This is a genomic window from Priestia sp. 3CA3 (assembly GCF_056836725.1).
The window spans coordinates 115,344-230,686 of record NZ_JBXENJ010000001.1 but is presented as its reverse complement, the minus strand read 5'-3'; the positions used below and the strand labels follow the sequence as shown (position 1 = coordinate 230,686).

Here is a 115,343-nt window from a genome sequence, read left to right as displayed (position 1 = left end):
TGAACGATACACTGATACAAGGGTTCTGGAAACGCTAAATAACTGTGCAAAAGCAGTCTTTCCTCTTCTCTGAGAGCAAAATGTTTTTCATACGTACTAAACCACTCATAGCTGTCATAGGTAGTTACTGGGTACGTGCGAAGAGTACGAAAATAAAATGAGACCAAATCATAAATCGGTGAAGCATCTTTTGCATGTTCAAAGTTAATAAAAAAACCATTTCCCCGTTCGTCATAGATAAAATGTTTAGCCGATAGCTTTCCATGAGACGTAACCAGCCGGATCTTTTCCTTTTCTTCCATTTCATCGTTCCACTGATCGAGCTTTCCAAAACCAAACTCAAGCGCTCTTGTCATTTCATAATAAAATGTACAGTAATGCAATTCAAACGGGGACATATACACTTTCTTCTCGCATTCTACTACGTACTGCTTCAGCTCTTCCTGACGTTTTTCCCACGTTTCTTTCATCGATGTATAATGATTTTCTATATCTTCTTTTTTTACTTCTACTTCCTGCGCCGAAGCACCGTGAAGCTTAGCAAGCTCTTGAAATAATTTATGATATCGAATATCACGCTCTTCGGTTGGGTTATTTGGGAGCCACGGCATTAAGTAATACGAGCCGCTTTCATCTGAAACAATGGGCTGAGAACGCTTCGTTTGATAAATAGGGACAAAGCCCATCCACCCTTTTTGATACACGTTCTGCAACTTTTGAATGAAGTTCTGATTTCGCTCTTGATGATTCGCCATTTCTTTAAGCGCAAATACGCCAGTTTTTGTATAGACTTTTTTTACTTTTCCGTGGTCTTCGATAAAGTCAACATCTAAGTCATATTCTTTTAACAATACTTTGTAGTCTGCTACTGTCCGCTGCATCTATATTCTCCTTCCTCGTAAAAAATAAAGAAAACAGTTAAGACATTATATGCGTCAAAACTGTTTTCTTTCCGACTTTAACGAACGGGAATATTTAAGATGCTTCCTTCTTCCAGCTCATATTCATCTCCTAAATTATTCACTCGTAAAATGTTTTGTACATTCGTATTATAGCGGTTTGCTATCGTATCAAGCGAATCTCCGTCTTGAACAATACAAAGCTTCCACGTTGAAAAAGCTTCTTCTTCCCGCGAAAAGAGCTTTGTTAAATAAAGGGCGTTTTCATTTCGGCCGCTTTCATTTTCTTCTTTCCGAAATTCAACAATAATCTTTTCCTTTTCTTGCTCAGCCTCTTGTTGAACGTCAGCATACGTATTTAATTCACTAGCTTGCGATTCTTCGAAGCTTTCTTGCTCTTGACGAAGCTGAAAGAGCTCAATCACGTTGTCTTCTCTTTCTTCCTCGATTGGTGCCTCTTTTTTCACTTCGACTTCAAATGGTTCATATGCTTCCTCTTCATATTCCACGACCGGCTCAGCACGAGATTCTTTTTTAAATACAGATGAAAAATAACTAGGAGGCTTTTCTGAATGATCTTCTTCAATAGCCTCTGCCTCTAAAAGTGCGGGAGCTTCACGATAGCTTACGTCAAACTCTTGCTCCTCTTGTTTCTCTTCTTCTTGAGCAAAGTTTTCAGTATATACCTCTTCAGCATCGTCTGCTTCTTCATAGGAGACGATGTGCTGTTCTTCCGCAAACTCTTCCTCTTCTTCTCGTTCTTGTTCTTCATGCTGTTCCCCGTACAATCCTGTGATGGACAAGTCAGCCATTAGCTGCAGCTGATTTGTGCCTGGTAATTCATAATCAAATAAATCAATAGATACATATACATCTTCAATACTTTGAATACGATTTTTAGGAATGGTAATATCAACAGGAAATTGATGTGATAATTCAGCCGTTCCGTCTTCACGGACAGAGATAGATTGCACTTGATTCTCATTTGTATATTCGCGTAACGAGTGCTCTCCCTCGTACGTTTCGTATTCACCTGTTAATTGTAATGCTCCTCGAATAGACACATATTGGTCATATTCTTGAATAGATACTTGAGGCTCTAAGGAGATAGACAAAAGTTGTGAGACTTCCTGTCCTTTTTGAAACCATACTGATTCTTCTACGGAAAAACGCAGACATGATAAATTATCCTGCGACAAATTGTTCTCCCCCTTCCAACACCCGCCAGGTAATAGCGCGGTCATTAAAGATGTATGAACAAATAAATTAAAATATGTCTTGAAAACTAAAAAAGCTTACGGAATCCTCCGTAAGCTTCTTTATAAAAGTTATTTCTATTTAGCTGTTTATCCACGCAACTTTGAAAAAGCTTTTTCAGCTGCTGCAATTGTATGTTCAATGTCTGCATCTGTATGAGAAGTTGATAAAAACATTCCTTCGAATTGAGAAGGAGGTAAAAACACGCCTTCATTAGCCATTTCACGATAGTAAGCTGCAAAATAATCTAAATTCGATGTTTTCGCTGTTTCGTAATTTATGACCTGTTCGTTTGTGAAGAAGAAACCGATCATTGAACCAGCTCGGTTTACGGTAAACGGCACATCATATTTTTCAGCTGCTGCCATCAATCCTTCTTCTAAGCGATCTGCTTTACGAATGAACTCATCGTAGGATTGAGGTGTCAGCTGTGTTAATGTCTCGTATCCAGCTGTCATCGCAAGCGGATTACCTGATAATGTACCTGCTTGATAAATCGGGCCGCTTGGTGCAACTCGCTCCATAATTTCAGCTTTACCACCGTAAGCACCTACTGGTAAACCACCACCGATTACTTTTCCTAAGCAAGTTAAGTCAGGCGTAATGTTGTAGTAGCCCTGTGCACAGTTGTACGCTACGCGGAACCCTGTCATTACTTCATCAAAAATGAGCAGTGAGCCATATTCTGATGTGATATCACGAAGCCCTTGTAAGAAACCGGGCTGAGGTGGTACCACACCCATATTTCCTGCTACCGGTTCAACGATTACTCCGGCAATGTCATCTCCGAATTCTTTAAAAGCATATTGTACGCTTTCTAAATCATTGTACGGCACTGTAATCGTGTTTTTAGCGATTCCTTCAGGCACTCCCGGGCTATCTGGTAGGCCTAACGTTGCAACGCCTGAGCCAGCTTTAATGAGAAGAGAGTCACCGTGTCCATGGTAACAGCCTTCAAATTTTAAAATTTTGTTGCGGCCCGTATAGCCACGCGCTAAACGCAGTGCGCTCATCGTTGCTTCCGTACCTGAACTCACCATACGGACGATTTCGATTGAAGGAACGCGCTCAATCACAACTTTAGCGAGCTCATTTTCAATTAATGTTGGTGCACCAAAGCTTGTACCAGATTCCGTTACTTTTTTTACTGCTTCAACTACTTGATCGTTGGAATGTCCGTGAATTAAAGGTCCCCATGATAAGACGTAGTCAATATATTTGTTGCCGTCAATATCGTAAATCGTAGCGCCTTTTCCTCGTTCCATAAAAATAGGATCCATATCTACTGATTTAAATGCACGAACAGGACTGTTTACTCCACCCGGCATTAGTTGCTGCGCTTCTAAAAAAGCTGCTTTTGACTTTTCATAACTTCTCATGTGTAAGCCTCCTTAATTACTTGTCAGATAACCAGCGTGCTGCGTCTTTAGCATGATACGTTACAATTAAATCCGCTCCTGCACGCTTCATGCTAATTAATTTTTCAAGAACAATCTCTTTTTCATTTACCCAGCCGTTTTGAGCTGCCGCTTTAATCATTGAATATTCACCGCTCACATTATAAGCCACTACAGGTAAATTAAACGTATTTTTCACATCGCGCATAATATCTAAATATGATAGAGCTGGTTTTACAATTAAGAAATCTGCTCCTTCTTCGACATCAGATTCCGCTTCTCGAAGTGCCTCTAAGCGATTAGCTGGGTCCATTTGATATGTTTTACGGTCTCCAAATTGAGGAGAAGAATGCGCTGCATCACGGAATGGTCCGTAAAAAGCAGATGCATATTTAACAGCATAAGACATCACCGGCACATCTTCAAATCCAGCTTCGTCTAGACCGTGGCGAATAGCTGCCACGAAACCGTCCATCATGTTTGAAGGCGCAATAATATCCGCTCCTGCTTTAGCTTGACTAACCGCTGTACGCGCTAATAAGTCAAGGCTAGGATCGTTTAAGATTTTTCCGTCTTCAATTACACCACAGTGGCCATGATCTGTGTATTGACACAAGCATGTATCTGCGATAACAACAAAATCTGGAAAATTTTCTTTAATTTGACGAATACCTTTTTGGACAATTCCGTGGTCATGGTATGCCTGTGAGCCGACCGCATCTTTTTCAGCGGGAACACCAAATACCATAGCTGACTTGATTCCTAAATCGACTAACTCTTGGATTTCATCATTCAAGTAGTCTAAAGAAATTTGATCCACACCTGGCATTGATTTTACAGCATTTCTTTTTTGTTCACCTTCTACAATAAAAATAGGATATATAAAGTCTTCCGGATGTAAATGTGTTTCACGTACAAGCGCACGCATATTTACAGAATTACGAAGACGACGATGACGTGTAAATTGTAAATCTTTCATGTTAAAATCCTCCTTTATTATTCAAAACAACTAACCAACATATCTATCATACCATTTATTGTGTATGTGTTAGGAACAAGATGCTTAATTCCATATTCGCTCGCTGTCTGACTCGTAATAGGACCAATGCAAACAACTTTGGTTTCATTTATAAGCTCAAGCCAATTCGGAATATCTTTAACTGACTCGACAAAAAATCTCACTGTAGAAGAACTTGTAAAAGTAATGGCATCAATTCCTGTTTCTAAATGTTGCTTAACCAAGCGTTCAGAGCCTTGATTTCGAATGGTCTGATATACAACTAAATCCGTTACCTCACACTCTTTTAACCCATCTTTTAAAACAGAGCGGGCTAATTGTCCTCGTACAAGGAGAACTCGCTCGTGATGTAACACATTTGCTTTTAACGACTCAAGAAGTGATTCGGCAACGTATTCTTTTGGAACAAGTTGCACGTTAACATCGTATTTTTCCAGCAATTTTGCGGTTTTTTCTCCAACCGCAGCCACTTTTAATCTTTTTAAAGCACTCCGACTGATATTTAACTCTTTTAGCCATTCAAAGAAAAAAGAAATGCCGTTTTGACTTGTAAAAACAATCCAATCAAAACAGTCAATCGACAGCAGGACATCTTCCACTTCTTTTTCATTGTTAGAACGTGCAAACGTGAGGACTGGTAAGCTTAAAGGTATGCCTCCAAGCTTTTTAATCTGTGCTGCAAATGAATGAGCCTGCTTCGCTTCTCTTGTAATCAAAACTTTTTTCAAAAAAAGAGGAGCCTCATGACTCATTATTTGTCCAGCTCCTCTTTTACGCGGTCAATTAAAAGCTTTGCTCCTTGAGATGTTAAGCGCCTAGCAGCTTCTGAACCGATAGCAACGGGGTCTTTTCCCGTAATGTGCTCTTTATAAATCGTTTTGCCATCAGGAGATGCGACTAGCGACGTTAGCTCAATATTTCCACCGTCTACTATACGCCCATATCCCGCAATCGGCACTTGGCATCCGCCTTCCATCTCTTTTAAAAATACGCGTTCAGCTCTAACAGCACGAGCCGTTTCATCATGATTTAGAGTTTGAAGAAGCGATAATAATTCATCGTCATTTTCTCGGCATTCGATAGCTAAAGCTCCTTGTCCTACAGCAGGAACACTTATTTCCGGCTCTAGGTACTGAGTGACCGTATCTCTCGACCAGCCCATACGAGATAGTCCTGCAGCGGCCAAGATAATCGCATCGTAATCTTCATTTTTTAATTTCTCTAGGCGTGTATCGATATTTCCTCGAATCCATTTAATTTCGATATCTGAACGCATAGATAGAAGCTGTGCCCCTCGACGCAAGCTGCTTGTCCCAATCACAGCACCGCTTGGCAGCTCCTCAAATCGCTCACCATTTTTTGAAATAAGCGCATCACGGTGATCTTCTCGTAAAGGAATACATCCAATCGTTAATCCTTCTGGCAAAACAGCCGGCATATCTTTCATACTATGAACGGCCATATCAATTTCTTTATCTAACATGGCTTGTTCAATTTCTTTTACAAAAAGACCTTTACCGCCTACTTTGGACAGCGTTACATTTAAAATTTTGTCCCCTTTTGTCACCATTTCTTTAATTTCAAACTCAAAAGGAAGACCTTGTTTTTTTAACTGTTCAATGACCCACTTGGTCTGTGTTAACGCAAGTTTGCTTCGACGAGAGCCGACAATAATTTTTCGCATGTTGTCCTCCTAATTACGAACCCCAAAAGTGAAAATTCGATAAACTGCCAAATAAAAAGAAATTAATAAGTAAGACTAAGAACAATCCAATATTCCACATCGCGATTGCCTTTCCTTGAATACCTCTACGCAGTCTAGCATACAAGTAAGCGCTGTATGCAACAAACATTAAAAATGAACCTAACACTTTTGTATCGTACCAATGAAAATCTACGTATTTAATATAAGCCCATATGATTCCTAAGATTAACGAAAGCAATAACAGCGGTACACCAATTAAAATTAATACATAGGACATGTAATCTAGCTTTGTTAAATCTTCAATTCTTAGCAAGCGCTTGCCCCATTTCTTCTTTTTCAATAAATTATACTGAACAAGATACAGAGCAGAAAAAACAAAAGAAACTGAAAAAGCGCCGTAAGATAAAATAGCCATGGTAATATGGATGATTAATAATTCTGACACAAGGCGCTCCGACTGGACAGCCGTGTATGTTTCAAGTGGAGCAAACGTATGAATAGCCATAATTAAGAAACCAATCACATTTGTAAAAAATACCATAAAATCAACGCGGAACAGGCGATTAATCACAAGCGAAAGAGTAATTAACACCCACGCGTAAAAATACAGCCCTTCAGAAACAGTAAGAATAGGAAACCTTCCCGTCTCAAACATTCGTAAAATTAAAAAGGCTGTTTGCAAAACCCACACAATAGAAAGTAACCAGAAGGCTATCGAGTTTGCCTTCCGGTTATTTTGTACAAAATCAATAAAATATAATAAAACGCTCACCGCGTATAAAATCACAATCAATTCATAGATTCTGGTTAATTCCATATCAACCATTATTCAATCCTCACTTAAGACTGATAAGCTACTGAATGAGACGTAATCGATGTATGAAGCTGCTCTTCTTTTTCTTTTTGCAAAGCAACTTCCTGTTCAATATTAAAAATCTTCATGAACAGCTCTAAAGACTCTTCAGCATGTTTCTCTCCAGCCAATTCTTTCGCGTGTAAAATTGGATCGCGAAGAAGTTGATTAATTATACTTTTTGTATGTTTATTTAACACTTTGCGCTCACGCTCAGATAAATCTGGGAGCTTACGATCAATGCTTTTCATCGTTTCAGCTTGAATGGTAAGTGCTTTTTGACGAAGTGCAGAAATAACAGGTACAACGCCTAATGTACCAAGCCAAGACTTGAAAGCAACAATTTCAGCTTCAAGCATAATTTCAATTTCATCCGCAGCTTTTTGACGCTCTTGCAAATTAGATTCTACAATCCCGTTTAAATCGTCGATATCGTATAAAAAGACCGTCTCTAGCTCATCTAGTTCTGGATCTAAGTCACGCGGAACGGCGATGTCTACCATAAACAATGGACGACCTTTACGCGTACGCTCTGCTTCACTCATCATTCGTTTCGTTACTACATAGTCATTAGCTCCTGTTGAACTAATTAAAATATCTGCTTCGCTTAAAGCATGTTGAAGATCAGCAAATGGTTTGGCTTCTCCAGAAAAACGGTTTGCTAGCTCCTGTGCCTTTTCAAATGTTCGATTCACTACCGTTACTTTTTTAGCTCCGCTGCCATATAAATTCTGCACGGCCAGCTGACCCATTTTTCCCGCACCAAGAATCAATACGTGTTTAGATGATAAGTCTCCAAAAATCTTTTTAGCAAGCTCTACGGCTGCGTAGCTGACAGAAACTGCATTCGCACCAATTTCTGTTTCATGATGAGCTTTTTTGGCTAATGTCACAGCTTGTTTAAACAGCTGGTTAAAAACCGTTCCAATTGTTTCTTCTTCTTGAGCAAGCAAAAAGCTTGAACGCACTTGTCCAAGAATTTGTGTTTCACCAATCACCATTGAATCTAATCCACATGCTACTCGGTATAAGTGTTCGATGGCTCCATCATTTTCATAGATGGTTAAATAAGGCGAAAACTCTTCTTTATCTATTCCGAACCATTCAGCTAAAAATGCTTTTACATAATAACGGCCCGTGTGTAATTGATCAACAACAGCATAAATTTCCGTACGATTGCATGTTGAAACAATGATGTTCTCCAAAATGCTTTTTTGGCCGCTTAACGTTTTCATGGCAGATGCTAGTTCTTGCTCATTAAAACTAAGCTTTTCTCTTATTTCAACAGGGGCTGTTCGAAAGTTTAAGCCGACTGCTATAATATGCATTTGTACATACCCCCTATAATTGAAATGTGCTTATTTATCCGAATTTGACGGGCAGTAACCCCTAAATTTCCAAAGAGCTACAGTGAGATAACTGCCCGTAAAATCCGGCGTTCTTCATTCTACTATTCGTAAAAACCGGCGGACATTACACAGATGTAATCTTCGCCTTATCTCTAACTATTATAACATGTTCTATAAGTCATTCGAAAAAAAAATGTGAACAGTCTTTGAAAACATGTGTTAAGATATTAACTGTTATTCCGTAATAAATTGTATCAAAAAAGCAGCGTTTTATCACGTTTTCTGTTTTGAAACACCTGGAGGTTACTATGAAAAAGCAATCAATGTTTTTTGGTGTCTTACTAGTTGGATTTGGAATCTTTTTCTTACTGAATGAACTACATATGAGCATTGCAGCAAAGGTATACACGTGGCCTGTACTGTTAATTTTAATAGGAGCGGCACTGTTAACTGAGTCTGCTTTATCTCAAGATCATTCAAACTTGCTTGCAAGTTACATATTAATCACTTTAGGTATTCATTTCTATGTAAGTGAACAAATTCCCTTTTGGCCTACGAATATTAGCATGGTCGTTTTTATGGTGGCCATTAGCTTTTTACTCAGTGCTAGAAAAGCCAAATCGGGCTTTTTCCAAGGCGGCACCCTTTTAATTATTGCCATTTTAATGATGTTTTCAGACCGTCTTAAACTATTTTTGCCAAAAGTTGAAGACGGCGTAAATTATTTAACAACCTTCTGGCCTATTTTATTGTTACTAGTTGGGCTATATTTATTATTTTTCAAACGAAAGTAATCTATGTAAACAAGTTAAAAAAATGGAACGTTTGACTCACTTCCTGGTAGAGTGATGATAAACGTTCCATTTTTTTAGCTTCTATTCCTTTGTTTAGTGAGTCATGCGATACTGCAAAGATTTCCACGCTTTATCTTTTCCTTCACCTGTTTCAGATGAGAAATGAATTAATTCATCATTTGGATCTAAATCCAGCGTTTCTCTCACTACTTTTAAGTGCTTCTGCCATTTTCCTTTAGGAATTTTATCGGCTTTCGTCGCAATAACCATAACGGGAAGGTCATGGTGCTTCAAAAACTCATACATCATAACGTCATCCTTTGAAGGAGCATGGCGTAGATCAACAATCATTAACACAGCTTTAAGCTGCTCACGATTTGTTAAATACGTTTCAATCATTTTCCCCCATGCTTCACGCTCTTTTTTAGACACTTTTGCAAATCCGTAGCCAGGTACGTCTACAAAGTGAAGGATTTCATTAATTAAAAAGAAGTTAAGCGTTTGAGTTTTTCCAGGCTTAGACGACGTACGCGCTAAGCTTTTGCGATTGAGCATCTTATTAATAAAAGATGATTTTCCTACATTTGAACGGCCTGCTAACGCAAATTCTGGCAGGTTTTCTTTAGGATATTGTTCAGGGCGTACGGCACTGATAACAATATCGGCTTGAGTTACTTTCATTTTACCTCTCCTACTAGCGCATGTTCCAATACTTGGTCCACATGTGACACAAGAACGATGTCTAATTCCTCTTGTACACTGTCAGGGATATCTTCAATATCACGTTCATTATCGTGAGGGATTAATATTTTAGTTAATCCGGCACGGTGTGCACTAAGTGACTTTTCTTTTAAACCACCGATTGGTAATACGCGACCTCTTAGTGTAATTTCTCCTGTCATTCCTACTTCTCTACGCACTGGTTTACCCGTTAGTGCTGATACTAGAGCAGTGGCAATGGTAATTCCTGCAGAAGGTCCATCCTTTGGTACAGCTCCTTCTGGAACATGGATATGAATATCATGTTTTTCATAAAACTTCTCATCAATTCCTAGTTTCTCTGCATTTGAACGCACATAGCTAAATGCCGCCTGAGCTGATTCTTTCATCACGTCTCCAAGCTTTCCGGTTAGCACTAGTCTTCCTTTACCAGGGGATAAGCTTACTTCAATGGCCAGCGTGTCTCCTCCTACAGTTGTGTAAGCAAGACCTGTAGCAACGCCAACTTGATCTTCCGTCTCAGCCTGTCCGTAGCGGAACCTAGGCTTACCAAGGAATTCTTCAAGCGTTTTGGCCGTCACCACCACGCGCTTTTTCTCACCAGAGACTACGATACGAGCTGCTTTTCGACAAATGGAAGCAATTTCGCGTTCAAGGTTACGAACACCAGCTTCTCTCGTATATAAACGTATGATTGCTGTTAAGGCGTCATCGCGAATCTGCAAATTGCCCTTTTGCAATCCGTGATTTTCTAGCTGGCGCAGCAATAGGTGACGCTTCGCGATTTCAAGCTTTTCCAGCTCCGTGTAACCAGCAATTTGAATAATTTCCATTCGATCGCGCAGCGGCCCCGGAATCGTAGCTAAGTTATTAGCTGTAGCCACGAACATCACTTTTGATAAATCATACGTTTCTTCTATATAGTGATCGCTGAAATTATGATTTTGTTCAGGATCCAATACTTCTAACAAAGCAGAAGACGGGTCTCCTCGGAAATCATTTGACATTTTATCGATTTCATCAAGCAGAAATACAGGGTTAATCGTTCCTGCTTTTTTCATTCCTTGAATAATGCGTCCAGGCATAGCTCCCACGTACGTGCGACGATGACCGCGGATTTCTGACTCATCTCTCACACCGCCTAGAGATACTCGTACAAAATGACGATCTAGAGACGTAGCAATTGAGCGGGCTAGGGATGTTTTCCCTACGCCAGGAGGTCCTGCTAAACATAAAATAGGGCCTTTAAGAGATTTTGTCAACTGCTGCACGGCTAGATATTCTAATACGCGTTCCTTCACTTTTTCAAGGCCATAGTGCTCATCGTTCAGCACTTGTTCAGCATTATGAATATTGAGCGTATCTTCCGTTTCGTTTGTCCAAGGTAGCGCAATCAACCACTCGATATAATTTCGAATGACTGAGCTTTCAGCGGAGGTAGCAGGAATTTTTTCATAGCGATCCAATTCTTTAAACGCCACTTGTTTGACATGGTCCGTCATCCCACTTGCTTCAATTTTTTCGCGAAGCGTTGCTACTTCTCCTGTCTTTCCTTCTTTGTCTCCAAGCTCTTTTTGAATCGCCTTCATTTGCTCACGAAGATAATACTCTTTCTGAGTGCGTTCCATTGATTTCTTTACACGCTGTCCAATTTTTTTCTCCAGCTGCAAAACTTCTTGCTCGTCTTGAATATGAGAAATGATCGTATTTAATCTTTCTTTCACATCAGTTGTTTCTAAAATTTCTTGTTTAAGCTGAATTTTTATTGGTAAATGAGAGGCTACAATATCTGCTAATCTTCCTGGTTCTTCAATGTCACTTACGGTTGAAAGAGTTTCAACGGACACCTTTTTGGAAAGTTTTATGTATTGTTCGAAATAGTCTAAAAGCGTGCGCATCAGCGCTTTATCTTCTACATCAACCTGATGTTCTTCATTTTGCTTTTCCACGTGTACAACAAAATATTCTTCGCTGTCTTCAAATTCTGTAACGGTTACGCGATTTAGTCCTTCTACTAAGACGCGCATCGTTCCATTCGGCAGCTTTAGCATTTGTTTAATTTTTGCCAACGTACCGGTTCTATATAAATCCTCTTTTGTTGGTTCATCGATACCCATATCTTTTTGTGATACTAAACAAACTAAGTGATCATCCATCATTGCTTTTTCTAATGCTTGCACAGATTTGTCTCGCCCAACATCTAAATGAAGCACCATTGTCGGATAGACGATCAAACCTCGTAAAGGCAGTAGCGGCATTGTCAATTTTTCTTTTTCTGCCATGCAATGAACACCTCCAATGCTCGTCAATTAAAGTATGTAAAGTGTGAATTCTTTTAACAATTTTATCTCATTTGTATACACATTGTCTAACAATAGTAATTACTAATTGTATCATGAGAAAGAATTAAAAGGCAAAATATATCTTTTTAAGCTCTTTTCATAAAAAAACGCCTTTTTCGTTGGCTGTGTATAAAGGTTTTATACGCGAAAAAGGCGATGAATATTCATCTGACCATTAATTTTTAATTATCATGATAGAATTAGCTAGATTCTCTATTTGGAATAGCTGGATCTACCGACAAATGTGCAACATGCTCATGTACAGACAATAGTGCTTGTTCAAACACCTCTGTTAAATGATGGACAGGAATAATATCGATACCTTTTACCTTTTCTACCATTGCATTCATATTTTCTTTTGGCACAATCACCGTCTGAACGCCTGCTTGTTTTGCTGCCTTGATTTTTGGAATTACGCCGCCAATTGGCTTTACGTTGCCGTGCAGACCAATTTCTCCTGTCATTGCTACCGTGTGTTTGATTGGGACTTCATAAATTGCTGAGTAGATCCCTGTTGCCATAGCAATACCAGCAGAAGGTCCATCGATTGGCACACCTCCCGGAAAATTCACGTGGATATCATACTCATCGGCTGGCACATCCATTGAGCGAAGAACCGTTATGACATTTTCAATTGAGCTTTTAGCCATACTTTTACGACGAATAGACTTCCCTTGAGTCCCTATACTTTCCTCTTCAACGATACCCGTAATAATAATGTTCCCTTTCTCTTTTGCAGGAATCGCTTTGACCTCAATTTCTAAAAGTGCTCCAGAGTTGGGCCCGTACACGGCTAATCCATTAATAAGCCCCACTTTTTCCTCATCTGCAATTTTCGGATCGTGTCTTGGAGATAGTTGACTAGAATGAACAATCCATTCAATATCTTCATTTTTAATGTCCGTTCGTTCCTCTGATATCGCTAGTCCAGCCGCAATTTGCATCATATTAACCGTTTCACGTCCATTGCGTGCATATGTAGAAAACAGAGATAAACCTTCTTCTGATATATCCATTCTGACTTTATTTGCTGCTTTTTTTGCAACTGTAATAATTTCGTCGCGATCAAGCTCACGGAAAAATACCTCTACGCATCTGGAACGAATGGCAGGCGGAATTTCATTAGGCGTTCTAGTCGTCGCACCAATCAAGCGAAAGTCGGCTGGTAAACCATTTTGAAAAATATCGTGAATATGTGTTGGAATTTGTGTATTTTCTTCGCTGTAATAGGCGCTTTCCATAAACACTTTTCGATCTTCTAGAACCTTTAACAGCTTATTCATCTGAATAGGATGGAGTTCTCCAATTTCATCAATAAATAAAATTCCCCCGTGTGCATCTGTAACTGCTCCTTGTTTTGGCTGCGGAATTCCAGCTTGGCCCATAGCGCCTGCGCCTTGGTAAATGGGGTCATGCACTGATCCAATTAAAGGATCTGCAATGCCTCGCTCATCAAAACGCGCCGTAGTTGCATCTAACTCTACAAATACAGCTGCTTGTTTAAAAGGTGATTTTTTATTTTTCTTTGCTTCTTCTAACACTAAACGTGCTGCTGCTGTTTTTCCTACTCCAGGCGGCCCGTATACAATAACGTGCTGTGGATTAGGACCGCAAAGGGCAGCCTTTAGTGACCGAATTCCATCTTCTTGTCCGACAATATCGGAGAAGCTAGACGGCCTCACACGTTCCGCAAGCGGCTCAGTTAAAGAGATAGCTCTCATCTTCTGCAGTTGCTCCATTTCTTTCTTTGAATCCCGGTCAATTGAGACTTTTTGCGTACGCTGATTGCGTAATAAATTCCAAAAATATAAGCCAATGATGATACCAAAAAAGAGTTGGACCATTAAGGCAATATTCGTCCAGTTCATAGATAAACCTCCTGCGCAGTTTAGTAAGATAATTATCAGTTATTATCTCCCTGCAGCAGTAGGAATAAACAAGATTCTAGTAAAAAGTAAAATTTAGTTGTCCTTCATCAACAGAAAAAAGCCGGGTACTCAAATTGAGTACCCGGCTTTTTTTATGCTGATGTTTTGCTGCCTTCTTGAATAGTAGATCCGTCTTCTAATACGAACTTAGGAGCCGCTTGATCACGAACTGTTTCACCTGTGATAATACATTTTGTAATATCATCACGTGAAGGAAGATCAAACATTACATCTAACATAATACCTTCAATGATTGAACGTAGACCACGAGCACCTGTTTTACGCTCGATTGCTTTTTTAGAAATTTCTACTAAAGCCTCGTCTTCGAACTCAAGTTCAACGTCATCAAGTTCAAGCATTTTTTGATATTGTTTCACTAGTGCATTTTTCGGTTTTGTTAAAATCTCAACTAGCGCTTCTTCATCAAGAGGCACTAAGCTAGCAGTAACCGGTAAACGACCAATAAACTCTGGAATTAAACCAAATTTTAATAAATCTTCCGGTAATACTTTTGCTAGTAACTCTTTTTCTGTAAAGTCTTGTTGTTTTGTTTCTGAACCGAAACCAATTACTTTTTTACCTAGACGGCGCTTAATAATAGGTTCGATTCCGTCAAACGCACCACCGCAAATAAATAAGATATTTGTTGTATCAATTTGAATAAATTCTTGATGAGGGTGTTTGCGTCCACCTTGAGGAGGAACACTTGCTACAGTACCTTCTAAGATTTTAAGAAGAGCCTGCTGCACACCTTCACCTGATACATCACGTGTAATAGATGGGTTTTCAGACTTACGCGCTACTTTATCAATTTCATCGATGTAGATGATACCTTTTTCAGCTTTCTCCACATCGTAATCAGCTGATTGAATTAATTTTAATAAGATGTTTTCAACATCTTCTCCTACATAACCCGCTTCTGTTAGAGATGTTGCATCTGCAATCGCAAACGGTACGTTTAAAATACGAGCCAATGTTTGAGCTAGTAAAGTTTTACCGCTTCCTGTAGGTCCAATTAATGCAATATTACTTTTTGATAACTCAACGTCATCAATTTTACTGTTTGAATTGATTCGTTTGTAATGGTTGTATACTGCAACAGATAACGATTTTTTCGCATCCTCTTGACCAATTACATACTCATCTAAAATGTCACGAATTTCTTTTGGTTTTGGTACATCTTTAAATTCTACTTCTTCTTCTGTACCTAACTCTTCTTCTACGATTTCCGTGCAAAGTTCAATACATTCATCGCATATGTAAACACCTGGACCCGCAACTAACTTGCGTACTTGTTCTTGTGTTTTACCACAAAATGAGCATTTTAACTGCCCTTTTTCATCGTTAAATTTAAACATAATTTTCACCCCTTGTAGTATTTACTAAAGTGCTCGAAGCTGATTTCTATCCGCGCTATAGCCCAACAACATGAACAACTCATCTATTTGTAGGTAAATGCCCCTCTTTATCACATAGTAAAAGCGCTATGAAAAGATTTGTATTGCATTTTACCATACATTTTCTTGAATAGATACTAAAACGTTTTATGTATATGTTGTTGATGAGCATAACAGAATGAAGATCTGCTATTATATAGTGTCCTCTTATTGGGCCTATTTCATAACCACGGATTTCAAACAATGGGTTAAAGCTGCTTCTACGGTGTTGGTTATGATATAAAAAAACTATTGAAGTTTATAAAACAAGGCACGATCAAGTCGCGCCTTGTTTCTTACTTACTATTATGCAACAGCTTTACTGTTTTCTACAAGAAATTCAACTGCTTTACGTACTTTCATGTCTTCTTTAATGCTATCAAGACTGCCAAGCACTTTCTTAATTTCTTCGACAGGCATGTTGTACATTCCTGCCATGTTTTCTAATTCTTTTTCTACTTCTTCTTCGCTTACTTCAAGATTTTCAGCTTTTGAAATAGCTTCTAGCGTTAAGTTGATTTTCACACGCTTTTCAGCATCCGGACGCATTTGGTCGCGAAGAGCTTTTTCATCTTGACCTGAGAATTGGAAGTAAAGTTCAAGGTTAAGACCTTGCATTTGTAAACGTTGTTCAAACTCTTGCATCATACGATCCATTTCAGTGTTGAACATTGCTTCTGGAATTTCTACTTCAGCATTTTCAGCAGCTTTTTCTACTAAAGTGTCGCGAAGAGCTGATTCTGCTTGGTTTTCTTTATCGCTTTGTAATTTTTCTTTTGTTTTTGCTTTTAACGCTTCTAGAGTTTCTACTTCTTCATCTACGTCTTTTGCAAACTCATCGTCTAAAGCTGGAAGCTCTTTAGATTTGATTTCGTGTAATTTCACTTTGAATTTAGCAGCTTTACCAGCTAGCTCTTCAGCGTGATACTCTTCAGGGAATGTTACTTCCACTTCTTTTTCAGCGCCTACTTCAAGACCAACTAGTTGCTCTTCAAAGCCAGGGATGAATGTGTTAGAACCGATTTCTAAAGAATAGTTTTCGCCTTTTCCGCCTTCAAATGCTTCGCCATCAACGAAACCTTCAAAGTCGATTACAGCTGTATCGCCTTCAGCTACTGTTCCTTCTTCTTTAACAACTAGTTCAGCGTGACGCTCTTGAAGTGTTTTTAATTCAGCTTCAACGTCTTCATCTGTTACAGTTGTATCTACTTTTTCTACTTCTAAGTTTTTGTATTCGCCTAATTTAACTTCAGGCTTAACAGTTACTTTAGCAGTGAAAACTAGAGGTTGTCCTTTTTCGATTGTTTCAACATCGATTTCTGGACGATCAACCGGCTCGATACCAGCTTCAACAATTGCATTGCTGTAAGCTTCAGGTAATAAGATGTCTAGTGCATCTTGGTATAAAGATTCTACGCCAAAACGTTTTTCGAAAAGTGGACGAGGCATTTTACCTTTACGGAACCCTGGTACGTTTACTTGTTTTACAACTTTTGTGAATGCTTTATCTAAGGCTTTATCAAACTCAGCAGCTTCAACTTCTACTGTTAAAACGCCTTGATTTCCTTCTTGTTTTTCCCATTTTGCAGACATGAATGTTTCCCTCCAAAATCATTTTAAGTAGTGATTTCTAAATTAGATAATGCAGATAGCCTATCAGTTCAAACCTCAATCATTATCTATTTAACTCCCTACTACTTTAAAGTAAGTAGGAATGTAATGTAAAGATGAAATTCTACTATACGTATTTAAGTGCATTTTACAACCATTATATTATAACATACAACAATGACGTTTCAACTAAACACCACATTTTATATAAAAGAAATTTCTTCAATTTCTTTTAGCTCTTTAATTGCCTTTCGTAATTCAGCTGCGGAGAAACTTCCGTCTTCCTCTGCTACAGCTGCATCTGACTCTTCTCCTTGCATCATCAGACTAACAGCATACACCGCTTCTGTCCAAAGTTTTACATTATCACCCGGTAAAAACGGAAATGTTATAAATAAATGACGCTGCCATATTTCAACGGCAACCTGCAGCAATGTAGGATTTTCATGCTCCAGCTTTTCCGTCAGCTGCGCTTCTACCTGCTCGGCAAATAAATACGGTGTTGTTCGTTGAAGCTGAAGCGCATTTACTTTTTTCGTCTCTCCAAACTTACTAATCATAAAATCAATGTCTACTTCTTCTTCCATGACTGTTTTTAAAGCGACTGTTTTTACGATAGGGTGAATAGCTTCAGATGAAAATAGCTGTTCCAGAAAGAAGCGCTGCTTTTCAATTCTCTTTGTTTTTAATGAATGAACCCATTCAAGCTGATCTTGAATATTGTCTAGAGCTGTGAATGATTTAAACTGCTCTATCTGTTCTTCTTCTGTTTGTTCTTCTATGACTTGTTCTTGATTCATTCTATTTTTGCAGAACTCCAATAGCTGATAAAGCTGTTCAGCATGTTCAGAAGGGAGTTTGTGTTCTTGAATAACTGCTTGTAGAGTGACATATCCTTCATGATAATGACCAAGCTGAATTAACACCATGAGGTACATTTGCAAATTATGATAATAATCGCCAATATCTTCTTTCAGCATTTGCTCACATAATTCCTTAGCTATGCCTGCATCACCGAGCTCCACGTGACAAATAACAAGGCCAAGCAAAATTTCATGATGCTTATTATCAAGTTCGTAGGCCTGCTCAAATAAAGGAAGTGCTTCTTGAAATTGCTTGTGCTGCATATGTTCTGTAGCTTTTTCAACCAACCGTTCTTTTAATAGAGGAAAAGCTACAATTTTGTTTTGTTGTTCATTCGACATGTTTTCTCCCCACTTCGCGGTCCATTTGCTTTACAGTTTAGCAATTGAATTAACGGAACGCAAAAAAATCGAGCAAAATCATCATTTTGCTCGATTTTTGGTTAATATCTTACCGTTTTTGCTTCATAAGCAGAAATGTCGTCTTCAAAAGAAAGCGTATAGCCAATTTCATCATATCCGTTAACAAGCATATATTTCCAATGGCCATTGATCTCAAACGTACGTTCAAAACCTGCTTCATCGGTAATTTTTTGCTGATGAAGATCGATTGTACAGGCGTAAGAAGCACTTTGAGACTCTTTCATTAAATAGGAAACATCTTCTTTTGGTAAAACAATAGGTAAAATACCATTTTTCAGACAGTTTTGTTTAAAAATATCCGCAAATGACGGTGCGATAATGGCACGGAACCCATAGTCTAAAAGCGCCCATGGAGCGTGTTCACGTGACGAACCACACCCGAAGTTCTCGTCAGCTACAAGAATTGTTGCTCCTTGATTTTGAGGCTGATTTAGTTCAAACGTTTCATTTAACGTTTCATCTTCATTATATCGCCAATCAAAAAAGAGAAATTGGCCAAAGCCAGTACGCTCAATTCTTTTCAAAAATTGCTTTGGGATAATTTGATCAGTATCTACGTTTGCTCGGTCGAGACCTGCTACTTTTCCTGTATGGATTGTAAAAGCATTCATCTGTGTTCTCCTCCTTATCGCACCGCTTGTTCTTGTAGTTTGCGTACATCAACAAAATGTCCATATACCGCTGCCGCTGCTGCCATTACCGGGCTTACTAAATGCGTTCTGGCACCTTTTCCTTGACGTCCTTCAAAGTTTCGATTAGAAGTGGACGCACAGTGTTCGCCTTGTGGAACTAAGTCAGAGTTCATGCCTAGACACATGCTGCAGCCCGAGTCTCTCCATTCAAAACCTGCTTCAATAAAAATAGCAGATAACCCTTCTTCTTCAGCCACTCGCTTTACTTTTTGAGAACCTGGTACAATCATCGCTCGCACATCTGGTGACACTTTCTTTCCTTTAATAAAGGCTGCCACGTCACGAAGATCAGACAAACGAGCATTTGTACATGAACCGATAAATACATGCTGAACTGGGATCTCTTCTATTGCCATGCCGGGCTGTAAGCCCATATACTCAAGTGCTCGTGACAAAGACTTTTTCTCAGCTTCTGTTGTACACTCTTCTAATGTAGGAACTTGCTTGCTAACATAAGAACTCATCGCCGGGTTTGTTCCCCATGTTACAACAGGCTCAATTGTATCTGCATCAATTTCTAGCGTTTCATCGTATGTTGCACCTTCATCTGTTGCTAAAGCTGCCCAAGCTTCCACTGCTTTTTCAAACTGTTCTCCTTTAGGAGCATACTGACGCCCTTTAATATAAGAGAAAGTAACATCATCTGGACTGATTAAACCAGCTTTTGCACCGGCTTCAATAGACATATTACAAATAGTCATGCGCTCTTCCATTGAAAGGTCGCGAATACATTCGCCCGTAAATTCTACGATTGAACCCGTTCCAAAATTCACGCCGAATTTTTGAATAATTGCTAACACAATGTCCTTAGCATAAACACCAGGCTGTTTTTTGCCATTTACTTTCACTTGTAGCGTTTTTGGTTTCGCTTGCCATAGCGTTTGCGTTGCTAAAACATGTTCTACCTCACTCGTTCCTATACCAAAAGCAAGCGCTCCAAATGCACCGTGAGTAGATGTATGGCTATCTCCGCACACAATGGTTTTTCCAGGCTGCGTCAATCCTAATTCCGGTCCAATGATATGCACAATTCCTTGCTCTTCGCTTGTTAAATCTAAAAGCTTCACACCAAACTCATGACAGTTTTCAGATAGTTTGTCTACTTGTTTCTTTGCAATCGGATCTTTAATATTAAAACGGTCAACCGTTGGAATATTGTGATCCATTGTAGCAAACGTTAAGTCCGGACGCTTCACTTGACGATTTGCCACGCGAAGACCTTCGAATGCTTGAGGAGACGTTACTTCATGAATAAGATGAAGATCGATATATAATAAGTCCGGCTTCCCCTCTTCTCGACGTACAACATGTTGTTCCCAAAGCTTATCAATAATTGTTTTTGGTTTCATACTGCTCCTCCTTTCTGATTATGAAAAACGTTTCTCACAAAACGTGAGAAACGCATGATTAACTGTAAGCTGTCATAATGCTTGAAATGGCAGAATCGTTGGCAATAACCGCAGTTATTGCATCCACCATTTTATCGGTACCTAAATAATGATTACCGTCTGCTAAGTCAGCTGTTCGATGACCTGCATGTAATACACTTTCAACCGCTTGTTCAATCACCGCTGCTTCTGTTTCTAATCCAAATGAATGTCTAAGCAACATTGCTGCAGATAAAATAGCAGCAATCGGATTAGCTTTGTTTTGTCCAGCAATGTCTGGTGCAGAACCGTGAACCGGTTCGTATAAAGATGGACCATCAACCGTTAAACTCGCAGATGGAAGCATCCCTAACGATCCTGTCAGCATAGAAGCCTCATCACTCAAAATATCACCAAACATATTTTCAGTTACCACTACATCAAAATATTTCGGATTACGAATTAACTGCATAGCAGCTGAATCTACAAGCATATGCTCAAGCTCTACATCCGGGTAGTCTTTTGCTACTTCTTCAGCTACTTCACGCCACACTCGACTAGACTCAAGCACATTCGCTTTATCAACCGACGTTACCTTTTTACGTCGATTTACAGCCGTTTCAAACGCTTGGCGAATAATCCTTTCTATTTCTGTACGCTTATAAAATAACGTGTCGACAACTGTCTCTTCATTTCCTTCTGTTCGACGCTCGCTAGGCTGACCAAAATATAAGCCCCCTGTTAGCTCACGAACGATAATGAAGTCAACACCTTCAATGTATTCTTTTTTCAAAGGAGAGGCATCTGCTAAGCTATCATAAAACGTCACTGGACGAAGGTTAGCATATAAATCCAATTCTTTTCGAATAGCTAGCAAACCTTTTTCTGGTCGCAAATGTGAAGGGTTACGATCCCATTTTGGCCCTCCAACGGATCCAAGTAAGACGGCATCCGCCTGCTTACAAATCTCAATTGTACTTTCTGGAAGAGGTGTGCCAGCCTCATCAATTGCAGCTCCGCCAATTAATCCATACGTAAACTCGAATTGATGATCAAAGCGCTCTCCAATTGCTTTTAAAACGGCAACAGCGCCTTTGGTTACTTCTGTTCCTACGCCGTCACCTGGTAATACAGCGACTTTTTTTGTCATGGTGGTCTCTCCCTTCAGTTCACATTACTTCTTGCTTTGTACGATGCTGCTGAATAGCGATTAATCGATTAATGGCATTTAAATAGGCTTTCGCTGACGATTCTAATACGTCAAATGCTACTCCGCGTCCGCTTGCTTCAGTTCCTTCGCTTTCAACCTTCACAAATACTTCAGCCAGTGCATCCGGACCGCCGTTAATAGACTGAATACGATAGTCTAATAGTTTGACATCTTGCTCAACACAGCGCTGCAGCGTATTATAGATAGCTTCCACGCTTCCAGATCCCGTAGCTGCTTCTTGAATCTCTTCGCCGTTTTCTTTGCGAAGCGTAATCGTAGCCGTAGGAATATTGTTCGTACCATACTGAACTTGCAGACTTTCAAGCTTATATTCACTGTCTTTGCTAACTTGCTTTTGAATGACTAATGCCAATAAATCATCGTCGGTAATGTCTTTTTTCTTATCTGCTAAGTCTTTAAACTTCTCAAAAAGCACGTTTGCTTCTGTATCTTCCAATGTGAACCCAAGCTCTACTAAGCGTGTACGGAACGCATGACGGCCTGAGTGTTTACCCAGCACAATCGGATTTTGTTTAACACCCACAAGTTCTGGGGAAATAATCTCATATGTTAACGGATTTTTTAAGACGCCATCTTGGTGAATACCTGATTCATGAGCAAAAGCATTTTTTCCGACAATTGCTTTATTTGGCGCAATATTCATTCCGGTAAGCTTACTGATAATGTCACTCGTACGCTTGATTTCGGGCAAGATCAAACCTGTGCTCGCTTGATAGAAGTCTTGACGGACATGAAGCGCAAGTGCTACTTCTTCAAGAGCAGCGTTACCGGCACGTTCTCCGATTCCGTTAATCGTTCCTTCAATTTGAGTAGCTCCTGCTTCAATAGCAGCCATTGAATTAGCAACAGCTAGCCCTAAGTCATCGTGGCAGTGAGCTGACAAATCGACCTTATGAATATTTGATACATGTTCTTTTAAGTAATTAAATACGGATTGATAGTCACCAGGCGTGATAAATCCTACCGTATCTGGAATATTAACGACTTTTGCACCAGCATCGATAACAGCTTCTACAATTCTAGCTAAAAACGGTAAATCTGTGCGACATGCATCTTCAGCAGACCATTGAACAACCGGGAATTTTTCACTTGCGTATTTCACCATTTTCACTGCTGTTTCAAGTACTTCATCAGGTGTTTTTTTCAATTTATGCTGCATATGAATTTCGGAAGTAGCGATAAAAACATGCAGTCTTGGTTCTGCACTTTCTTTTAACGCTTCCCATGCAATGTCAATATCTTTTGTAACAGACCTTGCAAGGCCTGTTACAGAAGAATTTTTGACAATAGACGCAATTTCTTTTACGGATTGAAAATCACCTTTTGAAGAAGCTGGAAATCCGGCTTCAATAATGTCGATACCTAATCGCTCTAACTGCTTAGCAATTTCAAGCTTTTCTTGTAGGTTCAAATTGACTCCAGGTGACTGTTCACCATCGCGTAGCGTCGTGTCAAATAGTTTAATTTTTTGCACTAGCGATCACCGCTTCTTTCTTTTGTTTTTTAACAAATGGCATCATTTCACGTAATTGAGCGCCAACTTTTTCAATTAAATGTTCGTTTTCACGGTTATTGATAGCTGTAAATTCTGGACGATTTGCTTGGTTTTCTAGGATCCAGCCTTTTGCAAATTTACCTGTTTGGATATCTTCAAGCACTTTTTTCATTTGTTCTTTTGAACGCTCATCTACAACGCGTGGTCCTGAAACGAAGTCACCCCATTGAGCTGTATCAGAGATTGAATAACGCATGCCTTCCATTCCGCCTTCATACATAAGGTCAACAATTAATTTTAATTCGTGTAAACACTCAAAATATGCAACTTCCGGTTGGTAGCCAGCTTCTACAAGCGTTTCAAAACCAGCTTTAACTAATGAAGTTAAACCGCCGCAAAGTACTGCTTGCTCACCGAAAAGATCTGTTTCTGTTTCTTCTTTAAACGTTGTTTCTAATACACCCGCACGAGCTGAGCCAATTGCTTTAGCATAAGCTAATGCTACGTCTTTTGCTTCGCCAGTTACGTCTTGGAATACTGCGAATAACGCCGGTACGCCAGCTCCTTCTTCATACGTTCTTCTTACAAGGTGACCAGGACCTTTTGGAGCTACTAAGAATACGTCAACGAATTCAGGTGCTACGATTTGATTAAAGTGAATGTTAAAACCGTGAGCAAATACTAAAGATTTTCCTGGTTTTAATCCTGGAAGAATTTCTTCGTTATAAACTTTTGGCTGATGCTCATCTGGAAGTAATACCATTACTACTTCTGCTTGTTGAACTGCTTCTTTTACAGATAATACAGTGAAGCCGTCTTGTTCTGCTTGATCCCATGATTTACCTTTACGTAATCCTACTACCACGTTTACTCCGCTGTCGCGTAAGTTTTGTGCGTGAGCGTGACCTTGTGAACCATAACCTACGATTGCTACTGTTTTACCTTGTAATAATTGATCCTTTGCATCTCCGTTGTAATATACCTTTGTCATAATAAATCTCTCCTCTTAGTTTATATAGTTTTATATAGTTTACTTTTTTAGTAACTAGCTAGAATTAAATGATTGATGAAAGTTTGGCTGCTGCTTTTTGCGTACCGCGCGGAACAGCTACTGTCCCTGTGCGCGTTACTTCTTTTAATCCATAAGGCTGAAGTAAATCAATCATCGCTTCAATCTTGCTGGATTCACCTGTTACTTGAATAATTAAGCTGTCGCGGCTTACATCAATGATGGTTGCACGGAAAGGCTCAATTACTGCATAAAGTTCGTTACGGCTCGCAGGTGTAGATGCTACTTTCATTAAAGCAAGCTCTCTTGACACCACGGCTTGATCCGTAATATCTTGAACTTTCAACACGTCAATCTGCTTGTTTAACTGCTTAATCACTTGTTCAGCAGCATTGTCATGCTCTACGTTTACGACAAACGTCATGCGTGATACATCTTCAGATTCAGTGTGTCCTACCGAAATACTCTCAATATTGAAATTTCTTTTTGTAAATAACCCCGTTACGCGATTTAAAACGCCCGCACGGTTTAATACAGTTGCTGTAATGATTCGCTTCATGGTTTCACCCCTACCATTTCATGTAATCCTTTTCCAGGTGCAACCATTGGATATACGTTTTCTTTAGGTGCGACAAAGAAGTTTAGTAAAACAGGTCCATCTGTTTCCATTGCTTCTTTCAGAGCCGCATGCGCTTCTTCTTCAGTAGAAGCTTGTAAACCTTTGATATCATAGGCTTCTGCAAGCTTCATTAAATTAGGCTGATTCGGAATTAAAGAGTGCGAGTAGCGTTCTTCATAGAAGATTTCCTGCCACTGACGAACCATTCCAAGCGACTGATTGTTAAGCACAACCACTTTAACAGGTAAGTTTAATTCTCTAATAACCCCTAATTCTTGAAGCGTCATTTGAAATCCACCGTCACCAACGACTGCTACAACTGTTTTATCTTTATTTGCCAGCTGAGCGCCGATTGCAGAAGGTAATCCAAAGCCCATGGTGCCAAGGCCACCTGAAGTTACCCATCGATCTGGATTATTAAATGTGTAGTATTGAGCTACCCACATCTGATGTTGCCCAACGTCCGTTGTAACAACGGCATCTCCATTTGTATATTTGTGAAGCAACTCAACTACTTTTTGTGGTTTCAACACGTCCGCTGAGTTCTGATACCATAATGGATATTCTTGTTTCCACGCCGCTAATTTCTCATGCCATTTCGTATAATCTCCAACTTCTCCTTCTTGCAGAAGCAATTGCTTTAATACTTCTTTTGCATCTCCAACAATTGGAATCTTGGTTGGAACATTCTTTCCAATTTCCGCTGGGTCGATGTCAATGTGAGCAATTTTTGCATTTGGTGCAAAATGCTTTAAGTTACCTGTTACTCGGTCATCAAAGCGCGCCCCGATACTAATGAGAAGATCACTCTCATAAATTGCCATGTTTGCTGTGTACATTCCGTGCATGCCAGCCATTCCTAAATGAAGCGGATGATCTGCAGGAAAACAACCTAACCCTAAAAGCGTATTAATAACCGGAATATTTTGACGCTCAGCATAATTTTTTAATTCTTCTGAACCTTTACTCAATAATACTCCCGCACCTGCTAGAATAACAGGTTTCTTTGCAGCTGCTACTGCGTCTGTTAACTTTTTAACCTGCAGCTGATTTGGAAAATAAGTTGGCTGATAGCCAGGTAAATCAATTTCTCCTTCGTAATTAAATGTTCCATCACCCTGTGCCATATCTTTTGGAATGTCGATTAAGACTGGACCAGGTCTTCCTGTTGTCGCAATATGAAATGCCTCTTTGATGATTCTCGGCATGTCGCTGATATTGCGTACTTGATAGCTATGTTTTGTAATTGGCATTGTGATTCCTAATACATCTGCTTCTTGGAACGCGTCAGAACCAATTACACTTGAAGCTACTTGACCAGTAAAAACAACTAAAGGAAGTGAGTCAATCATCGCATCTGCCAAACCTGTTACGATATTTGTTGCACCAGGACCACTTGTTGCGATAACTACACCGGGTTTACCTGAAATTCTTGCGTACCCTTCTGCTGCGTGAATTCCACCTTGTTCGTGACGAGCAAGTACGTGAAACATTCCTGAACCGTATAGCTTATCGTAAATCGGTAAAACGGCTCCCCCTGGGTAACCGAAGATGACGTCAACATTTTCTCTTCTTAGAGATTCAATCAACATGTCAGCTCCATTCATTTGTGCCCCAGCGCTTACAGGTTCTTTCGTTTGCATATTGGCTCCCACTTTTCTCATCCTTTCGTTTTCTAGATAAAAGAAAAAAGACTTCTCACCCCTAAATAGACCCTATCAAATGATATAGGTCAAGGGGCGAAAAGTCTTTTGTACTTTACGCGGTACCACCCTCGTTTGTAATCGTAATGATTACCTTATGAATGTATACTGTACATTCTTTTTGATAACGAGTGCTTTGGAAGTACACTCGGTCGCCCTTACTGAATTTCAGGGTGACACTCTGAGGTGAGTTCATTTTGACTTGGTAACGCCGGCTTCCAGCAACCCGACTCTCTGTTGATACCTAAACATCAAAACTACTTATCCTCTTCAACGTTTTAAAACGCTATATGCTTTTTGAACAATGCTTTACACATCATATTTTAAATTAATTACAATTAATTAAAATTTTTAGAAAACTTATATTTGAGGACTATCTTACGCCCATTTCTATGCATAGTCAACCACTTTTCAAGATTTTTTTAGACAATTTAGACTAAACAGAATATTTGAATGCGTTTTCATTATTGATGCAATAAGGGTTTATAGCCACTCAAAAAGTTTTTCTGAAACGTTCATTTGTACACACTGAATGAACAAACATTCACTTTTAAGATAAATAAAAAAATCCCGGCTTTTACTAAAAAGTAAAAGCCGGGATTTTTTTCTAGACGTCCCAGGAGAGATTCGAACTCCCGACCGACGGCTTAGAAGGCCGTTGCTCTATCCTGCTGAGCTACTGGGACATAATGTTAAACTGTATCAAAGACAATACTTATTATATTCAAATATAATTTAAAAGTCAACGTTTTTTTGAAATTTTATGAGAAGAGAGGTAAAAAACCTTCTCTTCTCCCTATATTTGGCTATATTATGCTGAAAGTGTACAGGTTAACTGCATGCTAGGAATATGTTTACCGCTTATATCGTAAAACTGCACGGTAGCTTCTGTACCATCCATTACTAGTATAGCATACGTACGTTCTTTTCTCATACGAGGAAGTAACATACTTCCTGGATTGATAAATAAAACTCCGTCCATGAGCTCAGCTCCCGCTATGTGAGAATGCCCAAAACAAACAACGTTTGCCCCCACTTCTCTCGCTTTGTAATGCAGATTCATCATAGACATTTTAACATTATATAAGTGACCGTGTGTAACCAGACACGTGGCTTCTCCAAGTGATTCTACTCGATCATTGACGTAAGATGCATCATAATCACAATTTCCTCGAACGCCTAAAAACGAAGACATTTCTTTGCTGTCTTGTGGCAGCTCAGAGTCACCACAATGAATCATCTTATCTACATCAGCATGTCTTTCTCTGATAGTGAGCAGTTCTTCTTGTAACCCGTGGCTATCGCTTACAATTAATAGTTTCACACGTCATCACTCCTTCTAAAATTGCGCATCAATTAGCGGTGCTAGTTTTTCTAACGCATTTGCTCGGTGACTAATTTGATTTTTTTGTTCTTTAGACAATTCTGCCATGGAGCAGTTCCATTTTTCTACAAAGAAAATAGGATCGTATCCAAAGCCGTTCTCGCCTCTTTTTTCTTCCAAGATGCGCCCTTCACACGTGCCTTCTACAAGCTCTGTTCTCTTTCCAGGCACTGCAATAGCAAGCGTACAATGAAAACGTGCCGTGCGCTTTTCAAACGGCACGTCATGTAATTTTTGAAGTACCTTCTCTATATTAGCATTATCATCTTTATTTTCACCAGCATAACGCGCGGAATAAACGCCTGGCTCTCCGTTTAAGGCATCAATAGCAAGCCCAGAATCATCGGCAATAACCGGCTTATTTAATGCTGATGAAATGGTTTCTGCCTTTAGCGTGGCGTTCTCTGCAAATGTAACGCCCGTTTCTTCCACGTCCTCAATTTCAGGAAAATCAAGAAGCGATGTTACTTTAAATCCCTTCGGTGAGAATAGTGTTTCAAAATCCTTTACTTTGCCTGCATTTTTAGTTGCAATAATGATTTCACGCACGTTAATCCCTTACCTTTCTTTAACCGGAATGTAAGCAGCCAGATGATCAAGAACTTCCTTTTGCTGTTCAATCAATTGATAAACACCCTTTTCCCCTAAATCCAGAAGATGGTTTAACTGTTCTCTCGAAAACGTCGATTCCTCTCCCGTTCCCTGTAATTCTACAAACTGTCCGCTTCCTGTCATCACAATATTCATGTCAACTTCCGCTGTCGAATCTTCTTCATAATTTAAATCTAAAATCGAATTTTCTCCATGGATACCTACTGAAGTCGCAGCTAAATAGTCACGAATAGGAATTTCTGTCAGCTTGTTCTCTTCAACCAGCTTTCCAAACGCTAAAACCATAGCCACAAATGCACCTGTAATCGATGCTGTTCTTGTTCCGCCATCTGCTTGAATAACATCACAATCAATCCAAATGGTTTTTTCTCCGACCTTTTCCAGGTCGACTACAGAACGAAGAGCTCGTCCGATCAGACGCTGAATTTCCATTGTTCGTCCTGTGACTTTACCTTTTGTTGATTCGCGTATATTTCTTTGTGCCGTAGCTCGAGGCAGCATAGAATATTCAGCTGTAATCCATCCTTTTCCTTGTCCACGCATAAAAGGAGGCACTCTGTCGTCTATGCTTGCTGTACAAATAACCTTTGTGTCTCCCACCGAGATTAATACAGATCCTTCTGGATGCTTTAAGTATGAAGTATGAAGAGATACAGGTCTCAATTCATTAAATTCCCTACCGTCCAAACGCATTAAGCATGTCCTCCTATTAATTCATTTATATGTAATAGCTTCTTCCATTTTAACTATAAAACAGCGGAAAGAGGTCGCTATTTCAGCAGACCTCTTTCTACTTAGTCCTTTACTAGTATAACAAAAATTTGTTTTTAAAAACTACCTGTGTTCACATTTTTAGGTCTTGAAACTGGCTCCGTTAGCTTTTTCCCTTTTTCATCTTTTAGCGTTTTTTTGCCATTCACCTTAATGGCAACGCTGTCTACGGCTTTTTGTTCCGTCAGCGATAACACCAAGGAGTCGAGAACATACTGAGAAATTTCCGTTCCTTTTAAATTTCCAAAGATGTTTTTATTAAAGTTCAGCGTTAACTGACCGTCCGCATACTTTGGAGCTGCTACGAGCTTTGCATCAGGATTAAAATCTGTCACTAAACCTGATGCAGGCGCAGGTCCTTCTACAAGCTCGTTCACAATTGCAGTGTACATATCTTTGTCATCAGAAGCAATTCGTTTTGTAACAGGAACATAGTAAGTTTGTTTGCCCTCTTGAGCTAAGTAATAGATCGTAACTGGCTTCGTTTGGGTTACGTCAACTACTCCAGTATTATCAAAGTTAATACCATCTGCTCTGCTCAACCCTTTACTGATTGGTGTATGATTTACAGGCATCTCATCTTTATCATAGCCGTTAATGCGAATTTTAACTTTATTTACGCCTTCAAACTGCGTCAGCGTCCACGTTACGGCCTGCAGGATACGGAGTTCATCTTCTTTTTTATATTCAGCAAATTCAGGTGAAAAATCTGCTACCATCGTGCCGTCACTTTCCAGCTTTGTCCCTAAAACTCTTGTATCAGCAGGAAGAACCGCTCGGAAATTATTTGGCAATAAGTTTGTGACTGGTCCACCCTCTACTAAATATTCAAGAGACTGTTTAGCGACACCTTTTGATTTAGGAATTTCAAGCGTCTGGGGAACAACGTACCCGTTTTTATCAATTAAGTAAATTTCTCTTTTGGTAGGCGCAGATGTTTCTGCCGCTTTACTTTGTTTTTTATTAGCTTCCGTTACTTTCGCTTCAGTCGCTAATGATTTTTCATCTTTCACATAGGTGACATCCTTTGGCGGATCAATTTCCTTTGCTGCGTTATCCCCTCCGAAAAGTCCACAGCCGGATAACAACACAGATGTGGTCACCACGGCGGATATGAGAACAAATTTGGTCTTTTTGGACATTCCTTTCCCTCCTCAGACTGTTTGTACTACTATGTATACGAGCTTATTTGCATTTTAGACCAGCTCAAACAAGTTTTTGGCCACAAAAAAAACCGAGCTTAATATGCTCGGTTTTAAAGTTTGATATGCTCAACATTATATACAGGGTGTTCAAACCATTTAGATGCAATAGATTGAAACAGTTCTGTTGAGCCTGTTGTATAGAAGTAGTGTTCGGGCTCCATGCTTCTAGGAGCTAGTAAATTGCTATAAGAAAGAATGGCACTTACCTCTATTGCCGTTTCTTCACCAGAACTGATTAACTGAACTCGAGGTCCAATTGCTTCTTGAATAACTGGCTTTAACAACGGATAATGCGTACATCCTAAAATAAGGGTATCCATATCTGTATGATAAAAAGGTTTTAATGTTTCTTTTACAATTCGCTGCGCTTCCGGTCCTTCATAATTACCGCTCTCTACAAGAGGTACAAACAAAGGGCATGCTAAATTTTCCACTTCCACTCTCGTATGAAGAGCGCGGAGTGCATGTGTATAGGCTTGGCTTTTAACGGTTCCGTTTGTGCCGATTACGCCTATTTTATGATTTTTAGTTACTTTAAGCGCAGCTCGTGATCCTGGTTCAATGACGCCTATAACCGGAATATCGAGCTGTTCTTGAATTTCATCTAGTACAACTGCCGTAGCCGTGTTGCACGCAATAACAAGCATTTTAATATCTTTATCTACTAAATAATTAGTCATCTCCCATGTGAAAGCTCGTACTTCTTCACTGGGACGAGGACCGTATGGGCAGCGGGCTGTATCTCCAATGTACATAATTTGTTCTTTCGGAAGCTGTCTCATAATTTCCTTTGCTACCGTTAATCCGCCCACACCTGAATCTATAACACCAATTGGTCTACTCAAAACAATCGCCTCATTTTTCTTTCATTTCATCATGTAATTTTCGTAACGTTACTCGTAAAACTTCTGTTTCACTAGGAGAGAAGTTTGCCAGTACGCCATTTAAATACGTTTGTCGCTTTTCAATTACTTCTTCGATAACACGTGCTCCTTCAGGAAGCAAATGAATACGCACTACGCGGCGGTCTTTCGGATCTTTGACCCGAACCACCAACTTATTTTTTTCCATACGATCTACTAAATCTGTCGTTGTACTACAAGCGAGAAAAATCCGATTTGATAAATCGCCAATCGTCATATCTCCACGTTCAAACAGCCACTGCAAAGCAATAAACTGAGGTGGCGTAATCGTATAGTCTTCTAAAATTTCTCTTCCTTTTTGCTTCACAATAGCTGCAATATGTCGAAGTGACTTTTCTAATTCTGCCACTGTATCCTCATTATTTTTTGCTGTCATACCGTAATCCTTTCCACCTATAAGTCTTATTTTCTATTATTTCTTTCAGTTAAACCCGTCTCTATTGTTTCTCTTTTCTATTTTATATTGTGCTCTTTTTTCGGTGATTTTTCAAGGTTAACATGAGGATTCTACAACGTTCAGCATTAAAAAACAGCTGCTCCATAAAAGGAGCAGCTGTTTCTATTAATTATTGATATACAGCTCGAAAACTGAGCTGAAATCTTTTGTTGTGTAGGCTGTTTTTTTATCTAATAACCAAGAAAACACGGCTTCGTTAATTTCTTTAAATTCACCAGCAACACTTCCACTTGTATTTCTTGTACTGCTTAGCGTAGAAGAAGCTAGCTGAATGCTTTGTTTAGCAAAATCGAGCGCAATTTCATTTTCACGCGTTATTTCAGACACTTTAAACAGCGCTTTATATAAATCTTTTACCTCTTCTATATGCTTTTTGTGTACATCGATAGAAAAAGTTTCCGAGCCAATTTTAAATTTAATTTCCACATCTAAATCGACAGTTCCAGCCGTTTCTAGCATTACGTTTGAAATGTGATTTGTGCTGTAGTTATAGCGGCGAAGCATTCGCTTTTTACTTGTAGCACTTGTTCCATCAAGGTGAATGAGCGCTTTATTGGTAAAGCAATATTCATCTGACTTTGATTTGATTAGAAAATAAATTTTTTCTTGTTCTTCATGCATAACGTAATCGTCTGCATCTACCTTGTCATAATCAACTGGCTTAATAACAGAACCAATATCACTTAGCCCCAATACATCAGCAGCTACTTTTCCAAACATTTCCCCATCTCCCTTTTAAAAACGATTGTGTTATTTTCATGTTTTAAGTGTACTGTGCAAATGAGGGGATGTAAATAAAAAAAGGAGCTTCTTTAAAAGAAGCTCCCCATTTATTAAAAGAACAAATTTAAAATCATATAGATAAGTGCAGCTAATGAAGCTGAAATTGGCAATGTGATAACCCATGTAATCACCATGCGCTGTGCAGTTCCCCATTTTACACCTTTCACTCGGTGAGCAGAACCTACACCTAAGATAGAAGATGAAATAACATGAGTAGTACTGACAGGTAGATGAATAAACGTTGCTCCAAAGATAATGGCAGCACCCGTTAAGTCCGCAGCTACTCCATTAACAGGACGAATTTTCATAATTTTACCGCCAACGGTTTTAATGATTTTCCATCCACCAATTGACGTTCCAAGCCCCATTGCAACCGCACAAGCCAGCTGTACCCACCACTGAATCTCAGTACCGCTTTGCATATTGTTAGCAATAAGCGCTAGCGTAATGATACCCATTGCTTTTTGCGCATCATTCGTACCGTGTGTGTAAGATTGTAGAGCTGCAGTCAGGATTTGAACGCGGCGAAAACGCTTATTCGTTTTCGTCAAGTTATGGTTTTTAAACGTTAGCTTGATAATCGTATAGACAATATAACCTACTACAAAGGCTAGAACTGGTGAAATTAGAAGGGCTTCAATGATTTTGATGAAACCTTTGTAATTTAAAGCACCAAATCCAGCAGCTGCAATAGCTGCTCCTGCAATCGATCCAATAATTGCATGAGAAGAACTACTCGGGATACCGAAATACCATGTGATTAGGTTCCACGCGATAGCAGAAATTAATGCTGCTAAAATAACGACAGAACCATTTTGAAGCGTATAAGGATCAACGATATCCTTTGTAATCGTTTTGGCTACGCCCGTAAACGTCATAGCCCCGACAAAGTTCATGGTTGCGGCTAAAAGAATTGCATGTCGCGGTTTTAAAGCTTTGGTTGAAACAGAAGTCGCAATGGCATTAGCTGTATCGTGAAATCCGTTGATAAAGTCAAAACCAAGTGCACCAACTACAATTAGAATGGTTAATATTAGCATTGAATCCATTATACTATAGCCCCGTTACGCATTCTTCATAATAACTGATTCTAAGTTGTTCGCAACCGTTTGACAATAATCCGCGATTTCTTCTAGCGTTTCATAAATTTCTTTATATTGAATAACTTTAATTGGATCTTTACATGTTGCAAATAATTGTTTTAGTGCACGACGATATAATGTATCACAATGTGACTCATACTCTTTAATTTTAATTGCATGCTCACTAATTTGAAGAAGCTTTTTCTCAGACAACAAATTAATAGTAATTAAAATTTCTTCAGCACAGCCTTGAATATTTTTAACAAATTCAGCTACATATTCATCAAATGTCGTAATTGAATGAATTTCCATTAAAGCAGCAAAGCTGTCGATGCCATCAAGTACATCATCCATGCTCATCGCTAGCTGTAAAATATCTTCACGCTCAATTGGAGTAATAAATGCTTTGTTCAACTCAGTAATCACTGTATGCACGTATTTATCACCTTTTGATTCATACGCTTTTAAAACGTTGGCAAATTCCTTTAGGTCAGATACATTTTGAAGTTCAAAGCTGCCTAAAAACTCCGCTGAGTCCTTAATATTTTGGGCAATGTCCATTAACATTTCAGAAAACTTGTCTTTTTTTCTTTTGATCACGTTGCAATCCTCCATCCAATTTATCGAAACTTTACCACTCGTTTTTTCTCTCTATCTTTTTATATGTGTTCTAGTTTCTTTTTTCATTTAAAGTAATGGATAAAACCTAGCTGTTCATTACTATAACGAGAGAAACCACCTCTCTTGTGTATCAAAAAATTCTAAAAAAACAAACGTTTACCAGAGCAAAAGTCCCAAAATGTGGTTCTTTCACCTATAGGTTATGCGATTCATTTTTTTACGCCAAGTCAAAAATTACTCCTATTATTGTTAATTGTCAATAACTTTTCAAACACATTTTTTTAGGCTTCTTTACAATACATTAACAATAATACGTTGATTCCTTTTAAAATAAGGGTTTTCAGAGTTTGTATAAAATTGGGATTTACAAAAACTTAACATTACTCCCCTTGTGTAAATAATAAAAGCCAGCTCTTTTAGAACTGGCTTTTATTATTTACTTATTATATTGCTGAAATACATTTTTTACTTTCGGCACGACGTAATGACTTCCGCCTTTATCCTCTACCCCTTCAACCATCATTGAAACGAGTAAGTTTTTCTGTTTTGTGTCCACAGCTACAAACCATCCGTTTTCCTGCCCTTTTTCACCTTGAGTTTTCTTTAGCTCTGCTGTTCCCGTTTTTCCAGCCAGGGTTAACCCATCTATCTTTGCTGCATGACCCGTACCGTTTTTATCTTCAATGACATCAACTAAATCATTTTGAATTAATTGCGCCGTTTCTTTAGATATTACTTGTTTTTTCCATATCCCACTCTCATCATCGTTCATAAGAATAGGCTTTACTATGTTTCCATCGTTTACAATCGATGTATACATCAATGCCAAGTGGAGAGGATTCACTTGCAGTTTCCCCTGGCCATAGCCAGAGTTTGCTAATACTCCCTCATCTTTAATATCTTGATCACCTGCAATTTTAGACGTTTCAAAAGGATAATTAACAGGCAATTTTTGATTAAACCCAAACTGTTTTAAACCACTGTTAAATTTGTCTAAACCTAGCTTCAAAGCAGTCTGCGCAAAATAAATATTATCAGATGTAACATAAGCATCACGTAAATTAACATTCGGTTTGCTGCCCACTCGTGTTACGTAGAAATTTCCCCAGCTTTTATCTTTCTGCCATTTCTTCCCGCTGATTGATATACTTTCATTTGGATTTAGCACGTCTTCATCAACCGCTAAAGCTCCGGTGACTAACTTAAATGTAGATCCCGGAGAATACGTTTTGGTAAAACGATTCATTAACGGCTTATTAGGATTCGTTGAAAGGGATTGATACGTATTAGCATCGATTCCAAAAGAAAAAGAATTCGGATCAAAAGCTGGCGTGCTTACAAGACCTAATATTTCTCCCGTTTTAGGTTGAAGAGCAGTAGCTACTCCTTTTTCATCTTTTAACTGTTCATAAAGGGATTTTTGAACATTCGTGTCTACCGTAACCTGAATGCTTTCCCCGTCTTTTGGATTCACTTTTGCAATTTCATTCTTTTTATTACCATCTTTATCTACAGTATAAATCGTGACGCCGTCTCGAGCACGAAGCTTATCTTCATACAAAGACTCTAAGCCAATCATTCCAGCTTTAGACTGAGCATTATAACCTTCATCTTTATGCTCTTTTAAATATTCCGCTGTGACAGGCGCAACGTATCCAACTAAATGAGCACACGCTTCTTCACAAGGATATACGCGCGCATTTACCTTTTTTTGTTGAATGCCTTCTACTTTTTTCAAAGAATTCTCTAAATTAGAGGCGTCTTTTTGACTAAATGTTTTAATAGGAACAAATTGATTCTCTTTCACCCAAGAAGCGCTCAGTGCTTGATTAATACTTTTTTCCGAAAGAGCAAGAGTCTTGCTTAATTGTCGTATCGCTTGCTCGCCGCCTTTAGAAAACTGCTGGGGAACAACTCCAACTTGAATCGCTTCTCCGTTTTGAGCTAAATATTTCCCTGAACGATCCATAATTTCTCCACGCACAGCTGACTGAGTAGCTACTCTTACTTGCTCTCCTTGCTCAAGTCCTTTAAAAATCATATTAGGCTTCCAATTAATATACCAATTCTCTGTATCCCCTTGTTTTTCTTGAACCACAGCAGCATTTTCTTTAAATGAGATTTCACCGGCTACAGAGTTCATGTTTACTTCAAAAGGTAAAACAGCTTTATGGTCTTTTATTTCTAAGTCTTCTATTTTACTTGCCTTCACTTTAAGCTTGTCCGCTTCAATTGCATCATAGATATTTTTATATCGATTTACAAAGTCTTTTTCTGAAATCGTCTTTTTAGCATCTTTAGACAAGTATCCATACATACCTTCAAAATCTTCTTTATTCCACATGGCTACATATTTATCAAATCGATCCTGTGCTTTCTGTTGATCATTTGAGCAACCGGCAGTTATGAGTAAGAGAATTGCCATAGTAAAAAATAGCCACCCAATTCGTCTCATGATGATTTTCCCCCTTTTTTCAATACCATTTCTATCATATAAAATTTTACATAAACTTTCCATCAGAAAGTTACACCCAGGAATTAATTGGTATTACAACCCACTTAATTTACATATCGACAAAAAAATCAATAGGTAAATAAGAAAAAAATTGAACATTTTGTGAATATTTTGTGTCTTTTTTGGAAAGTATTTGATATAATAAGTGTAAGAAGAAAAAGAATAGGAGGCGACTAAAATGAGAAGATTCTTACAGTTTTACTTTATGTTTAGTTCTCTGTTCTGTTTTGGAAGCGTTTTCGTCCTACTTATGTCTCAAGAATATTATTTTGCACCGTTATTCCTCACACTGGGCTGTTTAAATATTTTTCTCTTTAAAGTATATATTCAAGAAAGTCGAAAAGATAAACAAGCTGCACCTGAAAAACCAAAACCAACAATTTAACGGACTCGTCTCTCGGCTGAGATGAATGTAAAAGAAGAACCGGTGAAAAATTCACCGGTTCTTCTTTTACGAGGTTGAAGCTTTTGGAAACCTATCGTTTGCAATAATCTCACCGATGCTTTCACTCTTTCCTTCACCCTCATCAATATTTAAAAGCGGGAACAATAACTCTCCTACGTGATAAGCTTCTTCTAAATGCGGATAGCCTGATAAAATAAAAGATTCAATTCCTAAAGCTTCATATTCTTTTATTCGTTTCGCTATATTTTCAGCACTGCCTACCAGGGCAGTTCCTGCACCTCCCCGGACGAGCCCCACACCTGCCCATAAGTTAGGGCTAATCGTAAGTTCCTCTCGGGTTCCTCTATGAAGGCTCGCCATTCGCTGCTGCCCAACTGAGTCATACCTTGCAAAAGTACGCTGTGCAGCTTGAATTGTGTCGTCGTCCAAATGCTGAATTAATCGATCGGCTGCTTCCCAAGCTTCTTCTTCCGTTTCCCGTACAATAATATGCAAACGAATCCCAAACTTAACGGTTCTGCCTTCTGCTTCTGCTTGCTTTCTCACAGCCGTTATTTTTTCTCTTACTTGTTCAGGAGGCTCTCCCCACGTTAAATACACGTCAGAATGTTTTGCTGCAACTTTTTGTCCTGCAGGTGAAGATCCGCCAAAATAAATAGGTGGAGAAGGTTTTTGAACAGGTGGATACAACAGCTCACTGTTCTCTACATGAATATGTTTTCCTTCATAATTAACCGTATCTCCAGCCAATAACCCTTTCCACACATCTAAAAATTCATCCGCAGCTTCATAACGTTCATCATGTGATAAGAAAAGGCCGTCTCCGGCTAATTCTGCTGGATCTCCTCCTGCTACTACGTTAACTAGTAAACGACCGTTTGAAATTCGATCAAGAGTCGAAGTCATGCGCGCTGCCACGGAAGGAGCCATAATGCCCGGACGTACAGCTACTAAAAATTTCAAACGCTCTGTTTCAGGTATAAGTGAAGCAGCCAATAGCCACGGGTCTTCGCATGATTTCCCCGTTGGAATCAGAACTCCTTCAAATCCTAACCGGTCAGCTGCTTGAGCAACTTGCCGAAAATATGAATAGTCTGCTGAACGACCTCCTCGATTTGTCCCTAGATATCTTCCATCTCCATGGGAAGGAATAAACCATAACATTTTCATGATTCAACACTCCTTTTCGTTTGTTCTAGATGATATTCAAGCTCTTTTAATGAACGTTTAATTCTCGCTTCTGCTTCTTCCACAATAAACTCAATTTCATTTTCTTTCGTATAGGCCACCTCAGAATCAACAATATAAACTCCATGAATAAGAGCAGTAGCTCCTAAAACGGATAATGTCGGCTTAAATACATAATCAAGAGCCAGTAGATGAGCAATGGTTCCCCCTGTAGCTATCGGCAGCACGGTTTTATTGTGCAAACCTTTTTCAGGTATTAAATCTAAAAATGTTTTTAAGATTCCTGTGTAGCTAGCTTTATAGATTGGGCTGACAATAATAACGGCATCAGCATCTGCCACTTTCTTTTGAGCTTCTTGAATCGCAGGGCTAGAAAAGTTAGCATATAGTAAGTCTTCAGCTGGTAGATCGCGGACATGCACGGTTTTTACTTCATGTTTTTCATTTTGCAGATATGCTGCAATATACTCACTTAAAGCAGCTGACCTTGATTGTTTTGAAGGGCTTCCCGTAATAATTGTAAACTGACTCATTATCATCTCTCCTTTTAACTTATAAAACTGATAGATTTACAAGGATTAATAAGTATATAAATCCTTCTTTTATTTTTCACCTGCGTAGCTGTCTCTCCATTTAAGAAGACGCTTTTCTAATACTCGGACAAATGAATCAGTTAATTTGCCTACAACAGCAAAAATGATAATTCCGACAAAAACTACATCTGTTTGAGAAAACTGCCTAGCATCCATAATCATATATCCTACACCTTCACTTGCTCCCATTAATTCAGCTACTACCAGTCCGAGCCATGCAATACCTAAAGACAATCGGACACCAAGTAAAATATTAGGAAGAGCGGCTGGTAAAATGAGTTTCGTGATTTGTTTCCATTTACTAAATTGCAGAACACGCGCAACATCAAATAATTTCGAATCAACGCCGCGAATGCCTAAATACGTATTAACATAGATTGGGAAAAACGCACCGTTTGCAATTAGCAATATCTTTGAAATTTCCCCAAAGCCAAACCATAAGATAAATAAAGGAGCCAAGGCAAGGTGAGGAACAGTTCTAAGCATTTGAATGGATGGATCCATATAGTGCTCCGTTTTCTTTGAGAAACCGACAATAACACCAAATAGTAAACCTAGACCAGCTCCAACGGCAAAACCTATGGCAGCACGTAAAATACTGATTTGAAGATTAGCTCCGAGTTCTCCCGATACGATGAGCTGTTTGAAAGAAAGTACAATATCAACAGGTGTAGGAAGAACGGTTTTAGATACATAGCCCGCAGAACCAATGATTTGCCACACGACGATAAGCAAAATTGGCACGACGAGAGAACGAAAGAAAATTCCCTGCTTATTTTTCGCTTCTTCCTTTCTTTTTTTCACTTGTTGCAAGTGAGCTGCTGAAGACTGGACATGTCCTGAAACCACGGATGTTTTACTCATTTTCATCACCTCATTTTTCTTTTAATGCTTTTTCAATAAATGAATTATCAACGACATCTCCCGTATCAATTTTCTTTTTAATAACGCCTAAAGATTGTTGAAAATCAGCTGTTCGCTGTTGTTCTGCAATAATTTCTTTAGAGGTTGGGCGATTATAGGCAGGATTATTTTTTAACACTTGTCTTACTACATCTTTATCTAGATTTTTTTGTTTTGCTAGAATATCCACAGATTCTTCAAAATGTTCGTTTTGCCATTCAAGTGCTTTTTGATAAACTTGTAAAAACTTAACGACTAACTCTGGATGATCTTTTGCAAAGCCTTCTCTTACAATAGTAAAGCCTGGTGAAGCAACCTTTAACGAATCGCCGTCTGCTAAAATACGAGCTTCATTTTTTAAGTTTTGCAGGGAGATAAACGGTTCCCAAATTGACCATGCATCCACTGATCCATTTTCAAATGCTGGCTGAGCTTCGTCTGGCTGAAGCTGAATAATCTTTACGTCACTTGGCTTTAACCCATTTTGATCAAGAGCTCTGTACAATAAGTTAAAACCGCTGCTGCCTTTGGCAACCGCAATCTTTTTACCTTTTAAATCTTTTACGCTTTTAATCTTGCTGTTTTTTCCTACTAAAATAGCATTTCCTTTTAATCCGTCGCTCGAATTAGCAATTTCTAAAAATGGAATATCTGCCCCTTGACCAGAAATAACCGGTGAGTTTCCAACTTGGCCGAAATCCAAGTGTCCAGATGCTAACCCTTCAAATTGCGGAGGACCGCTTTGAAACTCTGTCCATTTAACGTTTACACCTATTTTTTTAAATTCTTTTTCAAACCATTTTTGGTTTTGTGCCAGCATTAAAGGTCCTAGGCTTTGTTGAATGCCAATATTGATCGTAACGTTTTTCGAATCTTCGCCGCTCGCTTTTTCTTTCGTCCCGCACCCAGCCAATGCGAGAACAAGTACAATAGCTGCAGTTAAAAGTAGCTTTTTCATCTGTTCTGTCTCCTTCTCTGTCTGATTGAATCTTTAATGTTCTCCTGCTTCTTCAAATTCTTTCAGCACTTGCTGCCTTAGCTGCTGAAAAGGTAGTTCTGTCTTTTTTCGCGGATGACTAATTTCTACTGGAACAACCCGACTAATTTCTCCTGGTCTGGCACTCATAATCACAATTTTAGTTCCTAAGTAAATGGATTCATCTAAATCGTGGGTAACAAAAATCATGGTTGTTTTTTCTTTTTTCCATATGTCTAACAGCACATCTTGCAGATGAGTGCGAGTAAAAGCATCCAACGCACCAAACGGTTCATCTAACAATAAAACCTCGGGATTTCTTAAAAGAGCACGCGCAATCGCAACTCGTTGAGACATCCCCCCAGATAGTTCTCGAGGATAAGCTTTTTCAAATCCTTTCAGCCTGACAATATCAATTAGCTCATCTACGCGGCGCCGAACGTTCGAATCTTTCAGCGATAAGTCAGCCGCTATATTTTGCTCCACATTAAGCCACGGGAACAAGCGGTGTTCTTGAAAGATCATTCCTTGTTTAATGCTAGGTCCGGCTATGTGCTTCCCGTTGATTTCAATGCGCCCTTCATAATCTATATCAAGTCCAGCGATTATTTTAAGCAGCGTACTTTTTCCGCATCCGCTCGGACCAATAATGGTAATAAATTCACCTTTATTAATCGTAAGATTTACATTTCGCAATGCTTGAGTTACTTGTTCTCCTTTTTGAAATGAGCGGTTAACCGATTGAATCACGACACTCACAGCAATTCCTCCTCCTTGAATTTTTAAATCAAAAGCTATTTCACCTAAAAACATAAAAGCTCCTACCTAAAAAAGGTAGGAGCTTTCGGTTGACCGATCAGCCCGTTGCTATAGTTAACTGATTTATTATTGGATTATTTTGAATTTTATCATATTAATCCGATTTGTCAACTGTGTTTTATATATTTTATCCATTAGATTCTTGAGGATTTGGTTTTTTCCATTTAAATATTGAGTTTAAAAATCCGTATATATGCTTAGACTCCTTCGTTAACAAAGGACCAATAATAGCTAAAATCAATACATAAAGCGCAGCGAATGGCTGAAGGATGGCCGATAATCCTCCTTCAATTCCGATGTTAGCCATAATGATTGAAAACTCACCTCGTGACATGATTGTTAATCCAATATTGGTAGAAGCCTTGTGTGACAGCCCGCTTTTTCTTCCTGAAATCATACCGGCTGTAAAGTTACCAATAATCGTAAGCGCAACTGCTCCAAGGGCAAGCCAGCCTGCATCCCAGAGCGTGAGAGGATCAATACTTAATCCGAAGCTGAAGAAAAAGATGGCTCCAAAGAAATCACGAAACGGTACGACAAGATGTTCAATCCGATCGCGATGTTCTGTTTCAGAAAATACAAGCCCAAGCAATAATGCTCCAATTGCTTCTGCCACGTGAATTGTTTCTGAGAAGCCTGCCACAAAAAACAATACCGCAAAAACGACGATTATAAAGATTTCATTCGATGAAATATTTAAAAGTTTATTTAGTAGAGGCGTAGCTTTTCGAGCAATGATAAAGAACAGCATCATATAGCCAAACGCAATTAAAATAGATGTTAAAGATGCAGCAAGCGATCCGTGGTCTCCAAGCACCAACCCTGAAACGACAGAAAGATAAACCGCTAAGAAAATATCTTCAAACATGATGATCCCTAATATCAATTCCGTTTCTGGATTTGCCGTTCGTTTTAAATCAACCAATACTTTTGCGACAATTGCGCTGGACGAAATCGTAATAATTCCAGCGATAATCAGCACTTCAAGAAGAGGATTTCCTGTCAGGTATCCATACAATAATCCTAAGGTAAAGTTAATTAAAATATAAATAGATCCTCCCACCGCGATGGACTTACCTGATTTAATTAACTTTCCAACTGAAAATTCTAACCCTAAATAAAAGAGTAAAAAGAGAACTCCAATTCTCCCCATAAATTCAATAATCTCTTGGCTTTCAATAAACTTTAAACTGAATGAGCCAAACTCAGGAGCATGGGGACCAACCGCCATGCCCAGCAGAATGAGGAATGGAATAATCGTAAATTTAAATTTATGTGCTAGTATAGCCGCTAAAGCGACTAGTAACAAAGCTGTCCCAACTTCAAATACTAAATGATCCAATTATGAACTACCTCCTTGTGAAAGCAATTCTTTAATGAGCGTTTTTAAATTTCCTCTTTCACCAGAGATGACAAGCGTATCTCCTTCTTCAATTAACGTATCTGGTCCTGGGGTGGATAATTTTTTTTGCGTGTTTTTAATGACAGCGATGATTGTGACATCATAGTTGCTGCGAACGTCAATTTCGCCAATTGTTTTACTGTGAGCTTTCGCCTGTTTTTCAACTTTGTACCATTCAATCACTAAGTCATTGAATGCCACTTCGATGGTTTCCATTGCTTTTGGCTTGTAAATCATGCCGCCTAAAATTGCAGCTAGCTGTCTTGATTCCGTATCTGTTAACGTAATGTCAAAAATGCTTTCTTCTAAATCTTTTTGATCGAAGTGGTAGATTTCACGTCGTCCATCATCATGAATAATAACGACCACACGGTTTCCTCCGCTTGTCTCAATTTCAAATTTACGGCCGATTCCTGGTAATTCCGTTTCTTTAATCATCATTGAATGATCACTCCTATAAAGTTTTTAAGAAGAATATTAAATTTTCATTGCATTATTTGTATAGAAAATCCCCATGACAAATAAGCCTAAGAATAGTAGGTAATTTTAGGTTTGAAGAAAAGGCTGCTGAAATTTCAACCTTTTTTATTTAATTGAGGTAACTTGATTGAAAGATTTTTGGATAAAAAAGTGTTTTCTTGAGGAAAAAATACGCAATTTGATGCGTCGGAATGATGAGCTTGGTACTCACCCATACTAAAGCAAAAGTTACTATCACACTTTGTATTAGAGATCCTATTTGTTTGACGCTGTGCTTAGCTCCTGGAGACATGTGCACGATATCCGTGTAATGCTGTACCGAACTTTTTGTGACCTTTACTTTTTCAAAGTCATTATCAATAAATTTATCTGGCAAACTCGCAAAAGGCAAGCAGAATATCATGCATAATAATACCCCTAACCATACATTTTTCATCATCTCACCTCTCTTTCTTTTGAAGTAGTATCTCCTTACTTAAAAGTATACGTACTCTGAAATTCAATTTCAAGCAATAAGTTTCTTTTATAAAGATTTACCTTTTTTATAATATTTTCTTAATGATACTCTTTTTAGATACATATGCGATACTTAAAAAAATATACAAAAAGCTGGCTTTCTAAAAAGAAAGCCAGCTCATGTTATAGTTCAAGTTCTCCCATTCGAAGGAGTTCTACGACTGCTTGAGAACGCCCCTTGACTCCAAGCTTTTGCATCGCATTAGAAATATGATTTCGAACTGTTTTTTCGCTAATGAATAGTTCACTCGCGATTTCTTTTGTTGTTTTGTCCTGTACTAAAAGCTCGAATACTTCTCGTTCACGCTTTGTAAGTAGCGGTTTAGGTTGAAACTCTTTTTCTTTCAATGTAACCCTCCTTGCCTGATCCTGAGTTGAACTATCGGATGGGTGTAAATTTAGTCAACATATCTTATGTGCGGTATGCCTACGCGGTTACTAGTTTTAGAAAAAATATGCAAAAAACTCTTTTTTACCTTTTAAAAAAAAAAAAAGCCTGAAGAAAGAGCCTTCAAGCCATTTTTATATAGTCGATAAACACCTTTTCATCTCTTCATTCCAAGGCACGCTTTTTCCTGTTTCTTTAGAAATTTGCACCATTGTTCCTCTCCCCGTGAGTACAACCTCTCCTTGCTCATTTTGAATCATATAGTGTAAATCAACCGAAGAACGTCCGATTTTATGGGCCTTTACAAAAACAGCTAGCACGTTGCCAAAATACACTTGTTCGACATAGTCGCACTGCAAATCAGCCACCACCGGTATCGTTCCCTCATACTCACTCGTCCACTTTTGCATAAAGCCAATATGGTGAAAGAATTCCGTACGTATTTGTTCAAAATAAACAAAAGGAACCGTATTATTTAAGTGCCCAAACATATCTGTTTCCGAAAATCTTACCTTGATTTTCTGCTTAAACGAAAATGACTCTTTCCAGTGATCCATGTCTTCAATATACGAAATATTATTCATCTGTATTTCCTCCGTTCGTCATAGACAAAATAAAACCTCTCCACGTGGAGAGGTTTTGAGTGGTTATACTTGATCGCTACCAAAGAAACTTCTGAATGCTTGAATGGTTGTGTCGCGGTTCAAAGCTGCGATTGAAGTAGTCAATGGAATTCCTTTTGGACATGATTGAACGCAGTTTTGAGAGTTCCCGCAGTTCGCTAGCCCTCCATCACCCATAATCGTCTCTAAACGTTCTCCTTTATTTAACGCACCGGTTGGATGGGCATTAAACAAGCGAACTTGAGAAAGCGGTGCTGGACCGATGAAGTTTGACTTGTCGTTTACGTTTGGACAAGCTTCTAAGCAAACGCCGCATGTCATACACTTGGATAACTCATACGCCCACTGACGTTTCTTTTCAGGCATACGCGGTCCTGGTCCTAAATCGTATGTGCCATCGATCGGAACCCAGGCTTTTACTTTTTTCAGTGAATCAAACATACGGCTGCGGTCTACCTGCAAGTCACGAACAACAGGGAATGTTTTCATTGGCTGCAAGCGAATCGGCTGTTCTAGTTTATCAACAAGAGCTGTACATGACTGACGAGGTTTACCGTTGATAACCATTGAACAGGCTCCGCATACTTCCTCTAAACAGTTCATTTCCCAGTTTATCGGAGCAACCTCTTTACCTGAAGCATCAACAGGGTTACGTCTGATTTCCATCAGTGCTGAAATAACGTTCATATTCGGACGATACGGAATTTCAAACTCCTGATTGTAAGGAGCAGATTCAGCTGAATCTTGACGTGTAATAATGAAGCGCACTGTCTTTTGGACTGTTTGTTGTTCACTCATTGATTAACGAACCCCCTCTTGTTGTTTTTTTGGTTTTTCATCTTTTTTCTTTGTGTAGTCGCGCTTACGCGGTTTGATTAACGATACGTCTACCTCTTCATAATGGAAAGAAGGAGCCGTTTTCTTATCAACGAAAGATGCCATTGTTGTTTTTAAGAATTCTTCATCGTTACGATCTGGGAAATCCGGCTTATAATGAGCACCGCGACTTTCGTTACGGTTGTAAGCTCCAAGCGTTACAACACGTGAAAGCTGAAGCATGTTTTGAAGCTGACGAGTAAATGTTGCCGCTTGATTACTCCATTTAGCCGTGTCATTAATGTTAATACGATCATAGCGTTCAATTAATTCTTGAATCTTTTCATCTGTTTTTAACAGTTTGTCATTGTATCGTACGACTGTCACGTTGTCAGTCATCCATTCCCCTAGCTCTTTATGAAGAACGTATGCATTTTCTGTACCTTGAAGATTCATGATATTGTTCCATTTCTCTTCTTCTTCTTTCACATGACGATCATATACGCTTGAAGAAATAGCATCTGCGCTCTTTTCTAAACCATTGATGTATTCAACGGCTTTAGGACCGGCAACCATACCGCCATAAATAGCTGACAATAATGAGTTTGCTCCTAAACGGTTCGCTCCGTGCTGCGAATAATCACACTCACCAGCTGCGAACAAGCCAGGGATATTTGTCATTTGATCGTAATCCACCCATAAACCGCCCATTGAATAGTGTACGGCTGGGAAAATCTTCATTGGTACTTTGCGCGGATCATCGCCCATGAATTTTTCATAGATTTCGATGATACCTCCAAGTTTAATGTCTAGCTCTTTTGGATCTTTATGTGAAAGGTCCAGATAAACCATGTTCTCTCCGTTAATTCCTAACTTCTGCGCTACGCAGACGTCAAAAATTTCACGAGTTGCAATATCACGAGGTACTAAGTTACCGTATGCCGGATATTTTTCCTCTAAGAAATACCAAGGTTTACCGTCTTTATATGTCCAAACGCGTCCGCCTTCTCCACGAGCAGATTCACTCATAAGACGAAGCTTATCATCTCCCGGGATAGCAGTTGGATGAATTTGAATAAACTCTCCGTTTGAATAGTATGCACCTTGCTGATACACGATAGATGCCGCTGAACCTGTATTAATAACTGAGTTCGTCGATTTTCCAAAGACAATACCAGGTCCACCTGTAGCCATAATAACCGCATCAGCTGGGAACGTTTTAATTTCCATTGATTTTAAATTCTGTGCAGAAATTCCGCGACAGCTGCGCTCATCATCAAGAACAGCACCTAAGAATTCCCATCCTTCGTACTTTGTCACAAGTCCGGCAACTTCATAGCGACGAACCTGCTCATCTAATGCGTACAATAACTGTTGACCCGTTGTTGCTCCAGCAAAAGCCGTACGGTGATGCTGCGTTCCGCCAAATCGTCTGAAGTCTAACAAACCCTCAGGAGTACGGTTAAACATAACACCCATACGGTCAAGTAAGTGAATAATACCAGGAGCTGCTTCACACATTGCTTTTACAGGTGGCTGGTTGGCTAAAAAGTCTCCGCCATACACTGTGTCATCAAAGTGTTCCCATGGTGAATCTCCTTCACCTTTCGTATTTACGGCTCCGTTGATTCCACCTTGCGCGCAAACTGAGTGAGATCTTTTTACCGGAACTAGTGAAAATAAATCTACTTGCTTGCCAGACTCAGCAATTTTTATTGTTGCCATCAAGCCAGCTAAACCGCCACCGACTACGATGATTTTTCCGTTACTCATCGGAACCCCACTCCTTCAAAACCTTAATTTTATGCAAATGCGAATAATGTACGAACACCTACGAATGTAAGTGCTAAGAAGATTGCTAATGTCACATAAGTTGAAATTCTTTGAGAACGTGGTGTTACAGTTAACCCCCAGCTAACTCCAAATGACCATAGACCGTTTGCAAAGTGGAAGATCGTAGATACAACACCAACTATGTAGAATGCAAACATTGCTGGGTTGCTTAAAATTCGTTCCATCATTTGAAAATCTACTTCTTTTCCAAGCGCAGCTTGTATTCTGGTTTCCCATACGTGCCATGTGATGAAGATAAGTGTGATTACACCTGAAACACGCTGAAGGATAAACATCCAGTTACGGAAAAATCCATAGTTGTTAACGTTTGTTTTAGCAGTGAATGCGATGTAAAGACCGTATATTGCGTGAAAAACGATTGGTAAGAAAATAATGAAAATTTCTAGAGCATAGCGGAAAGGTAAGCTCTCCATGAAGTGAGCTGCTTGATTAAATGATTCTTCTCCCTTTGTCGCGAAATGATTCACAACTAAATGCTGTGTTAAGAAAATCCCGATTGGTATTACTCCAAGTAGTGAATGGATTCTCCGATATTGAAACTCTCTGTTTGCCGCCATCTGCGTAGACCCCCCTTAGTTAAATGAACATAGTTTGTGAAGAACTTTCTTACTCCCACTAGACAAATAGATTAATCGTGAATACAGGAAATGAAAACCTTTGCATTTCCTAATAAAGTATGTGACAGGTTAATTTTACTCCCATCGATTAAGAGCGTCAAGGCAAGATGTTTAAATCTTCTATAAAATATAAATTTATAAAATTTTATATTTGTTAACGCTTACTGCATTGATGTTAAAGATTTTTTCTTTCTATTATAATATCGCTTGCCACAGTTAAGTAAGCGTTTACTTTATACTTTTATTGTAAACAAGTTCACAAAACATTTACACAGGTAAAAGTACCCTTTTAAAAGTAATTTTATGGATTTTTTATCTTTACATCTAACTCTTTTTACCATAATAAAGATCCTCTTACATTTTATTAAAAAAATGCGTGAGAGGTTTTTTAGATTTGTATATAATAGTAGTAAAGAAAGAGGGGAAAGCATGAGCAATTTACAAACAGAATCACAGCAAGAACTTGAAGAGACGATGGAAACATTAGAACCTAATGCCGCAGCTGAAACAGAGAGAGCTCTTGATCACGTTCCATATTTCGGATACAGCCTTTTGCGTGACGTGTTAATTCCAGAGCTTCTTGGAGACGAAATGAATACCATCTCATACTGGGCAGGAAAACACCTTGCGCGTAAATATCCATTAAATACAATGGATGAAATCGTCGCATTTTTTAAAGCAGCTTCCTGGGGAACACTGACGCTTGCCAAAAAAGATAAATATTCACTAGAGCTTGAGTTATCAGGTGATGTGGTCAGCAAAAGATTTCAGCAGGAAACTTGTTCATTTCATCTTGAGTCAGGGTTTGTGGCTGAACAGATTCAGCGTCAAAACAACTGCCTAACAGAAGCCTACTTAACACCTAAAGAAAAGAACGGAAAAGTGCTGATTTCCGTGCAGTGGGACCGAAAAGATATCTTACCTACCGAAACCCGTGCGGAGCGTTATAAAAAGTAAGAAATACGTATATATAAAAGACGTGGAGATACCACGTCTTTTTTCTTTTCTTTATACTTGCACTGCCTGCTGCTCTTCTAATTCAAATGCTACGTGAAGCGTCTCAACAGCTTTTACCATATCAGCATGCGGTACAACTGTAGATACTTTAATTTCAGACGTGCTGACCATCTTCACTTCAATTTTCTCTCCTGCCAGCACTTCAAACATTTCGGCTGCAACACCTGGATTAGATATCATGCCAGATCCCACAATCGATACTTTAGCCAGACTGCTTTCATGTTCAATACGCGTATACCCCAAGGTAGATTTATACTCTTTTAAGACGGCAAGAGCAGCTTCTACATCTACAGTTTTAATAGAAAATGAGATAGAGAGGCGATTATTAGCCGTTACGTTTTGAATAATAATATCCACATTTAACTGTTCTTTTGCTAATGCTGTAAAAATAGTAGAAAGAGTTTGTAACTCGTTGTTTAACCCTTCAATTGTCACCCGTGAAATATTATCTTCAAACGCAATTCCTCTTACGACTAAGTTTTGTTCCATTGAAACTTCCTCCTCAACAATCGTTCCATTCTCGTTTTCTAAGCTTGAACGCACTTCTAGCGGTACCTGATAATTTTTTGCAAACTCAACAGCGCGCGGATGCAGCACCCCTGCTCCTAAATTGGCTAATTCTAACATTTCGTCATATGAAATAGAATGAAGTTTACGAGCATCTTCTACGTAGCGCGGATCCGTCGTAAACACTCCTGTTACGTCTGTATAAATATCACATTTTGCAGCTTTTAGTGCCGCGGCAAGAGCTACTGCCGTCGTGTCAGAGCCGCCTCGACCTAATGTTGTAATGCTTCCATCTTCTGAACAGCCTTGGAATCCAGCTACTACTACGATTCGACCTCTATCTAATTGGCTTTGAATACGAGTCGTGTCAATGTGCTGGATTCGTGCATTGCTGTGAACTGCTTCCGTCTGGATACCAGCTTGCCAACCTGTTAGCGAAGTGGCTTCATGACCTTTGCATTGAAGAGCCATTGTTAACAGGGAAATCGTTACTTGTTCTCCAGTTGTAAGAAGCATATCCATTTCGCGTTTACTTGGACTGTCCGTAATATCACTTGCTAATTTCACCAGTGCATCTGTGGTTTTGCCCATTGCCGATACAACAACTACTACTTGGTTACCGCGCTCTGCTTCTTGAATAACACGGTTTGCTACATGTTGAATACGTTCAACAGAACCAACAGATGTTCCACCAAATTTTTGAACGATTAATGCCATAATTTTGTTCATTCCTTTTCAATAAATTTGCATATGCAGGATGATGAGAAGCTAAATTTTTTTACTCAGACAATAAAAAAAGCAATGAGATGAGCTCTCATTGCTTAACGAACGAAAATTATAAAACATAACCGTCCACTGCCGTGAGATAGCTCTCCAAGAATCTACATCTTGACAATCCTACGTTTATTCAACGCAGAACCAGCAATCATTACTATGAGGTAATGTTCACTTCGGCAAATTTCCCTTTCCGCATCGTTCATAAGGGCTCATACCCTTCCTGATGCGTACTGATTAAATTTGCACCTCTATCTTCACTTCATTTGATGAAGTGTCGTATGAAATTAGTTAATAGCTTATCAAATATTTTCTATTATTTCAAGACTATTTTTGTAATGTTTCATAAATTTTTTCAGCAATGTTTTGAGGAACACCTGAATTTCGTATATCTTCAACCGTTGCTTCTTTCAATTTTTTCACCGAACCAAAATGCTTTAACAAAACTTTTTTACGCTTTTCTCCCACTCCCGGAATGTCGTCTAGAACTGACTGAAAAGCGGACTTAGAGCGCACTTGACGGTGGAAGGTGATTGCAAAGCGGTGAACTTCATCTTGGATTCGCTGAAGCAAATAAAATTCTTGACTATTGCGTTCAAGCGGTATGATTTGAGGAGGCTCACCAATCATCAGGTTGGAGGTTCTGTGTTTATCATCTTTAACAAGACCTGCTGTAGGCACTAAAAGTCCCAATTCATTTTCGAGAACGTCCTGGACTGCAGCTAAATGCCCTTTGCCTCCATCTACAACAATTAAATCCGGAAGCGGAAGGCCTTCTTTTAACGCTCTGGAATACCGTCTGCGAACGACTTCCCTCATGGAACTGTAATCATCTGGTCCCTTTACGGTCTTAATTTTATATTTGCGATATTCTTTCTTTTCCGGTTTCCCATCAACAAAAACAATCATCGCAGAAACTGGGTCTGTTCCTTGAATATTTGAGTTATCAAATGCTTCAATCCGATAAGGAGCGGCAATTCCAAGCTCTTCTCCTAACCGTTCAACTGCGCCAACTGTACGCTCTTCATCTCGTTCAATTAAATAGAATTTTTCACCGAGCGCAATCTTTGCATTTTTACACGCAAGTTCTACTAATTCTTTCTTTTTGCCTCGCTTTGGATGCTGAACCTCTACTTCTACTAACTTCTCAGCTAACTCTGCATCAATCGTTGCTGGAACCATCACTTCTTTTGGCTTAATATTTTTGGCATAAAACTGACCGATAAAAGTTAAGAAATCTTCTTCTGGCTCTTTATAAAAAGGAAACATAGAAACTTCTCGCTCAATTAATTTCCCTTGGCGAATAAAGAAAACTTGAACACACATCCAGCCTTTATCGTAAGAATAGCCAAACACATCTCGATTAACAAAATCATTAAACGTTACTTTTTGCTTTTCCATTGTCGCTTCGATATGAGCAATTTGATCTCGGTATTCTTTAGCCCGTTCAAAGTCAAGTTCTTCTGAAGCTTTTAACATTTTTTCAGTTAACTCTGTTTTGACATGCTCATATCCACCATTTAAAAACCGCGTGATATTTTCAATAATTTGTTTGTTTTGCTCTTCTTTTACCTCTTTTACGCAAGGAGCTAGACATTGCCCGATATGGTAATACAAACAAGGCCTATCTGGCATAGTGGAGCACTTTCTTAACGGATAAATGCGATCAAGAAGCCGCTTTGTTTCATTTGCTGCTTGAACATTAGGATAAGGACCGAAGTATTTCCCTTTATCTTTTTTTATTTTTCTTGTAATAACAAGTCGGGGCTGTTTTTCAGCTGTAATCTTAATAAACGGATAGCCCTTATCATCTTTAAGCATAATATTGTATTTTGGGTCATGCTTTTTAATTAAATTCATTTCTAAAATAAGCGCTTCTAAATTAGAAGATGTGACGATATATTCAAAGTCGACAATGTCGTTTACAAGTCGAAGCGTCTTTCCGTCATGAGATCCGGTAAAGTAGGAACGTACTCGATTTTTTAATACTTTTGCTTTTCCTACGTAAATGACCGTTCCATATTTATCTTTCATCAAGTAACAGCCGGGCTGATCCGGTAAAATAGCCAGCTTTTCTTTTAAATAATCGTTCATACTTTTCTCCTTCCTCTTCTCTTACTCTGTCCATCTATACAATCGCTTATGAAGCGTAACCTACATTCTTTCCTGTCTTAATACATGTACATAAGCTGGATTTATGGCGGTGTTCCTTACATCTAGTATAAAACAAACGAACGCATATTCGCTAAATAAAAGTATTCCCAAAAGAGAAAAAGTGGAGAAAAAGAAAAAAACCTAGCCTGAGCTAGGTTTTGACTTACGCGTGTTTATTAATTAATTCTGTTAATGCTTCTTTTGGTTGGAAACCAACTACTTGATCAACTTTCTCTCCATCTTTGAATAATACTAAAGTTGGGATACTCATAACACCAAATTTTCCAGCTGTTTCTTGATTTTCATCAACGTCTACTTTTACGATTTTAACTTTATCGTTAAGTTCGCCATCAATTTCTTCAAGAACTGGAGCAATCATTTTACAAGGGCCACACCATGGTGCCCAAAAGTCAACAAGCACTAGGCCTGATTTAATTTCATCTGTAAAGTTTTTATCTGTAGCATGTGCAATAGCCATTTTAATTCCTCCTAAATATATGCAATATCCAAATTCTACTCACAGTATATCACCTTCAAATAAGGTTTGCTAACTTTTTGCTTACATTTATACTGTCTATTCTCCGCTCTAGTTTGTACAATTTGCCTAAAAATATGCGTAGAAAATTTCGTTTCCCATGAGGCTGAGACCTGACTAAATGAATCCAAAGACGAACAAATAGTATACATGGGTTGAACCGCTTGCGACACCGCAGTTGATTTCCATGCAAGACTTCGCTTTTCTAGCAGGAGTCTTCGCCTTGCCCTCCAATCACCTGCTAGAAAGACCTACCCTGCGTTTACCCTAACAAAAAAACGAACCACTAATCAAAAATCTTGATCAACGGTTCGTTCTTCACTTCGTCTCAAATAATTTTGTCCGAGAATCTTACGCAGACTGTACTTTCAGCTTTTTAAATTCTTCCGTTAGCAGAGGCACTACTTCAAATAAATCTCCAACGATTCCGTAGTCAGCTACTTTAAAAATATTCGCTTCAGGATCTTTATTGATTGCAACAATAATTTTTGAATTTGACATACCTGCCAAATGCTGAATAGCACCTGAAATTCCGCAGGCAATGTATAAATCTGGTGTGACTACTTTGCCCGTCTGACCGATTTGAAGAGAATAGTCGCAGTAATCTGCATCGCACGCTCCGCGAGACGCTCCAACAGCTCCATTTAACACGTCCGCTAGTTCTTGGAGAGGTCCAAAACCTTCCGTACTTTTTACACCTCGACCACCTGCAATCACGACTTTTGCTTCGGACAAATCAACCCCTTGCGTTGCTTTGCGTACGACTTCTTTTACAACAGTACGCAGGTTTTTGATTTCAACATTTAAATCCTCTACATCACCTGTACGCCCCTCATCTTTTGCAAGCGGTGAAATATTATTTGGACGAATCGTGACAAACGTAAAAGCATCGGTCATGATTTTCTTCTCAAATGCTTTACCAGAATAAATTGGGCGAGTGAAGACTACTTGATCCCCTCCCACTTCTACATCCGTCACATCCGAGATAAGTCCTTTATCTAAGCGAGCTGCCAGTTTTGGCGCTAGATCTTTGCCAAGAGCCGTATGCCCAAATACGATAGCTTCAGGCTGTTCACTTTCAATGATGGCTAATAATGCCTGAGCGTAACCATCCGATGTGTAAGCAGCTAAATCTTCATGCTCCGTCACAACAACTTTATCTGCTCCGTATGCAATAAGTTCTTCACTTAAAGATTTTACGTCCTTTCCTACTAACGCTGCAATAATTTCTCCCCCGTCAGCTACAGTAGACGCTGCGGAAATCGCTTCAAACGATACGTTTCGTAATCCCCCATCACGTGCTTCTCCAAGAACTAACACTTTGCGTCCCATTACAATACCCCCATTGTTTTGACTTTTGACTTATTAAATGACTTTTGCTTCCTTATGCAGTAAATTGACCAGCTCTGTTACTTGATCTTTTATATCTCCTTGTAATACGCGCCCCGCGTCTTTTTTCGGAGGTAAATAAATTTCAATTGTCTTTGTTTTTGCTTCTACATCATCTTCATCTAAATCTAAATCGTCTAATTCCACTTCAACCAACGGTTTCTTCTTCGCTTTCATAATCCCTGGAAGAGATGGATAGCGAGGCTCATTAAGTCCCTGCTGAGCTGTTACTAAAAGAGGAAGCGACGTTTCAATAACTTCCGAATCTCCTTCCACATCGCGTACAACCGTCACTTTTTCACCTTCAATATCCAGCTTTGTAATCGTTGTAATATAAGGGATTTCTAACTGTTCTGCTACGCGCGGTCCCACCTGGCCTGAACCTCCGTCAATCGCTACGTTTCCTGCTAAGATTAAATCAGGAGATTGCTCTTTTAAGTACTGTGCCAGCAGCCTAGAAGTCGTGTACTGATCGCCATCTTCTATGTCATCTTCCGTATTGATTAAAACCGCTTTATCTGCTCCCATAGCCAAAGCTGTTCGGAGTTCTTTTTCTGATTCTTCCCCTCCTACACTCACGACCGTAATCTCTCCGCCATGCTTTTCCTTTAGCTGAATAGCCTCTTCAACTGCATACTCATCGTAAGGATTAATAATAAATTCAGCTCCATCTTCAACAATTTGACCATTTTTTAGTGAAAGTTTCTCCTCTGTATCGAACGTTCTTTTTACTAACACATAAATATTCATTCAATTCCCCTCCTAAGCTTATTTTCCTAAAAATTTAGGCTGGCGCTTTTCAATAAAAGCGGCTACGCCTTCTTGAGCATCACGGCTTTTGAATACGCTTCCAAAAAACTGTGCTTCTTTTTTGATGCCGCTGTAATAAGCATCTGTTTTTACATGTTGAAGCAGCTGCAAGGTAGCTTTAACAGAGATTGGGCTTTTTTTGGCAATTTTTCTAGCAAGTAAAAATGTTTCATTGATAAGCTGACTTTCTTCAAAAGCTGCGTTTGCCAATCCTAACTCCACTGCCTCGCTGCCCGATATTGGATCACTTGTCAGCATCATCTCACAAGCCTTATGAACCCCTACATAACGAGGCAATCGCTGAGTTCCTCCAAACCCTGGTATAATTCCTAACTGAAGTTCAGGCAAGCCCAGCTTAGCATTTTCTGTTACCAAACGGATATGGCAGCTCATAGCAAGCTCTAATCCTCCGCCTAAAGCAGCTCCATGAATAGCTGCAATAACTGGTTTTGGGTAATTTTCAATATACTCAAAGAGCTCTTGGCCGTTAACAGCAAGTTTCTCGTAATCTTTTTCCTGCTGCAGTGATGTAAACTCTTTTATATCAGCTCCAGCACAAAAGAATTTCCCTTCGCCTTTAATGACGATAACCCTTGTCTCTTTGCTATCTTCTAAATGTTTTAAAACACTTGAAAGATCTTTTAATAAATCTTGAGACAAAGCGTTAGCAGGTTGTCTATTCAACGTAATGAAGCTTATTGCATCAACAGTTTCAACCTGGATAATCTCCATTTGTTTCCCCCACCCTTTCTTTCTATTTTCATTACCTTGCGCTTCTCCCCTCGCAAGGGAGCAGCAGGCTCACTTACGATTATGAGCCGCTGCAGCCGTTTAACAGCAGGGAATGGACTTTATCTACCGATTCTATTAGACCATATCGATGATCGTTCATTACCCATGTTGTGACAGTTTCATCAATCGTTCCAAAAATCATCTGTCGCGCAAGGCGAATATCTATATTTTCAGAAAACTCACCCGTTTCGATTCCTGTCTGTAAAATAGAATCAATGAGAGTCAGATAATCTTTTAATACATCGTTAATTTTCAATCTTAAATCTTTGTTCGATTGACGCAGTTCAAGCTGTGTCACTGTAGCTAAATGATGATCCTCCGCTAGAAACGAAAAATGCTTGTCAATTAATACGTGAAGTTTTTCTGCCGCAGTTTCAATTCCCGCCAGTTCTTCATAAATTTTTTCTACAAACTGTCCCATCTTCTCTTGAAATAAGGAAATCAAGACATCTTCTTTGTTTTTAAAATATAAATATATCGTACCGTCTGCAACTCCAGCCTGCTTAGCAATTTTAGAAACCTGAGCATTGTGGTATCCGTTTTCTGCTATTACTACTACAGCTGCATCGATAATCTGCTTATACTTTGGCTTATTTCTTCTCAATCTTATACGCTCCTTTAAAATATGAATGATTATTCATTCATATCTTTATAATAAAGAAACCGCAAGTATCTGTCAATTATGTTTCAGCAAAAAAATCAAAGGCGACGATCGATTACGTCGCCTTTTTATGCTTTTCATTTTCTTCTTCAATCAGCGCTCGTCGCAGAATCTTCCCGACCGCTGTTTTTGGAAGCTCATTTCGAAATTCATAAAGGCGCGGAACTTTATAAGCAGCTAAATACTTTCTAGAAAACTCATTTAACTCTTCTTCAGTACATCTTACACCATTTTTTAATACAATGTAAGCCTTCACTGTTTCTCCTCTATATGGGTCAGGAACACCTACCACTACAGCTTCTTGAATTTTTTCATGCTCATATAATACTTCTTCAACTTCTCGAGGATAGATATTATATCCCCCGGCAATAATAATATCTTTCTTTCGATCTACTACATAAAAATAACCTTTATCATCCATATAGCCAACATCACCTGTTAGCAACCACCCGTCTCGCATAACAGCCTCCGTTTCTTCAGGCTGCTTCCAATATCCTTTCATGACCTGAGGACCTTTAACCGCAATTTCTCCTACTTCGCTTACAGCAGCTTCTTTACCTGTTTCAAACGAGAGAATTTTGGCATCTGTGTCTGGCCAAGGCACTCCAATGCTTCCTGGAATTCTCTCTTTCCAAAGAAAATTAGCATGAGTAACAGGAGAGGTTTCCGTCAATCCATATCCTTCCACTAGTTTACCTCCAGTGAGCTTTTCAAACTGCTCCTGCACTTCCACAGGAAGAGGAGCCGAACCGCTCATACATGAATCAATAGAAGATAGGTTGTATTTTGCTAAATCAGGATGGTTTAATAATGCGATGTAAATTGTCGGAGCACCTGGAAATAAAGTAGGCTGTTGCTTATGAATGGTTTTGAGCGTCGTTTTTGCATCAAATTTAGGCAGAAGCACCATCTCGTAGTTTTGCAAAACCGATAGAACCAGAACCGTTGTTAAACCATACACATGAAAAAACGGGATAATTCCAAGCACTTTTTCTTCTCCATGCTTGCAGCGGTATAACCAATGTGAACACATCGTTGCATTGGCTACCAAGTTTTTATGAGTAAGCATGACTCCTTTTGGAAAACCTGTTGTTCCCCCGGTGTATTGTAAAATCGCGATATCTTCGTCTGAAATTCCCTCAGCATTACATACTGCTGGAGAGGATTCACTTATAATGCGTTTAAATAAATGAGTAGTCTCCGTATGACTCACATCCACGCTTATCTTCTGCTGTTTGCGCTGAATAAATGGATAGATTATGTTTTTGGGAAATGGGAGATAGTCTTGAATAGAGGTGATGACTACGTGTTTTACACTTGTTAACGCTTTCATTTTTACTACACGCGGATATAGCAAATCGAGTGCAATAATCATGGTCGCTTCTGAATCATTCAGCTGATACTCTAACTCCCTTTCCGTATACAAAGGGTTTGTTTGAACGACTACTCCTCCGGCAAGAAGAACAGCATAAAAGGAAATGACAGCTTGAGGGCAATTTGGAAGCATAATGGCTACTCTATCCCCTTTTTTTAATCCCAGTTCAATAAGGTAAGATGACAGTTTCAAAGAATCTTGATGCAGTTGGGAAAACGTCATTTTTTTCCCTAGAAAATAGATTGCGTTTTTTTTAGGGGCTTTTTGAACTGCTTCTTCAAAAAGCTGTGCTAAATTTTTTTGCTCATAATGAAGCGTAGCAGATATTTCCTCTGGGTATTGAGAAAGCCATATCTTTTCGGTGGATTCCACACGTATCCTCTCCCTCAAAAAAATAAAAAATTAGAATTTTCTAATTAAAATTATAGTTCATTCTTTTTTTAGATGCAATCGTTATTGAATGTTCTCTTTCCTGTCTAATCACTCTTTCATCCTGCAGCGTAATAAATAAAAATTGGATTTATCCCTGTACATTATCCGAATTTTTTGTATATAATAAAAATTAGATTTTTTTTAAGGAGCTGTATGAATTGATAACAACATTGACTAAAGGACCGTTCAAAGCAGATCACGTTGGAAGCTTTTTGCGTCCTGAGCGTATCAAGCAAGCACGATTACAGGTAGAAAACGGGGAAATGACAAAGAAACAGCTTCGAGCAATTGAAGATGAAGAAATTAGTAAGCTCGTAGAAAAGCAAAAACAAATTGGATTAAAAGCCATAACAGACGGTGAGTTTCGCCGTGCGTGGTGGCACTTTGATTTTCTATCAGAACTTGTGGGGGTAGAACTTTACGAAGCAGAGTCGGGAATTCAGTTTCACGGGGTCCAAACAAAAGCTCACGGTATAAAAGTTACTGGAAAACTAGATTTTAATCACCACCCTATGATTGAAGATTATAAATTTCTTCATCAAGCGGCCGGAAAAGAACACGTGGCTAAGTTCACCATTCCAAGTCCCAATATGCTGTTTTTCAGAGGTCATATTGAAGAGTCTGCTTACTCGGATACGGATGTATTTTTTGCTGATTTAGTTAAAACATATCAAAAAGCCATTCAAGCATTTTATGATGCTGGATGCCGCTATTTACAGTTAGATGATACTGCGTGGGCGGTCTTTTTCTCAGAAAAAGGACAAGAACAAATCGCGTCAAAAGGATTTACGCCCCAAGAATTACTGAAACGTTTTACGGATGCGATCAATGAATCCATTGCGCATAAGCCAGATGATATGGTTATTACAATGCATATTTGCAGAGGGAATTTCCAGTCTACTTATACAGCAAGCGGCGGATATGAAAATGCGTCAAAAGCTATTTTCAGTCAGTTAAACGTAGATGGACTATTTTTAGAATTTGATGATGAACGCTCAGGAGGATTCGAACCTCTTCGACATGTAAAGCGAAATGACCTTCAGATTGTCCTTGGTCTTATCACATCAAAATTTGGAGATTTAGAAGATCCTGAAGCAGTGAAAAAACGAATTGCTGAAGCGGCAGAATTTGTTTCTCTTGATCAAATTTGTTTGAGTCCCCAGTGCGGATTTGCTTCTACAGAAGAAGGAAATTTACTAACTGAAGAACAGCAGTGGGATAAAGTAAAGCACGTGATTTCAATTGCTGAAGATGTATGGAAGTAATCATTAAAAAAGCTGACCTGCTTTAAGGCCAGCTTTTTTGCTGTCATCACCATGTTAGGAAAAGCTATATAGATAAATAGATAAGACCAATAAGCATAAACACTCCGCATAAAATGAGTAAAATTTTCGCTAACTTCTCCATGACTCTCTCCTATCCTATCCCTGCTCCTATTACATAGGACATACCGATTGAAATAACAAGTGAAATAAACCCAACGGCTCTGTTATCTTGTTCAATTTCATCATCGATTCGAAATTTCGGCGTCAAAAATTCGAAAATAAAATAGCTGACTAGTAAAAGAACAAACCCATATATTCCCCATCCAAGCATTCTTAACAAATTGTCGTTATGCTCAATTGAATAGCGAAAAATATTAGCTAATCCAAATATTTTCCCACCTGTTGCCATCGCAACAGCCATATTTCCTTTTTGAATCTCTTCCCAATTCTTATATTTAGTAACGAGCTCAAACACAACAAGAAAGACGACAATGCTCAAGACAACCACGCTGTAATAAGCGGCGGATTCAATATACGGGTCTTTCCAAAAATCCCTCATTTTTGCATCACTCCTAATTTATATTACACTCCACGTAATGAACTGACAGGTCTCTTTCCTTTACTTGCATCGTTCTTAAAAGAGATAGAAAACCCAACATAGTTCATGAGCCATGTCGGATTTTCCATCTTCATATATGCTTGTTCAGCGCATCGACTGACACCTTTATCTCAGCATTCTTTTACTTAAATTCCACAACCGTAACGCCAGAACCTCCTTCAGAAGCTTCTCCGAAACGAATATTTTTAACAGAACGATGATTTTTCAAATATTCCTGTACACCTTTACGAAGAGCTCCGGTTCCTTTACCGTGGATAATCGAAACGCGCGGATAGTTGGCTAACAAAGCATCATCAATATATTTTTCAACTCGAATCAGCGCATTTTCATAGCGCTCTCCTCTTAAATCCAGTTCTAGATTTACATGATAATCTTTTCCTTTTATCGTAGCAAGCGGCTTTGTTTCTACAGGTTTTGGGGAACTAATATATTCGAGATCTTTTTCTTTCACCTTCATTTTCATGATTCCCATTTGCACTTGCCATTCATTATTACTTACTCGTTCCACAAGCGTTCCTTTTTGTCCCCAGCTTAAGACTTTCACTTCATCTCCAGCTTGAAGAGTGCGCTCTTGTTTTTTCGGCACAGCCGGTTTCTTTTTACTTTTTTCAAGAGTTGGAACTGCATCTTCTAGACGCTTACGTGCTTCAATCAATTCATGCTCTTTTACAAGCGCATGATTTTTTTGACTCATTTTACGCAAATCGCTAATGATTTTCTCTGCTTCTTCAGATGCTGCTTGAACTGTGGCTTGAGCTTTTTCTTCAGCTTTTTCGTACAGCTTATCTCGTTTTTCATTAAACTCAATAATCTGACTCTGTAATTCTTTATGAAGCTTCTGAGCCTCTTTTCTTAGCTGTTCAGCTTCTTCTAGCTCATGTTCAGATTGACGGCGGCTATCTTCAAGAGAAGCGATCATATTTTCTACTTTATTTGTTTCTGAGCCAATATAGCCTTTGGCACGTTCAATTACTTCTGCACTTAAACCTAAACGTTTTGAAATTTCAAAAGCATTGCTTCGACCCGGTACACCAATCAGCAGCTTGTAAGTAGGGCTCAATGTTTCAATATCGAACTCTACGCTAGCATTGACCACTCCTTCACGGTTATAGCCGTACGCTTTTAATTCAGGATAGTGAGTAGTCGCAACTACGCGAGCGCCTCTTTCATATACTTGATCTAAAATCGAAATCGCAAGCGCTGCACCTTCTTGGGGATCTGTTCCGGCTCCCAATTCATCGAACAAGACCAGACTTTCATGATCTACTTTTTGTAAAATATCTACAATGTTGACCATATGAGATGAAAAGGTACTCAGACTTTGTTCAATGGACTGCTCATCTCCAATATCAGCAAATACGTGTTTAAACACAGCCATTTCCGATCCATCCAGCGCAGGAATCTGCAAACCTGCTTGAGCCATTAATGTGAATAACCCAAGTGTTTTTAACGTTACGGTTTTACCGCCGGTATTTGGTCCTGTAATAACGATAGACGTATATTGATCACCTAGCTCAATATCATTTGCAACGACATCTTCCTGTGCAATAAGAGGATGTTTTGCCTTCACTAACTTAATATAGCCTCGATCGTTCATTTTAGGTTTTGAAGCTTTTAGCTCATGGCTATAGCGCCCTTTAGCAAACATGAAGTCCAGCTCACCTAACAAATAAACGTTTTGACGGAGTTCATTTGCCACTTCCGCTACCTGAACGGTTAGAGCAATAAGAATACGCTCAATTTCTTGTTTTTCTTTTACTTTTGCTTCTTGAAGCTCATTATTTAACGTCACAATCGCCTGTGGCTCAATAAATAACGTTGCTCCAGATGAAGACTGATCGTGCACAATGCCTCCATACGCACTGCGATATTCTTGCTTAACAGGAATAACGAAACGTTCGTTTCGAATGGTAACAATCGCATCTGACAACATTTTCTGAGCAGACGAGGAGCGAATAAGACTTTCTAGCTTTTCGCGAATACGAGACTCCGTCGAGCGAAGTTTTTGACGAATGCCTCTTAGCTGGTCGCTTGCACCGTCTAGTACTGTGCCATTCTCATCAATGCTCATTTTAATTGTTTGTTCTACCTCAGGAAGAGGCATTAGTTTTTCGATATGTTCAGTTATAATTGGAAGCTGTAAATCTTCGTCTTCTACTACTTGCTCGATAAATTGCTTGACTTGTCTTGCAGCATAAATAGTACTTGCTACATCAAGAAGTTCATTAGAGCTTAGCGTTCCTCCAATTTCAGCGCGCTTTACGCTAGGTCGAACGTCAAAGATGCCTCCTAGCGGTACGTTGCCACGCAATCGCAGCACGGTTGTAGCTTCATCTGTTGCTTCCTGCCATTTGACTACTTCTTCATACTGAGTCGAGGGAATCAAATTCGCTACTTTTTCTCGGCCTAAAGAAGAAGCTACTTTTTTCTGAAGCTGTTCCTTAACTTTATTAAACTCTAGTACATGGAAAATACGTGATTGCAAAACTGATTCCTCCTGTTGCTTATTTATGTCGATTTAAAAAGGCGGTTAATTCTTTGAGGCTATACGTATTTAATACCGTTTCTGGTTTAAGCCAGCCTTTAATTCCCGTAGATATTCCAATTTCCATATGCTCTAGCATGTCTAGATTGTGAGCATCTGTATTAATTGCAATTTTAACTCCTGCCTCTTGTGCTTTTTTTATGTGCTCAGCGGCTAAATCTAAACGGTTTGGATTCGCGTTTAGTTCAAGAGCCGTTTTTGTTTCCTTAGCTAATTCAATTAGCATATCAATATCTACATCATATCCGTTGCGGCGACCAATCAAACGACCGGTCGGATGAGCGATTAAATCTACATGAACATTATTTAACGCTTGCTTTAAACGATTCATAATTTCTTCGCGTGATTGTGAAAAACTAGAGTGAATGGACGCAATAACAAAATCTAGCTCAGCTAGCATTTCATCATCATAATCAAGTGTTGTATCGGGCAAAATATCCATTTCAATTCCTGCTAGTATTGTAAAATCATCGAACTGTGCGTTTAAACGATTAATTTCTTCACGCTGTTTGCGAATGCGTTCAGGCGTTAGACCGTTAGCTACTTTTAAATACTGAGAGTGGTCTGTAATCGCCATGTATTCATAGCCTCGCGCGCGACATGCTTCCGCCATTTCTTCAATTGAATACGCTCCGTCGCTCCACGTGGAGTGCATATGCAAATCACCTTTTACCGCACCGTAGGTCACAAGCGTTTGAGGTTTTATAAATGCATCTACTTCCGTTCCATCTTCACGAAGTTCCGGCGGAATAAAAGACAGCCCAAAATGTTCATAGAATGCCTGTTCAGACTCAAATGTCATAACTTCGCCTGTCTCCGCATTTTCAACGCCATACTCGCTAATTTTTTCACCGCGTTCTTTTGCTAATTGACGCATGCGCACATTATGATCTTTTGATCCTGTAAAATGATGAAGCGTCGTGGCAAACGCTTTATCTTCTACAAGACGAAAATCCACGGACACATCGTACTCATAGGCTAACGTTACCGATACTTTTGTATCTCCATTTGCAATGACATCCTTCACATTTGGCAACGATACTAGCTGTTCACGGACAGCATGAGGCTCAGCTGTTGAAATAATAAAATCAAGATCTTTTACAGTTTCTCTCATGCGGCGAATGCTCCCTGCTTGAGAAAAACGCTCAATGCTATGCATATGTTTAAGGGCTTCTAAAATTTCTTCCGCTATTGGAAGCATAAAAGCAAGAGGCAAACGATCAGGACGTTTCCCAAACTCTTCAATAGCAGCGATAATTTTCTCTTCCGTCTTTTTACCAAAACCGCTTAGTCCCTGCACTCGATTTTCCATACAGGCCTGATGCAGTGATTCCATGTCTTTAATATCTAGCTCTTTATATAATTTAGCGATTTTTTTACCTCCAAGCCCCGGCAGCTTAAGCAGAGGAATAAGTCCTTCAGGAACTTCTTGCTTTAGTTCTTCTAGTACGCTTGACTCATTTGTTTCCATATACTCTGTAATAACTGCAGCCGTTCCTTTACCAATCCCTTGGAGCTTGGTAAAATCCTCAATCTCTGTCAGCGTTCTCTCGTCCGTTTCTAGCGCTGCAGCTGCTTTTCGAAAAGCAGAAATTTTAAAAGGGTTATCTCCTTTTAATTCCATATATGTAGCAATTGTTTCTAACAATTTAATAATATCCTTTTTATTCATCTCTTTTCACCAGCCTATTATCATAATAACGAAACTTTCAAAACATGATGAGTGACATATGTACTCTCTCAAATTTTTATCTAGACATACTTTTATCTCCGTGAAAACCGCAGAACAGACTGCGATAAAAAAAGAGGGTATCTCAAAAGTATTATGACACTTTCGACACACCCTCTCAACAAGCTATTGTAATTTCATTACATTACACCATACTGAGTCCACAAATCTTGAATGGCAGACGATAAGTATGGAGTATTTTGTACGATATTGATTGCAATCGAAGACTGTTGAATTGGCGTTTGAATTTCACTTACAGGAATCACGGCTCCAATGTATAACAAAATAAAAACGATGATATACACTTCAACGAATCCAAGTGCACCTCCGCCCCATTTATTTAACTGGCGCAGAATTGGCAGTTCCGTTAAAGCCGTTAAAACAGAGCCTGCAAGGCGAAGTACAATGTGAGTAGCAAAAAATAAAATCGCAAATGCAATCATTCGATAAAAAGCGTCTTCTATCGTTCCAGAATCAAATACAAACGATGCGACACTTTGCTGCTGAATATTGTCTGGAAACGGAATCAACAAGCGAAGTCGGCTTGCAAAATCTCCACTAAACATATAAGCGACGATAAACGAAACCGCAAAACTGACAATATGAATGAGTTGCAAAATAAATCCTCTTTTAAGACCTGTTACAAAGCCTAAAAGAAGCAATATAATTAAAATGATATTAAGCATTGACTCAGTCATTCCTCTTTTCCATAAAGTTTTTGTTCAAGTCTCTCATAGTCTTCTTTCAGTTTTATATATTCGTGTACAGCATTCACAGCTGTTAATACTGCTAATTTATTGATATCTAAAGAAGGGTTTTTAGTACTGATTTCACGCATTTTTTCATCCACTATAGAGGCGACAAGTCGAATATGGCTTGTACTTTCGCTACCGACGATGCTGTACTGCTGACCAAAGATGTCAACTGTCGCACGTGTTTTATCTTGTCTTGACACGAGAAAATCCTCCGTTCCACGAAAAATCCTAATCCCTATCATACCACGAAGAAGACTTCAATGGAAACATATCTATATTTAAGCTATCATAAGGGATAGTGCTTATAAAGTAAACTAAAATACCCCGAAAGGAGTGAAGCATTATGTCACATGCTGTTATTAAGGTATCAGCTGATCAGATAGCTAAAATGAAGCTTCATTACACATCCTATTTGCAGCCTAAATTGCCGCAGGGAAGTATTTTTTCGGCTAAAACTCCCGGCTGTTCTATCACTGCATACCGCTCTGGAAAAGTACTTTTTCAAGGAAAAGAAGCTGAAACAGAAGCAGCTAAGTGGGGAGGTCCTTTAGATGCTTCTAAAAAGGCTCCCGTCTCACATCTCCCATCAAACTTCAGTTCACTATCGGTCATTGGTTCTGATGAAGTAGGAACGGGAGATTATTTTGGTCCCATGACCGTAGTTGCTGCCTATGTTCAAAAAGAGCAGCTTCCTTTGTTAAAAGAATTAGGAGTACGAGATTCAAAAGAGTTAACGGATGCTAAAATCATTGAAATTGCCAAGCAGCTTGTTTCGTTTATTCCTTACAGTTTGCTTGTCTTACATAACGAAAAGTATAATGCATTTCAAGAAAAAGGCATGTCACAAGGTAAAATGAAAGCTCTGTTGCACAACAAAGCTTTATCCAACGTGTTAAAAAAATTGGATTCTGAAAAACCTGATGCGATTTTAATTGACCAGTTTGTTGAAAAAAACACCTATTATAAACACATCGTAAAGGAAAAAGAGATTATCAAAGAAAATGTCTTTTTCAGTACAAAAGGAGAAAGCGTTCATTTATCTGTAGCCGCTGCTTCCATTATTGCCAGATACGCATTTTTAAAACAAATGGATTTACTAACGGAAAAGACGGGGATGGTCATTCCTCGCGGAGCTGGAGCACAAGTTGATATCGCCGCTGCTAAAATTATTAAAAAACATGGCGTCAGTGCGCTGAACTCTTTAGCTAAAATCCATTTTGCTAATACAGAAAAAGCTTTAAAATTAGCTAAAAAATAAGAGATGTGGAAATCCACATCTCTTTTTTTATTCTTATGAACGAAGCGTTGCACCAAATTCTTTTTCAACAGCTTCTAAAACTGCACCATGTGCTTTTGCTACTTCTTCATCTGTTAATGTACGTTCAGGATCTAAGTAACGTAAAGAGAAAGCTACAGATTTCTTGCCTTCTTCCATACGCTCGCCTTCATATAGATCAAATACTGTCACGTCTTTTAAAAGTTCTCCGCCCGTCGTATAGATGACGCGCTGAACTTCTCCTGCAAGAACGTTTTTATCTACAACAAGTGCAATATCACGTGTAATAGATGGGAATCTTGGAATAGCTGAATAACGAACTTCTTCGACATCTGCAGCTAATAGCTCTTGAAGGTGTAATTCAAACACGTATGTTTCACGAAGGCCATACTGTTTCTGAGCAACAGGATGAACTTGACCCACGTATCCAATTTCTTTTTCATCTAACCATACAGCCGCTGTACGTCCAGGGTGCATACCGTCTTTTTTAACGGGAGCATATGAGATTCGTTTCTCTAAACCAAGCTGTGCAAATAACCCTTCTAGTACACCTTTAATCACATAGAAATCAACGACTTTCTTTTCACCTTGCCAGCCGTGAGCATGCCATAGACCCGTGATTGCACCAGCTACGCGCTCCTGCTCATCCGGTAATTCCCCTTCACCTTTAGATAAGAACACTGAGCCTGTTTCGTATAGCGCAATAGAATCCGATTGACGAGCATTATTGTGCTTCACTGCTTCAAGTAAATGAGGTACTAAGCTTTGACGAAGGATGCTGCGATCTTCACTCATCGGCATTGCTAAACCAATCGTACTTGTTGCATTGAGTGCAAACTGAGTAGCTTTTTCAGCGCTCGTTAACGAATAGGTTGTTGTTTGCGCTAGCCCTGCTCCCTCTAAGAAACGGCGAACTTTACGGCGTCCAAGCTGATACTCTGTTAATTTTCCTGGAGTTGCCACTGTTACAGGAAGCGTTGTAGGAAGGTTGTCATAGCCATACATGCGCGCTACTTCCTCCACGATATCTTCTTCAATTGTAATATCGCCTCGACGAGTCGGTACCGTTACAACGATTGTTTCATCTTCGACTTTGCTTTCAAATTGAAGACGATTCATAATATCTTGTACTTCTTCCATCGACAGTTCTGTACCAAGCACATTGTTAATACGTCCAAGTGACACAGCTACAACAGCAGGTTCCACAGTTAGTGTATCTACTTCTACAGTACCGCTTACCACTTCACCTGAAGCGTATTCAGCCATTAATTCTGCTGCGCGGTCAGCAGCTACACGCGTACGGTTAGGATCAATTCCTTTTTCAAAACGAGCACTTGCCTCACTGCGAAGACCGTGGTCTTTGGAAGCTTGACGAACTGTTAAACCTTTGAAGTAAGCTGATTCAATAAGAACATTTACCGTATCGTCTTTTACTTCAGAGTTTGCTCCCCCCATTACACCTGCAAGGGCTACCGGTTCACTGCCGTTTGTAATAACAAGCTGATTGCCTTTTAATACGCGCTCTTGATCGTCAAGCGTTACAAATTTCTCGCCTTCTGACGCGTGACGTACAACAATTTCTTTTGAACCAAGACGATCATAGTCAAAAGCATGCAGCGGCTGGCCGTATTCAAGCAAAATATAGTTGGTAATATCAACAACGTTGTTATGAGGTCGAATACCAGCTGCCATTAAACGCGTTTGCATCCATAATGGTGACGGAGCAATTTTTACGTTTTTCACAACGCGCGCTACGTAAAGGGGATTGTCTTCTTTTGCCTCTACTTTAACGGAAATATAATCAGCTGCTTGCTCATCAGACGTTTGCACGTTTACTGACGGATACTTCACTTCACGACGTAAAATAGCAGCCACCTCATGTGCTACACCTAACATACTTAAGCAGTCTGAACGATTTGGTGTTAGCCCTAGTTCTAATACTTCATCGTTTAAGTTTAATGCATCTAGGGCATCCGCTCCTACTTCAGCATCACTTGGGAAGACGAAGATGCCTTCTTGATAATCTTTTGCCACAAGCTTGCTTTCAATGCCAAGCTCTTGAAGAGAACAAATCATACCGTTCGATTCTTCACCGCGAAGCTTAGCACGCTTGATTTTAAAGTTACCTGGAAGTACAGCTCCCACTTTTGCAACCGCTACTTTTTGACCTTGTGCCACGTTAGGTGCTCCGCACACGATTTGAACGATTTCTCCTCCGCCAAGATCTACTTGACAGCGGCTTAATTTATCCGCATTTGGATGCTGTTCACGTTCTACAACGTGACCAATTACCACTCCGCTGATGCCTTTATTTAAGTTTTCTACACCTTCAACTTCAATTCCACTTTTTGTGATTTTATCAGCTAACTCTTCTGCCGTTACGCCTGATAAGTCAACATACTCTTGTAACCAACGATAAGATACAAACATCGTAGTCCCTCCTTTATACTTGTTTAAATTGATCTAAGAAACGAACATCATTTGTATAGAAATGACGAATATCATCCACGCCGTGTTTTAACATAGCAATACGCTCTACACCGATTCCAAAAGCAAAACCACGATATTTAGTTGAATCGTATCCAGCCATTTCAAGAACATTTGGATGAACCATACCGGCTCCTAAAATTTCAATCCAGCCTGTTTGTTTACATACATTACAGCCTTTACCTCCACATTTTGCACACGATACGTCTACTTCTACAGACGGCTCAGTGAATGGGAAGAAACTTGGACGAAGACGAATTTCACGGTCTGCACCGAACATCTTTTTCACAAATACTTCAAGCGTGCCTTTTAAATCGCTCATACGAATGTTTTCGTCTACTACAAGACCTTCAATTTGCATAAATTGATGTGAATGCGTAGCATCATCGTCATCGCGGCGGTACACTTTACCTGGGCAAATAATTTTAACAGGTCCTTTGCCTTCATTCTTGTTCATAACACGAGCTTGAACAGTTGATGTATGCGTACGAAGAAGCGTTTCTTCCGTAATATAGAACGTATCTTGCATATCACGTGCTGGGTGACCTTTTGGCAAGTTCAGCGCTTCGAAATTATAGTAGTCCTGCTCTACTTCTGGTCCCTCTGCTACTTCATAGCCCATTCCTAAGAATAAATCTTCTACTTCTTCAACCACGCTTGTGAGCGGGTGATGCGTACCTGCTTTAACCGGGCGTCCCGGCAGCGTTACGTCAATTGTTTCTGAAGCAAGTTTACGCTCTACCTCGGCTGCTTCTAACGCCGTTTGTTTTTCTTCAATTTTAGATGCAATCGCTTCACGTACTTCATTTGCAAGTGCTCCCATTACAGGACGCTCTTCAGCTGAAAGTTTTCCCATACCGCGAAGTACTTCTGTGATAGGGCCTTTCTTTCCTAAATAAGCTACGCGTACGTCGTTTAATTCTTTTAAAGCACTTGCTGCTTCGACTTTTGCAATTGCTTCTTGTTGAAGTTCTTGTAAACGTTCTTTCATCACTTATTCCTCCTTTTAACGTAAAAAATGACAAATAAAAAAACCTCCTCCCAAAAAAGGGACGAGGATTAGTCGCGTTACCACCCTTGTTAACTATATACACAGACGTATACAGTTCACTTCATTCAAGTTAACGGAATCTCCGGAACACCTTTACATCTATGTAAGATGGTCTAAGTGTCAACTCAAGAGGTGAATTCACTTATTACATTTATAAAAATGCTTTCAGTCATGGCATTTTCTCCCTGCATAAACGGACATAAGCTACTGCTCTCTTTCATCGTTTTTTACATATGTAACTATTGTATTATTATAGTGAAAACACGTTCTCGATGCAACTACATTCCGCGTAAATAATAAAGTAAGATTCCAGAAGCGATGGCAACATTTAACGACTCGCTCTTTCCATAGATGGGAATGTACAGATTCTGATCCGTTTGTTCCAACACTTTCTCGCTTACGCCATTTCCTTCATTTCCCACAATCAGCGCAAATTCGTTTGAAGGTTTTACGTGTGTGTAGACCTTTCCATTTTGTAACGACGTGCCGTAAACTGCTATTCCTCTTTCTTTTAACAATGAAATTATTTCGAGTAAATCGCCTTTTACAATTGGAAGGTGAAAAATAGCTCCTTGCGTTGAACGAACGACTTTTGGGTTGTACACATCCACGCTGCCCTCTCCAATGATAATAGCCTCCACTCCCGCAGCATCAGCGGTTCGGATAATGGTACCTAGGTTACCTGGATCTTGCACGGCATCTAAAAGCAATACTTTCTGTGCTGTATGAATAATTTCCGCATGCTTTGTTTGAAAACACACGGCAATAATTCCTTGAGGTGTTTCTGTGTCAGATAATAACTTACTAATTGCTTCGTTTACAACGATTATTTCGATACCGTCTATATCCCACTGTGCGGGCACTTCGGTCGATTCGCGTATAATTAGTTCCTTTACGCAATCCTTATTTTTGATAGCCTCTTCGACTAAATGAAAGCCTTCTACCATAAAAAGGCCCTGCTTATCACGGTCTTTTTTATTATGCAGTTTTTTCCACGCTTTTACCTGCGGATTTTTAACTGAATCAATTTGTTTCACAAACATAACTCCTTTATCTATACAAAAATAAATAGTTCGATTACATTTTGTTCAATAATCATTAGATAAGTTTCACTTTATTGTACATAGAAATCGCAAAGAAAACAAAAACTATTGGTAACTTTACGATAGCTGAGGTGAAAATGATGGATCTTAATTTACGAAATGCTGTTATTGCAAACGTTTCAGGAAACTCAAAAGAAGAGCTTGAGGCTACAATTTCTGACGCTATTCAAAGCGGTGAAGAAAAAATGCTCCCTGGACTTGGTGTTTTATTTGAAGTGCTTTGGGAAAAGTCTCCGGAATCAGAAAAAGAAGAAATTCTGACAACGCTTGAAAACGGTTTAAAATAAATAACCTTTTCCTATGTACAACAAAAAGCTCATTCTCCTAGGAGAATGAGCTTTTTTCAATTATACGTAATGGCGTTAACCGTATCTCGGTCTAAGCGCTTAATGACTTCCGCAATTAATTTAACTGCGTTTTCATAATCATCACGATGAAGCATTGCTGCATGAGAATGGATATAACGAGTTGCAATTGTAATCGAAAGTGCTGGCACCCCGTTAGCTGAAATATGGATAGAACCCGAGTCCGTACCGCCTCCAGCAATTGCATCAAATTGATACGGAATATTTAATTCATCTGCCACATCTACCACTGTATCTCGAAGTCCTTTATGAGAGACCATGGAAGCATCATATAAAATGATTTGCGGACCCTGCCCCATTTTAGAAGAGGCTTCTTTATCAGAAACACCAGGTGTATCTCCAGCGATACCGACATCAACAGCAAATGCAATATCCGGTTCAATAAAGTTAGCAGATGTTTTTGCACCTCGGAGTCCAACTTCTTCTTGCACCGTTCCTACACCATACACAACATTTTCATGTTTTTCATTTTTTAAAGCTTTTAATACATCGATAGCGATTGCACAACCAATACGGTTATCCCAGGCTTTCGCTAGCAGCATCTTTTCATTGTTCATAACCGTAAATTCGAAATAAGGTACAACCTGATCACCAGGTTTTACTCCCCACTCCCCTACTTCTTCTCTGCTAGACGCACCAATATCGATGAACATATCTTTAATGTCAACTGGCTTTTTGCGAACTTCTGGAGGCAAGATATGAGGTGGCTTTGAGCCAATAATCCCCGTTACCTCTCCTTTAGATGTCACGATGGTTACGCGTTGAGCAAGCATAACTTGAGACCACCATCCGCCTACCGTTTGAAAACGAATAAAGCCGCGTTCATCAATTTGAGTCACCATAAAACCAACTTCATCCAAGTGACCGGCTACCATAATTTTAGGCCCTTGTTCGTTGCCTACTTTTTTTGCAATCAAACTGCCTAGCCCATCCGTCGTTACTTCATCTGCATAAGGTGCAATATATTTCTTCATAACCTCACGCGGTTCACGCTCATTTCCAGGAATTCCTTTTGCATCTGTTAGTGCTTTAAGCATCGTCAATGTTTCATCTAACTTTGTCATATGGATTACCCCTTTCATATGTATACCTCTATTATAGCTAAAAAGAGGTTGAAGTAAAATTTCCCATCCCTTTATTTCTAGTATCCTTGTTCTTGGCGTTTAAAATTCACTTCATTTTTTGACATGTACGCCTCTTCAATATGTTCAGCAGAAAAACCAAACATATCGCCAAGCTTCATGTAAGATGCAAACATGTTCACATAGTTTTCTTTTGACAGGTCCTGCTCGAAAGCAGAAACTTGTGCAAATACCTGTAAAAATTGTGTTGTTTTTGAATCAGCTGCTTTTACTTTTGGCAGCTCAGTTAAATCATCGTATCCTTTTTCAATACCTAAAGAAAGAATGAAATGTACGCCGTCCACAAATTCTTCTAAAATAACAGCATCTTCAGCCGGAGGTTTAACGCTCCAAAATTTGAAGCAGCGCGTTTCGTTTGCCAGCTCTCCCATTTCAACAAGCAGAGCTAAAAGTTTTCTTGGAACCAAGTCTTCCTTATGAAGCTGATGCTTGTCCTCTATATGCTGATCCAGCTGGCGCTGCATGGTAAATAGCTGTTGTAAATTCAATGTAATCACTCCTGTAATTATGTATATCTTCTTCTTTTTAAACCAATAAAGAAATTATATCAAAAATCGTGAAACTTTTTAGAGACTGAAACGTAAAGTAAGAAAACTGTGCCTTGTAAAGGAGGGAGCGTTATGTTTGTTATTGTTATCGTTCGCGTGTTCATTTTCGCGCTTGTTGCTTACACACTATTAAAGCTAGTTCAGCATTTTCGCAGTCCAAAGCGGAAGCTTGTAGCAGCTCAGGAACATCAGCAATTTTTTGTCGTTGACGAAAAAACGAATATCCGCAAAAATTTTCTACTAACGTATAAAGGTATTTTATTTGAAGGAGAAAAATACAGCAATCCCAATGAACCAGAGTCTTTGTCGATTACAATGGTGTTAACAGATCCATCTCGATTGCATGAACTGCAAAAACAAGATTTCAAGCTGCTGGAAAATCACGTACACAACATGTATCCAAATGCTCCTATTCGCTGGAAAAGCCCCGTTCGAGAATTTTTACACTGAGCACAAAATCATTTGTGCTCAGCTGATAACAAAAAAGAAAAGTAAATCAAGAGCGGCAAGAATAGGAAAACCTACTGTAAACGATGTGTGCTTCGTTTTATGACGATAGCAATACATACCAATCAGTCCTCCAATGGCTCCTCCGATAGCAGCTACCGTCCACAGTGTGCTTTCGGCAATTCTCCACTCATGTCTTTTCGCTTTTTGTTTATCTCTATACATCATTCCTATCCCTATTATATTAATAACAATAAAATAGGTAAGCAGCAGTTCATTCATGATATGTCCTCCGATAGCAAAAAAGCCTCATCATCTAAAGATGACGAGACTTTATATTCATTACTTATCTAAGCCTTTTTTAGCAGCAGTTGCTAATTCAGCAAATGCTTTTTCATCAGCTACAGCTAAGTCAGCAAGCATTTTGCGGTTAACTTCAATACCTGCTAATTTTAAACCGTGCATTAAACGGCTGTAAGAAAGACCGTTCATACGAGCAGCTGCATTAATACGTGTGATCCATAATTTACGGAAGTCACGTTTTTTCTGACGACGGTCACGATAAGCATACATGTGAGATTTCATAACTTGCTGATTAGCAACTTTATATAATCTATGCTTCGAACCGAAGAAACCTTTAGCTAATTTTAAAACTTTTTTACGACGTTTGCGTGTTACTGTACCGCCTTTTACGCGTGGCATAATTGTTTACCTCCTGTATTGTTTCTATCTCAACCCAAATTACTTAATGTTATCTAATAAGTGACGGATACGTTTGAAGTCACCTTTGCTTACTAAAGAACCTTTACGTAATTTACGCTTTTGTTTTGTAGATTTGTTAGCGAATAAATGGCTTGTGTAAGCACGAGCACGTTTTAATTTACCGCTTCCAGTCTTTTTGAAACGCTTTGCAGCGCCACGATGTGTTTTCATTTTTGGCATGGGGTGTTCCTCCTCGTTCTATTACTTTTCGTTTTTAGGTGCCAAGACTAAGAACATGCTGCGGCCTTCCATTTTAGGAGCCGATTCAACTGAACTTACATCTTCGCAAGCTTGTGAAAAACGTTCAAGTACTTTTTGGCCAATCCCTTTATGAGTAATGGCACGACCTTTAAAGCGAATAGACGCTTTCACTTTGTCACCTTTTTCAAGGAACTTGCGTGCGTTACGAAGTTTAGTGTTAAAATCATGTTCATCAATTGTTGGACTTAAACGAACTTCTTTTAAGTTTACAACTTTTTGGTTTTTACGAGCTTCTCTTTCTTTACGTTGTTGCTCATAGCGGAATTTACCGTAGTCCATAATACGACATACCGGCGGTTTCGCATTTGCAGCAACCATTACTAAGTCAAGATTTACTCGTGAAGCAATTTCTAATGCTTCATTTTTTGATTTAATTCCTAATTGTTCACCATTTTGATCAATTAGACGAACTTCGCGAGCTCGAATGCCCTCGTTTACCATCATGTCCTTGCTAATAAGTAGCCACCTCCAAGGTTTAATGAGCGAATACGCTTGCTTAGACCGATTATTAACTCACACAAAAAAGTGTGAGTACATACTGCACCCACACTTCTATCGTTTTAATTAAGATACGATGTACCTGCTAACTGCTTTATGCGTCACTCAGGTGAGAAGCGGGTGCTTCTTCTTCTGTATAAACAAGTATTCAATTACTTAAGCTATTATAGTATCAACAAAGACAAAAGTCAATGATTTCGTTCTTTTTTCACAACAAAAGTTATTGTATCAAAGGAAAACCATTTATGCAACAGTTTTTTATAAATGTTAGATAAAAAAGCAGAGAATTTCAATTCTCTGCTTTTTTCATTAACGAGATGCTTCTGCTTTTACATTTTGTAAAAAGGCTTGGAAATCCACTGTTTCTGAATTCTGCTCACCATATTTACGTACGTTTACTGCTTTATCTTCTACTTCTTTATCCCCTACAACAAGCATGTAAGGAATTTTTTGCATTTGAGCCTCACGGATTTTATAGCCAATTTTCTCATCGCGAGAATCAAGTTCCACGCGAATACCCGCAAGCTGAAGCTGTTCTTGCACTTCTTTTGCATACTCAAGGTGAACCGTAGGTGATACCGGAATCACTTGAACTTGTACAGGTGCTAACCACGTTGGGAAAGCTCCTTTGTATTCTTCGATTAAGAAAGCTACAAAACGTTCCATTGTTGACACCACGCCGCGGTGAATAACAACAGGTCGATGCTGTTTTCCGTCTTCCCCTACATACGTTAAATCAAAGCGTTCAGGAAGTAAGAAATCCAATTGAACCGTAGATAGCGTCTCTTCTTTACCAAGAGCTGTTTTAACTTGAACATCTAGTTTTGGACCGTAGAATGCCGCTTCGCCTTCAGCTTCATAATAATCAAGGTCAAGCTCATCCATTGCATCTTTTAACATGCTTTGTGCTTTTTCCCACATTGCATCATCATCGAAGTATTTTTCTGTATCTTCAGGATCACGATAAGATAGACGGAATGAATAATTTTCAAATCCAAAATCTTTATAAACCGCTTCAACTAAGCGAACCACACGAATAAATTCTTCTTTGATTTGATCCGGACGTACAAAGATATGTGCATCATTTAACGTCATGCCTCGAACGCGCTGAAGTCCTGATAATGCTCCTGACATTTCGTAGCGGTGCATTGTTCCAAGTTCAGCAATACGGATTGGAAGCTCACGATAGCTATGAATACCTTGTTTGTACACCATCATGTGATGAGGACAGTTCATTGGACGAAGAACCAGGTCTTCGTTATCCATTTCCATTGCAGGGAACATGTCATCTTGATAGTGCTCCCAGTGACCAGACGTTTTGTAAAGTTCTACACTTCCAAGCACCGGCGTGTAAACGTGCTGATAACCAAGGCTTACTTCTTTATCTACGATATAACGTTCAATAATACGGCGGATCGTCGCACCTTTTGGAAGCCATAAAGGCAGACCTTGTCCTACTTTTTGAGAATTTGTAAATAAGTTTAACTCTTTACCAAGTTTACGGTGGTCACGTTCTTTTGCTTCTTCAAGAAGACGAAGATGCTCGTCTAAATCTGCTTTTGTAAAGAATGCTGTACCGTAAATACGCTGCAGCATTTGATTGTCGCTGTCTCCGCGCCAATAAGCACCTGCTACGCTTAATAGTTTAAACTCTTTAATTTTGCCTGTTGACGGCACGTGCACACCTCGGCAAAGATCAAAGAATTCGCCTTGTTGGTAAATCGTCACCTTTTCACCTGCTGGAATCGCATCGATCAATTCAAGCTTTAGTTCATCGCCAACTTCTTTAAAAAGTTGAATGGCTTCTTCACGAGAAACTTCTTTTCGTTCAATTTCAATATTTGAATTAACGATTTTTTTCATTTCTTTTTCAATTCTACCTAAATCTTCAGGAGTAATTGATTCTTCCATATCGATGTCATAGTAAAACCCATTTTCGATAACCGGTCCTACACCTAGCTGTACTTTTACATCTTTGTATAAACGTTTGATTGCTTGAGCCATTAAATGCGCTGTACTATGGCGCATAATTTCAAGCGCTTCAGGAGCATCTTGCGTAATGATTTCAAGACTGCCATCTTGTTCGATTGGCGTACGTAAATCCAGCAGCTCGCCGTTTACTTTACCTGCTAATGCTTTTTTCTTTAATCCCGGGCTAATAGAAGCCGCAATATCTTCTGTTGATGATCCTTTTGGATACTCTTTAACAGCTCCATCAGGAAATGTCATTTTGATTACTTCTGACACAACTTTCCACTCCTTTAACATAACTAATAAACTTTTTGTAAAAACAAAAAACTCGTCCCTTATAAAAAGGGACGAGTTGTGTATACACGCGGTACCACCCTTGTTTCCTCTTCGTATCTTGGATAACCCAAATAACCCGAAGCGGCTCGAGGTTTTATAACGGAAATTCCGTCAGTAATTACTAGAGACGCTGCTCGTTTACTACTGAAGTTTAGAGGTGGTAAGAATATATTCCGTGTTAGGAGATTTTCAGCCTAGATCTCCCTCTCTATAAACCGTAAATATACACTCATGTCCTCATCATAACTTGTGACATATAGCTGTTTTTCAATATGCATTTATTATATTCATTTTCAAAATAGAAATCAACCTTTCACGTTATATTTTGCTTTTGATCAAACGGAAATTCATTTTTTTCGTATAACATCACTTTTTCTTGAAAAATATTTTGAATGGTATAAACAAAATCATGATCATGCTGGTCGCTATACAGATGAATAGCAGCTGGAGATAAACTCAGCAAAGGCGCGATGATAGTTGAGTCTATGTATACTGATTCTTGTTCAGATAGAAAGGCCTCTGCTAGGGCTGCACATTCACGCTCCGGAACATATCTACTGCTTTGGTCGTACAATACAAATTTGTTTTTATTCAAATGCATTACATACACATCGCCTGTAGATGACTGTCTTTCATTAGCTGCTTGACGCAGCTGATGAATAAGAATTTGATAGTCTTGTTCAAGCTTATATTCATCAATCGCCAGCTCAGCATAATAGCGCAGCCGCTCTTGATATTCTTTTAAACGGAATTGGAGAAAAGACTCAAAGGTGAATGTTACATTATGAATGAAGAAGTCTTGAAGAGCCTGGCGGATAAGTAATTCTCTTGGAAGGGAAAATGTTTTTTGCGGAATTTCGCCTCTCTCTCCTTCCATAATCCCCCCCATAATTTGAAGCAGCAAATCTTGTTCTTCCTCTTCTGAATAGAAAAATTGTTCTTTTAATATGTTTACCATCATCTTTTTTTCTTTCTTTTTTAAAATCACGTGCGTTAATACCGGTATCACCATGTCTTGTAAAATGGCCTCTCGATTGTATGTCTCATCAATAACTAAAAGCTGATTATTCACCAACTTCAAGCACTGTGAACCATATGATAAAGCGCTTCGCTTCGCGCATAAAGACTCATATACAATGACTGCGTCTTCTACATATTTAAAGAATATTTTCATTCCTCATAGCCCCCCTTTGGACACGCTTTATTAATGTATATGGGGCAACATGCAAAAAAATGAGCAAGTCGTTACAAGAAATGTAAAACGACCTGCTCATCTATTTCGTTTATTCTCTCCATTCATTTCAACGGGAATGGCTAGAGACTTAATTCGTTCCATGACACGAGCGGCTTTGAGCTCTTCCTGCTCGCCTCGTTGGGTATAAGTCAAATGATGTTGAAGCTCTTTAAAATTTAAATTCGAGCTGAAAAATGTCGGCAAATTTTCGAGCATGCGGAATTGTAAAATGGTTCCGAGCACATCGTCTCGCATCCAGCTCGTTACAGATTCTGCTCCGAGATCATCAAGCATAAGAACCGGTACTTTTTTGACATACTCTATTTTCTCATTGAAGCTTTGATCTTGAAACGAACCTTTTAACTCACGCAAAAACTCCGGGACATACAGAATCGTAGATTTCACTTTCTTTTCGGCTAACGCATTGGCAATTGCTCCAAGAAAATACGTCTTCCCCACACCAAACGAACCGTGTAAATATAAAGCTTTCATTTTCTTATTTGGCTCATATTCTCGCACAAAATCTCTTACTAATTTAATGGCTTCAAATCTTCCCTGCTCAATTTCAATATCAGACATCGTTGCCTGTAAAATTTCTTTGGGCACGTACATACACTGAATAAAAGATTCTTGTTCTTTTCGCTCATCTTCTTGTACTTTTCTAGGACAGCGTTCATACTGTAAATCAATATTACGGCCTTTTACAACCAGCTGAGGGTGATACCCCTTCACCATATTGACACAGCTTTGCAGAGAAGGGCATTTGTCACAGCATTTGCTCTGATCGATAAATTCATGCATCTTCATCAAGCCTCGGTCGACCATTTGCTCATCTAACTCATGGCGATGCTCTTGCAGAAACGTTTTAACTTCGGGATTAGACAGAATACTGTTTCTTAATGCTTCTAAACGTGCTTTAAAATCCTTTTTGTTCACTAACTGATTTAGTGAATCATTGATAGGCTTCATCTTTTTCACCTCATCTCTATCATACCTGCTTTTTATTCTTTATGCTTTTGTTTTAGCTCTTGATCTAACTGCTTGAGCTCTTCTTGTAGCTTTCGTTTTTCTTCTTCAAATCCATCCACTTCTTTTGAAGGCTGCTTTTTCTCTTCTTTTTCTTCATCACTCAACCACTCTGGCACCATTTCTTTACGCACAATTTTTCGTCCGGCCGTTTTTTTATTTTGCTTTGCCTCGGTCCAGTTCTGATATTCTTTCTGTTCATTTTTAGCTAAATTCATGGCATCTTGAACAGTTTGTACCTTTTTGCGTGCCCAGTGTCCAGCAATTTTCTCTACATAGCTCTTAGATAATTTCATATCGGACCTTAGCATAACATAGTAAATCAGAACATTTACTACCCCTGGTGAAAGCTTTTGATTAAACATCACTTCTTCAATCATTTGCAAATCTGCTTTTGATGGCTCTGCCCCCCCTGAAAACTCGATCAATAGCTGTCGAGGAGAGGTGACTTCTAGCTGTTGAATGAGCTGCTCTTCCTTAGTCTGAGGCTGCTTTTCCTGCATGGTACGAAGCATAGGAGGCTGAATTTGTTCGCTTAGATTGGGAAGTGCTTCTCCATTTTCAAATTGGTAAAAGGACTGTGCTGCTTTTCTAAGCAATTCAATATCAACTTGATCATTCTCATTTAGCGAATCGAGCACTACATTTTTCATTTGAAGAGGATCAATGCCATATAAAAAAGCTAACTTTTCAATCGCTTGTTTTACTTTAGATGTAATGGACCTTTTCGAAATCATTGAATCTGTTAGGCCTGCTAAAAATAAATCAAAATCAAAGGAATCCGGGCTCATCTCAATAGAAGCACGGTTTGAAGAATCTATAAAGTCCGTTTGAGCATCAGGAGAAAATACATCCTTGCTTTCAGACTGAAAACTTGGAGCCAGCTCCGTTGCTTTAACTGATTTAAATACATCGTTAAATGAATGCGTCACATCTTTGAACGATTGATCATCCACGAGTGAATCCGAAAAATAATTTTTTATTTTTTGAAAGATGGATTTTCCTAGTCGGTTATATAAATATACATTTAACACGCCATCGTTAAAGAACTGATGGGGCGTAAGAGGAGGAATGAGCTCATAAATGAACACACGAACATCATCTTCTTCCTTAATATATGTTTTTAACAAACCAATACCTTCTAATTTTAACCGCTCATGGTAAATAGCTTTCAAATTAATTTGCATCATTGACATTAGGTGATGATGCGTAGACTCTTTTCCCCATAAACGATCTTGTTCCAGCTCGCTCCATAGCGTCATATACAAACCAAAACACGTCGTACCCACCAACGGCTGATAGAGCATTGTTAAAATCTTTCGGTCGTATTCCTGCAGTATGCCGCTCGAACGAACAACATAACGATCGACCGGTATCATTTCTTTCCAATGTTGTTCTTTCATGTCGTTCCCTACCTACTTTTAAAGTAATAGAAATGACAAAAAAAGAGCCTAAAGAATACTTCAATAGCTCTTTTACAGTCGTTCCTTCTTAATTAAATCTTTTAATTCATCAATAAATACATTGATGTCTTTAAATTGTCGGTATACCGAAGCAAATCGAACATAAGAGACTTCATCGATAGCAGCTAATCGCTCCATCACCATTTCTCCTACCACATCTGACTGCACCTCTGATGTACCCTGACTGCGCAGCTCTGTTTCAATATCGTGTACGGTATCTTCCAGTTGTTTTAAGCTTACTTGGCGTTTTTCACACGCCTTAATTAACCCTCGAAGGATTTTGTCTTTGCTGAACTCTTCTCTCGCTCCATCTTTTTTTACAACAATTAACGGAAGTTCTTCTACTTTCTCAAAAGTTGTAAAACGATAGTGACACTCTTCGCATTCACGTCTTCTACGAATAGAGCGGCCTTCTTCTACAGGGCGCGAGTCCAGCACTCTCGTTCCATTGTAATGACAGGATGGGCACTTCATATTCTCAGCTCCAATAATAAACCTTGTTTTTCTTTTTATTTTCTCTCATATAAGTTAATTTTCATCTATGTTAGCCGGCTATTCGCCATTTATTATGATTGTCATCATCATTTCCTTTATCAAACACGATGCTATATTAAAGGATTTACTTTATTCCATCTTATAGAAAACAAGGCTTGAATACAAGTAAAGGAAAAGGAATTTCCCCATTTTATTTCCTGAAATTCAAAAATGATAAGGAATTTACGAAGAAAGAGGAATAAGTTTTTGATCAAAGCTTTTATAAAGCGTACGTACAAGTTCTTTGCTAAAACCAAAATCAACTGGCACCACTTTTGACTCTGTTGTAGCAGAAAAATCGATAGCGGTTTCAAGAGGACGTACGCTAATAATGGTAATCACAACAAAAGCTTTTCTTCCTTTTACAACGTTTAAGCTAATTTCTCCTCGCTCTTCATACGCAGCAAGTATCTCTATCCCTTGCATATGCTTCAACATTTCATGAACTTGCTTAAATGCATTCCCAGCCGTTGTTTTGTAATAATGCGTTTTTAGAGTCGGATCTGAATGACGATCGCTTGTTTCTACATGATTAGAAAATAAAGATTTAACTACTTGTACTACCCCCATGTTGTTATCCCCTTTGTTTTTGCATATTAAAAATTTATATACTAAAAAGAGGTGTGTAATACACCTCTTAACTTACGTAATCAATCGACACTATTAAAGTGCATTCGCTTTAGTTTGTTTTACCTGAACAGGACCCATTCCACGTGGTAATTCAATTGTTTCACGTGTCTGTGCACTTAGAGCATCTGCAATATAATCTGCTGCGATTGTAGGATCTAAATGACCACAAGTATAAACATCGATACTTGCATAACCATGCTCTGGGAAGCTGTGAATCGTTAAATGTGATTCTGAAATAATAACAACGCCACTTACACCTTGAGGTGCAAATTTATGGAACGCTACTTCGCGAACTTCCGCACCAGATTTTAAAGCTGCATCAACAAACGTTTTTTCAATATAATCAATATCATTTAACTTATCGAAATCGCATCCCCATAATTCTGAGATGACATGACGACCCATTGTTTCCATAATGATATTTCCCCCTTTAACAATTTTTAATCGTTAAACATGAAGTTCTTTCGCCATATAGCATGTTAACTACCACGGGGGAAAGTTAGTCCAAAGAGGTCCTAACCCTTTAAGTAGCCACATCACCGAAAGGTACACAAGAAGTTCACGAAACATAGTATACTTTGTTTACATTTATTTTGCAATACGTGTTTTGATTTTATTAAAGATTGTTCCCGCAGATAGACCTATATAAATTACCCCTGTATTCTCGTGAGACAGTGTGTAAAAGCTGCTAAACGACTATTCATTTTTTTATTAAAATTGACGAAAAGAAACACTCCTTTGCATGATTATCTTATTGCTTTTCCCTATTCTTTTGAATAAAAACAAAAAAACAGGGCGATAGCTCCCTGTTTTTTTAAAAAAGCAATCTATAGCTTTCTTAGCTTACTCTTATCTTTGATCCATTACGCATTTCTGCAGCAATATATCTTACCAAATCGACTACGCGCTGAGAGTAGCCCCACTCGTTATCGTACCAAGCTAACACTTTAATTTTATGATCTTCCATTACGATAGTCGATAGTCCATCTACAATCGCTGAATGAGGATTTGTATTAAAGTCAATTGATACGAGTGGTTCCATTGTTAAATTTAAAATATTCTTTAATGGTCCTTCAGCAGCTTTAATGAACGCTAGATTAACATCTTCCATCGTCACAGGTTTCCTTACATCCACAACTAAATCGACAAGCGATACGTTCGGCGTAGGAACGCGCAGTGCCATTCCATGAAGCTTTCCTTTTAAATGAGGAAGAACTAATGAAAGCGCCTTGGCTGCTCCAGTTGTTGTAGGAATAATTGATTGAGCACACGCACGGGCTCTTCGCAAGTCTTTATGCGGGTTATCAATATTCTTTTGATCATTTGTATATGCGTGAACGGTCGTCATTAAACCGTTTTCAATTGTGAACGCTTCGTCTAACACCTTGACAACTGGAGCTAGACAATTTGTCGTACAAGAGGCATTAGAGATAATGTTATGCTGATTCACATCAAACTCTCGTTCGTTTACGCCCATCACAATAGTAATATCTTCTTGTTTACCCGGTGCCGTTAAGACAACTTTTTTAGCACCTGCTTCAATATGTAACTGCGCTTTTTCTCTTGAATTAAATTTCCCTGTTGCTTCAACAACTAAATCAATCCCAAGCTCTTTCCAAGGCAAATTCAGCGGATCGCGTGAATTTAATAGCTGGATTCTTTTACCGTTAACAATTAGCGCATCATCATCACATTTAACATCTCCATTAAATGGTCCGTGTATAGAGTCATATTTGATTAAATGTACTAATGTTTCTGCTGGATAAGATGCATTTATAGCAATAATATCTAAATTCTCCTCTATAATCGCTGTGCGAAAAACCATTCTTCCTATTCTCCCAAAACCATTAATGGCAATACGTGCTTTCATGGCTATACCCCTCTCTATATGTGTTATACTATTTAACTTTTTATATTGAATAGTATAACATAAATATTTAAAAAGTGAATAATATTAATTTTTTTTAATAAATTATTTTAATTAAGTTTTACTATATGTATATAGCGAGAACAGATATTTAACACATTCTTTTTTAGAAGCTCGTAAATATTCTCAATAAAAAAATCCGAACGAGCTTGATTCTACCTCAAGAATCAAGCTCGTTCGGATTTCCCTTCAGCTAACATACGTTTATCTCAGCCTCTTTAATCTAGCCATAGGGCTAATATACTTAAAAGCTGTTGTTTTGTTTCCTCTACAGGTCCGTTGTTATTGATCACCGCATCGGCTAAGGCTACTTTTTGAATCAAAGGCAGCTGTGCGTGGATACGTGCATAGGCATCTTTCGTCGAGAGATCATTACGAGATTTTAACCTTTCTAGCTGCACAGGCTCATCGACATATACAACCACTACTTTATCGACTAAATGCGTCAAATCACTTTCAAACAGCAGCGGAATATCTAATACCACAGCATCGTATCCTTCCTCGATATACCTTTCCTTTTGAGAAAGCATTTCTTTTCTTACCGCAGGGTGTACAATTGCATTCAACTTTTTACGTTCTTCCTCTTGAGAAAACACAATTCCCCCTAAAGCCGCTCGATTGATCTCCGCATTTTCGTGAAGAATGGCACGGCCGAACGTCTCTACAATTTGGTTATATGCTTCTTTTCCTGGTTCGACGACTTCTTTTGCAATGTGGTCAGCATCGATTACTGGAATATTAATATCTCTCAGCATTCCGGTTACCGTACTTTTTCCACTAGCAATTCCGCCCGTTAATCCAATTACAATTGACATTGGCCTCTCCTTTATCGCTTTATTTAAAATCTAAAAATACCTAAAATAATAAGCAGAACTCCCGGTAAAAAGGAAAACATTTTCATCCATGATAAACGTGAAAAAACTTTGCCAAACTGTATGCCAGCACTTAAAAAAAGTGAACTCATAAGAGCTACAGCAATTGCTAAAGCATACGGCGAATAACCTAATAAAGCTGCTCCAAACCCTGCTCCAAATGCATCAAGAGATAATGCAATTCCAAGTATAAATGCTTCAATCCCAGTGATGGAACCTGAATTATCTAAATCTGCTGCCGTTGGTTTTTTCAATACGTTAATGACTAAGCCAATTGACTTAATTTCAATTTTCACTAATGTTTTTTCTTCTTTCACTCGAGATGAATCTGCCGGACAAAAAAACTGGTATAAAATCCACATTCCAAGTAGAACAAGAATACCTCCGCCTACTTTATTTAGTACATCCACTGAAAATAGATGCGTAAGTACCTTTCCTAAAAACATAGAAAACATTAAAGAAAATGCTGAGCAACATGAAATAATAAAAATGGATTTCAGCGGGATTTTCACCTTTCGAAGTCCGTATGTCAGGCCAACGCTAAAGCTGTCAAGACTTACGGCAAAAGCAAGAATAAGTAAAGAAAATGTTATCATGATGAGAGGACTCCTTTCCTTTCTGTCTATACGTAGTATATGAAAGGAGCCCATCCATTGTTATTTTTTAGCCGGCTGACAATTTGGGCAGATATGTGTTCCTCTACCGCCTACAACAAATTTTTCAATTGGGGTACCGCAAATTTTACAGGATTCGCCTTTTCTTCCGTACACGTAAAGCTGCTGCTGAAACATGCCTATTTGCCCCTGTGTGTTTACATACGTGCGAATTGTGCTGCCCCCTTGTTTCACCGCTTCTTGAAGGGTCGCTACAATTTCTTCGTACAATTTTTCATACTCTTCGTCTGTTAATTGGCTGGCCACTCGTTCAGGGTGAATCCCTGCGCGAAATAGTGCTTCATCTACATAAATATTCCCTAGCCCAACCACGACATTTTGATCGAGTAAAACCGGCTTGATTTTTCGAGAGGTTTTGCCGATTCGCATTTTTAACTGACTTGGATTAAATGTTTCGTCAAACGGTTCAGGTCCAAGGCCAATAAGAGGAGGAAACAGATCTTCCTCTCCCTTTTTAAATAAGTGCATGGTACCAAATTTCCTTACATCCCGGTATCGTAATTCTGTTCCGTCGGTGAAGTGAAAAAAGACGTGTACATGCTTATCTGGTTCGTCTGCATTTTCATGGAGAGCATATTTTCCTTCCATACGCAGATGAGAAACCATCGTATAATCATCGAGTACAATTTTCAAAAACTTACCTCTGCGTTCAACATCTCGAATGGTTTGTCCAACAAGCGCGTCACAAAACTGCTCAACTTGCTCAGGACGTTTGATAATATTAGGCCATTTAACGGTTACACGATCAATGGTCTTACCACTGGCTAATTCAATCAACGTACGTCTGACGGTCTCAACTTCTGGTAATTCTGGCACGTTTGTCACATCCTTTTTCCACTACTTTGCTTCGTACCAAGTCTTTCCGTAAGAATAATCTACTTTCAACGGAACTTCTAGCTCTAAAGCATGCTCCATTACTTCTGGTACGATTTTCTCTAAAATTTTAACTTCTTCTTCTGGGGCTTCAAAAATCAGCTCATCGTGTACTTGAAGCAGCAGCTTAGCCTGAAGATTTTCATCTTTTAAGCGCTTATCCATTTCAATCATTGCTTTTTTAATAATGTCAGCTGCTGTCCCTTGAATAGGCGTATTCATAGCTGTACGCTCAGCAAAGCTGCGGAGGTTAAAGTTTCGGCTCGTGATTTCAGGCAAGTAACGGCGGCGGTGCAAGAGCGTTGTTACGTATCCCTTTTCTTTTGCATCGCGCACAATCGTATCCATATACTCCTGTACACCCGGGAAGCTTTTTAAATAGCGTTCAATAAAAGTAGCCGCTGCTTTTCTTGTAATTCCTAAACTTTGCGATAAACCGTAATCACTGATGCCATAGACGATTCCAAAATTAACTGCTTTAGCCTGACGGCGCATATTCGACGTTACTTCTTCTCTTTCGACGTGGAACACATCCATCGCTGTTTTCGTATGAATATCTAAGTCATGCTTAAACGCATCAATTAGCTTTTCATCATTTGCAATATGAGCCAGTACGCGCAGCTCAATTTGTGAATAATCCGCCGCAAATATTAACCAATCAGGCTGTGAAGGCACGAACGCACCTCTTATTTTTTTACCTTCTTCAAGACGAATCGGGATGTTTTGCAAGTTAGGATCTACTGAGCTTAACCTTCCCGTTTGAGTTAACGTTTGATTAAAGCGGGTATGAACTTTTCCATCGCTTTCATGAATAACCTTTTTTAACCCTTCGATATACGTAGACTGTAATTTTCCTAGCTGACGGTATTGTAAAATCTCTGGGATAATATCATGGGCGCTAGCTAATTGCTCTAATACATCAGCTGATGTGGAATAGCCTGTTTTTGTTTTCTTTATGACTGGAAGCTGCATTTTTTCAAAAAGAACAACTCCTAGCTGCTTTGGTGAATTAATATTGAATTCTTGTCCAGCGTATTCGTAGATTTTCGCTTCAATTTTTTCAAGCTGTTCTCGAAGATCTTCGCCCATTTCATCCAAACGCGCCCGATCAATTTTCACCCCTTGATATTCCATATCGGCAAGGACAATGGCAAGAGGCATTTCAAGCTTTTCAAACAGCTCAAACTGTTCATTTTCAACCAATTCTTTTTCCAACACTTCTTTTAAATAAGCTACGGCGGCTGCTTTTCTTATAACATGCTCAGCTAGCTGAGCAGCTTCCGCAATGCTTCGCTTAGCTCCTTTTCCATACACAGCTTCATCTGATTGCACTTGATGATATCCTTTTAATTTTGCAATTGTCGCTAGGTCATCATTTGCTTCAGCGGGATTTAAGATGTAAGAAGCAATCATTACATCATGTTCAATTCCTTTAATTTCACGCCCCGCCCATTTTAACGATACAATCGTACGTTTTCCATTAAACACCGTCTTTTTTACATCTTCATCTTCTAGCCATGCTGTAAACTTGGAAGATGAAAGAGCTGTGTCTTTATCAATAAAATAGTGGCCGTTTTTGTTGCTGATTCCAAAACCGAGCAGCTGATTGTGATGATAGTTTTCTTCATAACCTTCTACGATCAGAGCTGCTTCGCTTGTTAACATATCATCGTGAACTTCCTGCACTATTTCAAACGTCAGTTCTTCAAAATCTGCTTCCTCTTCTGCTGATTCACCAAATTTAGCAAGCAGAGAATTAAACCCAAGCTCTTTAAATAAAGAGATGACCTTTGAAGATTCAAACCCGTCATATTTCGCATCTTCTACAGATACTTCAAGAGGCGCTTCGCAATAAATAGTTGCAAGCTTTTTACTCATGATGGCTGATTCACGATTATCTTCTAGCTTTTCTTTTAATTTTTTACCGCTGACTTGATCGATAGATTGCAATACATTTTCAACGGTTTCAAACTCTTTTAATAGCTTTAAGGCTGTTTTTTCTCCAACTCCAGGCACACCTGGGATATTATCTGAGCTGTCTCCCATAAGACCCTTCATATCAATGATTTGCGCAGCCGTGATTCCATATTTTTCATCAATGGCTGCAGGCGTATAGGAATCCACATCCGTAATTCCTTTTCTCGTAATATCTACGGTTACATGCTCTGACACAAGCTGAAGTAAATCTTTATCACCGGAAATGACTTTCACGGCCATTCCTTTTTGTTCTGCTTGTTTTGAAAGTGTACCGATAATATCATCTGCTTCGTACTCAGGCAGTTCATAGCGCTTAATTCCATATGCATCTAATAACTCACGAATAAAGGGAAACTGCTCTGAAAGTTCAGGAGGCGTCTTTTGTCTGCCTCCTTTATATTCTGTAAATGTTTTGTGACGAAACGTTGTTTTCCCTGCATCAAAAGCCACCAGTAAATGCGTTGGCTTCTCTTCCTCTAAAATACGTGTCAGCATTGTAGTAAAGCCGTATATGGCATTTGTATGTATTCCTTTATCATTGTTTAAAAGCGGCAAAGCAAAAAATGCACGGTAGGCAATACTATTCCCGTCAATTAATACTAGTTTTTGTGTCATTCATGTTCCTCCATTTCGCTCTCTTCTTATCTTACCTTTATTTTAGCAAACAATAAGCTTTAAGAACAAAAAGTACTCTTGAATTCAACGTTTTATTTTCATATGGTGATAAGATCTATACATCATAAAATAAAAAACACCGCCTGGTTATTTTAGGCGGTGTAGCATGTGAATGGATAGAAATTGTCAAAAAGAATCGGCGAAAATAGCACGGTTAAAGCTATTTTCGCCTTACATATTGGCTCCTTGGATGAAGGGGTTTCCATGAAAAATTGTATCAATTAATTATTAAGCTACATTAAATAAATTGTAAAAGGAACGTAAACATTTTACATCTGCGGCAAATACTTGTGCAGCTTCACCGAAAAAGTTGTCCCTTTATTGACTTCACTTTTCACTTCAATTTCTCCTTTATGAGCTTCAACAAGATGTTTAACAATTGCTAATCCAAGACCTGTACCTCCGGAATTGCGGCTTCTTGCTTTATCTACTCTGTAAAAACGCTCAAAAATACGTGAAATTTCATCAGAATCAATACCGATACCTGTATCTTGAACATGAACCGTAATCGTTTCTTCTTCCTCTTCAAGCGAAACATGAACGGTTCCTCCAGGCATTGTATACATGAGCGCATTGCCAATTAAGTTAACGAACACTTGCATAAGGCGCTGACTGTCACCATCAATCCACGCTTCTTCAGGAAGCGTATCTAACGTTAGAGTGATTTCTTTTTCATTCGCTCGGTTCGATAACACTGTTATGACCTCATAGAGAAGGGTATTCAAATCTACTGAATGAATGCTTAGTTTAAAACCTTGCTGTTCAACTTTAGATAAATCCAAAAGATCTTGAATCAAGCTCTCCATGCGCTGGCTTTCCGTTAGAATAATAGATAGAAACTGCTCTCGCAGCTTTGGATCTTCCATGGCACCGTCTAACAATGTCTCACTAAACCCTTTAATGGACGTAATAGGCGTTTTTAGTTCATGAGACACATTCGCTACAAAGTCACGGCGCACTTGTTCTAGTTTTTTCAGCTCGGTAATATCATGGAAAACAAGCACAATGCCTTTCCATTCATCGTTTAAGCCAATAATCGGCGCTCCGTAAACATCAAAATATCTTCGTTCAATATTTAAAGGCAAAACGACTTGTTTTCGAACCTTTACTTCGGTCATAAATATTTTTTCCACAAGTTTAATGATTTCTTTGTGCTCAAATACCTCATAATACAAGTGATAAAGGAAGTCGTCCGGATGTATATGAAACTGCTCTTTATAAGCTCGGTTCACTAAGTTTATATAGCCTCGACTATCGATAAGAAGCATACCGCTTCCCATATTTTCAATTAGCGTGCGCAGCCTGTCCTGCTGCATTTCTTGATTAGTGATAGACTCTTGCAGATTACGAGCAAGTGCGTTAATAGACTGACTCAGCATCCCTGTTTCATCTACATAATCTTCATATGTACGAGCTTTATAATTCCCTTTTGCAAGTTCCATAGCCACCTTGGTTGCCGATTCAATAGGACGGGTATAGCGCCCCATAATCTTTACACCTAAGAGTAAAATCACAATCAAAGCTAGACCTAAGCTTCCAATAAGAAGCCCCCAGATTTGCTGATTTACTTGTTTTAATGAATCAAACGATGTACTCAAAACAACAAATCCCTCTTGCTTACCTTCTATAATAAGCGGGATACCATAGTAATATAAGTCGTAATCTTCTTTAATTTGATCAAAGCTTTTTTTGCTGTTTAACTGCTTTTTTAATACTTGTTGGATTACAATACTTTTTTCGATTCTTTGCTGCTTGCTACCTGGATTTGAGTCAACTAATATTTTTCCATCTTTTTGAACGACAGTCGTTCGTACACTTAGCGAATGACTGATTTGATCAACTTTAGATTTTAAAGCAGGACTTGTGATGCCTTCTTCACTAATGTACATTTCCACAAGCTTTGCTTCTTTTTCCATTCGCTCTTGAAACGTTTGAAAATAAAAGTTTTTAAACAACTGCCCCAGCAGCAGGCCAAGACCTACTAATACAATAATAATAAGTACTAATAGAGCCAAAAGTAGCCTTGAACGAAATTTATTCATCTACCTTTGGTTCCTCCAGCTTATATCCTAATCCTCTAATCGTTTTTATATAAACCGGTTTTCGCGTATTATGTTCAATTTTCTCACGCAGATGGCTGATGTGCACATCTACAATTCGCGTATCTCCGGCAAAATCATAATTCCACACTGCACTCAGCAGCTGATCACGAGTTAATACCCGTCCTTTGTATTTTGCCAAATATAATAATAACTCGAATTCTTTCGGAGTAAGCTCAAGCTGCTCTTGATTAAAGTAGGCCTCATAATGATCTGGAAGAATTTTTAAATCACCAATCATGATGCGTTCGCCATCTTCCTCCTGTTCATTTTCCTGAGCAATAATTTGTGTTCTGCGTAAAATGGCTTTTACACGGGCTACTACTTCTCGAGGACTAAATGGTTTCGTCATGTAGTCATCTGCGCCAAGTTCTAGCCCTAATACCTTGTCAAACTCATCGTCTTTTGCAGTTAACATTAAAATAGGCGTCATCACTTTTTGCTGACGAAGCTTTTTACAAACTTCAATTCCATCCATTTTAGGAAGCATCAAGTCTAACACAATTAAATCAGGTTTTCCTTCTAATGCCTTGTTGTATCCTTCTTCCCCGTCTTCAGCTGTTTCTACTGTAAAGCCAGCTTGTTGTAAATTATATTGTAATAATGTTGAAATTGATTGTTCATCATCTACGACTAATAATTTCTTACTCATATTAACGATATAAGCCTCCATCTAGTTAAATTAAACCGCAGCTTCACCCAAATGATATTATTTTCTATTTATCTTCTCTTATCATACAATGTTTTAGCCTCGTTCTCCAATACATTTCAACATTTTCAGAAAATATGGCTAAAGAGCTTCTTCTATATTTATCAATATTTAGGGCGTTTTAAAAATTTTCAAAGTCATGTGTCTCTACTGATGGAAGTCTAAGCGGCGGACACACAAGAAACCGAGCCGTTACTACTTTCTCTTTTTGTTCATTGACCGCTTCTACTTCAATCGTAACAGTTTTAGAAGAAACATCTACCTCTGTGACTTCAAATAAAAATTCAATCGTACTATAATGATGAATTTTTTTGGGAAAGGCAACCGTATGTTCTGCAACATGGCTTCCAGGTCCGGGCAAGTACTTTGAAATGGCTGCTGTCATAATACCGGTAATCATAATGCTTGGCACAATAGGTTTCTTAAAAGGTGTCTGAGATGCATAATCATGCTGAATGTATAAAGGGTTAGAATCATTTGTCAGCCCTAAGTACAATAAGATATCTTTATCTTCAATTCGTTCAGTTAGCGTTAATTTTTCTCCAACTTTTATATCTTCAATACTTCGACCTATTTTTTGTTTTTTACCTAATACCATCATCATTCCACCTTTTGTATAAAGTAATAGTTTTTCTTTATATACAAGAAAAATTCGAGGTTTCCCTCGAATTTTCCTTGTGACTATTGTTTGAATATCTATAAAAACCTATACTCAAACCTACTTTATTGTATTAAGCTAATACACCCATGACAGTTTTGACTGATTTTGCTGATTGATCTAACGCAGCTTTTTCAGAATCAGTAAGTTCTAATTCAATTACTTGCTCAATTCCTGCAGCTCCTAATACGGTCGGAACACCTAAGTAGATGCCGTTATAACCATATTCACCCTCTAGGTAAGCAATCGCTGGTAAAATACGACGCTGATCTTTTAAGATCGCTTCTGTCATTTCCACTAAAGAAGCAGCAGGAGCGTAGTACGCACTTCCGTTGCCTAATAAGTTAACGATCTCGCCGCCGCCTTTGCGTGTTCTTTCAACAATTGCTTCAAGACGCGCTTTTGGAATAAGCGTTTCAAGAGGAATACCGCCAGCATATGAGTAGCGTACAAGAGGTACCATATCGTCGCCATGTCCACCAAGTACAAAACCTGTGATATCTTTCACTGAAATGTTTAACTCCTGCGCTACGAACGTACGGAAACGTGCAGAATCTAATACGCCTGATTGACCGATTACGCGGTTTTTAGGAAAACCAGATTCTTTAAATACTGTGTACGTCATAGCATCTACCGGGTTTGTTAACACGATAATGTGACAGTTTGGCGAGTATTTAACAACTTCTTGAGTAACAGACTTCATAATTTTTTGGTTCGTTGTGACTAAATCATCGCGACTCATACCTGGCTTACGCGCGATACCAGCTGTAATAATGACAATGTCAGAATCAGCTGTGTCTTCGTAGTTGGCTGTTCCTGTAATGTTAGCGTCAAAGCCTTGTACAGGACTTGCTTCTAACATATCCAGCGCTTTACCTTTAGCTGGATTTTCTAATTGCGGAATATCAACTAATACAACATCAGCTAATTCTTTTTGACCAATTAAAAAAGCAGTTGTAGCTCCTGTAAAGCCCGCTCCGATAACAGATACTTTTTTACGCATATTTGCCATTATAATTCCTCCCCTAAATGAATAGCTATTAAACTGTTACTTGTTTTCCTAGATTGCTAATTAATTCATCAGCAAACTCTGAACACTTCACTTCTGTTGCGCCGTCCATTAAACGTGCGAAATCATATGTTACTACTTTTGAAGCAATTGTTTTTTCCATTGATTTCATGATTAGATCCGCTGCTTCATTCCAGCCAAGGTGTTCAAGCATTAACACACCTGATAATAATACAGAAGATGGGTTTACTTTATCTAAACCAGCATATTTAGGTGCTGTACCGTGAGTTGCTTCAAAGATAGCATGTCCAGTTTCATAGTTGATGTTTGCTCCTGGAGCAATTCCGATACCGCCAACTTGTGCTGCTAATGCATCTGAAATGTAATCTCCATTTAAGTTCATTGTTGCTACTACATCGAATTCACGTGGACGAGTTAAAATTTGTTGTAAGAAGATATCTGCAATAGAATCTTTTACAATAATTTTTCCTGCTGCTTCCGCTTCTGCTTGAGCTTTGTTTGCAGCTTGTGCACCTTCTTTTTCAACGATGCGGTCATATTGAGCCCAAGTAAATACTTTATCGCCGAATTCTTTTTCAGCTAGCTCATAGCCCCAATTTTTAAATGCGCCTTCTGTATATTTCATAATGTTACCTTTGTGTACAAGCGTAACAGACTTGCGGCCCTGTTCAATCGCATAGTTGATTGCTGCACGCACAAGACGCTCTGTTCCTTCAGAAGAAATAGGCTTAATACCTAATCCAGAAGTTTCAGGGAAACGGATTTTATTTACGCCTAATTCCGTTTGTAGGAATGAAACAAGTTTTTGTACTTCTTCAGAACCCTTCGCATATTCAATACCAGCATAAATATCTTCAGTATTTTCACGGAAGATAACCATATCTGTATCTTCTGGGCGCTTAATTGGAGAAGGTACGCCGTCAAAGTAGCGAACAGGACGTAAGCATGTGAATAAGTCTAATTCTTGACGCAATGCCACATTTAGAGAACGAATTCCACCGCCTACTGGTGTCGTTAATGGTCCTTTGATTGCAATTATGTATTCGCGAATTGCATCTAACGTTTCTTCCGGTAACCATTCGCCAGTTTGATTAAATGCTTTTTCACCTGCTAATACTTCTTTCCAAACGATTTCTTTTTCACCATTGTATGCTTTTGCAACTGCTGCTTCTAATACGCGGGAAGCTGCTGCCCAGATATCCGGACCAATTCCGTCACCTTCGATAAATGGAATAATTGGGTTATTTGGTACGTTTAAAACGCCGTTTGCTACAGAAATTTGTTCACCTTTTGTCATGAGAATGACCTCCTTAAAAAATTGTCTACTTTCACTTATGGAAAAGTGCTCAACGAACGTGAGCACCTTCGTCACATTGTTTAGCTGCGCTCTTCAAGCGGAATGTACGTTTGTTTTCCAGGACCGATATAATCAGCTCTTGGACGAATCAAACGATTGTTTGAATACTGCTCTAAAATGTGAGCAATCCATCCTGATACGCGGCTTACGGCAAAAATCGGAGTAAATAAATCGTGATCAATACCTAAGCTGTGGTATACAGAAGCTGAATAGAAATCAACGTTTGGCGGAAGCTTCTTCTCGCCTGTTACGATTTCCTCAATTTTCACTGACATATCGTATAGCGTTGTATCTCCTGCTTGTTTTGTAAGTTTTTCAGACATTTCTTTCAAGTGCTTGGCACGAGGATCACCCTGCTCATACACACGATGTCCAAATCCCATAATCTTTTCTTTTTTCGCGAGCTTTTCGCGAATGTAAGGTTCTGCGTTTTCAACTGTTTGAATGTCAGACAACATTTTCATAACAGCTTCATTCGCTCCCCCGTGAAGAGGACCCTTTAACGCCCCAATAGCGGCTGTAATCCCTGAATAAATATCGGATAACGTTGCCACACAGACACGCGCTGTAAAAGTTGAAGCATTTAGCTCATGGTCAGCGTGTAAGACAAGTGCTTTATCAAACGCTTCTACTTGGATATCAGTTGGCTCTTCGCCGGTTAACATATATAAAAAGTTAGCGGCAATGCTATAATTTTCGTTTGGCTCAATTGGCTCTAATCCGTTGCGAACTCTTGAAAAAGCCGTCACCACTGTTGGTAATTGTGCTTGCAAACGAACAGCTTTGCGATAATTTGCTTCTTCATCCATTAAATCAGCTTCAGGATCGTACAACCCCAATAGTGATACGACTGTTCTTAAAGCTGCCATTGGATGAACATCTTGAATTGGATAAGTTTTGAAATGATCTAAGACTTCTTGGGGTAATTTAGCGTTTTCTGCTAGTAATCTAGAAAACACAGATAATTCTTCTTTATTAGGTAATTTTCCGTGCCATAGTAAATACACCACTTCTTCAAATGTTGCATAATTCGCTAAATCATCAATATTGTAGCCTTGATATGTTAAAGTGTCATCAATAATTGAACTTACTGCTGACGTTGTAGCGACTACCCCTTCTAGACCTCGAGTTGCTGTCATAAATCTCCACTCCTTTACAGAAAAAATTCCCCATACCTTTCTGTGTAAAACGTGAAAAACAAAATTGAGCTTCTGCTCAACTAGACATTAAATGATATACGAAGCGCCTCTTTTGAATATATATCTTGGAAGAACATTCCTTCACCCCACGTAAAGAAAATGCTTACATTTCCATTTGTTTCAATAACACACAAAATTAAAACATCTGCATGTGTCATTGCTTTGTTACAGCCCTATAGGTAAAACATACAATTGTATGTAAAAAGATGCGGCCTCAAAATATATTATAAACAATTATCTGACTTTTGTGAATCAAAAGAGAGAAGAAATTTTAAAAAAATTATTATTATACAAAAATTTCTACGAAAAAAGTTCAGTTAATTTCATAAATAAATAAGCAATTCCAGCACCGATTAACGGACCTACTGCTACCCCTTGAAACAGCGCCACAGCAAGAATTGTGCCAAAAACTAAAGCGGTCGTAATATGCGGATCATCTTCCAAGAGCGTAAGCCCATATTTGGCAATAATTGCTACAGCAATGCCGGCTCCTAGAGCAATCCAGGCATAAGAAGATTTCACAGCTTCTCCTAATTGTTTAAACCCTATGTCTCCTGTTGCAATTGGCACAAGAACGGCAATTGTAATCACCGTTACCCCAATATTAATTCCTTTTGATTGTAGAAAAGGAAAAACCTTACTGTCTAACCCGATTAATTTTAAAATAAGTAAAAATGCAACTGCAATGATTAATGATTGATTTTTAGCCACTAATCCAATTACGAGTAAAACAGCTAAAAAAAGCATCGGTTGTGAAAACATTTTACTCATCCTTTCTTTTTTTATTGTGATAATTCTAAAGCGTATTACGTAACTATTTTATGAGTAGCTTTTTCTTTTGTTGACTATCGTTTACAAGGAGGCCTCTATTTATTGTGTACAAGCTTCATTTACATCGCCTATTTCGCTTAGCTTGTGTGTTGGTAATTATTGCAGCAGCTGTATTTCTTAGTTATTATGTCTCTTCTCTCCTCTATCCATTTATTATCGCCTGCTGCATCGCTTTTTTTATAAATCCTATGGTTAATCTATTTGAATTAAAGCTGCGCTTACCACGCTACTTAGCTGTTTTACTGTCAATGGTTCTTATCTTCTCTCTTTTGGCTGGACTTATTACGTTACTTATCACAGAAATTATTGCAGGAAGTACGTATTTAGCGAAAGTTGTTCCCACAAATTTCAAAGAAGTGGTCATATTTATTGAAAATATTGCTACAGAACAAATACTTCCGTTTTATGAACGCATTACTTCTATGTTTAATAACTTAAATACCGGTCAGCAAGCAACTATTTTATCGAACATTAAAGGGGTAGGCAACCATATCGCTCAAACGGTGGGCGATTTTCTGCAAAATGTATTGCAAAGCATCCCAGTATTTTTATCCGTATTGCCTAATGCAGCTACTGTGATTATTTTTTCATTGCTGGCTACTTTTTTTATTAGTAAAGATTGGTACAAGCTGATGGCTAAAAGCAGCGTGTTTATTCCTAAAAAAGTAAGAGAAAATGGACAGACAGTTGTTATGGAGCTTAAAAATGCACTGTTTGGTTTTATTAAAGCTCAGCTTACGCTTATTTCGATTACCACCATCATCGTTCTTTTTGGTTTACTTGTTCTTAAGGTTGATTATGCTATTACAGTCGCTTTATTAATCGGCTTAGTAGATATTCTTCCTTACCTCGGAACAGGACTGGTTTTTGTTCCTTGGATGATTTATGCGTTTGCAACAGATAATGTGTCATTTGCTGTAGGACTTTCGGTACTATATGCTGTAGTACTTGTGCAGCGACAAATTATGGAGCCCAAGATTCTGTCATCGAGCATTGGTCTTGACCCTCTTGCTACATTAATTGCTTTATTTGTAGGATATCAATTGATTGGATTTTTTGGATTAATAGTTGGCCCTGTTATTCTTGTTATTCTAAAAACACTTCATACAACGGGAGTTTTTAAAGAAACGTGGCAGTTTATTGTAGGAAAATGAAAAAGTGTGTGAAAGAAGCTTCTTTCACACACTTTCTAGTTAACGAATAATCGTCATTCGATTACGTCCTTGAAAAAATCTTCTTAGCCACGTTAAAAGGAAAGGCTTAACGATTTTGCGTGTAAACGGCAGTAAAAAGATAAAGCCTACAACATCTGTCAAGAAGCCTGGAAACAGTAGAAACAAACCGCCAAATAGTACACACATACCATCAAGGATTTCACCGCTTGGAACATGTCCTCGGCTCATCTGACGCTGTGCTTTTTGAAAAAGAGATGTTCCTTGTTTTTTCGCTAGAAACGCACCAATAAAACTGGTAGCAATAACCAGTAAAAATGTTGACATTACACCAATGAGATGACTTGAATAAATCAAAATCATTACCTCAACAGCAGGTACAATAAGAAGGAGCGGAAGAAGCTTCCTCACCATCATCACCTCTTCGCTTATTGAATTGCCTAAACAAAAAGAGAAGGATTTCCCCTTCTCTTTTTTTCAATCATCTACGTGTTTCTTACAGTACGCTTGCGTGTCCGTTGTATACAACACCACGTGAAGCATCAACTGTAATATCTTGATCTTCTGAGAATACGCTTGTTGCGTTTTCTACACCTACAATGACAGGAATGCTTAAGTTTAATCCTACTACAGCTGCATGGCTTGTTAGACCGCCTTCTTCCGTAATAAGAGCCCCTGCTTTTTCGATTGCACTGATCATATCGCGATCTGTGCTGTTTGTAACAAGGATAGCACCTTCAGTCATTTTTGCATTTGCTTCTTCAGCAGTTTTAGCAATAACTACTTTACCAACTGCTGCTTTACGACCAATTCCTTGTCCTTTAGCCAGAACGTCACCTACAACTTGAACTTTCATTAAGTTCGTTGCACCTGATTCTCCAACTGGAACACCAGCAGTAATAACAACTAAATCACCGTGTGCTACAACGCCTGTTTTTACTGCGTCATTTACAGCGTGATCTAACATATCGTCAATTGTACTTACGCGCTCACCAACAACTGGTGTAACACCCCATACTAGAGAAAGACGACGTGCAACAGAATCGTTTGCTGCAACAGCTACGATTGGAGATTGCGGACGATATTTAGAAACGATTTTCGCTGTATAACCACTTTCTGTTGGCGCTACGATTGCACTAGCGTTTAAGTTAAGCGCTGTGTGTACAACAGATTGTCCGATTGCATCTGTAATAGATGGGCCAACTTGTTTGCTGCGCTGTTGTAAAATCTCAGAGTAGTTTAGAGCTTGCTCAGCACGAGAAGCGATTGAATGCATTGTTTGTACAGCTTCAACTGGGTAAGAACCCGCAGCTGTTTCACCAGATAACATAATTGCATCTGTACCATCAAAAATAGCATTGGCAACGTCACTTGCTTCCGCACGAGTCGGGCGCGGGTTGCGTTGCATTGAATCAAGCATTTGTGTAGCTGTAATAACTGGTTTGCCAAGTGCATTACATTGTTTGATTAGATCTTTTTGTACTAATGGTACTTCTTCAGCAGGAATTTCTACTCCTAAGTCACCACGAGCAACCATTAAGCCGTCTGAAACTTCAAGGATTTCTTTGATGTTATCTACGCCTTCTTGGTTTTCGATTTTTGAGATGATTTGAATGTGAGCTGCATTGTGTTTTTCTAGTAGTTCACGAATTTCTAATACATCAGATGCACGACGCACAAAAGAAGCAGCGATAAAATCAATGCCTTGTTCGATACCAAATACAATATCGTTTGCATCTTTTTCAGTGATACCAGGAAGGTTTACACTTACGTTTGGCACGTTTACACCTTTTTTATTTTTTAATGTACCAGGGTTAAGTACTTTCGTTTTGATTTCACCATCAGTTTTATTGATGTCTAGTACTTCAAGACCGATTAAACCGTCATCTAAAAGGATTTTTGATCCTACGTGTACGTCATCAATTAGACCTGGATATGTAATTGAGAATTTTTCAGTTGTTCCCACTACTTCTGTCATAGAAACAATGATTTCAGCGCCTTCTTCTAACTCAATTGCACCATTTTCCATTGTGTTTGTACGAATTTCAGGTCCTTTTGTATCAAGTAAGATACCTACTGTTTTACCTGTTTGTTTCGCAGCTTCACGAATGTTAACGATACGTGCACCATGCTCTTCAAAGTCACCGTGAGAGAAGTTTAGGCGACAAACGTTTAAGCCTGAGTTAATTAGTTCAACTAATTTTTCTACACTTTCACTCGCTGGTCCAATAGTACATACAATTTTAGTTTTACGCATTCAAATTTCCTCCTATATATTTACTATTTACTCTTTAGGTAGAGCAAACAGCTATTTCCTTTACTAACCTTTTACAAGCAGGCTGTGAACAAATATTTTGTTGCCTTAACCTGTTCACCTTGCTTTACGTGTAACTTATGAAATACCTACATAGCGCTGAATCAAATAGCAAACAAATACACAGCACTTTAACGATGAATTTCTTCATCGTTTGCTTCTTGTTTTACTATTCCCTGCAATTCATACAGCAATACTTGCGGCCTGATTTGTCTTATATATCTCACGTTTTAGAGAAAAGACAAACGCTCGCACAGCTGCTAATAACCATAGGAATTTTTTTAAAAACACTCTTTTTCTACTTTTACTTAAAGGTTTTTGCTGTCTATAAAATACCACGAAGAACTTGTAAACACAATAGAGAAGGGCTATACAAACCGCACAAAAACGCGCACCCTTATTTTTCAAGAGTGCACGTTTCTTTATTTTATAGTAATGGCATCGTTTTCAGCTGCAAATTGTCCGATTTTTTTGTATTTTAAATAACGCTCTTCCACTAGCTCTTCTTTTGATAAATTCATCAGTTCTTTTAATGACTTCTTAATAATGCTTTCCATGTATCCAGCTTGTGCATCGATATCTCGATGAGCTCCGCCTTTTACCTCTGAAACCATTTCATCTACAATACCCAGTTCTTTCAAATCTGGTGCTGTAATCTTCATCGTTTCAGCAGCTTTTTTCGCAAGAGAAGAATCTTTCCAAAGAATGGCAGCCGCTCCTTCTGGAGAAATAACTGAGTACGTCGAGTTCTCAAGCATATGAAGGTGATTTCCTAAACCTAATGCCAAGGCTCCTCCGCTTCCTCCTTCTCCAATGACAATACAAATAACAGGTACAGTTAAGCCAGCCATTTCGAAAAGATTTTTCGCAATAGCTTCGCTTTGTCCGCGTTCTTCTGCCGCTTTTCCTGGATAAGCTCCTTTTGTATCAATAAAGCAAATAATTGGGCGGTTAAATTTCTCCGCTTGCTTCATTAGACGCAGTGCTTTACGGTAGCCTTCAGGATGAGGCATACCAAAATTACGACGAATATTTTCTTTCGTATCTTTACCTCTCTGATGTCCAATCACGGTAACAGGCACGCCATTAAACTTGGCAATTCCTCCTACGATTGCTTCATCATCTCCATAAAAGCGATCTCCATGACACTCTAAAAAGTTTGTAAACAAGCGAGTAATATAATCGAGTGTTGTAGGACGCTCAGGATGACGAGCAATTTGAACACGGTTCCACGGGCTTAGATGATTGTAAATATCGTTTTCTACTTTTTCTAAGCGCTTTTCCAACTTATCAATTTCGCTAGATAAATCCACTTCTGTATTTTTAGCAAACTCTTTCAGTTCTGCAATCTTGTCGCGTAACTCAACAATTGGACGTTCAAACTCTAATTCACTTACCACTCGATGTCACCTCCTGCTACGTGTATATCTAAAATAGTTGTTAACGTGTCTTTTAAATCGTGACGGTCAATAACTCCATCTAATTGACCATGCTTCAACAGAAATTCAGACGTCTGAAAATCTTCTGGAAGCTCTTCTCTAATTGTTTGTTCAATAATACGTCTTCCAGCAAAGCCAATTAACGCGCCCGGCTCGGCTAAATTATAATCGCCTAGCGAAGCAAAGCTTGCTGACACTCCTCCTGTAGTAGGATGTGTCATGATCGAAATGATTAAGCCGCCTTCGTCACTGAACATTTTAAGGGCTGCGCTAGTTTTAGCCATTTGCATCAAGCTCAGAACACCTTCTTGCATACGTGCACCGCCTGAAGCTGTAAAAATAAGGAATGGGACATGCATTTCCTTTGCTTTTTCAATGGCGCGAGTAATTTTCTCACCTACTACAGAACCCATGCTTCCCATACGGAAGTGTGAATCCATAACAGCAACCACTACTTTAATTCCTTCAATATCTCCTTCACCCGTAACAATCGCTTCACTTAAATTAGTTTTCTCACGATCTTTTTCGAGCTTTTCAAGATAGTCCGGGAATCCAAGAGGATTTTCTGACGTCATATCTTTGTCGTATTCAACAAACGTACCGCTGTCAATCAAGCTTTCAATACGCTCTGGTGCTGTCATTTGATGGTGATATCCACAGTTTAAGCATACTTTTAAGTTTTTATTTAACTCTTTTGTATACATGATTTTCTTACACTTTTTACACTTGGTCATAATCCCTTCAGGTACATCTTGTCTCATATGCTCAGAAGGAATCGTAGCATATTTTCGTTTTTTTGGAGTTTTTGTGTTTTTTGTAAATAAATCTCGTAACAAGGTGTAACCTCCTTTTGGTTCTTTTCTTTAACATAAGAACCTTTCTTCTTCCTCTTCTTCTACTTTACACGTTATGAAAGCCCGTCTCAAACGCAAAAACAAGCGACATATAAGAAAAAATTGGATGAATTATTCGCTTCACTTTATTAGTTGCTATTTACTTTACTAGATGACGGTTTGATTTTGTGTAGAAAGATGGCATGTCTCTTTCGACAAATTCCTTCTTTCACACTTGTTTGTAGCACTGATGGTGAAGATTTAATACAGCTGCTTCATCTTTTTTAACTAGCGCCTCTACTAATTCATTTATAAGAGTGTCGCTTGGCGCTGAGTTTTGTTGAAAGGTTTGAGAAAAACGGCAAATAATCAGCCAAATTCGGTGCAATAGCCGATTAGCCTGCAAAGAAAACAAATAGTCAAACAAGTTCTTTAAGCGATCGTCATTCTGCTTTTGAATTACTTTTGAAACATTGATTTTGTTCTGTTCCGCTAAAACAGAAAACAAACAGCTTTTTTCCAGAATATATCTCGTCTGAATTAAGTCTGACTTTGTTTTGCCGTCTTGTATTAAAAAAGTAGCTAATAAATCAATAAATTGATGATCTCCCACTTCTTTAATAAACGTACCTTCACCTCTTCTAGTTTCAATCAATCCAATTAGCTCTAACGCTCTGAGCGCTTCTCGAACGGAAGAACGTCCTGCGCCTAACCGTTCAGAAAGCTCTCGTTCTGACGGGATTTTATCACCCGTAGTTAAACGATCATCTTCCATTAGCTGGCGAATTTGTTTTAGAATTTCTACATATACTTTTGAACGTTCATTCTTCAAGTTTATTACCACTCACTTTACATTACTTTAACAGGCATGCTTGAAGCATCATGCCTGTCAAAGAACAGTTGATGTAACCTTATTCAATAATCGCTAAACGGCGTGTATTTTCAGCTACGGCTTCTGGCTTTACTTTTATTCGGGCAACGCCTGTTTCCATAGCTGCTTTTGCAACAGCTGCGGCTACTGCCGGAGCCACTCGTGCATCAAATGGCCCTGGAATCACATAGTCTGTATTCAAGTCCTCTTCCGTAATTAAATTAGCAATGGCCTCAACTGCAGCCATTTTCATTTTTTCATTAATATGAGTAGCACGCACATCCAGTGCACCTCGGAATATCCCCGGAAACGCTAAGACATTGTTCACTTGATTAGGAAAATCTGAACGTCCGGTGCCGATTACTTTCGCGCCAGCTTTTTTAGCTTCTTCTGGCATAATTTCAGGCACTGGATTTGCCATTGCAAAAATGATTGGGTCTGGATTCATCTTTCCAATCATTTCCGATGTGAGTGCTCCTTCAACCGAAACTCCAATAAATACATCAGCTTCTTCTAACGCATCGGCTAACGTACCTTCTACTTTGCTTCGATTTGTATAGGCTGCAACTTCATCTTTTATACGGTTCATGCCGTGAGGACGCTTGTCATAAATCGTTCCTTTGGAATCACACATAATAATATCGCGCACTCCATAGCTGTATAATAATTTAATAATAGCAATGCCAGCAGCTCCTGCTCCATTCGCTACTACTTTGATTTGTGACATTTTTCTTCCTGTCAGCTTCAGGGCATTAAGAAGACCCGCTACCGTAACAATAGCCGTCCCATGCTGATCATCATGAAAAACCGGGATATTTGTTTCCTTTTTCAACCGCTCTTCAATTTCAAAACAGTTAGGAGCCGCAATATCTTCTAAATTAACGCCTCCAAAAGTTGGTTCTAGCAATTTAACAGTTTCTATAATTTTGTCCACATCTGTCGTGTTTAAACAAATTGGGAATGCATCTACGCCGGCAAAACTTTTAAAAAGGACAGCTTTCCCTTCCATTACTGGCAGAGCAGCTTCAGGGCCTATATTGCCCAAGCCCAATACGGCAGTGCCATCAGATACAACAGCTACCATATTTCCTTTCATCGTATATTCATATACATTGTTTACATCATCATATATTTCTTTGCAAGGTTCTGCTACACCAGGGGAATAAGCAAGGCTTAAATCCTCTGCGTTTCGAACAGGAATTTTGGACTTTGATTCTAGTTTACCTTTGTTAATGCGGTGCATATGCAATGCTTCTTCACGTAAAGACAATGAATTTCACTCCCAATAAACAAAATGATAACAAATACTGCGCCTGAACCATGTTCTTTCCCACACTCATATGATGTTATAAATCCAATTGCATTTCATTTCAAGAAAAACGCATCTAATTCGTATATTTTATAAAAAAACGGTGGTCAGACCACTTTTTTAACTATTTTACCATATAACATCACATGAAATCTGTAAAGACTATATCTTCTTGAACACAACGTGCTTCTCTCCAAGCATTGCTTTTAACGTTTTGATCAACTCATCGCTTCGCTCAACAGAATAGTGAACAGGAAGCTTGACCAATTGGCGTTCTGCCTCATAATAAATTTTCACGGGGATTTTCCCTCTATGAGACTGAAAATGCTGATAAATAGTGTGAAGCAGCTTTTCCGTACCTTGCTTTGTTTCTATACGTAAGTACAATTCTTCTGACGGTAATTTTTGAACCGCTTCGCTAGCAGCTTCAGCACGTTGACAAACAATTTGCTGCTGCCCATTTCTTTCATCTATCTTTCCATGTATCAGTAAAACCTTACCTTGTTCAAACAGCAGACGATTCTGCTCAAATACGCGGGGAAACGCAACAACTTCTCCTTCTCCACTTTCATCCGTAATGCGCAAAAAGGCCATTTGCTCTCCTTTTTTCGTGCGAATGACGCGAATTTCCAACACAAATACTAAAAGAGAGACCGCTTTTCCTGAAGCGTGTTCTTTCATATTGTGAAGAGAAACAACAGAATAAAAGGAATTCAGTGCTTCATACTGAGAAGCAGGGTGGCTTGATAAATAAAAACCTAGCATATCTTTTTCATACTGAAGCCGATCTTCTATTTTCAGTTCCTCTTTTTCCATATATTTAGGCTTTAACGAAAATTCAGCTCCAAATCCAAAGTCATCATCAGGGAGCACCAAGCTTGCATGTTCAAATGCTACATCAATGGTTGCTAATAAAGTTGCTCGATTTTCTCCAAATTCATCAAAGCCTCCGGACAAAATCAAAGATTCAAGCGCTTTTTTATTCACGGCTTTTGGTGAAACACGTGCACAAAAATCAAATAAGTCTTCAAATCTTTTTTTCTTTCTCTCTTCTGTTATTTCCTGCATAGCTGCCGCACCAATATGTTTAATCGCTGCAAGGCTATATCTTATTCTTTCACCTTCTACATTAAACGAATACATGCTCTTGTTAATAGAAGGTGGGAGAACTTGTATTTTTTTTCTTTTGAGTTCATTAATATATTGAGCAATTTTCCCTTCGTTTCCAATAACGCTCGTTAACAACGCTGAAAAGAACTGTAGCGGATAATGTGTTTTTAAATAAGCTAACTGATAGGCCACCATACTGTAAGCAACGGCATGGCTCCGGTTGAAGCCATAATCAGCAAAGCGCACAATAAGGTCATAGACCCGATTAGCAACGGATAGGTCATATCCTTTCTTCTCGCTTCCTTGAACAAAATGTGCTCGTTCACGATCAAGCACGGATCGTTCTTTTTTACTAACTGCTCTTCTCAATAAATCTGCTTCTCCAAGAGAAAAACCGGCCATCTTTGAAGCAATCTGCATAATTTGCTCCTGATACACGATAACGCCATGGGTGGATTGTAAAATGCCTTGAAGCGTGGGATGGTCATATATGACGCTCTCCACTCCGTGCTTGCGCTTAATATAAGTTGGAATATTTTCCATCGGACCGGGTCTATACAGCGCGTTAACTGCTACAATATCTTCTAGCTCTGTAGGTTTTAATTGCTGAAGAACCCTTCTCATTCCATCTGACTCTAGCTGAAAAATCCCTGTCGTATCTCCTTTGCTCAGCAGTTCAAAAGTTTTCTGATCGTTAAATGGAATACGAGACAGTGACAGCTTTTGGTTCATGTCCCGCTCAATTTTCTTTAAAATGTGATCTAAAATGGTTAAGTTACGCAAACCTAAAAAGTCCATTTTCAAAAGCCCAACGTCTTGCAGAGCTTCCATTGGATATTGAGTCAGATATACATCATCATGTCCTTCTTGTACAGCTATAGATTGCGTCAGCGGCTTCTCACTGATCACAACGCCTGCTGCGTGTGTGGAAGTATGCCTTGGCAGTCCTTCTATCTTCATCGCAATGTTATACCATTGTTTTCTGGCTTCATTTTCAGATAAATAGTCTTGAAGAACTCTTGAATCACGAAGGGCACTTTTTAACGTTGTACCTGGTTTAGTTGGAATCGCTTTGGACATTTTGTTTAACGCCTCTTGATCAAATCCCATCACTCTTCCTACATCACGTACGGCTGCTTTAGCCGCTAATGTTCCAAATGTAATAATTTGAGCTACATGCAGCGCTCCATATTTTTGAGCCACATACTGAATGACTTGATCCCGTTTATTATCAGGAAAATCGATATCAATATCAGGCATCGAAATACGTTCAGGATTTAAAAAGCGCTCAAAGAGAAGCTGATGCTGAATTGGATCAACATTTGTAATTCGTAAGGCGTATGAAACTAGTGAGCCCGCCGCTGAGCCACGACCTGGACCTGTTAAAATACCATGTTCATGAGCATAATTCATAAAATCCCACACGATAAGGAAGTAATCGCTAAAGCGCATACTTTCAATAATGTTCAGCTCATAATCTAAGCGTTTCTGGTATTGTTCCGTGATCACTTGAACTCTTTCTTGCAGTCCTTTCTCGCAAAGAGTGCGTAAGTAGGTTGATGATGTAACGGACGGAGGAACAGGGTATTTTGGAATAGACATGACGCCTAGAGAAATTTTAAGCTCGCATCGTCTTGCGATTTTTATACTTTCTTCTATTAAAAAATGCTGATCATGAAAGAGAACTTCCATTTCATGAGGTGATTTGAAATAGTACTCGCTGCTTTCTTCTTGCACCTGTTCACCGCTATGTAATTTCTCTCCGTCTCGAATAGCCGCTAAGCAATCATATGCGTCCCGATCTTCTTTTTTTAAATATTTCACTTGATTCGTTGCTACGAGCGGGACATTTTCTTCAGCAGCAAGCTCCGTTAACTGCTGATTTATCAAAGCTTCATCCTGTCCGTGGCGCTGTATAGATATATACAAAGACTGAGAATATACTTTTTTAAAGAATTGAAGCACTCGCTTTGCATCTTGAAGTTTGTTTTCTGCTAGCAGAGTTTCTACTTCTCCCCTTACGCCAGGTGTAATAGCAATCAGCCCGCTGCTATAATGCTGGAGCCATTTTTTCTTTACACCGTGTTTTTCCTTTGTTTGAACTAAACTGCTTAGTTTTAATAGATTTTCATAGCCTTTATCATTTTCTGCTAGCAAAACTAAAGGATACGCTTGCTCGCTTTCTTCATGTTCCAAAATTGATAGTGTAAGCCCAATAATCGGCTTAATCCCCGCTTTCACGCAGGCTTTATAAAAAGGAATGACTCCGTACATTACATTTTCATCGGTCAAAGCAATCGCTTCATAGTTCATTTTTTTAGCTGTTTCTACAAGTTCATGAATACGAACGGAACTGCTTAGTAAGCTATAAGAACTTTGAAGCTGTAAGTGAACAAAAGGCACAGGACTTCCCACCTTTCTTTAATTCTTTATTCTCATTATAAATTTTGTTGCGGGCGTAGACAAATTACATAACTCTGAACGTTTGTCCATATATATGTAGGAAGCATGAGTTATCAATAAAATAGTAAAGGAGGACGCGTCATGACAAAAGAGCCTTTTATGTCTCTTTTCATTTGGAGTTACTTTACTTCATTAGGTATTATTTTAGGCGGTTCATTAATCGGAGCATTTGCGGGGTTCTTAATTGGAAAATCTCCCCTGTACGTTATGCATACCCTCAGCAATAGCTTAAAAATCTGGGCAATTGTCGGAGCCATCGGAGGAACATTTGATACGTTTTACAGCTTTGAGCGAGGACTCTTTGAAGGAGCGACAAAAGATGTATTCAAACAAATTCTTTTAATTCTATCCGCTATGGGAGGAGCTCAGACCGGGGCTCTGATCATCAAGTGGTTAACGCAGGAGCACTTTGTATGAGAGTACCCAGCGAGCGAATGTTCAAGCGCTCCGACTGGCAGCGTTTTTTCGCCGGTATTGTCATTGGAGCAATTGTCAGCTGGGGAGTGTTTTTAACAATTTACGGCGTTTCAAGAGATAGAGAGCTAGAGGAGATTCGAATTGCTAATGATAAGCTAAAAAAAGCAAATTTGCAAATTAGCGCATGGCAAGAAGATGTAAAAGCATTAAACAAGGAAATGAAGCAGCATTTGATTATTCAAAATGTGAAAGTAAAATTAGTGAACGGCCATCGTTATAAAGTAAACTCTGTGGTGGAATACAATATTCAAAAAAGCGTCGACGAAGAAGCTCAGCACTTAATTGCCCAAGATATTGAAAGTGCGTATCGAAGCAGGGATATCTTAAAAAAAGCAATTGAAAACAAAAAATACGAATTCGATAAAACGATTTATGAAGTTGAAGTTCATCAAATTTATTTTTATACAACGCTTTCGATTGAAGTTCGAATTAAAAAGATGGAAAAAGTACTATAAAAAGCCGCTGATTTAAAATCAACGGCTTATTTTACAGATTACTCCTGACTGCAGAGCTCTTCTAAATCAAGTAGTAAAGGCTCTACTTCTTCCCATGAGTCAATGGAAGCGCCGGACGCAAGAGGATGGCCTCCTCCGTTGTATTTTCTAGCAATTGTATTAATCACAAGCTCTTTTGAACGCAGGCGGACCCGAATCTGATTTTCTTCTTCTACAAAAAATACCCACGTTTTCACTCCATCAATTTGTCCTAACGAGCCGACTAGCTGAGAGGCATCAGCAGGTGTCACATCATATTTGCGAAGAATTTCATTCGGAATTTTCATGTGAGCAACTCCCGCTGGAGACATCGTGAAGTTTTGCAGCACATATCCATGTAAGTGAGCGACGTTTTCTTTTGTTTTGTATAGCTGATCATATACATCCTTAAAATTGAAGCCATATTGAATCAATTCACTTGCATAGCAAAACGTTTTCGGCTTTGTATTTGGAAATAAAAATCGGCCCGTATCACCGACAATACCAGTGAAAATTAACTTTGCTCCTTCATCATTAAGAGCTAACCCCTTTTCTTTTCCTTCCAAGTAAAATTCATAAATCATTTCACTTGTTGAAGAAGCAGACGTCTCAACCCAAAGTAAATCACCGTAAGGAGTTTGATTCGGATGGTGATCGATTTTAATGATCATTTTTCCACTTGCGTAGCGCTGATCTGATACACGCGCTTCATTCGCCGTATCACAAACGATGACAAGCGCATCTTCATAGGTGTCATCGGCGATATCATCCATACGGTATAAAAATTTTAACGACTCCGCTTCTTCTCCCGTTACGTATACCTTCTTCTCCGGAAAAGATGTTTTTAACAATTCCGCTAATCCGCACTGAGATCCGTATGCATCTGGATCTGGACGAATGTGCCTGTGAATAATGATGGTGTCAAACTGCTTAATAGCTTCTAATATTTGTGCTTTCATTTTCTCTCTCCTGTCAATACTGTTCTTGTTTTATGTACGTACCACATGCACTTATATTTCCACAGCGCTGTATCCATAATCTTTATTAAATCATATCTCTTCTCCTTTTTAAAAGAAGAATCAATCAATAGTAGAATTTTCTGTTATTGACCTGTAAAATAATAGATACTACTGTAAACACTTTCAACACTACGCATTACTAGCATCTAGAAACATTACGGATAGAAATACACCGGACTGGAGGGGCGTCTGTGCCATTTTTTATGATTTTAATCGTTGTGTCCTTTGTTTTCTACATGTATTTAAAAGTAAAATACGTACGTTCAAAACGCCCAATGGAACGAAAGTGGATTTCCGCTAAGTCGAGTATTTGTCTTGGCTCTTTTGTATTATTTTTTGGGATCAATCAATGGTTTATTTACGAAACAAACCTTTCGCTTATCATCGGCATATTATTTGTATTATTCGGTTCAGGTAGCATAATAGCAGGTGTCAAAGCTTATAAGTACTATCAGCCTTATGCAATAAAAGAAGCAGATCAAATGTAAAAAAGGCTGAGGCATAACGAGAGGAATCCAATCTAAAGACGAACAAATGGGAGACATGAGCTGAACCGCTTGAGACACCGCCGTTGATTTCCGTGCAAGACTTCGCTTTCCGCTGGAGTCTTCGTCTTGCCCTCCAACCAACGGCTAGAAGAATCTAAACAGGTGAAACCTACGTTTACCCTAACAAAAAAAAACGAACCACTCATCAACATGGTTGATAAATGGTTCGTTTTTCACTTCGTCTAACATACTTTTGTCCCAGCTTCTTTTTTTATACTCTGTCCAATAACTGAGCCATCATCATCGCTTTTCCTACTACAACTCCGGCGTTGTAGACTTCTACATCTAATTTAGCAAACTTCCGACCCAGTTCTAATAGCTTAGGGCGAATTTCAATTACACTTTCAATTTGAACCGGTTTAATAAAATAAACGGTAATGTTTTCAATAACCAAATCACCTTTTTTATATAAGCGCAGAACACGATTAGCAGCTTCCGTCACAATAGTAGTAAAAACTCCGTATGAAATAGTTCCCATATAATTTGTCATTTGTGGCGTTACTTCACAGCGATAGACAGGTGCTTCCTTTGTCTCTTGTACGTCCATAAATTGATTCGTTACAATGTCATCAATGGTTTCTCCTACCTGTGGTTGACGCTGAATCATTTGCAGCGCTTTTAAGACATCTTGACGGCTGATAATGCCTTCTAGTCGATGGTAATCGTCCACTACAGGCAGCACTTCAATCCCTTCCCATACCATCATATGAGCGGAAGAAGCGACCGATGTTTTCCCGTGAACGGTCATCGGATTTTTCGTCATCACTTTTTCAATCGAAGTGGAAAGATCATATCCAATAACATCTTTTGAGGTAACCATACCATGAACTTTCATATGCTGATCTACTACAGGAAAACGACTGTGGTGCGTTTGATCGTTACATTCGTGCCATTTTTCAATCGTATCGGTTAACTGCAAGCTAACCGCTTCAGAGACGGGTGTTAAAATATCCTCTACAAGCACAATTTCTTTTTTTATCAACTGATCATAGATAGCCCGATTAATCATCGTTGCAACTGTAAATGTATCATAGCTCGTTGAAATAATAGGAAGCTTAAGATCATCCGCAAGCTTCTTAACCCATTCTTCCGTATCAAAGCCGCCCGTAATTAAAACGGCTGCGCCTGCTTCAAGGGCTAATTCATGAGCGTTTACTCGATTCCCTACGATAAGAAGGTTTCCGGCCTCGGTATACCTCATCATAGCATCAAGCTTCATCGCTCCAATAACAAACTTATTTAACGTTTTATGCAAACCTTCACGTCCGCCCAGCACTTGTCCATCTACAATGTTTACTACTTCGGCAAACGTGAGCTTTTCAATGTTTTCTTTCTTCTTTCGTTCAATTCGAATAGTCCCTACTCGTTCAATCGTTGAAACATATCCTTTATTTTCCGCATCTTTTATTGCTCGGTACGCCGTGCCTTCACTGACAGTCAGTTCTTTGGCAATTTGGCGCACTGAAATTTTTTCACCAATTGGAAGCGAATCGATATACTGTAAAATTTGCTCATGTTTTGTCGCCACGTGTACTTCACCCTTCTAAAACGTTTTTACGTTTCATATGTCTTTTCTTTTATTATACGGGGGAAGTGAAATGGATTCAATCTAACCTCTTTGACGCAAAGGCTTTCTCGCACTATTTTTTTGAATACCTGTCTTTTTACGGCGCGGTGCATAAAGTAGTGATGACAAATTGCCTCCGGCTACAAAAAGAGCAAAGGTAAGCCAGCTTATACTAAAAATCCCTTGCAAACTCGCAGTTGTTAACACTAAGTGCGGCATTGCATAGTAAAGCATCACTCCGCATAGTAAAAGCGATAAAATAACTCGATTTTTTTCCATAACTCTCCCTCCTTATTATTACTATCGTATGCGGGAAAGTAAAAAAAGCAGAACGTTTCTTTGCAAATAAAAAGAGATTAAGACATAACTGCATCGATTCAATCTAAAGATGAACAAATGTGAAACCTACGTTCACCTTAACAATAAAAAAAGAACGAGTGATCGATATTATCGATTACTCGTTCTTTTTTAACTTTAACTGAAATCGTTTTGTCCCATCCTCTATGATTAAAGATCCAATCCTTCTCCAACTTTTAATACTTTTCCTTCAATACCAGATAAAGACTCAACAAATTGATGAGGATCTTGCTTAATTACAGGAAATGTATTGTAGTGAATTGGCACAACAAGCTTTGCCTGCACCCATTCCGCTGCGATAGCCGCATCTTCAGGTCCCATTGTAAAGTTATCTCCAATTGGAAGAAATGCTACGTCAGGCTCATGGCGACCAATTAACTTTAAATCAGAAAATAAAGCCGTATCTCCAGCATGATAAATTGTCTTTCCTTCAATCGTTAAAAGCAAACCAGCCGGCATTCCTGTATAAATAATTTTCTCATTATTTTCTGTATAACTTGAACCGTGGAAAGCTTGTGTCAATTTTACCGTACCAAAATCAAATGTATAGGCTCCGCCTATGCTCATTGGATGTACGTTTAAGCCTTGCCAGCTAAGATATGTAGCTAATTCTGCTACTGCCACAACAAGTGCACCGCTGCGCTTAGCAATTTCCACCGTGTCGCCTACATGATCATTATGGCCATGAGTCAGTAAAATCACATCTGCTTTTACATCTTCAGCATTTAAATCTGTTAATTCATTTCCAGTGATAAACGGGTCAATTAAAATTGTTTTTCCTTTTGTTTCAATTTTAACAACAGAATGTCCATGATAAGAAACGTGCATCATATATTCTCTCCTTTTACACTAACCTTTTCTATATTCTACCCGTCTGTTTTGGTTACAAAACAAGTGAATACGCGGCTATCATATCACAAACTGCGCAAAAACATGCCTTATTATGCTTGCTCTAATAAAGTTGTTGCATCAGCGTAAGTTAGACCGTGTGCATCTGCAACAGCCGCGTAAGTGACAAACCCATTTAGGGTGTTGATGCCTTGAAGAAGGGAAGGGTTTTTTAAGCACGCTTTTTTATATCCCTGATTTGCTATTTGCAGAGCATAAGGAACCGTTACGTTGGTCAGCGCTAAGGTCGACGTGCGGGGAACAGCCCCTGGCATATTAGCAACAGCATAATGCAAGACCTCATGCTTCGAGTAAGTCGGGTTATCGTGAGTAGTAATACGATCAGTTGTTTCAAAAATTCCGCCTTGGTCAATGGCAATATCAACCACAACTGACCCTTTTGACATCGTTTGAACCATTTCCTCGGTGACAAGCTTTGGCGCTTTAGCTCCCGGTATGAGAACCGCTCCTATCACTAAATCTG

The 115,343-nt window shown here is 38.8% G+C and carries 108 protein-coding genes, 1 tRNA gene, 1 riboswitch and 4 other annotated features (2 of these 114 cut by a window edge); of the genes, 11 read left to right on the top strand and 98 right to left on the bottom strand.

What is annotated here, in order from left to right; all coding sequences use genetic code 11:
- From ysxE to hemA, 8 genes are all read right to left on the bottom strand, one after another.
- Positions 1-881, bottom strand: the 5' portion of a protein-coding gene (ysxE, locus tag AC1VNJ_RS01115; protein ID WP_049166231.1) for a spore coat protein YsxE. 169 nt of this gene lie to the left of the window's left edge; 881 of the gene's 1,050 nt are visible here — the first part of the coding sequence; it begins with the start codon at positions 879-881; the stop codon falls past the left edge of the window.
- A 77-nt stretch (positions 882-958) separates the two neighbouring features.
- Positions 959-2,098 (bottom strand): stage VI sporulation protein D, encoded by a 1,140-nt coding sequence (gene spoVID, locus AC1VNJ_RS01110; RefSeq protein WP_028411727.1) that lies wholly within the window; start codon positions 2,096-2,098, stop codon positions 959-961.
- A 147-nt stretch (positions 2,099-2,245) separates the two neighbouring features.
- Complete coding sequence (gene hemL / locus AC1VNJ_RS01105; protein ID WP_013059357.1) at positions 2,246-3,535, bottom strand: glutamate-1-semialdehyde 2,1-aminomutase; 1,290 nt, start codon at positions 3,533-3,535, stop codon at positions 2,246-2,248.
- 16 nt (positions 3,536-3,551) lie between these two features.
- Positions 3,552-4,532: a porphobilinogen synthase gene (gene hemB, locus AC1VNJ_RS01100; RefSeq protein ID WP_014458109.1), complete on the bottom strand. Its 981-nt coding sequence runs from the start codon at positions 4,530-4,532 to the stop codon at positions 3,552-3,554.
- A gap of 17 nt (positions 4,533-4,549) precedes the next feature.
- Positions 4,550-5,323 (bottom strand): uroporphyrinogen-III synthase, encoded by a 774-nt coding sequence (locus AC1VNJ_RS01095; RefSeq protein WP_049166235.1) that lies wholly within the window; start codon positions 5,321-5,323, stop codon positions 4,550-4,552.
- Complete coding sequence (hemC, locus tag AC1VNJ_RS01090) at positions 5,323-6,255, bottom strand: hydroxymethylbilane synthase (RefSeq protein WP_482640256.1); 933 nt, start codon at positions 6,253-6,255, stop codon at positions 5,323-5,325. Before hemC ends, AC1VNJ_RS01095 begins: the two co-directional genes overlap by 1 nt.
- A gap of 13 nt (positions 6,256-6,268) precedes the next feature.
- Positions 6,269-7,102, bottom strand: a complete 834-nt coding sequence (locus AC1VNJ_RS01085; protein WP_013059361.1) for a cytochrome C assembly family protein — start codon at positions 7,100-7,102, stop codon at positions 6,269-6,271.
- A 14-nt stretch (positions 7,103-7,116) separates the two neighbouring features.
- Positions 7,117-8,457: a glutamyl-tRNA reductase gene (hemA, locus tag AC1VNJ_RS01080; RefSeq protein ID WP_033579644.1), complete on the bottom strand. Its 1,341-nt coding sequence runs from the start codon at positions 8,455-8,457 to the stop codon at positions 7,117-7,119.
- 329 nt (positions 8,458-8,786) lie between these two features.
- On the opposite strand from hemA, the gene AC1VNJ_RS01075 reads away from it, so the two are divergent.
- Positions 8,787-9,272 carry a LiaF transmembrane domain-containing protein gene (locus AC1VNJ_RS01075; protein ID WP_013059363.1) on the top strand — a complete coding sequence of 162 codons (486 nt, stop codon included), beginning with the start codon at positions 8,787-8,789 and terminating at the stop codon, positions 9,270-9,272.
- Between the two features lie 93 nt (positions 9,273-9,365).
- Here AC1VNJ_RS01075 and yihA read toward each other — a convergent pair whose 3' ends face one another.
- The 24 genes from yihA to AC1VNJ_RS00955 all read right to left on the bottom strand — a co-directional run bounded on the left by yihA (position 9,366) and on the right by AC1VNJ_RS00955 (position 37,004).
- Positions 9,366-9,953, bottom strand: coding sequence for a ribosome biogenesis GTP-binding protein YihA/YsxC (yihA, locus tag AC1VNJ_RS01070; RefSeq protein ID WP_013059364.1), 588 nt, complete (start codon positions 9,951-9,953; stop codon positions 9,366-9,368).
- Positions 9,950-12,274: an endopeptidase La gene (gene lon / locus AC1VNJ_RS01065; protein ID WP_014458105.1), complete on the bottom strand. Its 2,325-nt coding sequence runs from the start codon at positions 12,272-12,274 to the stop codon at positions 9,950-9,952. Before lon ends, yihA begins: the two co-directional genes overlap by 4 nt.
- Positions 12,275-12,534: 260 nt before the next feature.
- Positions 12,535-14,202, bottom strand: a complete 1,668-nt coding sequence (gene lonB / locus AC1VNJ_RS01060; protein WP_028411731.1) for an ATP-dependent protease LonB — start codon at positions 14,200-14,202, stop codon at positions 12,535-12,537.
- A gap of 152 nt (positions 14,203-14,354) precedes the next feature.
- Positions 14,355-15,620 carry an ATP-dependent protease ATP-binding subunit ClpX gene (gene clpX, locus AC1VNJ_RS01055; RefSeq protein WP_013059367.1) on the bottom strand — a complete coding sequence of 422 codons (1,266 nt, stop codon included), beginning with the start codon at positions 15,618-15,620 and terminating at the stop codon, positions 14,355-14,357.
- A 384-nt stretch (positions 15,621-16,004) separates the two neighbouring features.
- Positions 16,005-17,291, bottom strand: coding sequence for a trigger factor (gene tig, locus AC1VNJ_RS01050; protein ID WP_016765666.1), 1,287 nt, complete (start codon positions 17,289-17,291; stop codon positions 16,005-16,007).
- A gap of 221 nt (positions 17,292-17,512) precedes the next feature.
- Positions 17,513-18,514, bottom strand: a complete 1,002-nt coding sequence (locus AC1VNJ_RS01045; RefSeq protein WP_033579642.1) for a tetratricopeptide repeat protein — start codon at positions 18,512-18,514, stop codon at positions 17,513-17,515.
- 101 nt (positions 18,515-18,615) lie between these two features.
- Positions 18,616-19,206 (bottom strand): 3-isopropylmalate dehydratase small subunit, encoded by a 591-nt coding sequence (gene leuD, locus AC1VNJ_RS01040; RefSeq protein ID WP_028411734.1) that lies wholly within the window; start codon positions 19,204-19,206, stop codon positions 18,616-18,618.
- A 14-nt stretch (positions 19,207-19,220) separates the two neighbouring features.
- Positions 19,221-20,636 (bottom strand): 3-isopropylmalate dehydratase large subunit, encoded by a 1,416-nt coding sequence (gene leuC / locus AC1VNJ_RS01035; protein ID WP_028411735.1) that lies wholly within the window; start codon positions 20,634-20,636, stop codon positions 19,221-19,223.
- Between the two features lie 58 nt (positions 20,637-20,694).
- Positions 20,695-21,804, bottom strand: a complete 1,110-nt coding sequence (gene leuB, locus AC1VNJ_RS01030) for a 3-isopropylmalate dehydrogenase (RefSeq protein ID WP_028411736.1) — start codon at positions 21,802-21,804, stop codon at positions 20,695-20,697.
- A gap of 19 nt (positions 21,805-21,823) precedes the next feature.
- Positions 21,824-23,359, bottom strand: coding sequence for a 2-isopropylmalate synthase (locus tag AC1VNJ_RS01025; RefSeq protein ID WP_482640255.1), 1,536 nt, complete (start codon positions 23,357-23,359; stop codon positions 21,824-21,826).
- Entirely contained in the window at positions 23,346-24,371 is a 1,026-nt protein-coding gene (gene ilvC, locus AC1VNJ_RS01020; RefSeq protein ID WP_028411737.1) for a ketol-acid reductoisomerase, read from the bottom strand. The genes AC1VNJ_RS01025 and ilvC overlap by 14 nt, the downstream gene beginning before the upstream one ends.
- A gap of 64 nt (positions 24,372-24,435) precedes the next feature.
- Entirely contained in the window at positions 24,436-24,948 is a 513-nt protein-coding gene (ilvN, locus tag AC1VNJ_RS01015) for an acetolactate synthase small subunit (protein WP_013059375.1), read from the bottom strand.
- Positions 24,945-26,672: an acetolactate synthase large subunit gene (gene ilvB, locus AC1VNJ_RS01010; protein WP_482640254.1), complete on the bottom strand. Its 1,728-nt coding sequence runs from the start codon at positions 26,670-26,672 to the stop codon at positions 24,945-24,947. The genes ilvN and ilvB overlap by 4 nt, the downstream gene beginning before the upstream one ends.
- A 68-nt stretch (positions 26,673-26,740) precedes the next feature.
- Positions 26,741-26,994 (bottom strand) — a binding site (T-box leader).
- A gap of 329 nt (positions 26,995-27,323) precedes the next feature.
- A tRNA-Arg gene (locus AC1VNJ_RS01005) sits at positions 27,324-27,397 on the bottom strand.
- 125 nt (positions 27,398-27,522) lie between these two features.
- Positions 27,523-28,035, bottom strand: a complete 513-nt coding sequence (locus AC1VNJ_RS01000; protein ID WP_028411739.1) for a metallophosphoesterase — start codon at positions 28,033-28,035, stop codon at positions 27,523-27,525.
- Between the two features lie 15 nt (positions 28,036-28,050).
- Positions 28,051-28,644 (bottom strand): XTP/dITP diphosphatase, encoded by a 594-nt coding sequence (locus tag AC1VNJ_RS00995; RefSeq protein WP_028411740.1) that lies wholly within the window; start codon positions 28,642-28,644, stop codon positions 28,051-28,053.
- A gap of 9 nt (positions 28,645-28,653) precedes the next feature.
- Positions 28,654-29,400 (bottom strand): ribonuclease PH, encoded by a 747-nt coding sequence (rph, locus tag AC1VNJ_RS00990; protein ID WP_033579641.1) that lies wholly within the window; start codon positions 29,398-29,400, stop codon positions 28,654-28,656.
- 134 nt (positions 29,401-29,534) lie between these two features.
- Complete coding sequence (locus tag AC1VNJ_RS00985) at positions 29,535-30,620, bottom strand: GerMN domain-containing protein (protein ID WP_033579640.1); 1,086 nt, start codon at positions 30,618-30,620, stop codon at positions 29,535-29,537.
- A gap of 113 nt (positions 30,621-30,733) precedes the next feature.
- The gene (gene racE, locus AC1VNJ_RS00980; RefSeq protein ID WP_028411743.1) at positions 30,734-31,528 is read right to left on the bottom strand and encodes a glutamate racemase; all 795 of its coding nucleotides are present in this window, start codon (positions 31,526-31,528) and stop codon (positions 30,734-30,736) included.
- Between the two features lie 10 nt (positions 31,529-31,538).
- A complete protein-coding gene (locus AC1VNJ_RS00975) occupies positions 31,539-31,982 on the bottom strand; it encodes a MarR family winged helix-turn-helix transcriptional regulator (RefSeq protein WP_013059382.1) in 444 nt (147 codons plus the stop codon).
- Positions 31,983-32,168: 186 nt separating this feature from the next.
- Positions 32,169-32,783 carry a PH domain-containing protein gene (locus AC1VNJ_RS00970; RefSeq protein WP_482640253.1) on the bottom strand — a complete coding sequence of 205 codons (615 nt, stop codon included), beginning with the start codon at positions 32,781-32,783 and terminating at the stop codon, positions 32,169-32,171.
- Positions 32,784-32,896: 113 nt separating this feature from the next.
- A complete protein-coding gene (locus AC1VNJ_RS00965) occupies positions 32,897-33,895 on the bottom strand; it encodes an inorganic phosphate transporter (RefSeq protein ID WP_028411744.1) in 999 nt (332 codons plus the stop codon).
- A gap of 15 nt (positions 33,896-33,910) precedes the next feature.
- Complete coding sequence (locus tag AC1VNJ_RS00960) at positions 33,911-34,543, bottom strand: DUF47 domain-containing protein (protein ID WP_029711160.1); 633 nt, start codon at positions 34,541-34,543, stop codon at positions 33,911-33,913.
- A 442-nt stretch (positions 34,544-34,985) separates the two neighbouring features.
- Positions 34,986-37,004 carry a penicillin-binding transpeptidase domain-containing protein gene (locus AC1VNJ_RS00955; protein WP_482640252.1) on the bottom strand — a complete coding sequence of 673 codons (2,019 nt, stop codon included), beginning with the start codon at positions 37,002-37,004 and terminating at the stop codon, positions 34,986-34,988.
- 238 nt (positions 37,005-37,242) lie between these two features.
- Here AC1VNJ_RS00955 and AC1VNJ_RS00950 point away from each other — a divergent pair, with 238 nt between their 5' ends.
- The gene (locus AC1VNJ_RS00950) at positions 37,243-37,449 is read left to right on the top strand and encodes a hypothetical protein (protein WP_013059387.1); all 207 of its coding nucleotides are present in this window, start codon (positions 37,243-37,245) and stop codon (positions 37,447-37,449) included.
- A gap of 66 nt (positions 37,450-37,515) precedes the next feature.
- Here AC1VNJ_RS00950 and ssuD read toward each other — a convergent pair whose 3' ends face one another.
- The 13 genes from ssuD to AC1VNJ_RS00885 all read right to left on the bottom strand — a co-directional run bounded on the left by ssuD (position 37,516) and on the right by AC1VNJ_RS00885 (position 48,585).
- Positions 37,516-38,640 carry an FMNH2-dependent alkanesulfonate monooxygenase gene (ssuD, locus tag AC1VNJ_RS00945; protein WP_033579638.1) on the bottom strand — a complete coding sequence of 375 codons (1,125 nt, stop codon included), beginning with the start codon at positions 38,638-38,640 and terminating at the stop codon, positions 37,516-37,518.
- Positions 38,637-39,191: an NADPH-dependent FMN reductase gene (gene ssuE / locus AC1VNJ_RS00940; protein ID WP_452636741.1), complete on the bottom strand. Its 555-nt coding sequence runs from the start codon at positions 39,189-39,191 to the stop codon at positions 38,637-38,639. Before ssuE ends, ssuD begins: the two co-directional genes overlap by 4 nt.
- A gap of 69 nt (positions 39,192-39,260) precedes the next feature.
- A complete protein-coding gene (locus AC1VNJ_RS00935) occupies positions 39,261-40,115 on the bottom strand; it encodes an ABC transporter permease (protein WP_452636742.1) in 855 nt (284 codons plus the stop codon).
- Between the two features lie 10 nt (positions 40,116-40,125).
- On the bottom strand, positions 40,126-41,112 hold the full coding sequence (locus AC1VNJ_RS00930; RefSeq protein ID WP_028411749.1) for an aliphatic sulfonate ABC transporter substrate-binding protein: 987 nt from the start codon (positions 41,110-41,112) through the stop codon (positions 40,126-40,128).
- A gap of 33 nt (positions 41,113-41,145) precedes the next feature.
- Positions 41,146-41,889, bottom strand: coding sequence for an ABC transporter ATP-binding protein (locus tag AC1VNJ_RS00925; protein WP_482640251.1), 744 nt, complete (start codon positions 41,887-41,889; stop codon positions 41,146-41,148).
- Positions 41,890-42,076: 187 nt separating this feature from the next.
- Positions 42,077-43,291, bottom strand: a complete 1,215-nt coding sequence (locus AC1VNJ_RS00920; protein WP_482640250.1) for a cation:proton antiporter — start codon at positions 43,289-43,291, stop codon at positions 42,077-42,079.
- Complete coding sequence (locus AC1VNJ_RS00915; RefSeq protein ID WP_013085158.1) at positions 43,292-43,792, bottom strand: cation:proton antiporter regulatory subunit; 501 nt, start codon at positions 43,790-43,792, stop codon at positions 43,292-43,294.
- A gap of 148 nt (positions 43,793-43,940) precedes the next feature.
- Complete coding sequence (locus AC1VNJ_RS00910; protein ID WP_028411752.1) at positions 43,941-44,267, bottom strand: hypothetical protein; 327 nt, start codon at positions 44,265-44,267, stop codon at positions 43,941-43,943.
- Between the two features lie 203 nt (positions 44,268-44,470).
- Positions 44,471-44,695: a spore germination transcription factor GerE gene (gene gerE, locus AC1VNJ_RS00905; RefSeq protein ID WP_013059396.1), complete on the bottom strand. Its 225-nt coding sequence runs from the start codon at positions 44,693-44,695 to the stop codon at positions 44,471-44,473.
- A 174-nt stretch (positions 44,696-44,869) separates the two neighbouring features.
- The gene (locus AC1VNJ_RS00900; RefSeq protein WP_482640249.1) at positions 44,870-45,319 is read right to left on the bottom strand and encodes an acyl-CoA thioesterase; all 450 of its coding nucleotides are present in this window, start codon (positions 45,317-45,319) and stop codon (positions 44,870-44,872) included.
- A gap of 63 nt (positions 45,320-45,382) precedes the next feature.
- Positions 45,383-46,156: a succinate dehydrogenase iron-sulfur subunit gene (gene sdhB, locus AC1VNJ_RS00895; protein ID WP_013059398.1), complete on the bottom strand. Its 774-nt coding sequence runs from the start codon at positions 46,154-46,156 to the stop codon at positions 45,383-45,385.
- A 3-nt stretch (positions 46,157-46,159) separates the two neighbouring features.
- The gene (sdhA, locus tag AC1VNJ_RS00890) at positions 46,160-47,947 is read right to left on the bottom strand and encodes a succinate dehydrogenase flavoprotein subunit (protein ID WP_013059399.1); all 1,788 of its coding nucleotides are present in this window, start codon (positions 47,945-47,947) and stop codon (positions 46,160-46,162) included.
- 29 nt (positions 47,948-47,976) lie between these two features.
- Positions 47,977-48,585, bottom strand: a complete 609-nt coding sequence (locus tag AC1VNJ_RS00885; protein ID WP_028411754.1) for a succinate dehydrogenase cytochrome b558 subunit — start codon at positions 48,583-48,585, stop codon at positions 47,977-47,979.
- 489 nt (positions 48,586-49,074) lie between these two features.
- Here AC1VNJ_RS00885 and AC1VNJ_RS00880 point away from each other — a divergent pair, with 489 nt between their 5' ends.
- On the top strand, positions 49,075-49,602 hold the full coding sequence (locus AC1VNJ_RS00880) for a YslB family protein (protein WP_328173576.1): 528 nt from the start codon (positions 49,075-49,077) through the stop codon (positions 49,600-49,602).
- Between the two features lie 51 nt (positions 49,603-49,653).
- On the opposite strand, the gene AC1VNJ_RS00875 is transcribed toward AC1VNJ_RS00880, so the two are convergent.
- From AC1VNJ_RS00875 to AC1VNJ_RS00840, 8 genes are all read right to left on the bottom strand, one after another.
- Positions 49,654-50,886 (bottom strand): aspartate kinase, encoded by a 1,233-nt coding sequence (locus tag AC1VNJ_RS00875; protein WP_047749793.1) that lies wholly within the window; start codon positions 50,884-50,886, stop codon positions 49,654-49,656.
- Positions 50,887-51,027: 141 nt separating this feature from the next.
- Positions 51,028-51,205: riboswitch (Lysine riboswitch) on the bottom strand.
- A gap of 65 nt (positions 51,206-51,270) precedes the next feature.
- Positions 51,271-53,037 (bottom strand): excinuclease ABC subunit UvrC, encoded by a 1,767-nt coding sequence (gene uvrC / locus AC1VNJ_RS00870; RefSeq protein ID WP_482640248.1) that lies wholly within the window; start codon positions 53,035-53,037, stop codon positions 51,271-51,273.
- Positions 53,038-53,260: 223 nt separating this feature from the next.
- The gene (gene trxA, locus AC1VNJ_RS00865) at positions 53,261-53,575 is read right to left on the bottom strand and encodes a thioredoxin (RefSeq protein ID WP_013059404.1); all 315 of its coding nucleotides are present in this window, start codon (positions 53,573-53,575) and stop codon (positions 53,261-53,263) included.
- 408 nt (positions 53,576-53,983) lie between these two features.
- Positions 53,984-54,964, bottom strand: coding sequence for an electron transfer flavoprotein subunit alpha/FixB family protein (locus AC1VNJ_RS00860; protein ID WP_033579632.1), 981 nt, complete (start codon positions 54,962-54,964; stop codon positions 53,984-53,986).
- A 33-nt stretch (positions 54,965-54,997) separates the two neighbouring features.
- Positions 54,998-55,771: an electron transfer flavoprotein subunit beta/FixA family protein gene (locus AC1VNJ_RS00855; RefSeq protein ID WP_016765685.1), complete on the bottom strand. Its 774-nt coding sequence runs from the start codon at positions 55,769-55,771 to the stop codon at positions 54,998-55,000.
- A gap of 18 nt (positions 55,772-55,789) precedes the next feature.
- Complete coding sequence (locus AC1VNJ_RS00850) at positions 55,790-56,563, bottom strand: enoyl-CoA hydratase (RefSeq protein ID WP_028411759.1); 774 nt, start codon at positions 56,561-56,563, stop codon at positions 55,790-55,792.
- 79 nt (positions 56,564-56,642) lie between these two features.
- Positions 56,643-57,227: a TetR/AcrR family transcriptional regulator gene (locus AC1VNJ_RS00845; RefSeq protein WP_013059408.1), complete on the bottom strand. Its 585-nt coding sequence runs from the start codon at positions 57,225-57,227 to the stop codon at positions 56,643-56,645.
- Between the two features lie 112 nt (positions 57,228-57,339).
- Positions 57,340-59,031 (bottom strand): AMP-binding protein, encoded by a 1,692-nt coding sequence (locus AC1VNJ_RS00840; RefSeq protein ID WP_098626995.1) that lies wholly within the window; start codon positions 59,029-59,031, stop codon positions 57,340-57,342.
- A 218-nt stretch (positions 59,032-59,249) separates the two neighbouring features.
- Between AC1VNJ_RS00840 and AC1VNJ_RS00835 the strand changes: the two genes are divergently transcribed.
- Positions 59,250-60,356, top strand: coding sequence for a 5-methyltetrahydropteroyltriglutamate--homocysteine S-methyltransferase (locus AC1VNJ_RS00835; protein WP_028411761.1), 1,107 nt, complete (start codon positions 59,250-59,252; stop codon positions 60,354-60,356).
- A gap of 151 nt (positions 60,357-60,507) precedes the next feature.
- On the opposite strand, the gene AC1VNJ_RS00830 is transcribed toward AC1VNJ_RS00835, so the two are convergent.
- The 5 genes from AC1VNJ_RS00830 to zapA all read right to left on the bottom strand — a co-directional run bounded on the left by AC1VNJ_RS00830 (position 60,508) and on the right by zapA (position 66,204).
- Positions 60,508-60,915 (bottom strand): DUF350 domain-containing protein, encoded by a 408-nt coding sequence (locus AC1VNJ_RS00830; protein ID WP_013059411.1) that lies wholly within the window; start codon positions 60,913-60,915, stop codon positions 60,508-60,510.
- Between the two features lie 181 nt (positions 60,916-61,096).
- Positions 61,097-63,460: an endonuclease MutS2 gene (locus AC1VNJ_RS00825; RefSeq protein ID WP_482640247.1), complete on the bottom strand. Its 2,364-nt coding sequence runs from the start codon at positions 63,458-63,460 to the stop codon at positions 61,097-61,099.
- 19 nt (positions 63,461-63,479) lie between these two features.
- Entirely contained in the window at positions 63,480-65,192 is a 1,713-nt protein-coding gene (polX, locus tag AC1VNJ_RS00820; protein ID WP_482640246.1) for a DNA polymerase/3'-5' exonuclease PolX, read from the bottom strand.
- Positions 65,193-65,389: 197 nt separating this feature from the next.
- Positions 65,390-65,947 (bottom strand): CvpA family protein, encoded by a 558-nt coding sequence (locus AC1VNJ_RS00815; RefSeq protein ID WP_482640245.1) that lies wholly within the window; start codon positions 65,945-65,947, stop codon positions 65,390-65,392.
- Entirely contained in the window at positions 65,944-66,204 is a 261-nt protein-coding gene (gene zapA / locus AC1VNJ_RS00810; protein WP_013059415.1) for a cell division protein ZapA, read from the bottom strand. The genes AC1VNJ_RS00815 and zapA overlap by 4 nt, the downstream gene beginning before the upstream one ends.
- Positions 66,205-66,347: 143 nt before the next feature.
- On the opposite strand from zapA, the gene rnhC reads away from it, so the two are divergent.
- Positions 66,348-67,262 carry a ribonuclease HIII gene (gene rnhC / locus AC1VNJ_RS00805; protein WP_482640244.1) on the top strand — a complete coding sequence of 305 codons (915 nt, stop codon included), beginning with the start codon at positions 66,348-66,350 and terminating at the stop codon, positions 67,260-67,262.
- 33 nt (positions 67,263-67,295) lie between these two features.
- Here the strand turns inward: rnhC and pheT are convergent, their stop codons facing one another.
- The 3 genes from pheT to AC1VNJ_RS00790 form a co-directional block, all read right to left on the bottom strand.
- Positions 67,296-69,710 carry a phenylalanine--tRNA ligase subunit beta gene (pheT, locus tag AC1VNJ_RS00800; protein WP_028411765.1) on the bottom strand — a complete coding sequence of 805 codons (2,415 nt, stop codon included), beginning with the start codon at positions 69,708-69,710 and terminating at the stop codon, positions 67,296-67,298.
- Between the two features lie 13 nt (positions 69,711-69,723).
- Complete coding sequence (gene pheS / locus AC1VNJ_RS00795) at positions 69,724-70,758, bottom strand: phenylalanine--tRNA ligase subunit alpha (protein WP_014458064.1); 1,035 nt, start codon at positions 70,756-70,758, stop codon at positions 69,724-69,726.
- Positions 70,759-70,812: 54 nt separating this feature from the next.
- Positions 70,813-71,048, bottom strand: a binding site (T-box leader).
- Positions 71,049-71,096: 48 nt separating this feature from the next.
- A complete protein-coding gene (locus tag AC1VNJ_RS00790) occupies positions 71,097-71,861 on the bottom strand; it encodes a TrmH family RNA methyltransferase (protein ID WP_176343388.1) in 765 nt (254 codons plus the stop codon).
- A 140-nt stretch (positions 71,862-72,001) separates the two neighbouring features.
- On the opposite strand from AC1VNJ_RS00790, the gene sspI reads away from it, so the two are divergent.
- The gene (gene sspI, locus AC1VNJ_RS00785; RefSeq protein ID WP_013059420.1) at positions 72,002-72,208 is read left to right on the top strand and encodes a small acid-soluble spore protein SspI; all 207 of its coding nucleotides are present in this window, start codon (positions 72,002-72,004) and stop codon (positions 72,206-72,208) included.
- 56 nt (positions 72,209-72,264) lie between these two features.
- On the opposite strand, the gene AC1VNJ_RS00780 is transcribed toward sspI, so the two are convergent.
- Positions 72,265-73,350 carry a M42 family metallopeptidase gene (locus AC1VNJ_RS00780; protein ID WP_482640243.1) on the bottom strand — a complete coding sequence of 362 codons (1,086 nt, stop codon included), beginning with the start codon at positions 73,348-73,350 and terminating at the stop codon, positions 72,265-72,267.
- A 77-nt stretch (positions 73,351-73,427) separates the two neighbouring features.
- A complete protein-coding gene (locus tag AC1VNJ_RS00775; RefSeq protein WP_033579626.1) occupies positions 73,428-73,916 on the bottom strand; it encodes a dUTP diphosphatase in 489 nt (162 codons plus the stop codon).
- Positions 73,917-74,048: 132 nt separating this feature from the next.
- Here AC1VNJ_RS00775 and AC1VNJ_RS00770 point away from each other — a divergent pair, with 132 nt between their 5' ends.
- On the top strand, positions 74,049-74,426 hold the full coding sequence (locus tag AC1VNJ_RS00770) for a hypothetical protein (RefSeq protein WP_028411769.1): 378 nt from the start codon (positions 74,049-74,051) through the stop codon (positions 74,424-74,426).
- Positions 74,427-74,444: 18 nt separating this feature from the next.
- On the opposite strand, the gene AC1VNJ_RS00765 is transcribed toward AC1VNJ_RS00770, so the two are convergent.
- From AC1VNJ_RS00765 to AC1VNJ_RS00655, 23 genes are all read right to left on the bottom strand, one after another.
- A complete protein-coding gene (locus AC1VNJ_RS00765; RefSeq protein WP_028411770.1) occupies positions 74,445-74,705 on the bottom strand; it encodes a DUF1294 domain-containing protein in 261 nt (86 codons plus the stop codon).
- Between the two features lie 60 nt (positions 74,706-74,765).
- Positions 74,766-75,125: a 50S ribosomal protein L20 gene (gene rplT / locus AC1VNJ_RS00760; RefSeq protein ID WP_013059425.1), complete on the bottom strand. Its 360-nt coding sequence runs from the start codon at positions 75,123-75,125 to the stop codon at positions 74,766-74,768.
- Between the two features lie 39 nt (positions 75,126-75,164).
- Positions 75,165-75,365, bottom strand: a complete 201-nt coding sequence (gene rpmI / locus AC1VNJ_RS00755; RefSeq protein ID WP_013059426.1) for a 50S ribosomal protein L35 — start codon at positions 75,363-75,365, stop codon at positions 75,165-75,167.
- 21 nt (positions 75,366-75,386) lie between these two features.
- The gene (infC, locus tag AC1VNJ_RS00750) at positions 75,387-75,890 is read right to left on the bottom strand and encodes a translation initiation factor IF-3 (protein WP_013059427.1); all 504 of its coding nucleotides are present in this window, start codon (positions 75,888-75,890) and stop codon (positions 75,387-75,389) included.
- Positions 75,891-75,959: 69 nt separating this feature from the next.
- Positions 75,960-76,082 (bottom strand) — a sequence feature (ribosomal protein L20 leader region).
- 171 nt (positions 76,083-76,253) lie between these two features.
- Positions 76,254-78,212 (bottom strand): threonine--tRNA ligase, encoded by a 1,959-nt coding sequence (gene thrS, locus AC1VNJ_RS00745; protein WP_217915987.1) that lies wholly within the window; start codon positions 78,210-78,212, stop codon positions 76,254-76,256.
- A 43-nt stretch (positions 78,213-78,255) separates the two neighbouring features.
- Positions 78,256-78,504: a binding site (T-box leader), on the bottom strand.
- Positions 78,505-78,564: 60 nt separating this feature from the next.
- Complete coding sequence (ytxC, locus tag AC1VNJ_RS00740; protein ID WP_028411772.1) at positions 78,565-79,425, bottom strand: sporulation protein YtxC; 861 nt, start codon at positions 79,423-79,425, stop codon at positions 78,565-78,567.
- Between the two features lie 96 nt (positions 79,426-79,521).
- Positions 79,522-80,454 carry a primosomal protein DnaI gene (gene dnaI, locus AC1VNJ_RS00735; RefSeq protein ID WP_013059430.1) on the bottom strand — a complete coding sequence of 311 codons (933 nt, stop codon included), beginning with the start codon at positions 80,452-80,454 and terminating at the stop codon, positions 79,522-79,524.
- 32 nt (positions 80,455-80,486) lie between these two features.
- Positions 80,487-81,914 carry a replication initiation and membrane attachment family protein gene (locus tag AC1VNJ_RS00730; protein WP_033579625.1) on the bottom strand — a complete coding sequence of 476 codons (1,428 nt, stop codon included), beginning with the start codon at positions 81,912-81,914 and terminating at the stop codon, positions 80,487-80,489.
- A gap of 72 nt (positions 81,915-81,986) precedes the next feature.
- Positions 81,987-82,448 (bottom strand): transcriptional regulator NrdR, encoded by a 462-nt coding sequence (nrdR, locus tag AC1VNJ_RS00725; protein ID WP_013059432.1) that lies wholly within the window; start codon positions 82,446-82,448, stop codon positions 81,987-81,989.
- A 243-nt stretch (positions 82,449-82,691) separates the two neighbouring features.
- On the bottom strand, positions 82,692-83,078 hold the full coding sequence (locus AC1VNJ_RS00720) for a hypothetical protein (protein ID WP_028411774.1): 387 nt from the start codon (positions 83,076-83,078) through the stop codon (positions 82,692-82,694).
- Positions 83,079-83,171: 93 nt separating this feature from the next.
- Positions 83,172-83,552, bottom strand: a complete 381-nt coding sequence (gene speD / locus AC1VNJ_RS00715) for an adenosylmethionine decarboxylase (RefSeq protein WP_013059434.1) — start codon at positions 83,550-83,552, stop codon at positions 83,172-83,174.
- 424 nt (positions 83,553-83,976) lie between these two features.
- A complete protein-coding gene (locus AC1VNJ_RS00710) occupies positions 83,977-85,008 on the bottom strand; it encodes a glyceraldehyde-3-phosphate dehydrogenase (protein WP_482640242.1) in 1,032 nt (343 codons plus the stop codon).
- 275 nt (positions 85,009-85,283) lie between these two features.
- Complete coding sequence (gene coaE / locus AC1VNJ_RS00705) at positions 85,284-85,880, bottom strand: dephospho-CoA kinase (protein ID WP_033579624.1); 597 nt, start codon at positions 85,878-85,880, stop codon at positions 85,284-85,286.
- A gap of 23 nt (positions 85,881-85,903) precedes the next feature.
- The gene (ytaF, locus tag AC1VNJ_RS00700; protein ID WP_033579623.1) at positions 85,904-86,533 is read right to left on the bottom strand and encodes a sporulation membrane protein YtaF; all 630 of its coding nucleotides are present in this window, start codon (positions 86,531-86,533) and stop codon (positions 85,904-85,906) included.
- A gap of 60 nt (positions 86,534-86,593) precedes the next feature.
- Complete coding sequence (mutM, locus tag AC1VNJ_RS00695; protein WP_482640241.1) at positions 86,594-87,427, bottom strand: DNA-formamidopyrimidine glycosylase; 834 nt, start codon at positions 87,425-87,427, stop codon at positions 86,594-86,596.
- 21 nt (positions 87,428-87,448) lie between these two features.
- Complete coding sequence (gene polA, locus AC1VNJ_RS00690; RefSeq protein WP_482640240.1) at positions 87,449-90,076, bottom strand: DNA polymerase I; 2,628 nt, start codon at positions 90,074-90,076, stop codon at positions 87,449-87,451.
- A 329-nt stretch (positions 90,077-90,405) separates the two neighbouring features.
- Complete coding sequence (gene pnpS, locus AC1VNJ_RS00685) at positions 90,406-92,178, bottom strand: two-component system histidine kinase PnpS (protein WP_028411777.1); 1,773 nt, start codon at positions 92,176-92,178, stop codon at positions 90,406-90,408.
- On the bottom strand, positions 92,171-92,887 hold the full coding sequence (locus AC1VNJ_RS00680; protein WP_013085192.1) for a response regulator transcription factor: 717 nt from the start codon (positions 92,885-92,887) through the stop codon (positions 92,171-92,173). The genes pnpS and AC1VNJ_RS00680 overlap by 8 nt, the downstream gene beginning before the upstream one ends.
- Before the next feature lie 178 nt (positions 92,888-93,065).
- Positions 93,066-93,542, bottom strand: a complete 477-nt coding sequence (locus tag AC1VNJ_RS00675; protein WP_049166247.1) for a MaoC family dehydratase — start codon at positions 93,540-93,542, stop codon at positions 93,066-93,068.
- A gap of 133 nt (positions 93,543-93,675) precedes the next feature.
- Positions 93,676-94,614 (bottom strand): malate dehydrogenase, encoded by a 939-nt coding sequence (gene mdh / locus AC1VNJ_RS00670; protein ID WP_013059443.1) that lies wholly within the window; start codon positions 94,612-94,614, stop codon positions 93,676-93,678.
- A gap of 28 nt (positions 94,615-94,642) precedes the next feature.
- Entirely contained in the window at positions 94,643-95,935 is a 1,293-nt protein-coding gene (gene icd, locus AC1VNJ_RS00665; RefSeq protein WP_255255780.1) for an NADP-dependent isocitrate dehydrogenase, read from the bottom strand.
- A gap of 74 nt (positions 95,936-96,009) precedes the next feature.
- The gene (citZ, locus tag AC1VNJ_RS00660) at positions 96,010-97,128 is read right to left on the bottom strand and encodes a citrate synthase (protein ID WP_482640239.1); all 1,119 of its coding nucleotides are present in this window, start codon (positions 97,126-97,128) and stop codon (positions 96,010-96,012) included.
- A gap of 360 nt (positions 97,129-97,488) precedes the next feature.
- Entirely contained in the window at positions 97,489-97,950 is a 462-nt protein-coding gene (locus tag AC1VNJ_RS00655) for a DUF441 domain-containing protein (protein ID WP_033579620.1), read from the bottom strand.
- 113 nt (positions 97,951-98,063) lie between these two features.
- Between AC1VNJ_RS00655 and ytvI the strand changes: the two genes are divergently transcribed.
- Entirely contained in the window at positions 98,064-99,173 is a 1,110-nt protein-coding gene (ytvI, locus tag AC1VNJ_RS00650) for a sporulation integral membrane protein YtvI (protein ID WP_049166249.1), read from the top strand.
- 39 nt (positions 99,174-99,212) lie between these two features.
- Here the strand turns inward: ytvI and AC1VNJ_RS00645 are convergent, their stop codons facing one another.
- From AC1VNJ_RS00645 to dnaE, 7 genes are all read right to left on the bottom strand, one after another.
- The gene (locus AC1VNJ_RS00645; protein ID WP_482640238.1) at positions 99,213-99,605 is read right to left on the bottom strand and encodes an FxsA family protein; all 393 of its coding nucleotides are present in this window, start codon (positions 99,603-99,605) and stop codon (positions 99,213-99,215) included.
- A gap of 82 nt (positions 99,606-99,687) precedes the next feature.
- Positions 99,688-101,448, bottom strand: a complete 1,761-nt coding sequence (pyk, locus tag AC1VNJ_RS00640) for a pyruvate kinase (RefSeq protein WP_033579617.1) — start codon at positions 101,446-101,448, stop codon at positions 99,688-99,690.
- A gap of 479 nt (positions 101,449-101,927) precedes the next feature.
- Complete coding sequence (gene accA, locus AC1VNJ_RS00635) at positions 101,928-102,905, bottom strand: acetyl-CoA carboxylase carboxyl transferase subunit alpha (RefSeq protein WP_047749772.1); 978 nt, start codon at positions 102,903-102,905, stop codon at positions 101,928-101,930.
- Positions 102,899-103,780 (bottom strand): acetyl-CoA carboxylase, carboxyltransferase subunit beta, encoded by an 882-nt coding sequence (gene accD / locus AC1VNJ_RS00630; RefSeq protein ID WP_028411784.1) that lies wholly within the window; start codon positions 103,778-103,780, stop codon positions 102,899-102,901. The genes accA and accD overlap by 7 nt, the downstream gene beginning before the upstream one ends.
- A 226-nt stretch (positions 103,781-104,006) precedes the next feature.
- Positions 104,007-104,609, bottom strand: a complete 603-nt coding sequence (locus AC1VNJ_RS00625) for a FadR/GntR family transcriptional regulator (RefSeq protein WP_047749768.1) — start codon at positions 104,607-104,609, stop codon at positions 104,007-104,009.
- A 79-nt stretch (positions 104,610-104,688) separates the two neighbouring features.
- Entirely contained in the window at positions 104,689-105,918 is a 1,230-nt protein-coding gene (gene ystJ / locus AC1VNJ_RS00620) for an NADP-dependent malic enzyme (RefSeq protein ID WP_028411786.1), read from the bottom strand.
- A gap of 201 nt (positions 105,919-106,119) precedes the next feature.
- On the bottom strand, positions 106,120-109,470 hold the full coding sequence (gene dnaE, locus AC1VNJ_RS00615) for a DNA polymerase III subunit alpha (protein WP_482640237.1): 3,351 nt from the start codon (positions 109,468-109,470) through the stop codon (positions 106,120-106,122).
- Positions 109,471-109,611: 141 nt separating this feature from the next.
- Between dnaE and ytrH the strand changes: the two genes are divergently transcribed.
- Both ytrH and ytrI read left to right on the top strand, forming a co-directional pair.
- Positions 109,612-109,947 carry a sporulation membrane protein YtrH gene (ytrH, locus tag AC1VNJ_RS00610; RefSeq protein ID WP_013059455.1) on the top strand — a complete coding sequence of 112 codons (336 nt, stop codon included), beginning with the start codon at positions 109,612-109,614 and terminating at the stop codon, positions 109,945-109,947.
- The gene (gene ytrI / locus AC1VNJ_RS00605; protein ID WP_014458035.1) at positions 109,944-110,462 is read left to right on the top strand and encodes a sporulation membrane protein YtrI; all 519 of its coding nucleotides are present in this window, start codon (positions 109,944-109,946) and stop codon (positions 110,460-110,462) included. Before ytrH ends, ytrI begins: the two co-directional genes overlap by 4 nt.
- A gap of 38 nt (positions 110,463-110,500) precedes the next feature.
- Here ytrI and AC1VNJ_RS00600 read toward each other — a convergent pair whose 3' ends face one another.
- A complete protein-coding gene (locus AC1VNJ_RS00600) occupies positions 110,501-111,439 on the bottom strand; it encodes a DHH family phosphoesterase (RefSeq protein ID WP_033579614.1) in 939 nt (312 codons plus the stop codon).
- 251 nt (positions 111,440-111,690) lie between these two features.
- On the opposite strand from AC1VNJ_RS00600, the gene AC1VNJ_RS00595 reads away from it, so the two are divergent.
- Positions 111,691-111,987, top strand: a complete 297-nt coding sequence (locus AC1VNJ_RS00595) for a YtpI family protein (protein ID WP_028411789.1) — start codon at positions 111,691-111,693, stop codon at positions 111,985-111,987.
- 271 nt (positions 111,988-112,258) lie between these two features.
- Here AC1VNJ_RS00595 and AC1VNJ_RS00590 read toward each other — a convergent pair whose 3' ends face one another.
- The 4 genes from AC1VNJ_RS00590 to ald form a co-directional block, all read right to left on the bottom strand.
- Positions 112,259-113,575, bottom strand: a complete 1,317-nt coding sequence (locus AC1VNJ_RS00590; RefSeq protein WP_028411790.1) for a CBS domain-containing protein — start codon at positions 113,573-113,575, stop codon at positions 112,259-112,261.
- 81 nt (positions 113,576-113,656) lie between these two features.
- Entirely contained in the window at positions 113,657-113,893 is a 237-nt protein-coding gene (locus AC1VNJ_RS00585; protein WP_033579613.1) for a hypothetical protein, read from the bottom strand.
- A gap of 228 nt (positions 113,894-114,121) precedes the next feature.
- A complete protein-coding gene (locus AC1VNJ_RS00580) occupies positions 114,122-114,799 on the bottom strand; it encodes a metal-dependent hydrolase (RefSeq protein ID WP_034271489.1) in 678 nt (225 codons plus the stop codon).
- Between the two features lie 113 nt (positions 114,800-114,912).
- Positions 114,913-115,343, bottom strand: partial view of an alanine dehydrogenase gene (gene ald, locus AC1VNJ_RS00575; protein ID WP_014458028.1) — the final stretch only. The gene runs 691 nt beyond the window's last position; the window shows 431 of its 1,122 coding nt (coding positions 692-1,122); its start codon lies off the right edge, out of view; the stop codon is at positions 114,913-114,915.

Coding starts and splice junctions, on each gene's coding strand:
- AC1VNJ_RS00950 (WP_013059387.1), top strand. CDS start 37,243: ATGAGAAGATTCTTACAGTTTTACTTTATGTTTAGTTCTCTGTTCTGT.
- AC1VNJ_RS00965 (WP_028411744.1), bottom strand. CDS start 33,895: ATGGATTCAATGCTAATATTAACCATTCTAATTGTAGTTGGTGCACTT.
- AC1VNJ_RS00720 (WP_028411774.1), bottom strand. CDS start 83,078: ATGGGGGTAGTACAAGTAGTTAAATCTTTATTTTCTAATCATGTAGAA.
- thrS (WP_217915987.1), bottom strand. CDS start 78,212: ATGTTAAAGGAGTGGAAAGTTGTGTCAGAAGTAATCAAAATGACATTT.
- AC1VNJ_RS00910 (WP_028411752.1), bottom strand. CDS start 44,267: ATGAAAAATGTATGGTTAGGGGTATTATTATGCATGATATTCTGCTTG.
- AC1VNJ_RS00790 (WP_176343388.1), bottom strand. CDS start 71,861: ATGTTTGTGAAACAAATTGATTCAGTTAAAAATCCGCAGGTAAAAGCG.
- AC1VNJ_RS01085 (WP_013059361.1), bottom strand. CDS start 7,102: ATGGTTGATATGGAATTAACCAGAATCTATGAATTGATTGTGATTTTA.
- mdh (WP_013059443.1), bottom strand. CDS start 94,614: ATGGCAAATATGCGTAAAAAAGTATCTGTTATCGGAGCGGGCTTTACA.
- tig (WP_016765666.1), bottom strand. CDS start 17,291: ATGTCTGCAAAATGGGAAAAACAAGAAGGAAATCAAGGCGTTTTAACA.
- AC1VNJ_RS00935 (WP_452636742.1), bottom strand. CDS start 40,115: ATGAGTAAAACATCCGTGGTTTCAGGACATGTCCAGTCTTCAGCAGCT.
- clpX (WP_013059367.1), bottom strand. CDS start 15,620: ATGTTTAAATTTAACGATGAAAAAGGGCAGTTAAAATGCTCATTTTGT.
- rpmI (WP_013059426.1), bottom strand. CDS start 75,365: ATGCCAAAAATGAAAACACATCGTGGCGCTGCAAAGCGTTTCAAAAAG.
- AC1VNJ_RS00875 (WP_047749793.1), bottom strand. CDS start 50,886: ATGGCATTAATCGTTCAAAAATTTGGTGGAACATCTGTTGGTTCTGTT.
- pnpS (WP_028411777.1), bottom strand. CDS start 92,178: ATGAATAAATTTCGTTCAAGGCTACTTTTGGCTCTATTAGTACTTATT.
- ssuD (WP_033579638.1), bottom strand. CDS start 38,640: ATGAAAATGTTATGGTTTATTCCTTCCCATGGAGATGGAAGATATCTA.
- infC (WP_013059427.1), bottom strand. CDS start 75,890: ATGATGGTAAACGAGGGCATTCGAGCTCGCGAAGTTCGTCTAATTGAT.
- AC1VNJ_RS00830 (WP_013059411.1), bottom strand. CDS start 60,915: ATGAGGGATTTTTGGAAAGACCCGTATATTGAATCCGCCGCTTATTAC.
- pheT (WP_028411765.1), bottom strand. CDS start 69,710: ATGTTTGTATCTTATCGTTGGTTACAAGAGTATGTTGACTTATCAGGC.
- AC1VNJ_RS00580 (WP_034271489.1), bottom strand. CDS start 114,799: ATGCACGTTTCTTATCATGGACATTCTGTTGTTAAAATTGAAACAAAA.
- ytrH (WP_013059455.1), top strand. CDS start 109,612: ATGACAAAAGAGCCTTTTATGTCTCTTTTCATTTGGAGTTACTTTACT.
- AC1VNJ_RS00860 (WP_033579632.1), bottom strand. CDS start 54,964: ATGGGACGCAAAGTGTTAGTTCTTGGAGAAGCACGTGATGGGGGATTA.
- polX (WP_482640246.1), bottom strand. CDS start 65,192: ATGAATAAAAAGGATATTATTAAATTGTTAGAAACAATTGCTACATAT.
- ilvC (WP_028411737.1), bottom strand. CDS start 24,371: ATGACAAAGGTATATTACAACGGAGATGCAAAGGATCAATTATTACAA.
- ytrI (WP_014458035.1), top strand. CDS start 109,944: ATGAGAGTACCCAGCGAGCGAATGTTCAAGCGCTCCGACTGGCAGCGT.
- trxA (WP_013059404.1), bottom strand. CDS start 53,575: ATGGCTATTGCACATGCTACAGATAAAAACTTTACAGATGAAATTAAA.
- AC1VNJ_RS00815 (WP_482640245.1), bottom strand. CDS start 65,947: ATGACTGAGTCAATGCTTAATATCATTTTAATTATATTGCTTCTTTTA.
- speD (WP_013059434.1), bottom strand. CDS start 83,552: ATGGAAACAATGGGTCGTCATGTCATCTCAGAATTATGGGGATGCGAT.
- AC1VNJ_RS00585 (WP_033579613.1), bottom strand. CDS start 113,893: ATGGAAAAAAATCGAGTTATTTTATCGCTTTTACTATGCGGAGTGATG.
- AC1VNJ_RS00850 (WP_028411759.1), bottom strand. CDS start 56,563: ATGGAGATTATCCAGGTTGAAACTGTTGATGCAATAAGCTTCATTACG.
- leuB (WP_028411736.1), bottom strand. CDS start 21,804: ATGACAAAAAAAGTCGCTGTATTACCAGGTGACGGCGTAGGAACAGAA.
- nrdR (WP_013059432.1), bottom strand. CDS start 82,448: ATGAAGTGCCCATCCTGTCATTACAATGGAACGAGAGTGCTGGACTCG.
- AC1VNJ_RS00960 (WP_029711160.1), bottom strand. CDS start 34,543: ATGGAGGATTGCAACGTGATCAAAAGAAAAAAAGACAAGTTTTCTGAA.
- AC1VNJ_RS00770 (WP_028411769.1), top strand. CDS start 74,049: ATGTTTGTTATTGTTATCGTTCGCGTGTTCATTTTCGCGCTTGTTGCT.
- hemC (WP_482640256.1), bottom strand. CDS start 6,255: ATGCGAAAAATTATTGTCGGCTCTCGTCGAAGCAAACTTGCGTTAACA.
- sdhA (WP_013059399.1), bottom strand. CDS start 47,947: ATGAGTAACGGAAAAATCATCGTAGTCGGTGGCGGTTTAGCTGGCTTG.
- leuC (WP_028411735.1), bottom strand. CDS start 20,636: ATGAAACCAAAAACAATTATTGATAAGCTTTGGGAACAACATGTTGTA.
- AC1VNJ_RS00880 (WP_328173576.1), top strand. CDS start 49,075: ATGAGCAATTTACAAACAGAATCACAGCAAGAACTTGAAGAGACGATG.
- AC1VNJ_RS00600 (WP_033579614.1), bottom strand. CDS start 111,439: ATGAAAGCACAAATATTAGAAGCTATTAAGCAGTTTGACACCATCATT.
- sspI (WP_013059420.1), top strand. CDS start 72,002: ATGGATCTTAATTTACGAAATGCTGTTATTGCAAACGTTTCAGGAAAC.
- AC1VNJ_RS00780 (WP_482640243.1), bottom strand. CDS start 73,350: ATGACAAAGTTAGATGAAACATTGACGATGCTTAAAGCACTAACAGAT.
- AC1VNJ_RS00900 (WP_482640249.1), bottom strand. CDS start 45,319: ATGAATAATATTTCGTATATTGAAGACATGGATCACTGGAAAGAGTCA.
- hemL (WP_013059357.1), bottom strand. CDS start 3,535: ATGAGAAGTTATGAAAAGTCAAAAGCAGCTTTTTTAGAAGCGCAGCAA.
- ssuE (WP_452636741.1), bottom strand. CDS start 39,191: ATGAGTCAGTTTACAATTATTACGGGAAGCCCTTCAAAACAATCAAGG.
- polA (WP_482640240.1), bottom strand. CDS start 90,076: ATGACACAAAAACTAGTATTAATTGACGGGAATAGTATTGCCTACCGT.
- AC1VNJ_RS01045 (WP_033579642.1), bottom strand. CDS start 18,514: ATGTCGAATGAACAACAAAACAAAATTGTAGCTTTTCCTCTATTAAAA.
- rplT (WP_013059425.1), bottom strand. CDS start 75,125: ATGCCACGCGTAAAAGGCGGTACAGTAACACGCAAACGTCGTAAAAAA.
- ytaF (WP_033579623.1), bottom strand. CDS start 86,533: ATGATAACATTTTCTTTACTTATTCTTGCTTTTGCCGTAAGTCTTGAC.
- AC1VNJ_RS01095 (WP_049166235.1), bottom strand. CDS start 5,323: ATGAGTCATGAGGCTCCTCTTTTTTTGAAAAAAGTTTTGATTACAAGA.
- AC1VNJ_RS00970 (WP_482640253.1), bottom strand. CDS start 32,783: ATGTTTGGAAAAGTAGCTGCTGATGTATTGGGGCTAAGTGATATTGGT.
- pheS (WP_014458064.1), bottom strand. CDS start 70,758: ATGAAAGAACGTTTACAAGAACTTCAACAAGAAGCAATTGCAAAAGTC.
- leuD (WP_028411734.1), bottom strand. CDS start 19,206: ATGAATGCTTTTACAATCCATACAGGAAAAGTAGCAGGTCTCGACCGA.
- AC1VNJ_RS00655 (WP_033579620.1), bottom strand. CDS start 97,950: ATGTTTTCACAACCGATGCTTTTTTTAGCTGTTTTACTCGTAATTGGA.
- sdhB (WP_013059398.1), bottom strand. CDS start 46,156: ATGAGTGAACAACAAACAGTCCAAAAGACAGTGCGCTTCATTATTACA.
- yihA (WP_013059364.1), bottom strand. CDS start 9,953: ATGAAAGTAACTCAAGCCGATATTGTTATCAGTGCCGTACGCCCTGAA.
- hemA (WP_033579644.1), bottom strand. CDS start 8,457: ATGCATATTATAGCAGTCGGCTTAAACTTTCGAACAGCCCCTGTTGAA.
- AC1VNJ_RS00710 (WP_482640242.1), bottom strand. CDS start 85,008: ATGAAAGCACGTATTGCCATTAATGGTTTTGGGAGAATAGGAAGAATG.
- hemB (WP_014458109.1), bottom strand. CDS start 4,532: ATGAAAGATTTACAATTTACACGTCATCGTCGTCTTCGTAATTCTGTA.
- citZ (WP_482640239.1), bottom strand. CDS start 97,128: ATGACAGCAACTCGAGGTCTAGAAGGGGTAGTCGCTACAACGTCAGCA.
- AC1VNJ_RS01075 (WP_013059363.1), top strand. CDS start 8,787: ATGAAAAAGCAATCAATGTTTTTTGGTGTCTTACTAGTTGGATTTGGA.
- ilvN (WP_013059375.1), bottom strand. CDS start 24,948: ATGAAGCGAATCATTACAGCAACTGTATTAAACCGTGCGGGCGTTTTA.
- AC1VNJ_RS00765 (WP_028411770.1), bottom strand. CDS start 74,705: ATGAATGAACTGCTGCTTACCTATTTTATTGTTATTAATATAATAGGG.
- AC1VNJ_RS00955 (WP_482640252.1), bottom strand. CDS start 37,004: ATGAGACGAATTGGGTGGCTATTTTTTACTATGGCAATTCTCTTACTC.
- uvrC (WP_482640248.1), bottom strand. CDS start 53,037: ATGAACGATTATTTAAAAGAAAAGCTGGCTATTTTACCGGATCAGCCC.
- ilvB (WP_482640254.1), bottom strand. CDS start 26,672: ATGAGAAAAGTGGGAGCCAATATGCAAACGAAAGAACCTGTAAGCGCT.
- AC1VNJ_RS00930 (WP_028411749.1), bottom strand. CDS start 41,112: ATGAAAAAGCTACTTTTAACTGCAGCTATTGTACTTGTTCTCGCATTG.
- AC1VNJ_RS00855 (WP_016765685.1), bottom strand. CDS start 55,771: ATGAATATTTATGTGTTAGTAAAAAGAACGTTCGATACAGAGGAGAAA.
- rph (WP_033579641.1), bottom strand. CDS start 29,400: ATGCGTTTGGACGGTAGGGAATTTAATGAATTGAGACCTGTATCTCTT.
- AC1VNJ_RS00680 (WP_013085192.1), bottom strand. CDS start 92,887: ATGAGTAAGAAATTATTAGTCGTAGATGATGAACAATCAATTTCAACA.
- AC1VNJ_RS00675 (WP_049166247.1), bottom strand. CDS start 93,542: ATGGTATTAGGTAAAAAACAAAAAATAGGTCGAAGTATTGAAGATATA.
- AC1VNJ_RS00645 (WP_482640238.1), bottom strand. CDS start 99,605: ATGGTGAGGAAGCTTCTTCCGCTCCTTCTTATTGTACCTGCTGTTGAG.
- AC1VNJ_RS00915 (WP_013085158.1), bottom strand. CDS start 43,792: ATGATGATTAAAGAAACGGAATTACCAGGAATCGGCCGTAAATTTGAA.
- AC1VNJ_RS00885 (WP_028411754.1), bottom strand. CDS start 48,585: ATGGCGGCAAACAGAGAGTTTCAATATCGGAGAATCCATTCACTACTT.
- AC1VNJ_RS00975 (WP_013059382.1), bottom strand. CDS start 31,982: ATGACAGCAAAAAATAATGAGGATACAGTGGCAGAATTAGAAAAGTCA.
- AC1VNJ_RS00985 (WP_033579640.1), bottom strand. CDS start 30,620: ATGTCCAAAAAGACCAAATTTGTTCTCATATCCGCCGTGGTGACCACA.
- rnhC (WP_482640244.1), top strand. CDS start 66,348: ATGTCACATGCTGTTATTAAGGTATCAGCTGATCAGATAGCTAAAATG.
- ytxC (WP_028411772.1), bottom strand. CDS start 79,425: ATGAAAATATTCTTTAAATATGTAGAAGACGCAGTCATTGTATATGAG.
- AC1VNJ_RS00730 (WP_033579625.1), bottom strand. CDS start 81,914: ATGAAAGAACAACATTGGAAAGAAATGATACCGGTCGATCGTTATGTT.
- lon (WP_014458105.1), bottom strand. CDS start 12,274: ATGGCAGAAAAAGAAAAATTGACAATGCCGCTACTGCCTTTACGAGGT.
- lonB (WP_028411731.1), bottom strand. CDS start 14,202: ATGAACTGGACGAATATTGCCTTAATGGTCCAACTCTTTTTTGGTATC.
- pyk (WP_033579617.1), bottom strand. CDS start 101,448: ATGCGTAAAACTAAAATTGTATGTACTATTGGACCAGCGAGTGAAAGT.
- coaE (WP_033579624.1), bottom strand. CDS start 85,880: ATGTCAATTGTAATTGGATTAACGGGCGGAATTGCTAGTGGAAAAAGT.
- dnaI (WP_013059430.1), bottom strand. CDS start 80,454: ATGAAGCCTATCAATGATTCACTAAATCAGTTAGTGAACAAAAAGGAT.